This is a genomic window from Nonomuraea sp. NPDC049158, assembly GCF_040648335.1.
Classification (GTDB): Bacteria; Actinomycetota; Actinomycetes; order Streptosporangiales; family Streptosporangiaceae; genus Nonomuraea.
This window is the reverse complement of sequence record NZ_JBEZDM010000012.1, coordinates 115215-228852: the sequence shown is the minus strand read 5'-3', so window position 1 is coordinate 228852 and position 113638 is coordinate 115215. Positions and strand designations below refer to the sequence as shown.

General features: G+C 70.3%; 103 protein-coding genes (2 of these 103 only partly in view). 51 read left to right on the top strand and 52 right to left on the bottom strand.

Annotation, left to right across the window (positions count from 1 at the left end; all coding sequences use genetic code 11):
* Positions 1-2079, top strand: partial view of an AAA family ATPase gene (locus AB0B61_RS26520; protein ID WP_358436883.1) — the 3' portion only. Its footprint begins 978 nt before the window's first position; 2079 of the gene's 3057 nt are visible here — the last part of the coding sequence; its start codon lies beyond the left edge, outside the window; its stop codon occupies positions 2077-2079.
* Between the two features lie 61 nt (positions 2080-2140).
* Here AB0B61_RS26520 and AB0B61_RS26515 read toward each other — a convergent pair whose 3' ends face one another.
* Entirely contained in the window at positions 2141-2515 is a 375-nt protein-coding gene (locus tag AB0B61_RS26515; protein ID WP_358436880.1) for a hypothetical protein, read from the bottom strand.
* A 359-nt stretch (positions 2516-2874) separates the two neighbouring features.
* Positions 2875-3429 carry a hemerythrin domain-containing protein gene (locus AB0B61_RS26510; protein ID WP_358436878.1) on the bottom strand — a complete coding sequence of 185 codons (555 nt, stop codon included), beginning with the start codon at positions 3427-3429 and terminating at the stop codon, positions 2875-2877.
* Between the two features lie 205 nt (positions 3430-3634).
* On the opposite strand from AB0B61_RS26510, the gene glnII reads away from it, so the two are divergent.
* Positions 3635-4654: a glutamine synthetase gene (glnII, locus tag AB0B61_RS26505; RefSeq protein WP_358436875.1), complete on the top strand. Its 1020-nt coding sequence runs from the start codon at positions 3635-3637 to the stop codon at positions 4652-4654.
* Between the two features lie 60 nt (positions 4655-4714).
* Here glnII and AB0B61_RS26500 read toward each other — a convergent pair whose 3' ends face one another.
* The 6 genes from AB0B61_RS26500 to AB0B61_RS26475 form a co-directional block, all read right to left on the bottom strand.
* Entirely contained in the window at positions 4715-6154 is a 1440-nt protein-coding gene (locus AB0B61_RS26500) for a CehA/McbA family metallohydrolase (RefSeq protein ID WP_358436872.1), read from the bottom strand.
* A gap of 107 nt (positions 6155-6261) precedes the next feature.
* A complete protein-coding gene (locus AB0B61_RS26495) occupies positions 6262-7797 on the bottom strand; it encodes an aldehyde dehydrogenase family protein (RefSeq protein WP_358436870.1) in 1536 nt (511 codons plus the stop codon).
* Between the two features lie 119 nt (positions 7798-7916).
* Positions 7917-8639, bottom strand: a complete 723-nt coding sequence (locus AB0B61_RS26490; RefSeq protein ID WP_358436868.1) for an MFS transporter — start codon at positions 8637-8639, stop codon at positions 7917-7919.
* A gap of 293 nt (positions 8640-8932) precedes the next feature.
* Positions 8933-9334 (bottom strand): PIN domain nuclease, encoded by a 402-nt coding sequence (locus AB0B61_RS26485; RefSeq protein ID WP_358436865.1) that lies wholly within the window; start codon positions 9332-9334, stop codon positions 8933-8935.
* Entirely contained in the window at positions 9331-9555 is a 225-nt protein-coding gene (locus AB0B61_RS26480) for a type II toxin-antitoxin system VapB family antitoxin (RefSeq protein WP_358436862.1), read from the bottom strand. Before AB0B61_RS26480 ends, AB0B61_RS26485 begins: the two co-directional genes overlap by 4 nt.
* 183 nt (positions 9556-9738) lie before the next feature.
* Positions 9739-12639: a protein kinase gene (locus tag AB0B61_RS26475; protein WP_358436859.1), complete on the bottom strand. Its 2901-nt coding sequence runs from the start codon at positions 12637-12639 to the stop codon at positions 9739-9741.
* Between the two features lie 137 nt (positions 12640-12776).
* On the opposite strand from AB0B61_RS26475, the gene AB0B61_RS26470 reads away from it, so the two are divergent.
* The 5 genes from AB0B61_RS26470 to AB0B61_RS26450 all read left to right on the top strand — a co-directional run bounded on the left by AB0B61_RS26470 (position 12777) and on the right by AB0B61_RS26450 (position 22027).
* On the top strand, positions 12777-14789 hold the full coding sequence (locus tag AB0B61_RS26470) for an erythromycin esterase family protein (RefSeq protein WP_358436856.1): 2013 nt from the start codon (positions 12777-12779) through the stop codon (positions 14787-14789).
* 16 nt (positions 14790-14805) lie between these two features.
* Positions 14806-15453 (top strand): hydrolase, encoded by a 648-nt coding sequence (locus tag AB0B61_RS26465; RefSeq protein WP_358436853.1) that lies wholly within the window; start codon positions 14806-14808, stop codon positions 15451-15453.
* A 110-nt stretch (positions 15454-15563) separates the two neighbouring features.
* Complete coding sequence (locus AB0B61_RS26460) at positions 15564-15893, top strand: hypothetical protein (RefSeq protein WP_358436850.1); 330 nt, start codon at positions 15564-15566, stop codon at positions 15891-15893.
* Positions 15894-15915: 22 nt separating this feature from the next.
* Positions 15916-21747, top strand: coding sequence for a hypothetical protein (locus AB0B61_RS26455; RefSeq protein WP_358436847.1), 5832 nt, complete (start codon positions 15916-15918; stop codon positions 21745-21747).
* Position 21748: 1 nt separating this feature from the next.
* Entirely contained in the window at positions 21749-22027 is a 279-nt protein-coding gene (locus AB0B61_RS26450; protein ID WP_358436844.1) for a hypothetical protein, read from the top strand.
* On the opposite strand, the gene AB0B61_RS26445 is transcribed toward AB0B61_RS26450, so the two are convergent.
* Positions 22008-22805, bottom strand: coding sequence for a hypothetical protein (locus tag AB0B61_RS26445; RefSeq protein WP_358436842.1), 798 nt, complete (start codon positions 22803-22805; stop codon positions 22008-22010). The two genes, AB0B61_RS26450 and AB0B61_RS26445, sit on opposite strands and share 20 nt — an antisense overlap.
* A gap of 251 nt (positions 22806-23056) precedes the next feature.
* On the opposite strand from AB0B61_RS26445, the gene AB0B61_RS26440 reads away from it, so the two are divergent.
* On the top strand, positions 23057-23326 hold the full coding sequence (locus AB0B61_RS26440) for a hypothetical protein (protein ID WP_358436839.1): 270 nt from the start codon (positions 23057-23059) through the stop codon (positions 23324-23326).
* A 41-nt stretch (positions 23327-23367) separates the two neighbouring features.
* Positions 23368-23796: a hypothetical protein gene (locus AB0B61_RS26435; RefSeq protein WP_358436837.1), complete on the top strand. Its 429-nt coding sequence runs from the start codon at positions 23368-23370 to the stop codon at positions 23794-23796.
* A 71-nt stretch (positions 23797-23867) separates the two neighbouring features.
* On the opposite strand, the gene AB0B61_RS26430 is transcribed toward AB0B61_RS26435, so the two are convergent.
* The 4 genes from AB0B61_RS26430 to manD are packed head-to-tail and all read right to left on the bottom strand — an operon-like array spanning position 23868 to position 28999.
* Complete coding sequence (locus AB0B61_RS26430; RefSeq protein WP_358436834.1) at positions 23868-24905, bottom strand: L-idonate 5-dehydrogenase; 1038 nt, start codon at positions 24903-24905, stop codon at positions 23868-23870.
* A complete protein-coding gene (locus tag AB0B61_RS26425) occupies positions 24902-26284 on the bottom strand; it encodes an MFS transporter (RefSeq protein WP_358436832.1) in 1383 nt (460 codons plus the stop codon). Before AB0B61_RS26425 ends, AB0B61_RS26430 begins: the two co-directional genes overlap by 4 nt.
* A 13-nt stretch (positions 26285-26297) precedes the next feature.
* The gene (locus AB0B61_RS26420; RefSeq protein ID WP_358436830.1) at positions 26298-27794 is read right to left on the bottom strand and encodes a mannitol dehydrogenase family protein; all 1497 of its coding nucleotides are present in this window, start codon (positions 27792-27794) and stop codon (positions 26298-26300) included.
* Positions 27791-28999, bottom strand: coding sequence for a D-mannonate dehydratase ManD (manD, locus tag AB0B61_RS26415; RefSeq protein WP_358436827.1), 1209 nt, complete (start codon positions 28997-28999; stop codon positions 27791-27793). Before manD ends, AB0B61_RS26420 begins: the two co-directional genes overlap by 4 nt.
* Positions 29000-29114: 115 nt before the next feature.
* Here manD and AB0B61_RS26410 point away from each other — a divergent pair, with 115 nt between their 5' ends.
* The 6 genes from AB0B61_RS26410 to AB0B61_RS26385 all read left to right on the top strand — a co-directional run bounded on the left by AB0B61_RS26410 (position 29115) and on the right by AB0B61_RS26385 (position 34146).
* Positions 29115-29825, top strand: coding sequence for a GntR family transcriptional regulator (locus AB0B61_RS26410; RefSeq protein ID WP_358436824.1), 711 nt, complete (start codon positions 29115-29117; stop codon positions 29823-29825).
* A 50-nt stretch (positions 29826-29875) separates the two neighbouring features.
* Positions 29876-30853 (top strand): MerR family transcriptional regulator, encoded by a 978-nt coding sequence (locus AB0B61_RS26405; RefSeq protein WP_358437072.1) that lies wholly within the window; start codon positions 29876-29878, stop codon positions 30851-30853.
* Between the two features lie 17 nt (positions 30854-30870).
* The gene (locus AB0B61_RS26400; protein ID WP_358436822.1) at positions 30871-32259 is read left to right on the top strand and encodes an amino acid permease; all 1389 of its coding nucleotides are present in this window, start codon (positions 30871-30873) and stop codon (positions 32257-32259) included.
* Positions 32260-32338: 79 nt separating this feature from the next.
* Positions 32339-33139 (top strand): PAS domain S-box protein, encoded by an 801-nt coding sequence (locus AB0B61_RS26395; protein ID WP_358436820.1) that lies wholly within the window; start codon positions 32339-32341, stop codon positions 33137-33139.
* The gene (locus AB0B61_RS26390; RefSeq protein ID WP_358436817.1) at positions 33123-33590 is read left to right on the top strand and encodes a hypothetical protein; all 468 of its coding nucleotides are present in this window, start codon (positions 33123-33125) and stop codon (positions 33588-33590) included. The genes AB0B61_RS26395 and AB0B61_RS26390 overlap by 17 nt, the downstream gene beginning before the upstream one ends.
* A gap of 70 nt (positions 33591-33660) precedes the next feature.
* A complete protein-coding gene (locus tag AB0B61_RS26385; RefSeq protein ID WP_358436814.1) occupies positions 33661-34146 on the top strand; it encodes a DinB family protein in 486 nt (161 codons plus the stop codon).
* A 9-nt stretch (positions 34147-34155) separates the two neighbouring features.
* On the opposite strand, the gene AB0B61_RS26380 is transcribed toward AB0B61_RS26385, so the two are convergent.
* The 3 genes from AB0B61_RS26380 to AB0B61_RS26370 form a co-directional block, all read right to left on the bottom strand.
* On the bottom strand, positions 34156-35493 hold the full coding sequence (locus AB0B61_RS26380) for an FtsX-like permease family protein (RefSeq protein ID WP_358436811.1): 1338 nt from the start codon (positions 35491-35493) through the stop codon (positions 34156-34158).
* A 73-nt stretch (positions 35494-35566) separates the two neighbouring features.
* Positions 35567-36232, bottom strand: a complete 666-nt coding sequence (locus AB0B61_RS26375; protein ID WP_358436809.1) for an ABC transporter ATP-binding protein — start codon at positions 36230-36232, stop codon at positions 35567-35569.
* Complete coding sequence (locus tag AB0B61_RS26370) at positions 36225-36749, bottom strand: PadR family transcriptional regulator (RefSeq protein WP_358436806.1); 525 nt, start codon at positions 36747-36749, stop codon at positions 36225-36227. Before AB0B61_RS26370 ends, AB0B61_RS26375 begins: the two co-directional genes overlap by 8 nt.
* Positions 36750-36788: 39 nt before the next feature.
* On the opposite strand from AB0B61_RS26370, the gene AB0B61_RS26365 reads away from it, so the two are divergent.
* Both AB0B61_RS26365 and AB0B61_RS26360 read left to right on the top strand, forming a co-directional pair.
* The gene (locus tag AB0B61_RS26365; protein ID WP_358436803.1) at positions 36789-37784 is read left to right on the top strand and encodes an aminoglycoside phosphotransferase family protein; all 996 of its coding nucleotides are present in this window, start codon (positions 36789-36791) and stop codon (positions 37782-37784) included.
* 103 nt (positions 37785-37887) lie between these two features.
* Positions 37888-40569: a hypothetical protein gene (locus AB0B61_RS26360; RefSeq protein ID WP_358436800.1), complete on the top strand. Its 2682-nt coding sequence runs from the start codon at positions 37888-37890 to the stop codon at positions 40567-40569.
* Here the strand turns inward: AB0B61_RS26360 and AB0B61_RS26355 are convergent.
* Genes AB0B61_RS26355 through AB0B61_RS26335 form a run of 5 tightly spaced genes read right to left on the bottom strand, consistent with a single transcriptional unit; the run spans position 40566 to position 44895 of the window.
* Entirely contained in the window at positions 40566-41222 is a 657-nt protein-coding gene (locus AB0B61_RS26355; protein ID WP_358436797.1) for a nucleoside/nucleotide kinase family protein, read from the bottom strand. The genes AB0B61_RS26360 and AB0B61_RS26355 overlap by 4 nt on opposite strands.
* Entirely contained in the window at positions 41219-42094 is an 876-nt protein-coding gene (locus AB0B61_RS26350; protein ID WP_358436794.1) for a sugar phosphate isomerase/epimerase, read from the bottom strand. The genes AB0B61_RS26355 and AB0B61_RS26350 overlap by 4 nt, the downstream gene beginning before the upstream one ends.
* Positions 42095-42129: 35 nt before the next feature.
* Positions 42130-42876, bottom strand: a complete 747-nt coding sequence (locus AB0B61_RS26345) for an ATP-binding cassette domain-containing protein (RefSeq protein ID WP_358436791.1) — start codon at positions 42874-42876, stop codon at positions 42130-42132.
* Entirely contained in the window at positions 42873-43847 is a 975-nt protein-coding gene (locus AB0B61_RS26340) for an ABC transporter permease (RefSeq protein ID WP_358436788.1), read from the bottom strand. The genes AB0B61_RS26345 and AB0B61_RS26340 overlap by 4 nt, the downstream gene beginning before the upstream one ends.
* A 7-nt stretch (positions 43848-43854) precedes the next feature.
* Positions 43855-44895, bottom strand: a complete 1041-nt coding sequence (locus AB0B61_RS26335; RefSeq protein ID WP_358436786.1) for a substrate-binding domain-containing protein — start codon at positions 44893-44895, stop codon at positions 43855-43857.
* Between the two features lie 136 nt (positions 44896-45031).
* On the opposite strand from AB0B61_RS26335, the gene AB0B61_RS26330 reads away from it, so the two are divergent.
* On the top strand, positions 45032-46276 hold the full coding sequence (locus tag AB0B61_RS26330) for an ROK family protein (RefSeq protein WP_358436783.1): 1245 nt from the start codon (positions 45032-45034) through the stop codon (positions 46274-46276).
* 3 nt (positions 46277-46279) lie between these two features.
* Positions 46280-46942 (top strand): nucleoside monophosphate kinase, encoded by a 663-nt coding sequence (locus AB0B61_RS26325; RefSeq protein WP_358436780.1) that lies wholly within the window; start codon positions 46280-46282, stop codon positions 46940-46942.
* A 36-nt stretch (positions 46943-46978) separates the two neighbouring features.
* On the opposite strand, the gene AB0B61_RS26320 is transcribed toward AB0B61_RS26325, so the two are convergent.
* Genes AB0B61_RS26320 through AB0B61_RS26305 form a run of 4 tightly spaced genes read right to left on the bottom strand, consistent with a single transcriptional unit; the run spans position 46979 to position 51894 of the window.
* The gene (locus AB0B61_RS26320; protein WP_358436777.1) at positions 46979-48118 is read right to left on the bottom strand and encodes an acyl-CoA dehydrogenase family protein; all 1140 of its coding nucleotides are present in this window, start codon (positions 48116-48118) and stop codon (positions 46979-46981) included.
* A 2-nt stretch (positions 48119-48120) separates the two neighbouring features.
* The gene (locus AB0B61_RS26315; protein WP_358436775.1) at positions 48121-49683 is read right to left on the bottom strand and encodes an AMP-binding protein; all 1563 of its coding nucleotides are present in this window, start codon (positions 49681-49683) and stop codon (positions 48121-48123) included.
* A 19-nt stretch (positions 49684-49702) separates the two neighbouring features.
* Positions 49703-50620, bottom strand: coding sequence for a sulfotransferase (locus AB0B61_RS26310; protein ID WP_358436772.1), 918 nt, complete (start codon positions 50618-50620; stop codon positions 49703-49705).
* Positions 50617-51894: an aminotransferase class I/II-fold pyridoxal phosphate-dependent enzyme gene (locus AB0B61_RS26305; protein WP_358436770.1), complete on the bottom strand. Its 1278-nt coding sequence runs from the start codon at positions 51892-51894 to the stop codon at positions 50617-50619. The genes AB0B61_RS26310 and AB0B61_RS26305 overlap by 4 nt, the downstream gene beginning before the upstream one ends.
* Positions 51895-52071: 177 nt before the next feature.
* Here AB0B61_RS26305 and AB0B61_RS26300 point away from each other — a divergent pair, with 177 nt between their 5' ends.
* From AB0B61_RS26300 to AB0B61_RS26280, 5 genes are all read left to right on the top strand, one after another.
* Entirely contained in the window at positions 52072-53427 is a 1356-nt protein-coding gene (locus AB0B61_RS26300; RefSeq protein WP_358436768.1) for an FAD-binding oxidoreductase, read from the top strand.
* A 118-nt stretch (positions 53428-53545) separates the two neighbouring features.
* Positions 53546-55330, top strand: a complete 1785-nt coding sequence (locus AB0B61_RS26295; RefSeq protein ID WP_358436765.1) for a carbamoyltransferase C-terminal domain-containing protein — start codon at positions 53546-53548, stop codon at positions 55328-55330.
* A 25-nt stretch (positions 55331-55355) separates the two neighbouring features.
* A complete protein-coding gene (locus tag AB0B61_RS26290; RefSeq protein ID WP_358436762.1) occupies positions 55356-56153 on the top strand; it encodes a family 3 encapsulin nanocompartment shell protein in 798 nt (265 codons plus the stop codon).
* Positions 56154-56166: 13 nt separating this feature from the next.
* Positions 56167-56931 (top strand): SDR family oxidoreductase, encoded by a 765-nt coding sequence (locus AB0B61_RS26285; protein WP_358436759.1) that lies wholly within the window; start codon positions 56167-56169, stop codon positions 56929-56931.
* Positions 56932-56999: 68 nt separating this feature from the next.
* Entirely contained in the window at positions 57000-58172 is a 1173-nt protein-coding gene (locus AB0B61_RS26280; protein ID WP_358436756.1) for an MFS transporter, read from the top strand.
* Here AB0B61_RS26280 and AB0B61_RS26275 read toward each other — a convergent pair.
* From AB0B61_RS26275 to AB0B61_RS26265, 3 genes are all read right to left on the bottom strand, one after another.
* A complete protein-coding gene (locus AB0B61_RS26275) occupies positions 58164-58835 on the bottom strand; it encodes a response regulator transcription factor (RefSeq protein WP_358436753.1) in 672 nt (223 codons plus the stop codon). The two genes, AB0B61_RS26280 and AB0B61_RS26275, sit on opposite strands and share 9 nt — an antisense overlap.
* A gap of 489 nt (positions 58836-59324) precedes the next feature.
* Complete coding sequence (locus AB0B61_RS26270; protein WP_358436751.1) at positions 59325-59882, bottom strand: NUDIX hydrolase; 558 nt, start codon at positions 59880-59882, stop codon at positions 59325-59327.
* A 41-nt stretch (positions 59883-59923) separates the two neighbouring features.
* Positions 59924-60478, bottom strand: a complete 555-nt coding sequence (locus tag AB0B61_RS26265; RefSeq protein ID WP_358436748.1) for a cupin domain-containing protein — start codon at positions 60476-60478, stop codon at positions 59924-59926.
* Between the two features lie 359 nt (positions 60479-60837).
* Here AB0B61_RS26265 and AB0B61_RS26260 point away from each other — a divergent pair, with 359 nt between their 5' ends.
* Genes AB0B61_RS26260 through AB0B61_RS26240 form a run of 5 tightly spaced genes read left to right on the top strand, consistent with a single transcriptional unit; the run spans position 60838 to position 68709 of the window.
* Positions 60838-62490: an SWIM zinc finger family protein gene (locus tag AB0B61_RS26260; protein WP_358436745.1), complete on the top strand. Its 1653-nt coding sequence runs from the start codon at positions 60838-60840 to the stop codon at positions 62488-62490.
* Entirely contained in the window at positions 62487-64046 is a 1560-nt protein-coding gene (locus AB0B61_RS26255; RefSeq protein ID WP_358436742.1) for a DUF5691 domain-containing protein, read from the top strand. The genes AB0B61_RS26260 and AB0B61_RS26255 overlap by 4 nt, the downstream gene beginning before the upstream one ends.
* A complete protein-coding gene (locus AB0B61_RS26250; RefSeq protein ID WP_358436740.1) occupies positions 64043-65107 on the top strand; it encodes an AAA family ATPase in 1065 nt (354 codons plus the stop codon). The genes AB0B61_RS26255 and AB0B61_RS26250 overlap by 4 nt, the downstream gene beginning before the upstream one ends.
* Positions 65104-67497, top strand: a complete 2394-nt coding sequence (locus AB0B61_RS26245) for a DUF5682 family protein (protein ID WP_358436737.1) — start codon at positions 65104-65106, stop codon at positions 67495-67497. The genes AB0B61_RS26250 and AB0B61_RS26245 overlap by 4 nt, the downstream gene beginning before the upstream one ends.
* Positions 67498-67542: 45 nt before the next feature.
* Positions 67543-68709, top strand: a complete 1167-nt coding sequence (locus AB0B61_RS26240; RefSeq protein WP_358436734.1) for a VWA domain-containing protein — start codon at positions 67543-67545, stop codon at positions 68707-68709.
* Between the two features lie 50 nt (positions 68710-68759).
* Here the strand turns inward: AB0B61_RS26240 and AB0B61_RS26235 are convergent, their stop codons facing one another.
* Complete coding sequence (locus AB0B61_RS26235) at positions 68760-70205, bottom strand: MFS transporter (protein ID WP_358436731.1); 1446 nt, start codon at positions 70203-70205, stop codon at positions 68760-68762.
* A gap of 100 nt (positions 70206-70305) precedes the next feature.
* On the opposite strand from AB0B61_RS26235, the gene AB0B61_RS26230 reads away from it, so the two are divergent.
* The 5 genes from AB0B61_RS26230 (at position 70306) to AB0B61_RS26210 (ending at position 75314) form a co-directional block, all read left to right on the top strand.
* Positions 70306-71028 (top strand): TetR/AcrR family transcriptional regulator, encoded by a 723-nt coding sequence (locus tag AB0B61_RS26230; RefSeq protein ID WP_358436728.1) that lies wholly within the window; start codon positions 70306-70308, stop codon positions 71026-71028.
* Positions 71029-71115: 87 nt separating this feature from the next.
* Complete coding sequence (locus tag AB0B61_RS26225; RefSeq protein WP_358436726.1) at positions 71116-72489, top strand: MFS transporter; 1374 nt, start codon at positions 71116-71118, stop codon at positions 72487-72489.
* A gap of 21 nt (positions 72490-72510) precedes the next feature.
* Entirely contained in the window at positions 72511-73515 is a 1005-nt protein-coding gene (locus AB0B61_RS26220) for an enolase C-terminal domain-like protein (protein WP_358436723.1), read from the top strand.
* A gap of 86 nt (positions 73516-73601) precedes the next feature.
* Complete coding sequence (locus AB0B61_RS26215) at positions 73602-74420, top strand: class I SAM-dependent methyltransferase (RefSeq protein ID WP_358436720.1); 819 nt, start codon at positions 73602-73604, stop codon at positions 74418-74420.
* Positions 74421-74492: 72 nt separating this feature from the next.
* Positions 74493-75314, top strand: coding sequence for an alpha/beta hydrolase (locus AB0B61_RS26210; RefSeq protein ID WP_358436717.1), 822 nt, complete (start codon positions 74493-74495; stop codon positions 75312-75314).
* Positions 75315-75377: 63 nt separating this feature from the next.
* On the opposite strand, the gene AB0B61_RS26205 is transcribed toward AB0B61_RS26210, so the two are convergent.
* Entirely contained in the window at positions 75378-75599 is a 222-nt protein-coding gene (locus tag AB0B61_RS26205) for a hypothetical protein (RefSeq protein ID WP_358436714.1), read from the bottom strand.
* 104 nt (positions 75600-75703) lie between these two features.
* Between AB0B61_RS26205 and AB0B61_RS26200 the strand changes: the two genes are divergently transcribed.
* Positions 75704-75826: a hypothetical protein gene (locus AB0B61_RS26200; protein WP_358436711.1), complete on the top strand. Its 123-nt coding sequence runs from the start codon at positions 75704-75706 to the stop codon at positions 75824-75826.
* A gap of 4 nt (positions 75827-75830) precedes the next feature.
* Here the strand turns inward: AB0B61_RS26200 and AB0B61_RS26195 are convergent, their stop codons facing one another.
* A complete protein-coding gene (locus AB0B61_RS26195) occupies positions 75831-76613 on the bottom strand; it encodes a hypothetical protein (protein ID WP_358436709.1) in 783 nt (260 codons plus the stop codon).
* Between the two features lie 186 nt (positions 76614-76799).
* A complete protein-coding gene (locus AB0B61_RS26190) occupies positions 76800-77936 on the bottom strand; it encodes an ROK family protein (RefSeq protein ID WP_358436706.1) in 1137 nt (378 codons plus the stop codon).
* A gap of 107 nt (positions 77937-78043) precedes the next feature.
* Here AB0B61_RS26190 and AB0B61_RS26185 point away from each other — a divergent pair, with 107 nt between their 5' ends.
* The 4 genes from AB0B61_RS26185 to AB0B61_RS26170 are packed head-to-tail and all read left to right on the top strand — an operon-like array spanning position 78044 to position 81445.
* Entirely contained in the window at positions 78044-78949 is a 906-nt protein-coding gene (locus AB0B61_RS26185; protein ID WP_358436703.1) for a glutamate ABC transporter substrate-binding protein, read from the top strand.
* Positions 78949-79593, top strand: a complete 645-nt coding sequence (locus tag AB0B61_RS26180; RefSeq protein WP_357642796.1) for an amino acid ABC transporter permease — start codon at positions 78949-78951, stop codon at positions 79591-79593. The genes AB0B61_RS26185 and AB0B61_RS26180 overlap by 1 nt, the downstream gene beginning before the upstream one ends.
* Positions 79594-79650: 57 nt before the next feature.
* The gene (locus tag AB0B61_RS26175) at positions 79651-80496 is read left to right on the top strand and encodes an amino acid ABC transporter permease (RefSeq protein WP_358436700.1); all 846 of its coding nucleotides are present in this window, start codon (positions 79651-79653) and stop codon (positions 80494-80496) included.
* A complete protein-coding gene (locus tag AB0B61_RS26170) occupies positions 80489-81445 on the top strand; it encodes an asparaginase (RefSeq protein WP_358436698.1) in 957 nt (318 codons plus the stop codon). Before AB0B61_RS26175 ends, AB0B61_RS26170 begins: the two co-directional genes overlap by 8 nt.
* Here the strand turns inward: AB0B61_RS26170 and AB0B61_RS26165 are convergent.
* Positions 81420-82844 (bottom strand): LCP family protein, encoded by a 1425-nt coding sequence (locus AB0B61_RS26165; protein WP_358436695.1) that lies wholly within the window; start codon positions 82842-82844, stop codon positions 81420-81422. The genes AB0B61_RS26170 and AB0B61_RS26165 overlap by 26 nt on opposite strands.
* 141 nt (positions 82845-82985) lie before the next feature.
* On the opposite strand from AB0B61_RS26165, the gene AB0B61_RS26160 reads away from it, so the two are divergent.
* Both AB0B61_RS26160 and AB0B61_RS26155 read left to right on the top strand, forming a co-directional pair.
* Positions 82986-83846, top strand: a complete 861-nt coding sequence (locus tag AB0B61_RS26160) for an enoyl-CoA hydratase-related protein (protein WP_358436692.1) — start codon at positions 82986-82988, stop codon at positions 83844-83846.
* A 1-nt stretch (position 83847) separates the two neighbouring features.
* Positions 83848-84762: an alpha/beta hydrolase gene (locus tag AB0B61_RS26155; RefSeq protein ID WP_358436689.1), complete on the top strand. Its 915-nt coding sequence runs from the start codon at positions 83848-83850 to the stop codon at positions 84760-84762.
* Between the two features lie 10 nt (positions 84763-84772).
* Here AB0B61_RS26155 and AB0B61_RS26150 read toward each other — a convergent pair whose 3' ends face one another.
* Positions 84773-86266 carry a prolyl oligopeptidase family serine peptidase gene (locus AB0B61_RS26150; protein ID WP_358436687.1) on the bottom strand — a complete coding sequence of 498 codons (1494 nt, stop codon included), beginning with the start codon at positions 86264-86266 and terminating at the stop codon, positions 84773-84775.
* A gap of 106 nt (positions 86267-86372) precedes the next feature.
* On the opposite strand from AB0B61_RS26150, the gene AB0B61_RS26145 reads away from it, so the two are divergent.
* Both AB0B61_RS26145 and AB0B61_RS26140 read left to right on the top strand, forming a co-directional pair.
* The gene (locus AB0B61_RS26145) at positions 86373-87500 is read left to right on the top strand and encodes an exonuclease SbcCD subunit D (RefSeq protein ID WP_358436685.1); all 1128 of its coding nucleotides are present in this window, start codon (positions 86373-86375) and stop codon (positions 87498-87500) included.
* Entirely contained in the window at positions 87501-91493 is a 3993-nt protein-coding gene (locus AB0B61_RS26140) for an SMC family ATPase (RefSeq protein ID WP_358436682.1), read from the top strand.
* A gap of 43 nt (positions 91494-91536) precedes the next feature.
* On the opposite strand, the gene AB0B61_RS26135 is transcribed toward AB0B61_RS26140, so the two are convergent.
* The 4 genes from AB0B61_RS26135 to AB0B61_RS26120 form a co-directional block, all read right to left on the bottom strand.
* Positions 91537-92178 (bottom strand): hypothetical protein, encoded by a 642-nt coding sequence (locus AB0B61_RS26135; RefSeq protein ID WP_358436680.1) that lies wholly within the window; start codon positions 92176-92178, stop codon positions 91537-91539.
* Positions 92175-92525 carry a hypothetical protein gene (locus AB0B61_RS26130; RefSeq protein ID WP_358436678.1) on the bottom strand — a complete coding sequence of 117 codons (351 nt, stop codon included), beginning with the start codon at positions 92523-92525 and terminating at the stop codon, positions 92175-92177. The genes AB0B61_RS26135 and AB0B61_RS26130 overlap by 4 nt, the downstream gene beginning before the upstream one ends.
* A gap of 190 nt (positions 92526-92715) precedes the next feature.
* Positions 92716-93876 (bottom strand): methyltransferase domain-containing protein, encoded by a 1161-nt coding sequence (locus AB0B61_RS26125; protein ID WP_358436675.1) that lies wholly within the window; start codon positions 93874-93876, stop codon positions 92716-92718.
* Positions 93873-94001, bottom strand: coding sequence for a hypothetical protein (locus tag AB0B61_RS26120; RefSeq protein WP_357960234.1), 129 nt, complete (start codon positions 93999-94001; stop codon positions 93873-93875). Before AB0B61_RS26120 ends, AB0B61_RS26125 begins: the two co-directional genes overlap by 4 nt.
* 239 nt (positions 94002-94240) lie before the next feature.
* Here AB0B61_RS26120 and AB0B61_RS26115 point away from each other — a divergent pair, with 239 nt between their 5' ends.
* The 5 genes from AB0B61_RS26115 to AB0B61_RS26095 all read left to right on the top strand — a co-directional run bounded on the left by AB0B61_RS26115 (position 94241) and on the right by AB0B61_RS26095 (position 97419).
* Complete coding sequence (locus AB0B61_RS26115) at positions 94241-94465, top strand: hypothetical protein (RefSeq protein WP_358436672.1); 225 nt, start codon at positions 94241-94243, stop codon at positions 94463-94465.
* Complete coding sequence (locus AB0B61_RS26110; protein ID WP_358436669.1) at positions 94443-94961, top strand: DUF6879 family protein; 519 nt, start codon at positions 94443-94445, stop codon at positions 94959-94961. The genes AB0B61_RS26115 and AB0B61_RS26110 overlap by 23 nt, the downstream gene beginning before the upstream one ends.
* A 3-nt stretch (positions 94962-94964) precedes the next feature.
* Entirely contained in the window at positions 94965-95816 is an 852-nt protein-coding gene (locus AB0B61_RS26105) for a helix-turn-helix transcriptional regulator (protein ID WP_358436666.1), read from the top strand.
* A 78-nt stretch (positions 95817-95894) separates the two neighbouring features.
* Entirely contained in the window at positions 95895-96389 is a 495-nt protein-coding gene (locus AB0B61_RS26100; protein ID WP_358436663.1) for a hypothetical protein, read from the top strand.
* 100 nt (positions 96390-96489) lie between these two features.
* Positions 96490-97419, top strand: a complete 930-nt coding sequence (locus AB0B61_RS26095) for a dihydrodipicolinate synthase family protein (RefSeq protein WP_358436660.1) — start codon at positions 96490-96492, stop codon at positions 97417-97419.
* A 64-nt stretch (positions 97420-97483) separates the two neighbouring features.
* Here AB0B61_RS26095 and AB0B61_RS26090 read toward each other — a convergent pair whose 3' ends face one another.
* From AB0B61_RS26090 to AB0B61_RS26065, 6 genes are all read right to left on the bottom strand, one after another.
* On the bottom strand, positions 97484-98512 hold the full coding sequence (locus AB0B61_RS26090; RefSeq protein WP_358436657.1) for an ABC transporter substrate-binding protein: 1029 nt from the start codon (positions 98510-98512) through the stop codon (positions 97484-97486).
* Between the two features lie 38 nt (positions 98513-98550).
* Positions 98551-99078 carry a SigE family RNA polymerase sigma factor gene (locus AB0B61_RS26085; protein ID WP_358175735.1) on the bottom strand — a complete coding sequence of 176 codons (528 nt, stop codon included), beginning with the start codon at positions 99076-99078 and terminating at the stop codon, positions 98551-98553.
* Between the two features lie 92 nt (positions 99079-99170).
* Entirely contained in the window at positions 99171-100046 is an 876-nt protein-coding gene (locus tag AB0B61_RS26080; protein ID WP_358436655.1) for a carbohydrate ABC transporter permease, read from the bottom strand.
* Positions 100043-100927 carry a sugar ABC transporter permease gene (locus AB0B61_RS26075; protein WP_358436652.1) on the bottom strand — a complete coding sequence of 295 codons (885 nt, stop codon included), beginning with the start codon at positions 100925-100927 and terminating at the stop codon, positions 100043-100045. The genes AB0B61_RS26080 and AB0B61_RS26075 overlap by 4 nt, the downstream gene beginning before the upstream one ends.
* A complete protein-coding gene (locus AB0B61_RS26070; protein WP_358436651.1) occupies positions 100924-102228 on the bottom strand; it encodes an extracellular solute-binding protein in 1305 nt (434 codons plus the stop codon). Before AB0B61_RS26070 ends, AB0B61_RS26075 begins: the two co-directional genes overlap by 4 nt.
* On the bottom strand, positions 102225-103100 hold the full coding sequence (locus AB0B61_RS26065; protein ID WP_358436648.1) for a PfkB family carbohydrate kinase: 876 nt from the start codon (positions 103098-103100) through the stop codon (positions 102225-102227). The genes AB0B61_RS26070 and AB0B61_RS26065 overlap by 4 nt, the downstream gene beginning before the upstream one ends.
* A gap of 161 nt (positions 103101-103261) precedes the next feature.
* Here AB0B61_RS26065 and AB0B61_RS26060 point away from each other — a divergent pair, with 161 nt between their 5' ends.
* The gene (locus AB0B61_RS26060; protein ID WP_358436646.1) at positions 103262-104365 is read left to right on the top strand and encodes a LacI family DNA-binding transcriptional regulator; all 1104 of its coding nucleotides are present in this window, start codon (positions 103262-103264) and stop codon (positions 104363-104365) included.
* Positions 104366-104413: 48 nt separating this feature from the next.
* Here AB0B61_RS26060 and AB0B61_RS26055 read toward each other — a convergent pair whose 3' ends face one another.
* Entirely contained in the window at positions 104414-105973 is a 1560-nt protein-coding gene (locus AB0B61_RS26055) for a carboxylesterase family protein (protein ID WP_358436643.1), read from the bottom strand.
* A gap of 24 nt (positions 105974-105997) precedes the next feature.
* On the opposite strand from AB0B61_RS26055, the gene AB0B61_RS26050 reads away from it, so the two are divergent.
* Positions 105998-106150 (top strand): hypothetical protein, encoded by a 153-nt coding sequence (locus AB0B61_RS26050; protein WP_358436640.1) that lies wholly within the window; start codon positions 105998-106000, stop codon positions 106148-106150.
* On the opposite strand, the gene AB0B61_RS26045 is transcribed toward AB0B61_RS26050, so the two are convergent.
* From AB0B61_RS26045 to AB0B61_RS26035, 3 genes are all read right to left on the bottom strand, one after another.
* Positions 106129-107562, bottom strand: coding sequence for a vanadium-dependent haloperoxidase (locus tag AB0B61_RS26045; protein WP_358436637.1), 1434 nt, complete (start codon positions 107560-107562; stop codon positions 106129-106131). The genes AB0B61_RS26050 and AB0B61_RS26045 overlap by 22 nt on opposite strands.
* Positions 107563-107845: 283 nt before the next feature.
* Entirely contained in the window at positions 107846-108469 is a 624-nt protein-coding gene (locus tag AB0B61_RS26040; RefSeq protein WP_358436634.1) for an HAD family hydrolase, read from the bottom strand.
* 57 nt (positions 108470-108526) lie between these two features.
* On the bottom strand, positions 108527-109528 hold the full coding sequence (locus tag AB0B61_RS26035) for an SIS domain-containing protein (protein ID WP_358436631.1): 1002 nt from the start codon (positions 109526-109528) through the stop codon (positions 108527-108529).
* Between the two features lie 145 nt (positions 109529-109673).
* Between AB0B61_RS26035 and AB0B61_RS26030 the strand changes: the two genes are divergently transcribed.
* A complete protein-coding gene (locus AB0B61_RS26030) occupies positions 109674-110963 on the top strand; it encodes an MFS transporter (RefSeq protein WP_358436628.1) in 1290 nt (429 codons plus the stop codon).
* 31 nt (positions 110964-110994) lie between these two features.
* On the opposite strand, the gene AB0B61_RS26025 is transcribed toward AB0B61_RS26030, so the two are convergent.
* From AB0B61_RS26025 to AB0B61_RS26010, 4 genes are all read right to left on the bottom strand, one after another.
* The gene (locus tag AB0B61_RS26025; protein WP_358436625.1) at positions 110995-111873 is read right to left on the bottom strand and encodes a hypothetical protein; all 879 of its coding nucleotides are present in this window, start codon (positions 111871-111873) and stop codon (positions 110995-110997) included.
* A gap of 52 nt (positions 111874-111925) precedes the next feature.
* Positions 111926-112759: a TauD/TfdA family dioxygenase gene (locus tag AB0B61_RS26020; RefSeq protein ID WP_358436622.1), complete on the bottom strand. Its 834-nt coding sequence runs from the start codon at positions 112757-112759 to the stop codon at positions 111926-111928.
* Between the two features lie 81 nt (positions 112760-112840).
* On the bottom strand, positions 112841-113281 hold the full coding sequence (locus AB0B61_RS26015) for a GNAT family N-acetyltransferase (protein WP_358436619.1): 441 nt from the start codon (positions 113279-113281) through the stop codon (positions 112841-112843).
* A gap of 29 nt (positions 113282-113310) precedes the next feature.
* Positions 113311-113638, bottom strand: partial view of a hypothetical protein gene (locus AB0B61_RS26010; protein ID WP_358436616.1) — the 3' portion only. It continues 887 nt past the right edge of the window; the window shows 328 of its 1215 coding nt (coding positions 888-1215); the start codon falls outside the window, past its right edge; its stop codon occupies positions 113311-113313.

Sequence of the window (113638 nt, the reverse complement as noted above, 5' to 3'; positions counted from 1 at the left end):
CCGCCGGGGCAGGGCGGCGGCGGCTTCGCCGGCTGTCACGGTGCCACCTATCTGTCCGAGGAGACTCGCTCGGTGCTCGCCTTCCGCGCCCGGCGGGAGGTGGAGGAGCCGGAGACCCGCAACCGCTTCTTCATGGGCGGCGGCATGAACAGCGGCGACCCGGGCACGCTGCAGGCCCTGCTCACCGAGCTGTCCGGGCTCAAGAAGCCGCGCGGCTTCTTCAACCGCCTGGTCAGGCGGCTGCTCGGGATGCGGCCCAAGCCGCCGCCCAAGTTCCGCATCCTCGTCATGATGGCCACCAACCGGCCCGACGCGCTCGACGAGGCGCTGCTGCGCCCCGGCCGCATCGACCGCATCTACAAGGTCGGCTACCCCTCCAAGGCCGGACGGGTCCGCACGTACCAGGGCTATTTCGACAAGGTCGACCATGAGCTGACCGAGCAGCAGATCGACAAGCTCGCCACCATCACCCCGTACGCGACGGGCGCCACGATCAAGGACCTGGTGAACGAGTCGCTGATCACCGCGATCCGCGACGGCCGGGAGATCATCTCCTGGTCCGACGTCCTGCGGGCCAAGCGGCTCAAGCAGCTCGGCCCGCCCGAGGACGTCGAGTACATCGAGCGGGAGCGGCACGCCGTGGCCGTGCACGAGGCGTGCCACGCCGTGGTGGCCTACGTGACCCGCTTCCACCTGGAGATCGACATCGCCACGATCGAGAAGGGCGCCGACTACCTGGGCATGGTCGCCTCGATCAAGCCCGAGGACCAGTTCACCCGGTGGAAGTCCGAGTACGAGGCCGACATCATGGTCTCGCTCGCCTCTCTGGCGGGGGAGCGGATGTTCTTCGGCGAGGACAACTCCTCCGGCGTCTCCAGCGACCTGCACTCGGCCACGTTCCTGACGGCGCTCATGGAGTCGTACTGGGGGATGGGCTCGGGCGTCACCTCCCTTCCCGCGCTGCAGGAGCTGGAGATCCACGGCGGCAAGGCGATGCCACGGCGCGGTGGCGGCGCTCCCATCGGCATCACCGAGCGGGAGCCGAGCCGGGGCCAGGCCGAGCTGACGCCTGACGTGCTGGGCGAGCGGATCGAGTTCAACCTGATCCGGCTGCTGGAGAAGACCGAGCGGCTGCTGGAGGAGCATCGCCGGGACGTGCTCTGCCTCGCGCACGCGCTGGAGACGCACAAGACGCTCAACGGCGACGACGTGGTGGCGATCATCGAACGGGCGACCGGGCCGCTCATCGACGGCACGATCTACGCCTCCGACGAGTTGTACCAGGAGCTGGAGGAGTACCACCGGGACGCGGCCAGGGCGCACAAGGAGCACAGCCGGATCGAGCGCGACCTGCCTGGGCAGGTGGAGGAGCCTGCCTACCAGCCCAACGGCCAGACCGCCGGGTGGCCGGTCGGACCGTCGGTCGGCCAGCCCATCGGCCAGCCCGTCGGCCAGCCCGCAGGTCAGTCCGCTGGTTGGCCGGGCGGGCCGGTCCTTCAGCCCGGGCCGGTCCTTCCCTCTGGGTCGGTTCTCCAGCCTGGGTCGGTTCTCCAGCCCGAGCCGGTCGCGACCGTCCTGCCCGCGAGCCCGGCCGCCGAGCCCGTCGTGGTGACCGCCGAGATCGTCGCCGAGCCGGACCGGCCGGTTTCCGCCGTCGAGCCGGGGCGGCCCGAGTTCGTGCCCTGGGCGCCCGATCCCGCGCCCGTCTACGCGGCGTCGTCGCCCCTGCCGGTCGAACCGCCGCCACGCAGGCGCCGGGCGTGGGTCGTCGTCGCCAGCCTGCTGGCGCTCGTCGTGCTCGCGCTCCTCACCGGCCTGGCCCTGACGGGCGCGACCCCGGTCGCGGGGATGGCCTCGCCCGGACTGCTGCTCGTCCTGTTCGTCGTCGTGGTGGCGGTGATCGTGGGCGCCGGCCTGGCACTCATCGCCATCAAGGCCGTACGAGCGGCGCAGACCAAGGCGGAACACGAACGCGACCAGGCCCACGCCAGGGCGCAACTGCTGGCCGCCGCGATGGACCCCGACACGGCCATGCGGCTGCTCGGCTACGACGGCAGAGGCACGGACAGGAGGACTTAGCCGGCGATCTGCGGTCGCCCGAGCCGCGGGCTTGGGCGACTTCGGCGCGCGCCGGGACTGATCAGGCCTTGAACCATGCGGCGCTGGAGGGAGTCAGCAAGAGAACGATGACCGTGCCGGCCAGCGCGAGACCGGCGAACGCGCCACCGTTCGGCCCGCCGATCAACCCCACAATGGCATTAGCCGCAAGCGCGACCTGGATTACCACACCCGCCCACCGCACCCATGGGGCGCGAGTTCGCATTTTGAGTATCATCAGGCCGAGGAGTACGGACGCGCCGACTCCGAAGAAGAAGTTGAGCAGCAGGATTCCGTTGATCGCGAGCGGTAAAAACAGCATCACGTTCAGGAGGAGCGTCATGAGGAACTGAACGCATATGATCGTGCGAGCGGCTCGTACCGTGCCGGGCATGATTTTATCCTGCGTGGGGTTCACACGACCTCCGTCGTAGCTCTGATCCTCAGCCAAGCTCCCCCCGAGGCCAGCTGCCAAGATAGCTGATCCTTTAGGCCCGGCGCTAGATTCGGCGCCGGAAATAGGACCGCTCTCTTCCACTACGGAGAGTGCGGCATCGGCGCCGCTTTACGGCCGGTCACCTTCCAGGCGGTGTCGCTTTTCTCATGAGCAGGAACTTTCTCCGGCACGCACCGCCCACTGAAATGTATATGTTCGCGGGCGTAAAAGTGCGGCAGTAGTCGTGCACTTCGAGGAGGAATTCGATCCCGTCCGCACAAATGATCGCCGGCGTTACTGCCTGGCCTGCGCCAACATCCGCACCGACGTCAATCGGACGCTCAGATGCGCACGTCGAGCCGGCCGATCGGCTCGACCAGCTCCTCCTCCTCGTAGGTGAAGTGCGAGAACAGGACGGCGGCCAGTTGCTCGGCCTCGGCCCGTACCTTGTCGAGGCCGGTGTCGCCGGCCACCAGGTCCACACACGCCTGGTCGAGCCGGGTCAGCAGCCCGGCGATGACCTCGTGCTCCTCCTTGAGCTTGTCGATCACCGGCCCGAGCGAGCCGTCGCGCTCGAGTATCGCCGGGTACATGGCCTCGTCCTCGATCGTGTGATGCACGGTCACCAGCCGGCAGAACGTCGCGCAGAACGCGCCCAGCGTCCAGTAGTTCTGGCGCATGGTCAGCTGGTTGATCACCGAGCGCAGGGCGGCCGCGTCGAGGGAGCCCGCGGCGACCTGGTCGAGCGCGTCCAGGACCTGCCGCATCTCCTGACGGTAGCCGTCGTGCACGTCGATCAGGTGCCGGCCGAGCTGCCGCTGCCCCGGCGTGAGCGCCTCGGGATCGTGCTTGTGGCCGCGCGGTCTGCGCGCCTCGTCGAGGTCGGTGATCACCACTGGCACTCCAGCCGGGCGGCCGCCGGCGCGAGGAAGGCGCCGGACCACAGGTCGTACATGAAGATCCCCCTACTGTGCAATGAATGATCTTATAGCCCGGTTGACTCTCCGTACTGATTAACACGACGTTCACATTCGGGCAAAAAGCAGGAAACGGTTGACCGTAAGACTCGGCGTGGCTGTGAGACATCCTGAAAGGACCGACGTGAGCTACAAGGCTGAGTACATCTGGATCGACGGCACCGAGCCCACCGCCCTGCTGCGCTCGAAGACCAGGATCCTGGCTGATGGAGCCGAGCCGCCGGTCTGGGGTTTCGACGGTTCCAGCACGAACCAGGCCGAGGGCCACTCGTCGGACCGCGTGCTCCGTCCGGTCTTCAGCTGTCCCGACCCGATCCGTGGCGGTTCCAGCGTGCTGGTCCTGTGCGAGGTCGAGGAGATCGACGGTGTCCCGCACAAGAGCAACACCCGCGCGCTGCTCCGCCCGATCGCCGAGCAGTTCGCCGACCAGGACTCCTGGTTCGGCATCGAGCAGGAATACACCTTCTTCAAGGGCAGCCGCCCGCTGGGCTTCCCCGAGGGCGGCTTCCCCGCCCCGCAGGGCCCCTACTACTGCGGCGTGGGCGCCGATGCGATATTCGGTCGCGAGATCGTCGAGCTTCACCTCGACCGCTGCCTCGCCGCCGGCCTCGCGATCTCCGGTATCAACGCCGAGGTCATGCCGGGTCAGTGGGAGTTCCAGGTAGGCCCGGCCAGTCCGCTGGAGGTCTCCGACCACATGTGGATCGCCCGCTGGCTGCTCTACCGTACGGCTGAGGAGTTCGGCGTGGAGGCCACCCTCGACGCCAAGCCCGCCCGTGGCGACTGGAACGGCGCCGGCGCGCACACCAACTTCTCCACCAAGGCGATGCGCGAGGGCTACGACCCCATCATCACCGCCTGCGAGGCGCTCGGTGAGGGCGACAAGCCGATGGAGCACATCACCCAGTACGGCGTGGGCATCGAGAGCCGCCTGACCGGCGCCCACGAGACCGCCCCGTGGAACAAGTACAGCTACGGCGTCTCCAACCGCGGCGCCTCCGTACGCATCCCGTGGCAGGTCGAGGTGGAGAAGAAGGGCTACATCGAGGACCGCCGCCCCAACGCCAACGTCGACCCGTACGTGGTCACCCGCCTGCTGGTCAACACCTGCTGCACGGCCCTGGAGAAGGCCGGCCAGGTCTGATCCCCGGAGCGAAAGAGGAACGCGGGCACCCCCGATACGGGGCCCGCGTTCCTCCGTTTCTCACGCCAGGCGGGACTGGTAGACCCTGCGGGCCTCCTCCACGACCGCCAGATACTCGGCGCTCACCCGGTCCCTGACGAGGTCTTCGAGCAGTTCCAGCCAGCGCAGGCAGAACGTCACGTCCTCTTCCCTGGCCACCCGCCGGCCCTCGACATCGAGGTAGACCGGGCTCGTGTGCGCCCGTACCTGCCCGCCGCCCTCGGCGAGCGCCACCACGTAGGTCGGCCAGACCACCGTCAGGTCCGCCGCCACCTCACCGGGCGGGCCCGCGGCCAGTTCGCCGTCGGCGGTCAGCAGCCGTATGTTCTCCACCAGCGGCCCGATCACCCGTCCGATGACGCGTACCCTGCTGCCGGGGGCCAGGTCGAGGGTGGCGCCGGGGCCGTGGCCCTCGATGGACAGCTCGAGGAACGGGCCGGTCGTGGCGAACGTGCGGCCGCCCCGTACCGCGTCGGCGTAGGACTCGGCGCTCAGCCGCCCGGCCACGTGCGCGTAGGTGCGCTCGCGTCCGATCGGCCCGAGCCGCTGGGCCGTACCGGCGACGGCGGCGACGCGGTTGCCCGCGCCGATCAGCCTGCGGTAGGCGCGGTCCGAGCCGATCGCCGAGCAGAAGCTGTCGACCAGGCCGAGCGCCGCGTCGACCACCGACAGCCGCGCGTCGTAGCGCGGATCGCCGGCGCCGACGAGTTGCTCGGGCGTCTCGACCGGACCGCGGAAGGCGTTGGCGTAGCCGATGAGCGCGCCGCGTTCGCGCAGCTTCCGGACGTTGTCGTAGCCCTCTTCGGGGCCGAGCGCGTGGTGGGCGAGATCCACCCTGGCCAGGTGCGTCTCGTCCGACCACGGCAGATCGCGGCCCGACCAGCGCTCGACGGCGTCCTGGTCGCCCGGCAGCAGGTTGACCACGTGCAGGTCCTCGCCGTGCTGCGAGTCGGCCACCCACTGGGACGGGCGGGTGAGGGGGACGTGCAGGTCGGCGCCGTACCAGCCGCGGGCCGCCGCGTCGTAGATGCGCCGCGGGGTCAGCTCGACCAGCGTCTCGCCGACGCCCGGCACGACGGTCGTCTCCGCCCAGTCGTACTCCATGCCTCTGGCCGCCCTGACCGTGAGCGGTTCGCGGGGGACGTCGAGCACCAGGTCGTCGCCGTGGAAGTACGGCAGGCCGTCGAGGTCGCGGGCCGGCGGGGTGTCGCGCGGGAACCAGCCCTTGCCGTCGGCGCTCCACACGCTCCAGCGGCAGGGGAAGCCTGCCCGCAGCCGGATCGTCCGCTGCGCGCTCTGCTGGGCAGCCCGCTCGGTAGCCCGCTCGGCCGGCCGTTGAGCAGTCGGTTGGGCGGTCTGTGGAGCGGTCCATTGGGTGGCCCGTTGGGCAGTCCGCGCCTTGGTCGACGGCGCCGTGGGGGTGGTCGGCGCCTCGGTTAACGGTGTCGGATCGTCACGCATCGGCTTCTCCCTGTAATCGAAGGCGCCGTTATCGTGACACGACCATCACTCGCCGGGAAGCGCGTGCTTCCCGGCGGGGTGGTTTTCTTCCCTCAAGGTAGAAGGACCTAGAGCCGGAAGTTCATATCCGGTGCGATGTCCGCGACGTCCATCTGGGCCTTCTGCAGGTGGCCGGAGTGGTCCCAGTTCATCGCCTGCCAGCGGGTGAACTGGTCGAGCACCCACATACCGGACTGGCGGCTGCCGTTGCCGGACTTGCCGTTGCCGCCGAAGGGCAGGTGCGCCTCCGCGCCGGACGTCGAGTTGTTGACGCTGACCATGCCGGCGGAGATGCCCTCGCGGAACTTCCACGCGTGCCGGGCGTCGGTGGTGTAAATCGAGCTGGACAGGCCGTAGCCGGGCAGGTTGGCCAGCTCGATGGCCTCGTCGATCGTCTCGAAGGTCGTCACGCCCACGATGGGCCCGAACGTCTCCTCCAGGAACAGCTGGTCGGTCGCCTTGACGCCATCGACCACCACGGGGTGGTAGAAGAGGCCGCCGTCGCCGGTGAAGTCTTGGCGCGGGGCTTCGTCAGTGATTTTCCCGATATTTCCGGACACGACGCGGTGGTGGGGCTGGATCCAGGTCAGGTACTCCTCGTAGCGATCCGCGAACTTCTGGTCCAGCAGCGGGCCCGCCAGCACGTCCTGCTCCGGGTCACCGATCTTGGCGTTCTGTACGGCCTGGGCGAACCGCTCGACGAACTCATCGTGCACGCTCTCATGCACGATGACCGTGCCCAGGCTGGTGCAGCGCTGACCGGCCGTACCGAAGCCGGAGAACAGCGCCCCTTCGACGGCCAGATCGAGATCGGCGTCCGGCATGATCACCATCGGGTTCTTCCCGCCCAGCTCCAGGCAGGCCGCCTGCAGATGCCGCCCGGTGAGCTCCCCGATCTTCCTGCCGACCTCGCTGGACCCGGTGAACCCGACCTTGTGCACCGTGCCCTCCTCCAGCGCCAGCTCCAACCCCTGGAAGGTCTGGACGCCGTCGGCGAACACGATGTTCAGCACCCCGTCGGGCAGCCCGGCGGCGGCGAACAGCTGGTACATCGCATGCGCGGAGGCCGCCGCGTATTCAGCCGGCTTCCACACCACGGCATTGCCGCAGAGCAGCGCCGGAACCAGATACCAGGACGGCACCGCGACCGGGAAGTTGCCGGCGGTGATCACCGCCGCCACGCCTACCGGGTTACGGAAGGTGAAAAGCTTCTTGTCCGGCATCTCCGACGGCACGGTCTGCCCGTACAGCCTGCGACCCTCGCCGAGGAAGAAATCACACGTGTCAACGATCTCCCGCACCTCACCCAGGGCCTCGGCGTACGGCTTGCCGATCTCCTGGGTGACCAGGTGGGCCAGCGCCTCGGCATTGGCCTCGACCAGCCGCCCGATCGACGCGATCACCCGCCCCCGCACCGGAGCCGGCACCTTGGCCCACTCCCGCTGCGCCTCCTTGGCGGTGCGGCAGGCGTCGGCGAACGCCTGGGCATCGACCAGGCCGACGCGGGCGACGACCTCGGCGATGCGTGCGGGGTTGGTCGATTCGTACGTGTCGGTGCCGGCGGCATCCTTGCCACCCACAACGGAGACGATCTGACGGGTCACCGGAGCCTCCTCATTTGATCCTCAGCCACAGCCCATCATCCCCCAAGCACGGACTTCGCTTGCGCTCAGGCTGTTTCCCCTGCTCACAAGCATGGCCTTCGCTTGCGCTCAGACTGTGCTCATTGGGGCTCCGCCCCGGCGAGGGGCCCCGGCCCCTCGCGCTCCCCGGGGGTTAACCGTCTGAGGCCAGGAAGTCTGCTGGAGGTGGCCAGGAGGTAGATCAGGGCGAGGACGGCCAGGGCGGTGGCGGTGGCGTACATGGTCGTGGTGCCAGAGGGGACAGTCAGTCCGCCGAGGAGGGTTCCGGTGCCGATGCCGACGTAGATGGCGGAGGAGTTCAGGGCCACGACCAGCGGAGCCTCCTGGGGCGCGACGGCGATCAGCCGGTGCTGCTGCGGTGGCGTCTGGCACCAGTTGCCCGCGCCCCAGGCCATGGCGAGCAGGCCGACCAGGGCCGGGGAGGTGGTGTGGGTGGTGGCCATCGCGCCGAGAAGTCCCAGGCCGGCGGCCATCGTCAGGTAGCCGGCGGTCAGGACGCGGACGCTGCCCCAGCGGTCGGTGGCGTATCCGGCGGCGAGGTTGCCTGCCACGGCGCCCACGCCGTACAGGGCCAGGACCCAGACGGTGGCCGAGGGGGTGATTCCGACGGCCGACAGGGCGGGGACGCTGTAGGCGTACACCGTGTAGGCGGCTGTCATGCCGATTACGGTCAACGGCAGGATGGCGCGGACGGCGGGGTTGTTCAGGACGGCCAGGCGGGTGCGTAGCGGGACCGCCGGGTTCGCGGGCAGGGCAGGCAGCAGGAGGGTCACGCCCACGATCCCGGACACCCAGACCAGCACCGGTCTGCTTCGCCCGGCCGCGGTGGGCTCGGCCGCCGGGGCCGGATCGCCCGCCTCTTTGGGGGCGGGGGATCGGGAGAGGGCGTCGCGGGCCGGACCGCTCTGCTTTGCTTGTTTCGGCGAGTTCTCGCCACCAGGAACCCTCCAGGCACACGCATGGCGGCGTGGCCGGATCGCGAGAGGAGACGGGAGGGCTCGCCGCGTTCACCGCGAACGTACCTGGAAACCGCGGCTCAGGCAGGAGATTCGGCCGTGATAGTGACCTTGCGAGCTGACGTCACGCCCTGCGCGAGTCAGCTGATCCGGCGCACCGGCTGTCCGGTCAGGCGGGAGATGGTGTCGAAGTCGGCGTCCGCGTGCAGCACGGTGAGCTTGTGGTGCCGGGCCGTCACCGCCATGAGTAGGTCGACCGGCGAGGCACATTGGTGCCAGCCCTTGTCGGCGAGCTCGCGCTGCAACTCGCCGCTCTCGTTCCAGGCCGATTCGGGGATGAAGTAGTACGGAAAGGTTTCGTGGAGGAGGTTGCCGACCTCGTAGAAGGCGGGCCGGCCGCCGACGGCGCGAAGATACTCCTGTCTGACCGGCTCACAGATGCCGACGAGCCCGGCGGAGACGGTCTGGTCCCATTCTGTCCCGACCCGGTGGCGGTAGAAGCGGACCAATGCGCTGGTGTCGATGAGGTAGAGCTCCGTCACGCCACGCCCTGTTGCGCGCTGTCACCCTTGTCGATGACGGAGAAGTCGATCTCTCCCGCGGCCACCATCTCGCGCATGCGAGCCACGGCCGCCGCGCGTCTGCGTCGATCGACGATCTCTCGCAGGGCGGTGTTGACCGTGTCCTTCTTGGAGGAGGTGCCGAGCAGCTTCGCGGCCTCGGCCAAGGCTTCGTCGTCGAGGTCGATCAAGGTCTTGGTCATGATGCCACCTCGCCTGTATATACGAATCGGGATTAGTATATCAGCAGTCGGCTCCGCGGTCGTTCGCTTCGGCAGGAGTCGGTCATGCGTCCGGGAGCTCCTGGACGCGCTCACGAGCCAAGATCCATGGGACGGGCTGGTAGTCGTCGTTCGCCTGGCGTTGGAGAGCCAGCGTGCCAGCGGTCAGTCGGCACGGCCTCGGTAGGTGATGGTGGCCTGGCCGGCCAGGCGGATCGACATCCCCGGGTGCAGGCTCACGATGGCTCCGGACGGGACGTCCTGGAACTCGCCGTCCTCGGTGAACCTGATCGCCGTTCCGCTCGCCGAGTCCAGGTCGTAGGCGTAGATGCGCCAGCCGTCCAGTTGGATCATCAGGTGCTGGTCGTCGGCGCCCTCCACCTTCACCGTACGGACATGGGCGTCGTCCCCTGGATTGCCGCCGAAGACGTAACCGTCGTCAAGAGGGAGCTCGCGGCCGTCGTTGAGCACGAGATCGCCCAGCTTGGGGCGGATGGCGCTGTAGTGCGTCGGATACTGCCCCAAATCCGCCTCGCACACCATGCAGGTGCGGCGCTCCCCGTCGGTGAAGTGCCCGTACGGACACCTCACGCCGTAGACCATGGTCCCGGCGTTCTCTTGCCCCGGTGGGGCGTACGCCAGGTTCGGGTAGGTGGCCAGCGGCGTCGGATGGTCAAGGTCGGCTTCGACATGCTCGTAGCTCGGCTCGGGAGGTGGTGGAGCGTTCTGTCCGAGCAGTGCGGCCCGCAGGTCGTCGGGGCTCTGGAAGCGGTCGGCCGGATTGAGACGGGTGGCGCGGGTGATCACGTTGAGCAGCGGCGGCTCGATGCCCGTGAAGTCGAGTGTGCCCTGCAGGATGCGGAGGAGCACGTGCTGGATGTTCTCGCTGCCCGCCGGTGAGCGGCCGGTGGAGGCGAAGGCCAGAACCAGCCCGAGTGTGTAAATATCCGATCTGATGTCCTGTGCCGTTCCCTGGACCCCTTCAGGTGACATGTACGACGGGGTGCCCACTCTCATGTTGGGCAGGGTCGACTTGTGGTCCATGGCACTCTTCGCGATGCCGACGTCGACGATCACCGGACCGGCGGCAGGGTTGACGATGATGTTGGCCGGCTTGAGGTCGAGCCGGAAGACACCCAGGCCGGCCACGTAGGACAGCGTGTCAGCCAGTCGCACTCCCAGCTGGGCCACCTCCTCGGGCGACAGCGGTCCTTCCGCTTCGATCAGCTGTTGCAGTGTGGGGCCGGCCACGAGCTCCATCACCAGGGCGAGCTCTTGATCGTCGTTGACGACGTCCAGCGTGCGGACGATTCCGGGATGGATGAGCCGGCGAGCCAGCGCGATCTCCCGCTCGAAGCGCCACCGCGCGTCCGGCTCGACGATGTCGGTTCTGATCAGTTTCACGGCGACATACCGGTGATCCGTGCGTGACCATGCCTTGTACACCGAGCTCATGCCGCCGTGCGCGATCAGCTCGACGATGTCGTACTGGTCGCCGATCACCCGGATCACACCCTGGACGGGTGCTTCTTCCGCGTCTTCGGTGGACGGCACCAGGAGGGAGACCTCCAGCAAGGAGCGCTCGGACTCGCTGTGCAGGGCCAGGCCGAGCAGTCGCCGCCGAACCTCGTCGGTCAATGTGTAGCTGGTGAACTGCGAGGCCGGATCATTGCCGATCATGGTGGAGTCCGCGCCCGACTGCCGGACGATTTGGATGATCTTCCGGTGGACCAGATGCTCCAGCAGCCGCTCCAGCTCCGTGTGCGCCACCTGCAGCATCGGGTCGAGCGCGCCGGCGCGGAGGATGTCCTGACCGGTGAAGACCTCGCCATCGGTGCGCAGCACCCAGTCGGTGACGTAGTAGGCCGACATCCGCCAGCGATCTTTGTCGATGGGTACGGCCAGCAGCCGCTCCCGCCTGCTGGCCTGGTGGTACTCATGGAGGACGTCCTCCATGAGCGCGTAGAAGTCCACGCGTTCGCGGTCGACGCCGGCCACGCGGAGATACGGCTGATCGCCATCCCAGCTCACCAGATCGCTGAACTCCTGCAGCAGCCGTCGTGGCACCCCACGGCCCTTGAACCGGAGGTAACCGGTCAACCGGTGCAGCTCGTCCTCGTCCAGCGCGTCGTCCAGCAGGGCGGCGAGCAGCCGCTCGGGTGCGTCCCAGGTGCACGAGACGTAAATACGCCAGGCGAAGACGCTTTCGTACACGCTGTTGCCCCGGCTGACATCCCGTACGGCATGGTCGTGCAGATCGGGCCCGGCCACGATGAGGAAGTGCACGCCCCGCATGGTCAGCGCGTTCTTCAGCGTGCTGAGCATGAGCTCGAAGGCGGCCAGCCCTTCCGGTGTGCCGGTGAGCTTGTCGGCCTCGTCCAGCACGATCACCAGGTGGACCCGGCTGCCCGGCCGTCGGCGCCACCACCTGCGTACGGCCGGGATGCCGATCAGGGACACGATCCGGTTCAGATCATGCTCGACATCCGTGTCGGAATAAGTCAGGAATGATGCCTCGGTGGCCATCGAGCGGGTGCGCTTGCGCGACATCCCCAGGGTGGGCGCGATGAACCCGAGCGGGCCGGTCAGCTTCTTGGCGGCTTCGCCGATGCTGAGCGACAGGCTGGCGGTGTTCTCGATGGCGTCGGCGGAGGTCTGCTTGAGCCCGTAGGACGTGCGGATGTGCGCGAGCATCAGCGCTCTCCGTACGGCCGGAGCCAGACTGTCCAGGATGTCGCGATCGGCCAAGGCCTCATAGGTGCGACGGACGACCGCGAACAGCAACCGCTCCGGCGTGGTCGGACGCGCGACGCTCAGGATGATCGGGATGACGATCTCCCCGGGCTCGCCGTTCCGCTCGAGCTCGTGGAGGGCTCTGGCGACGATCGTGCTCTTGCCCACGCCTCGGAAGCCGGTGACGAGGAACGTTCCGCCTCTGGACTTGCGTAACCGCTGTTTGAGCTCAGCCACGAACGCCTCGTTGCCGAGCATGGGAAAGGCGTCTTCGTCCGCGTGCAGTGGCTCGTGGATATAGCGGAAGGTCATCCGCAGCCGTACATCGGGCACATCTCTGGATTACCACCTGGGACAGGGCGCTGTCCTTGATTGGCGGCGGGCCAATCAGAGACTGATTGGCCAAGGGAGGGAAGGGGAGAGGGGAGGAGCAGGTCACCTGCTCTGTCGCGAGATGGGATGGGACGGTTATGGCAGATCACACCTTTCGTGATCGCCGGGACGCCGGACGGGCGCTGAGCGGTCTGCTGACTCAATACCGTGATCGTGACGACGTGATCGTGCTCGGGCTGCCGCGTGGCGGCGTACCTGTGGCCTACGAGGTGGCCGCCGCGCTGGAGGCGCCGCTGGATGTTTTCCTCGTACGCAAGCTCGGCGTGCCGGGGCACGAGGAGCTGGCGATGGGGGCGATCTCCGGCGGCGGGGTGATCGTGCTCAATGAGGAGGTCGTCCGCGGGTTCGGCATCGAGCCGTCGGTCGTGCGGAGGGCGGCCGAGCGGGAGGGCCGCGAGCTGGTGCGGCGGGAGCTGGCCTACCGCGAGGGGCGGCCGATGCCGGAGCTGGGCGGACGTACCGTCATGCTGGTCGACGACGGCCTGGCCACCGGGTCGAGCATGCGGGCGGCCCTGCTCGCGGTGCGGCGGCTGCGGCCGGAGCGCATCGTGGTGGCGGTTCCGGCCGCGCCGAGCTCGACCTGTGAGGAGCTGCGGCTGGAGGCGGACGAGGTCGTGTGCGCCACGACGCCGTCCCCGTTCTTCGCCGTCGGGCAGGCGTACTGGGACTTCGACCAGGTCACCGACGAAGAGGTGCGGGAGCTGCTGCGGCCGGCGGCACGGCCCGGGAACGCGAACAGCGCGCGTACGGGCGGCGGGCGGTCCGAGGCGGCGATCGTCCGCATGGCCGCCGCGGTCGTCGAGAACGGCGTGCCCCCGGACGAGACCCTGTTCGGGCTGGTCGGGGATGCCCGGCTGGTGCTGATCGGGGAGGCTTCGCATGGCACCGCCGAGTTCTACGCGGCACGGGCGGAGATGACCAGGAAGCTCATCGAGCGAGGCGGCTTCCACGGCGTGGCGGTCGAGGCCGACTGGCCGGATGCCTACCGGGTGAACCGCTACGTACGCGATCGCGGCGAGGACGAGACGGTGGAGGAGGCGCTGCGGGGTTTCGAGCGCTTCCCGACGTGGATGTGGCGGAACACGGCCGTGCTGGACTTCGTCGGCTGGCTGCGCGATCACAACGACCGGGTCGGCGACGAGACGCGGAAGGCCGGTTTCTACGGGCTGGACCTGTACAGCCTGTACCGGTCCATGCAAGAGGTCATCGACTACCTCGACCGGGTCTCCCCTGAGGCCGCGGCGCGGGCCCGCGAGCGGTACGCGTGCTTCGACCACGCCGACGGCGACGCGCAGTCGTACGGGCTGGCGGCGGCCTTCGGCGCGGGGGAGTCGTGCGAGCAAGAGGTGGTCGCCCAGCTCGCCGACCTGCAGCGGCACGCGTACGAGTACGCCAGGAAGGACGGCCTGCCGGCCGAGGACGAGCTGTTCCACGCCCAGCGCAACGCCGTGAGCGTGCGCTCGGCCGAGCGCTACTACCGCTCGATGGTCACCGGCCGGATCTCCTCCTGGAACCTGCGCGACGAGCACATGGCCGACGCCCTGGACGCACTGGCCGACCACCTCGGCCGCGTCCGCGGTGAGCCCGCCAAGCTGGTGGTGTGGGCGCACAACTCCCACCTCGGCGACGCGCGGGCGACCGAGATGGGCGCCCGGGGCGAGCTCAGCCTCGGCCGGCTGGTCCGCGAACGCCACCCCGGCCAGTGCCGCCTGATCGGCTTCACCACCTATTCCGGTACGGTCACCGCCGCCGACGACTGGGGCGGCCCGGCCGAGCGCAAGGTGGTCCGGCCGGCGCTGCCCGGCAGCGTGGAGGAGCTGCTGCACCAGGCGAGCAGCGGCGAGTTCATGCTCTGGTTCGAGGTGGCCAGACCCGCCGCCGACGTGCTGCGGGCCGCGCGGCTGCAACGGGCCATCGGGGTGATCTACCGGCCTCAGACCGAGCGGCAGAGCCACTACTTCCAGGCCCGGGTGGCCGACCAGTTCGACGCGGTGATCCATATCGACGACACCCGGGCGCTGGAACCGCTGGAGCGGACCGCCGTCTGGGAGCGGGGCGAGGCGCCCGAGACGTACCCGTTCGCGGTCTAGCTTCGGGGAGGGGATCATGGACATCGCGGAAGCCGGTGTGCGGATCCCGGTCGGTGACGTGGCCCTGAACGCCGACGTCGCCGTGCCCGGCGAGCCGCGCGGGGCGGTGCTGTTCGCGCACGGCAGCGGCAGCGGGCGCCACAGCCCGCGCAACCGCTACGTCGCGGGGCGGCTCCAGGCCGCCCGTCTGGTCACCGTACTGGCGGATCTGCTGACGGCGGCGGAGGAACGGCGCGACGCCGTGACCGGCGAGCTCAGGTTCGACATCGGCCTGCTCGCCGGCCGCGTGGCCGCGCTGACCGACTGGGCCAGGGCCGACGCCAGGACCGCGGACCTCGGCATCGGCCTGTTCGGCGCCAGTACCGGCGCCGCGGCCGCCCTGGTCGCCGCGGCGGAGCGGCCCGACGCGGTGCGGACCGTCGTCTCCCGAGGCGGACGTCCCGATCTGGCGGACGACTTCCTCACCCGGGTACGCCAATCCACCCTGCTCGTTGTCGGCGGCGAGGACCCGGCGGTCATCGACCTCAACCTCCGGGCGATGCGGCGGATGCCCGGCGAGGTCCGGCTGGAGATCGTGCCGGGCGCGTCCCACCTGTTCGCGGAGCCCGGCACGCTTGAGCAGGTGGCCCGCCTGGCCACGGACTGGTTCGTCAGCCGCCTGTGAAGGCCGGGATCGTCGATCGTTTCGACGATCGGTGAAGCGTGGCTCCGGTGAGTCCGTCGCGCACTAGCGTCTATTCGCGGCACAGGCGTACGCGCGTGAAGGACAGGCCCATGGGGGAGCGGCTGGAGATCCATCGGCACGTGGTCGATGGCGGGGTGGCGCGCTGGACGGATGCGGCCGTCCAGCTGCGGGACAAGCTGGCCGAGGCCAGGGGCAGGATCGAGAGCCTGCACGCCGCCGCGCCGTGGGGGCACGACTCGGCCGGCCGGGAGTTCGAGCAGGCCTACATGGCCGACGACGGCCCCAACGCCATGCTCCGGGCGGGCGCCGAGTCGGCGGACTTCGCGGTGGCGGCCGGCCCGGCGGTGACGGAGAACGTGGCCAACTCGGCGGGGGCCGACGCCGACCTGGTGGCGCCCAGACGCGTGATGCCGTCCTGATCATGCGTGGGGAAGGGAAGGCGTGACCCGAAACGTCAGTACCCCGGTCACCAGCCCCCTGGCCGGGCAGGACGACACGATCGGCAGTGGCGGTTACGCCACGGACATCACGCCCGCGTGGGGGACGGCTCTGCCCGCGTGGTGCGACGCGCTGATCGCGCTGCTGTCCTCGGGACAGATGTGGCCGGAGGCCAGCGAGTCCGGCGAGGCGGCGCTGGCCGCCGCCTTCGAGGACTGGAGCCAGGCGGCGCTGGAGTTCGCGGCGGCCGGGGGTCCGGCGCGTGACCTGATCACGCAGGGGTATTTCGGGCCGTCGGCCGAGGAGTTCAAGAGGCAGGCCGACCAGTTGCTCGCGGAGGGGAAGGGCATCCCGGCCCTCGCCGCGCTGGCGCACGCGTACGCCCTCCAGCACGACAGCTACGCGCGTGAGACGCAGTACGCCAAGTTGCTGATCAACGCCGGATTCTGGATCACGGTCTCGTCCATCGCCATCTCCGCGTTCGCGACGGCGGCCAGCGCGGGCGTGTTGACGCCGCTGATCGGCAGGTTCGCCGGCCGGTTGCGGACGTTCATGGACAAGGTGTTCACCTGGCTGGAACGGGTGGCGAAGGGCAGGTACGCCGGGGCGGCCGCCATCAAGCAGGCGCCGAAGCTCGCCGCGCTGGGCGGCCGGCAGGCCGGCAAGGGGCTGCTGGCCAGGGCGGCGGCCAGCCACATGCTCAGGGAGATTCCCGAGGAGATCGGTGAGGGCTTCCTGATGGACTACGTCGCCCAGAAGGAGCAGCTGGATCGGGGCACCCGTACACAGTGGGACGGGCAGAAGACCGCCTCCACGATCCTGGGCGACGCCTCGGGCGCGGTGCTCGCGTCCAAGGTGGCCGGGCCGGTGGCCGGGTTCGTCGGGCGGATGCCCGGGATCAGGTCGCTCAACGCCGCCGCCGGCGATGCCGCCGGAGCGCTCAACGCCGTCATGCGCTTTCCCGGCAGGGCGTTGCAGACCGGCCTCACGAACGCGGTGATCTCGGCGCCGGCCGGTATGGTCTCCAATGGCATCGTGTACGGCAAGTGGGACATGCCGACCGCGGAATCGCTGCTCGGCGGCGTCGTGGCGGGCGTGGGGCGGACGAACACGATCAGCCCGTTCAGCGTCGACGTCATGAGCGCGATCAGCCATCCGCGCCAGGCCCTCGACACGGCCGTCACCGCCGCCTTGGCCAGTGACACGGCCCGCATGGCCGCCACCGCCGCGGCTGCGGCCTCGGCGCCTCCGGACGTGCCTGCTGGTGGTGGGCCGGTCGAGACCAGGGGCTTCCCCGTCCAGGACGTCGCTTCTCGGGAACGTACGGATGCTCGGGGCGTACCGGACAGCAAGGCGCCGGCATCCAGGACGGAGGCCGGCACGGCGAGGGCGGCGCAGCGGCCGGAACAGCCACACCAGCAGTCACAAGAGCGGGCGAACCAGCCCGACCGCCCACGACCGGCGGGTCCCACGGAGACGACCGAGCACGCGCAGGCAATAGATCGCGCTGAGGCGGCGGATCACCAAGAGGCAGCGAATCACCAAGAGGCAGCGGGACACGCGGAGGCGACGGGTCGCGCAGACGTGGCCGACCGTGCGGATGTCACGCAGGCGAGCCACCACGAGACGCCCCACGTCCCGCCGGACAGCGCCGCCGTCAACGGTGATCCCTCGTTCGACAAGGTGCGGGACAACCTCAGCTCCACCCAGACCGACACCGCCGGCAGGGCCGAGCCGGCAGCCGTGGTGCAGCCGGACACCCCTGGCGACAGCCCGCGTACCGCAGAGGACGCCCCCTCTCGGCGTCCGCAGGGGAGCACCGCCGATCCGGCGATGGGCGGCCGGAGCTTCTTTGACCTCCTAGCCGGCAAGGGCGATGTTCCGTCCGAACGCGCTGTCTCGCGGGAAGCGCCTGTAGACGACCCGGCCGAGGACCGAAGCGATGGGGTCGGCTCCAGCCGCAGCCCGACCGGCGACCGGAACGCGGACAGTGAGCCCCGGCAGTTCCTGGGGTTCTGGCGCGATCTGATGAGCCAGGTACGCGCCGAAGCTCACCGGCGCGGGACGTCAGCGCTCGACGAGCTGCAGCAGTTCGCGCTCCAGCGTGCGATCGGCCGTATCTTCGCCGCCAATCCCGATGACTGGATGCTCAAGGGCGGTCAGGCGATCCTCTCCAGGAATCCGGGCGGGCGGGCGAGTACCGACATCGATCTCGTGCGCATGTCGGGGGACCCGGATCCGGACGCGATGGCCGATGAGTATGAGGCGGCGCTCGCCCGCGATCACGGTGACCAGCTCAGATTCGTGCGGGACTCCAAGACGTACATTCTGCACGGCAAGGCGGTCAGGATGGGGCACACGGTCTACTGCGGTGACATGGAGATCATGCGGCTCAGCGTGGACCTCGCCCCGCCGCGTACCCGTGCGGTGTGGAAGGAACCGGAGATCATCCCTTTCCCCCGGCAGATCCTCTCGACCGGGCACTCCGACGAGAGCCCGAACCTGCGGGTCATCTCCTACCACGACACGCTGGCACACAAGGTGTCGGGCATCTACACGCATGGCATCAGAACGCTGGAGACGCGCTGCCACGACTGCGTCGCCCGGGGTAAGGGGTTGTTCAGCTGCAAGGCGGGTGACCTGCCGTACCGGTGCCAGGACCTGGTCGACATCTTGATGATCATTTTGAACTCGTCGTGGGACGGCCCGGCCACGCACGCGATGCTGCACGCGGAGTTCGCCTGGCGGCTGGAGCAGGGCGAGAACCTGAAGGTGCCGTCGGCGTTCGAGATTCCCAGCCCGGATTGGTTCCGGAAGTTCGACCAGTACGCCAGGACGACGCCCGGTCTGCCGTACGCCGGGCTCACCGAGGCCATTCCGGTGGCGCGGGCGTTCCTCGATCCGCTGCTGGCAGACGAGGCGCCGCCGCCGAGCCGCTGGGACCCCGACCTCCGGCGTTGGGTGGGGACGGACGACGCGCCGGCTCCGGACGTTTCCGGTGACACGGTCGCGCCGGACGGCGCCGCGGACGTACGGCAGCTGGGGGTGCCCAGCACCGCTCCGGCGTCGGTGGTCCACGCGTCCGCGGACATGATCGCGATGTGGGATCGGCTGTCCGCGGGCGACCTCGACGCGGAGTTGTCGCGGCTCAAGCAGCGCACGGACCTCTCCCCCGCCGAGAAGGTCGACTTCATCCGCGGCCGGATGATGTACGACAGCGGGTACGTCGAGCTGACCCGCGTCCCCGGCCCGGACAACCAGCACTTCAAGCACCTGCGCTTCTACGCCCACCAGCGCGGCGAGCTGTACAGTCACGCGGCGGCGCTGATGGCCGATCCGGACACGACTGTCGAGATCGCCTACGAGCCGGACCGCGGCTTCAAGACCTTCCAGTGGGACGCCCATCAGTCCCACCGGGCCTACCTGGGCGCCGTGCCGAGCGGCATCACGCTGGATGAGGCCAACGCCGCCGCGATGTACCGGATGGTCAAGGGACGCGGCGTCAACGGCACCGGTCCTGCGGCTCTGATCGACGATCTCATCGAGCTGCATGCCAAGCCGCTGCGGGACGCCCTGACCCTGCGGCAGCGGCTGGTCGATGACTACGGCGTCGAACCGCACCGGGTCCGGCTGGCGTTCGCCAACACGAGCCAGAAGAGCCACTACAGCGAGTCGCAGTGGATGCGGGCTCAGCTCTTCGCGCTGCGGGCGATCCAGGCCGACCCGGTTTCGGCGCGGCAGCGCATGGTGGACGCGATGCTGGGGCCGGAGGAGATGACGGCGGCTCGGCGCACGGCGCGCGCCCAGGCGGTGGTCGACCGGCTCTCGCGGGCCAACGGGCAGGCCGGCCAGTACGCCCTGCTCTGGGTCCGTGACACCCGGGGCCAGCCGGTGGGCGGCCGGCACGGCCCGCACCTGGACACCCGGCCCGAGGTCCTGCGCCAGACGATCGAGGCGCTGCGCGCGCGGCACCCCGGGCGACGTGTCGTCTTGCTCGGCGACGACGTCTTCGCGGGCCGTGCCGAGTTAGAAGAGGCCTGGCGCCAGGAAGGGGTGCTGGACGGGGTCGACACGGAGACGCTGGTGAAGTTCTGGACGGCCGGGCGCAACGACGGGCAGGCCCTGAGCTACGCCGAGCAGGGCCTGTTCTTCCATCAGCTGACGACCCAGCACGATGTGGTGCAGATCGGGATGGAGAGCGGGGCGCTGGAGATCCCGGCCATGCTCGGTGTGCCCACCGTCTACTTCGAGGCCAGGGAGCACGACGGGAACAAGGGCAACCGCTGGCAGCTGTACTGGCAGGACTGGGCTTACGGCCACTTCGAGCCGGTCCTCGACGAGCAGCGCAATCCGCGCTTCGACTCGGGCGGGCGGCCCGTCACGAGGTTCGTCACGGCGCGGACCATCCAGGCTCCGCTTCCGGCGATGCGGCGGCTGCTGTTCGGCCCCGACCTGCCCGACCCGGCCAACCGCCGAGGCCAGCCCGTCGCCGTCTACTACCCGGCCCGCGTCGCGGTCACAGTGGACCGGATCAACCGGCTGGTGAGCAGCGGTGAGCTGGATCTGTGGCCGGACCGGCTGGGCCGCACTGCCACGCTCGACGGTGACCGCTGGACGTACTGGAGCGAGCAGGACTGGAAGCGAAGCGCGTACTACGCCGAGCAGCTGCGCCGATGGACGAGCGTGGACGCCAGGACGCCCGAGGAGGTCGGCCGCAAGTGGCACGGTATCCGGCTCGCCCTGCTGGGCGTGCTGGAGCCGCAGTTCACCGTCGATCAGGAGTACGAAGGCGGGTCCCTGGCGCATCCGTACACCGTGCTGCACCTCGATCGCTCCCGCCTCGACGTGGACGCCGTCCGGATCTCCCGGGCCTACGGCTTGGATCCGGGCGAACGCGCCGCCGCGGTCACGAACGCGATCAAGTCCCTGCTCGATTCGCCGGGCTTCGCCCGCCAGGCCCTTGAGGACCTGCGGCTCTTCCAGCTCGACCCGTCGGAGGTCCGTGACCTGGGGGAGGCGGTCGGCCGCGTGACGGCGCCGCAGGTGCGGCCGTACGCCGACCGGCTGGACGTCCCCATCGGGGACGGGCAGCCGACGCCGCGCCAGGTGCTCGACCGGTTCGACGCCACCAGGGCGGGGCTGCCGGAGGTGAGCACGCGGGAGGCCGCCGCCTACATCGCGCGACACGCAGCCGCTCGGCCGTGGCTGGCCGCCGCGGCCCGCCTGGACCCCGCCGTCCAGCGCGTGATCGTCACCATCGACCAGGGGCAGGGTCATCATCTGGCCCGGCACGGGGCATTCGCCGCCGACGGCAGGCTCCATGGCCGCGTCGCCCGCCTCGAAGATCCGGCACAGCTCGACGAGAACCTGCGGGCCCGCGCGACCGACGCGTTCCGGCCGGGGGACAGGGAGCACCGCTGCCCTGACACGGCCACGGCCATCCACGATCTCGTCGCCTTCGCCGTCGCCTTCGCGCGCAGCCTGGAGCACCCGGTCATGCGCGAAGCTCTCGCTACCCCGTTCGACCCCGACCGGCGCCCCGGCCGGGTGTCCTTGCCGATCGACGACCTGCTCGGCCCCGACGGTCATCTGTACTGCGCCGGATTCCGGATCGTGCCGGTCGACGGCAGCGCGGAGAATGCCGTCGCGAACCGGTCGATCTGGGTCGGGGCGCGGCGCGCGGGCGAGGAGCCGGGCGTGCCGGAGCCGCAGGCCGCGCCCATGCGGAGCTTCGAGGCCGGCACCGTCGAGTTCTTCTTCCAGGTCAACCGGCAAAGGGACGGGTACGAGATCTCCACGATGTTCGTGGACCCGCCACCTGCGGGAGATGGGTGAGATGACGAATTCGACGCTGGTCCGCATCTGCGGCGTCCACTGCCATCCCGACGCCGACGAGGAAGCCTACGAGAGCCTGAAACGGCTGGCCGGACGGCCGGCAGACGCGGAGATGACCCGGTTCAAGGCGGAGCTGCGCCATGCTCTCGCCTTTCCCGAGCAGGCGCCCTCGCTGTACCGAACCGTGCGGTACAGCGACGGCAGCACGCAGTTGTTCCTGCGGCGCCTGTGGCGGGACCTGTATCCGGACGAACCGGCGCCTACCCGATCCGCCCGATGATCTCGGCGGCTATGTCCCAGCTCAACGTCTCATCCCCGGCCTCCGGAATCAGCCGCGCCACGCCGGGCTGGAGCTGAGCCACCCGGTCCGGGTGCGCCAGGGCGGCGTAGCTCCGCTGGTTGCGGGGGGACAAACCGGCCGGGGAGATGTCCGGGATGAAGTAGGCCACGAACTCCGCGCCGTCTTCCGGGAACTCGTGCCGTCGCGCCAGCGGCGCCAGGTCGGCGTGGATCTGACGCAGATCGACGAGATCCTTCAGCACGGCGTCCATCAGGACACGACGCAGCTCGCCGTGCTCGGCCCAGCCGGCCGCGACATCGACGATCGTGCGACGAGGGGTCGTCACCGGAACCCCCTCGACCACGGCCACATCATCCGGTCTCAGAGACGCGCCATGGATTTTCGTTGCCCGGGGACCCTCGAACTCCTGCGGGGCGGTGAAGGTCACCAAAGGGCTCGGCACGACTCCCAGCCCGTACAGGCGGCAGGCCGACTCGTGCGAGAGGACGGCGTCCTCATGGGGGGACTGCGACCTCTCCCAGCGGAAACTCTCGGGCATGGTCGCCAGCCAGGCGGCCAGCGGATAGACGTAACGCGGTCCCAAGGACGCCCACGCGAACTGATAGACCGACCAGTCCAGTTCGTACAGCAGCGCGCACTCGGCGAACCGGAGCAGCGCCTGCTTGTCGATCTCCATCCTGGCGACCTGCGCCTCCGTGATCAGCCCTCCTTGGCGCGCGGCGACGGCCGAAAGCGTGGCGAACTCAACTTCCCACATCATTCCTCCACCAAACATCCCGCGTGACAAAGAACCTAGCCGCCTCAGCCTCGGCCGGTGCTCATGACCATACCGGGCTACTGGCACCATCCGGCTGGAATCGAACGCCAGGACGCGCTACGGGGGTGGACCTGCAACGGAACCGGCGACTATTGGACGCCGGAGCGCATGCGTGACGCCGAGCCGCTGGTGGCGCCGGCGGAGGGCGCGGCCCCGGCGGAGCGTGTCGTTCCGAGGCCGCCGGGCCGCAGGTGGACCTCCCGGCCACGGTAGCCGCCCAGACCAACCGCTCGGTCCTTCCGTACGCTACGTCGGCCGCCAAGCAGCAAACCTGGAAGTCCGGCGGCCTCATCGTCAAGCAGGCGGGCAAGGTCTTCGGCACCGGCGCCGCCGGCAACGACTTCGTGGCCTCCGGCAACGTGGTGCGGAGCAAGGACGGCGACGTGGTCGTCACCGTGGGGCACGCGCTCGTCGACGACAAGGGCAAGTGGAGCAAGAACCTCGTCTTCGTCCCGGCCTAAAGAACGGCGCGGCTCCGTACGGCAAGTTCGCGGCGCGGACCATGTACATCTGGTCCGGGTACATCAAGGACAACGCTCACTATCCGCCGTTCGACTTCGGCATGCTGGTCGTCAATCCGGTGAAGGGCAAGAAGATCCAGCAGACCGTGGGCGCGCAGGGCATCCGGTTCAACGCGACCGCCGCCGGCTCCTCGAACCTGCTGCTCGGTTACCCCAGCAACGGCAACGGCGGTCGTACACTGCAGTACTGCAGTGGCGCCTCGGTGGCGGCGAGCTACAGCATGAAGTACGCGATGGTGTGCGACATGGGCGGCGGCTCCAGCGGTGGGCCGTGGTTCCAGGACTTCAACAAGGTCACCGGGACCGGCTACCAGATCTCCGCGCACGCGCTGCGCAACACCACCACGAGCTATGGCGCCTACTTCGGCCCCGAGGCGCTGAAGACCTTCCGCGCCGCCGAAGCCTCCTGACCCAAGCTCAGCGCACCGCCGAAGCCTCCTGACCCCGGTTCACCGCGTCGCCGACGCGGCCTGGCCCGTGCTCACCCCGCCGTCCCGCCGAGCCGCAGCATCACCTTGCCGCTGCCGCTCGCGGGGTCGGCGGCGATGGCGAGTGCCTCGGCCGCCCGGTCGAGGTCGAAGCGGTGGCTGATGATCGGGGAGACGTCGAGGCCGTCCCGCATGGCGCTCAGGGCCTCGTCGATCTCCTCGGCGAAGCGGTAGGAGCCGATCCAGGTGATCTCCCTGGTCACCAGGTCGCCGAGGGCCGCGGAGACGGCCGTACCGGGCAGGCTGCCGACCTGGACGAGGGTGCCGCCACGGGCGGTCGCCCGCAGGACGGAGCCGAGCGCGGCCGGGCTGCCAGAGGCCTCGAAGACCAGCTCGACGTCCTGGGGGAGCGTCGCGTCCCCGCTGACGTCGACGGTCTCGTCCGCGCCCATGGCCCGGGCGACGGTGAGCGAGGTCGCGGAGATGTCCGAGGCGATGACCGTGGCCGCCCCGCGGTGTTTCGCGGCGGCCACGACCAGCGAGCCGATCGAGCCGGAGCCGTTGACCAGCACGGTCTTCCCACGCAGGTCCCCGGCCCGGTGCACGGCGTGCATCGCCACCGCGAGGGGCTCGGCGAGGGCGCCGCGCTCGGTGTCCACGCCCTCGGGCAGCGGCCGGATCTGTGCCGCGCGGACCACCCGGTACTCGCTGAACCCGCCGTCGGTGTGCGGGTCGAAGGCGGCCGACCCGAAGTAGCGGACTTGGGGGTAGAGGTTCGTGCGGCCGGCGAGCCGGTCGGGCAGGCGGCCGTCACCGACCAGCTCGGCCGGGTGTACGGTGACCGGCTGCCCGACCGCCAGTCCGCTGACGCCCGTGCCGAGCCCGGCGATCCGGCCGGCGACCTCGTGCCCGAGCACCAGCGGGTGCTTGAGCACGGCGGTTCCGGACGCCCCGTTCTTCCAGTACGAGATGTCGGAGCCGCAGATCCCGCCCCACTCCATGGCGAGCAGGACCTGCCCTTGCCCCGCCACTGGCTCGGGGCGCTCGTCGATCCGGAGGTCACCGGGACCGTGTACGACGGCCGACTTCATACCGCGTCCTCCAACCGGACCAGGTCGCGCCCGCGAGTCTCAGGTGAGAGGACCGCGGACAGCAGGGTGATGAGCGAGTAGACGACGAGCATCGCCGCGATGGGCCACCAGCTGCCGGTGACGGCGGTGAGGGTGGCCGCCACGACCGGGCCGATGGCGGTGGCCAGGATGCCGCCGATCTCCTTGGCGAGGGCGAGCTGGGTGAAGCGGGTCCGGGAGCCGAACAGCTCGGCCATCGTGACGCTCTCCAGCGAGAACAGGCTCAGGACGCCGATGTTCAGCCCCAGGATCATGCCCAGCATCAGGGCCGCCGTGCTGCCAGAGATGATCATCAGCATCATCGGGAACGCGAAGGCGATGGTCAGCAGGGTGACCGCGATGTACATGGGGCGGCGGCCGAAGCGGTCGCCGAGCAGGCCCACCACCGGCACGGTGACGAAGCCCACCAGCGAGCCGTAGACGATGGCGCTGGTCGGGATCGACCGGTCGACGAGCAGCGTGGCGGCGATGTAGCCGACGAGGAAGGTCTGGACCAGGCCTGAGTTGCCGGCCTGGCCGAACCGCAGGCCGAGGGCCAGGAAGAACGCCTTGCCCTTGCGCTGCCGGAGCCCGGCCTCGAGCACGCCCTTGTCCTTCTCTTGGAAGGCGGCCTCGGCCTGCGTACGGGACATCGCGACGCCGTCCACGACGTCGGGGCGCTCCTCGAAGACCGGGCTCTCCTTGAGGTTGCGGCGTACCCAGACCGCGAAGACCATGAGCACGAAGCTCAGCAGGAACGGCACCCGCCAGCCCCATGTGAGCAGCTGATCCTCACTGAGCACCGCGAGCAGGATCGCCCACAGGCCCGACGCCGCCAGCGTGCCGGTGTTGGTGCCGAGCGACACCAGCGAGGAGACCAGGCCGCGACGCTGTACAGGGGCGTACTCGGCGAGCATGACGGTGGCCCCGGCGATCTCGGCGCCGGCCCCGAAGCCCTGGATGAGCCGCAGGGCGACCAGCAGGATCGGGGCGAGGATGCCGATCACCGCGTAGGTCGGCAGTACGCCGATCAGGGTGGTCGAGGCGCCCATCAGCAGGATGGTGATGATCAGGACCTTCTTGCGGCCGATCCGGTCGCCCATCCGGCCGAAGTAGATGGCGCCGGCGAGCCGGGCGACGTATCCGACGCCGTAGGTGGCCATGGCGGCGATCAGCCCGATGGCCGGGCTGACGTCCGGGAAGAAGATCTTGTTGAAGACGATGGCGGCCGCCAGCGAGTACAGCTGGAAGTCCATGAACTCCATCGCCGTGCCGAGCCAGCCGGACATGGCCGCCCTGACGAGGTCGCGGGTCGTTCTGGTCACGGCGCCCGCGGGCTCCATGTGCGTGCTGTCTGTCATCGTGAACTCCGGGTCAGATTTCGACGTGCCCGGCCCGCAGAGCGGGCAGCCGGGCGGCGGTGCCGGCGACGAGCGCGCCGTCACCGGCTAGGTCCGCCGCGCCGAGCACGTGAAGCAGGCGGCGGATGGTGTCTTCGTGGTCGGCCACCCCGTGCCAGCAGGCCGCCAGCGTCGCGGCGGCCGGGTCCGTCGTGCCGAACAACTGGCTGGTGGGATCTGTGGCGCCGGAAGGCTGGTCGCCGTCGGCGGGGCGGGTGGCGTTCGCCCAGGCGGCGAGCGCGAGTTCGAGCGCCGGGGTGGCGGCGCGGGCGGCGCGCAGTGAGCGCAGGGCGCCGAACCAGCGTTCCGGGATCTTCCGGGAGCCGTCGGAGCCGATCTGCCGGAGCAGGTGCCGAATCCTGGGGTTACGGAACCGTTTGACCAGGTCATCAGTGTAGGCGACCGGGTCTGGACCACCGCTGGGAAGCGTCGGCGCGACCTCCGCGCTCAGCGCCCGGACCAGCCGCTCACCCCAGCCGGTCTCCAGGACGTCGGCGATCGTCGCGCACCCGGCCGCCGCGCCGAGATAGGCCAGGGCCGAGTGGGACCCGTTGAGCAACCGCAGCTTCGTGAGCTGGTACGGCACGACATCCGGGACGAACAGGGCGCCGTCGAGCTCCCATGACGGCCGGGGGCCGGCGAAGGAGTCCTCCAGGACCCACTGCCGGTACGGCTCGCCGACCACCGGCACCTCATCCCACACGCCGAGCGCCGCGCGGGCCGCCTCCCGGTCCGCGTCGGTCGTCGCCGGCACGATGCGGTCGACGATCGTCGAGGGGAAGGCCACCGACGTCGCCATCCAGTCGAGGACGGCCTGCCGGTCCGGCCACGACGAGGCTTCGACGAAGCCGCGTACCACCGTGCCGAGCGCGGCGCCGTTGGCGGCCATGTTGTCGCAGGACACGACGCTGATCGGGGCGCCACCGGCCCGCATCCGGGCGGCGAGCCCCACGGCGAGCCGGCCGACGACCGTGGTGATGTCCGCGGTCCGCACCGCCGTGAGGTCCGCCGCGATCTCCGGGGCGCCGGTGTCGAGCCCGTCGGCTCCGGGGCGGCGGTAGTGGCCCGCCTCGGTGATCGTCAGGGTCGCCACCGTGACGCCGGGATCGGCGAGCAGCTCGTCGACCCGGTCGGCGTCCTGGCGCATCCCCAGGGCGCTGACGATGGACCCGATCGCGCGGGTGGTGGTGGCCGCGGGGTGGCGCTCGGCCACCGAGTACAGGCAGTCCTGCACGCGCATCGCCTTGACCACCCGCGTCGAGCGTGGGGCCACGGCGACGATCCCCCACGGCTCGCCGCTACGGGCAGCCGCGCTCTCGGTGTAGACCGCCTGGTGGGCCCGGTGGAAGGCGCCGAGGCCGAAGTGGACGACCTTCGGGCGCAGTTCCCGGGGATCGACGGCCGGGCGCAGGTCGGGAGCGATCCGGTCGAGCGTGGCGAGGCTCAGCGAGGGCAGGATCGAGGTCTTCACCAGTCATGCACCGAGCCGTCGAGGTGCCGCGCGACGGGCAGGTAGCGAGCCTCATAGGGGAAGCGCGCGGCCTCCTTCTCGTCGTACTCGACGCCGAGACCGGGCTCCTCCGACGGGTTGAGCATGCCGTCGGCCAGCGTCACCCCGCTGCGGAAGACCTCCGCGGCCTCGTCCGGGTGGCCCATGTACTCCTGGATGCCGAAGTTCGGCACCGAGAGGTCGACGTGCACCGCGGCGGCCAGGGTGATCGGTGAGAGGTCCGTCGCCCCGTGGGAACCGGTTCTGACCTGGTAGAGCGCGGCCAGGTCGAAGATCCGGCGCAGGTGCGTGATCCCGCCGGCGTGGACGACGGTGGTGCGCACGTAGTCGATGAGCTGCTCGGTGATCAGGTGCTGGACGTCCCAGATCGAGGTCAGCGCCTCGCCGACCGCGATCGGCGTCGTCGTGTGCTGACGGATGAGCCGGAACGACTCCTGGTTCTCGGCCGGTGTCGGGTCCTCCATCCAGAACAGCCGGCAGTCCTCCACCCGCTTGCCGAAGCGGGCCGCCTCGATCGGCGTGAGCCGGTGGTGGATGTCGTGCAGGAGGTGGAAGCCGAAGCCGAAGCGCTCGCGTACGGCTTCGAGGTAGGTCGGGGCGAACCCGAGATAGGCCTCGGTGTCCCAGGGCTGCTCGTCGGGTAGCGAGTTCGCGGCTGGCTCGTACACCTTGCCCTTGCGGATCCCGTAGGTGCCGCCGACGTCCGGGACGGCGGCCTGGGCGCGGACGGCCTTGTAGCCGAGGTCGAGGAACCGCTCGACGTCGTCGAGCAGGGAGGGGACGTCCATGCCGCTGGCGTGCGAGTAGACCATGACGCCGTCACGGGAGCGCCCGCCGAGCAGCTGGTAGACCGGCAGACCGGCGACCTTGCCCTTGATGTCCCACAGAGCCGTGTCCACGGCGGAGATGGCCGTCATCGTGACGGGGCCGCGGCGCCAGTACGCGCCACGGTAGAGGTACTGCCACATGTCCTCGATCCGCGCCGGGTCCTTGCCGATCAGCAGCGGTACGAGGTGCTCCTGCAGGTAGCTCGCGACGGCCAGTTCGCGGCCGTTCAGCGTGGCGTCGCCGAGGCCGGTCACACCGTCCGAGGTCGTGATGCGCAAGGTGACGAAGGTCCGCCCCGGGGAGGCGACGAACACCTCGGCACGCTCGATCTTGCTCACAGGTCCACTCCTTCGGACGATCTCCGACACTCTGTAGTCGAGCAGTATTGATATACAAGCATCTGTCGCACAGATGCGCAATACTAGTTGTGCGATGACCGGGTAGGGTGGGCGTGTGGCCGGATCGAACCAGCGGCGGACCAGTCGTCGCACTGTTTACGAGGCCCTGCGCCGCAAGGTCCTGACCCTCGAGCTCCCGCCGGGGACGGCTCTGTCCGAGAACGAGCTCGCGGCCGCGCTCAAGGTGAGCCGCACACCGGTCCGGGAGAGCCTGATCCTGCTGTCCGAGGAGGGGCTGGTCCAGATCTTCCCCCAGGTCGGCTCGTTCGTCTCCCGCGTCGACCCGGCCAGGGTGGCCGACGCGCAGTTCCTGCGCGAGGCCGTGGAGATGGCCTCGCTCGACGACCTGCCCGCCGCGCTCGATGCCGACCTGGTCGAGGAGCTACGGCAGAACCTGAGGGACCAGCAGCAGCCGGACCTCGACATCGAGGGGTTCTTCGCCCTCGACGAGGCCTTCCACCAGGGTCTGCTGCGGCTGAGCGGGCACGGCAGCGCCTGGACGACCGTGGCCTCGGCCAAGGGGCATCTCGACCGCGCGCGCCGGCTCGGCCTCCATGTGACCTCCCCGACGAGCTTCGCCGCCCAGCACGTCGAGATCCTCGACGCGGTGGTCCGCGGCGACGTGGTGCTGGCCCGCACGGCCATGCGCACCCACCTGAGGGCGGTCTTCAACGACGTCGAACGCATCCGGGAGCACTCGCCGGAGCTGTTCGCCACGGACTCCGGCTCGGCTCCGGTCCGCCGCAACGTCGTCGTCTGGGAGTAACGGGATGTGCGCTTGAGTCTCCACTAAGGGGAGGCACAAGAGTGGAAGGCATGGACGGCGACACGCTCTACTCGATCGGCGAACTGGCACGGCGGACCGGACTGACGGTCAAGGCCATCCGGTTCTACTCCGACCGCGGGATCGTGCCGCCGACCGACCGAAGCCCGGCCGGCTACCGCCGCTACGGCGTCGACGCCCTCGCCCGCCTCGAACTGGTGCGGACGCTGCGCGACCTGGGGCTGGACCTGCCCACGATCCGGAAGGTCGTGGACCGGGAGGTCTCGCTCGCCGAGGTCGCCGCGGCGCACGCCGACGCGCTGGCGGTGCGGATCCGCACGTTGCGGCTGCGGCGCGCGGTGCTGACGGCGGTGGCCAGGCGCGGGTCCACAGCAGAGGAGACGGATCTCATGCACAAGCTGGCCAAGCTCTCCGAGGACGAACGCCACCGGCTGATCGGCGACTTCCTCGACACCGCCTTCGGCGGCCTGGACGCCAACCCCGGGTTCGTCGGGATCAGACACTCGATGACCCCCGAACTGCCCGACGATCCCGAGCCCGAGCAGGTCGAGGCGTGGGTGGAGCTCGCTGAGCTGTCCCAGGACCCGGACTTCCGGGCCGTCATGCGGCACATGGCCGAGCAGCTCGCGGCCGAGCGGGCCCAGGGCGACACCACGGTCCTGCGCCGCGGCTCCGCCGCGATGGTCCGCGAGGAGGCGGCCCCGGCCCTGGCGGCCGGCCTCGATCCGGCCTCGCCCGGGGCCGAGGCGGTCGTGGCGGCGGTCACAGCTCGATACGCGCACGTCTTCGACTGCCCCGACGACGCCGATCTCCGGCGCCGCCTGCTGGTCCGGCTGGAGAGCGCGAACGACCCCCGCCGGGAGCGCTACCTCCGGCTGCTCGCGGTGATCAACGGCTGGTCCGCACCGGAAAGCCTGGCGCCGGCGCTCGACTGGTTCATCCGCGCCCTGCGAGCCGGTCTCCTAAAAGCGCATAGTGCCAGCTCAGAGGGGAAAGAGGGACGCAAGTAGCCATTGATGGGGGCGTCATGGTCTCTTCGCGAGGTGTCTTCAGGCGCAAACCGGTGGAGCAGATCGCCACCGAGCACGAGGGGGAGCTGTCCAGGTCGCTCGGCCTGTGGCAGCTCACCGCCATCGGAGTGGGCGGCATCATCGGCGCGGGAATCTTCGCCCTGGCCGGCGCGGTCGCCAACCAGACGGCGGGGCCGGCGGTGCTGGTGTCCTTCCTCATCGCGGGGGTGGCCAGCGCCGCCGCCGCGTTCTCCTACGCCGAGTTCGCGGGCATGATCCCGAAGTCGGGCTCCGCCTACACCTACGGGTACGCGGTCCTGGGAGAGATCGTCGGCTGGTTCATCGGCTGGGACCTGCTGCTGGAGTACACCGCCATCGTCGCGGTCGTGGCCATCGGCATCTCGGGCTACTTCGGCTTCCTCGTCCAGCAACTCGGCTTCACGCTGCCCGCGTGGATGCTCGGCGCGCCCGGCACCGGCACCGGGCACGTGGTGGACCTGTTCGCGGTCCTGTTGTGCCTGCTCATCGCGTACCTGCTGAACCTCGGCATCCGCGCCGCCGCCAGGTTCGAGACGTGGGTGGTGGCCATCAAGATCGCCGTGGTGCTGCTGGTGATCGTGGTCGGGTTCTTCTACATCAAGCCCGCCAACTACACGCCGTTCTTCCCGTTCGGGATCAGCGGCGCGATCACCGGGGCCGCCACCGTGTTCTTCGCGGTGTTCGGCTATGACGCGATGAGCACCGCGGCTGAGGAGTCGCGGGACGCCCGGCGGCACATGCCAAGGGCGATCATCTACTCGCTGACCATCTCGATGATCCTGTACGTGCTGGCCACGCTCGTGCTCACCGGCATGCAGAACTACCGCGACATCGACCCAGAGAGCGGCTTCGCCACGGCGTTCGCCTCCGTCGGGCTGTCCGGGCTGGCCTCGCTGATCGCGGCCGGCGCCGTGGTGGGCATCCTCACGGTCATGTTCACCTTCATGCTCGGTGTCACCCGGGTCTGGTTCTCGATGAGCCGTGACGGGCTGCTGCCGCAGTGGTTCGCCAAGCTGCACCCGGTACGCCGGGTGCCCACGAGGGTCACGTGGATCGTGGGGGTCGCGTCGGGAGTGATCGCCGGGTTCCTGCCCATCCGGGAGGCCGCCGAGCTGACGAACATCGGGATCCTGCTGGCGTTCGTGGTCGTGTGCGTGGCGGTGATCGTGCTCCGCTACCGGCAGCCCGAGCTGCCGCGCACGTTCCGCACACCGGGCATGCCGGTGGTGCCGGCCCTCGGCGCGCTCTTCTCGATCTGGCTGATCACGTTCCTGGACCCGCTGACGTGGCTGCGGTTCGCCGTATGGTTCGTGCTGGGGCTGATCATCTACTTCAGCTACAGCCGCCGGCACTCTCAGCTGGCCTGACGCTCCCGAGGGGTGAGGCCGCGCGGGTGGCGTGTGGATAACCTCTCGATCGCTAACTATGTGCATTAGCCTAACCACCGTGAGTAACAGAGCCGCTGTCGGCACCCCCCTCTTTCGCCGTACGATCGCCCGCGTTCTGCGTCGCATCGGGCGGCGCGGCGCCTCCCTGGCGTTCGTCGGTCTGCTGAGCATGGCCATCGCCGCGTCCCTCGCGTTCGTGCCGGCCGACCAGCGGGTCGCCCCCGGATACGCCATGCTGGCCTCCATCGCCCCCTTGACCGTCTGGGCGCTGGTCTGGTGCGCCACCGGCGCTCTGTGCCTGGTGCAGATGTTCATGCGCTCGGACCGGGTGGCCTTCGCCGCCGCTACCGCGCTGCTCATGATGTACGGCCTGGTCTACCTGCTCTCGACGTTCACCGGCGTCAACCCGCGGGGGTGGGTCGGCGGCGCGGTCTGGCTGGCCTTCGGCGGCTGGATCGCGTTGATCGCCACCTGGCCCGAGGCCGTCGTCGTGAGCCGCTTCCCGGGGGGCCGGGCCGACGCGGCGGCCGTCATCGTCGCCGACGGCGCCGGTGTCATCCAGTCGTGGAATCCCCAGGCCGCGACCCTGTTCGGCTGGACCATCGACGAGGCGGTCGGGCGGTCGCTAACGATCCTGATGCCGCCCCGATTCCGCGGCCAGCACGCCGCCGGCCTGGCCCGGGTCGGCTCCACCGGCCGCTCCGAGCTGGCCGGGCGGGACATCCCGCTGGTCGGCCTGCACCGCGACGGCAGCGAATTCGCCATCGCCCTGACCGTCAACGCCTGGCACAGCGATGACGGCGTCACCTATACCGGCGTGGTGCGGCCAGTCGGAGGCGGCAGTGTCCAACCTGAGTAACATCCTCATCCAGCTCTCCGTCGGCATCGTCCCGCTCGGCGTGGCCTACCTCGCCTTCCGCTCGGCCACCGACGCCAACAAGAAGACGCAGCAGACGGCGCTGATGCAGGCCGAACGCCACGCCGAGCTCGAACGCTCCAAGGTGGACGCCGACGCCTTCGTCCGCGCCAAAACGATCTACGAAGACGCGTTGACCCAGATGGAGAGGCAGGTGGCCCGCTTGCAGGGCCAAGCCGCCCAGGTCAGCGCCGACCTGGTCAGCGAGCAGACCAGCGCGGCCGCGATGCGCGAGCGGATCAGCCAGTTCCAGGCCCAGATCCGCGCCCTCGAACGTACCGTGATCGCGCTGCGCGCCCAGCTCATCGCGGCGGGACTCTCTCCCGTGGCCATCTCCGAGACCACCGGCCCGTTCATGATCGGACATCCGCCGCGCCCCCGAACGGCGGAATGAGGCGGGTCTGTCATCACTTCGCGGGAGGTCGCTAAGATCGGCGCCACCTCGAACGGTGGAGGAACCGATCATGACCAAGGAGACGGAGACGCTCCTCGCGTCCCTGAACAGCCAGCGTGAGCATGTGCTCGGGATCCTGGACGGCCTTCCGGCGGAGGCGCTGCGGCGGCCGGTGCTGCCGTCGGGGTGGACGTGCCTGGGACTCGTCCGCCACCTCGCCCTCGACGTCGAGCGGTTCTGGTTCCGCGCCGTCGTGGCCGGCGAATCGGTCGAGCTCGAAAGCGGGGACGCCGCCTGGCAGGTCGCCCCCGACGAGCCGGTCGAGACCGTGCTGGACTTGTACCGGCGGGAGATCGAGCTGGCGAACGCCGTCATCGCCGCCACGCCTCTCGACGCCGAACCGGCCTGGTGGCCCGCCGAGCTCTTCGGTGACCCGCCGCCCCGGGACCTGTTCACGGTCATCCTGCATGTGATCACCGAGACGGCGTGTCATGCCGGGCACCTGGACGCGGCACGCGAGCTGACCGATGGCCGAACCTGGCTCGTCCTGACGTAGCCCGGCCCGTCACTCGGTGCGGAGCTCGTCCGGGTGCAGGGTGCGGCGGAGGAGGGGACGGGCGGCTCTGGCCACCAGGACTGCCGTCCCTACGCCGATCAGCACCATGAGGATCATGCGCGTCGCCACCCAGATGAGCGCCTCCGGCTGTTCCTGGTAGCCGTACGCACCGGTGGAGATCAGGACGAAGCTCACCCCGGTGAGGGCGGCGACCAGGCACACCGGGATCGACGTGGTGAGCGCCTGGCGGATGAGGACCCGGCCCAAGGCGGGCGCGGGCGTGCCGGCGGCGGCCAGAGCCGCGAACGATCGTCGATGATCCAGCAGCGCCTCCGCCTGATGCACGACGAGGGCGGCGGCTGAGGTGGCCAGCGCGACCAGCAGGGCGAGGTCTATCAGCAGATAGACCGTCGGCCAGTTGGAGAGGTCATCCTGCGTGAAGATGATCCCCTGTTGGGCGCCCTCGGCGGCGCCGAAGAACACGGTCAGTCCCACCACTGACAGCGCGCGGGCCCAGCCCCGTGGGTCGGCTTCGACGAGCCGGGCCGCGAGCAGGGTCTCGGCCGTCCGAGCGCGCCGCCCTGCCCACCGTGCGGCTGCTCTGATCAGCCATGCGGTGGCGAGGACCAGGCCGAACAGAAGGAGCACCATGCCGATGGCCATGATCAACGCCGGGCCGTACGGCCCGATCAGCCCGACATACTCGCTGATGAAGTCTCGGCCCTTGCGGGTCGCCACGGTGGCGAGCGCCCCTATCCCCGCCGCGACCAGCACCAGGTCGAGCACCCTCGGGCCGGTCGGCTGCGCCCGCCGGACCACGCCCAGCGGAGAGGACACCACGTGCCGTCCCGCCTTCAGTCCTGAGTACGTGCCGCTGAAGGTCACTACGGCGAGGATCGCCGGCATCAGGAGGGGGCGGTTCAGCGGCAGCGGCCACGACAGTGCCAGGTCGATCACCAGGTACACCGCGATGCCGATCAACCCGCCCAGCGCCGCCCGCCACCCACCCTCGTACGCCCCGAGCAGGCGCACGTGGCGCGGCGTGGCCCCGGCCAGCCGAAGGGCGGCCAACCGCCGTTCCCTGGTGGCGCCGGCCAGCCGGCTCACCTGGTAGAGGAAGGCCATCGCCGGGAGGATCAGCAGGGCCAGCCCCAGCGAGGTGAAGGCGCGCCCTTCGTCGCTGAAGAAGGCGTCGACGCGGGCGTCCCATGCCTGGAGCAGGCTCACCGCGACGCAGAACAGGAAGGTCGCGAGCGCCGCCCCCGTGGTCATGAGGCGCCCCCGAATCCGTTCGCGTCGCGACCCGCCCTTGGCGAGCATGCGCATCACAGCGATCACGGCGATCACGCGCTCACCTCCGCCGCGAGCGCGCGTAGAACGGCGATCACGTGGCGGACGGCGATGGCGCATTGGACGTTGATCACGCGGCCACCTCCGCCGCGAGTTCGCCGTCGCGCAACACGAGCTCCCGGTCGGCGTAGGCGGCCACCCGGTTGTCGTGCGTGACGATCACCAGGGTGATGCCGTCCGCGCGGGCCGTACGGGTGAGCTCGTCCATCAGCTGTTCGCCGGCCAGCGAGTCGAGCGCGCCGGTCGGCTCGTCGGCGAAGACCACGCGCGGGCCGGTGACCAGCGCGCGGGCCATGGCGACGCGCTGCGTCTGGCCGCCGGACAGCGTGCCGGGCCGCTGCTCGCCGCACTCGGCCGCGTTCAGGCGCTCCAGCCAGGAGCGGGCGGTGTTCAGCGACTCCTGGCGGCCGTGCCGGTCGAACAGCAGCGGCAGCGCCACGTTCTCCGCCGCGGTCAGCTCGGGCACCAACTGGCCGAACTGGAAGACGACGCCGAAGCTCTGCCTGCGCAGGTTCGTACGTTGGGTCTCGTCTAGCGTGTCGATCCGCTTGCCGTCGAACAGGACCTCGCCCGACTCCGGGCGGATGATCCCGGCCAGGCAGTGCAGCAGGGTGGATTTGCCGGATCCGCTCGGCCCGGTGATCGCCACGATCTCGCCCGCGCCGATCTCCAGGGAGACGCCGTCTAAGGCGACGGTCGAGGCGAACGTCTTGCGCAGCGCGCGCGCTTCAAGCATGAGAGTCCTCCTTCAGGTCGGCCAGCCGTCGCATGGCCGTCTCGATCCAGCGCAGGTCGGCGTCGAGGTGCTGGAGCGCGTAGTCGGCGGCCAGCGCCTGGGCGGGGGAGCCCGCCGAGCGCTCCGCGGTGAGCTCGCGCATCCGCGCCAGGTGCGCGGCCCGCTGCCGGGACAGGTAGCCGTCGGCGGCGCCGTTGGCCACGGACGCCACCACCACACGCGACAGCAGCGCGCTGGACAGGTGCGGCGCGGGCGCCTCCACCCCGTCCAGCCACCGGGTGAGCTCGGCGAGCCCTTCGCCGGTGATGGCGTACACCGTGCGTTCCGGCCCACCGTCCTGCATCGTCTCCGCGACCTCGGCGAACCCGTCGCGCTGCAGGCGCTGCAGCGTCGCGTACACCTGGCCGTAGGCGAGCGGCTTGGCGCCGGGCAGGCGCCGGTCGTGCTCGCGTTTGAGTTCGTATCCATGCTTCGGGCGCTCCACGAGCAGCCCGAGCATCACATGTCCGGTCGACATGGCGAGCACTATACATTGAATGAATAGTGAAGCGCGATCATGGTCGATAACCTGGCGGGCATGAAGGACCGGCCGGCGGGAGTTGACGAGCGGGCGTTGCGGGATGCCCTGGAGAAGTGGGGGATCGGGGCCGTCTCACTGGAGTACGCGCCGGTCGGGTTCGGGGATTACCACTGGATCGCGGCTGACACGGATGGACCGCGATGGTTCGTCACGGTCGCGGACCTGACGCAGAAAGACCAGGCCGGGGACGGGGAGAGCGCGCTGCGCCGGGCCATGGACACCGCCGTCGCCCTGCGTGCGCAGGGTCTCGACTTCGTCGTCGCGCCTTTGGCAGCCGCCGGGGGTGAGACGCTTCAGCTGCTCGGGCCCCGGCACGCGGTGAGTGTCTTTCCGCTGGTCAGCGGGCGACCTGGGGAGTTCGGCGACCGTCTGGCGGCCAGTGAGCGCCGGAGGATCGTGGAGATGCTCGCCGAGTTGCACCGTTCGACGCCGCCGCCGTCGACTCCCGTCCGGCCGTTGCGCATCCCGATGCGGGGCCGGCTGGAGGAGGCCATCGAGGCGTCGGGCGGGGTCTGGCGGGGTGGGCCGTACGCGGAGCCCACCCGCGCTCTGGTGGCCGACTCCGCCGGGCGGTTGCGGGAGCGGCTGGCGGAGTTCGATCGGCGGGTCGATGAGGCGAGCGGCGCGGACCTCGTGGTGACCCATGGGGAGCCGCATCCCGGCAACGTGGTGATGGTCGAAGGCGGCCCGGTGCTGGTGGATTGGGACACGGTGGGGCTGGCGCCGCCCGAGCGGGATCTGTGGCTGGTCGCCGACGGGCCGGATGACCTGGCCCGTTACGCGGAGCTCACCGGGCGGCGGCCCGACCCGGAGGTCATGGAGCTCTTCCGCCTGCGCTGGGCCATCGAGGACGTGGCCCTCTACGTCGAGGATCTGCGTTCGCCCCATGAGCTGAGCGCCGATACCCGTGAAGCGTGGGAAGCCCTCACCGGCACCGTACGCGAGCTGACAGCCCCCGCATCAAACAGCTGACATCTCCTGCAAAGTACGGCGAACGTCGGCATAGTAGGAGAGATCGTGGTGTGCCGAAGAAAGAAGAGGATCCCGAGGGCTGAGTTCCATGTGGCTTGACGGGATGGAGATCCCCGGGTGGCTGCGGCCGTGGGTCGGCTGGGTGGTGGGCTCGGACTGGCCCCAGGCCGACGAGCGGGCGCTGTTCCGGATGGCCGACGCGTTGGTGCGGGCCGCGCGGCGGATCGTGGCCACGGCCGACGGGTCGGGACAGTGGCTGACCGGCGGGGTGCGGGGGGACTGGGACGGCGACGCGCTCAAGGCGTTCGTGAAACGGGTGGGGGAGGTCGTCGGGGGGCGGCAGGCCGATCTGGTGGAACAGCTGGTCACCATGGCCATCGGGCTGAACGACCTGGGTGTGCAGGTGCAGTACACCAAGCGGATGATCAAGCTGACCGTGCTGCTGTTCGTGGTGCAGATGTTGTGGCTGACATGGGCGCTGCTGCATCCCGCCGGTCGGCTGACGGTGCGGGGGCTGTTCAAGGCACGGGCGCAGGTGGCGCGGTGGACGGTCCGGCAGTTCGGGCAGCGCCTGGCGGTCAACGTGGCCTGCTTCGGGCTTCTGATGGGCGCGATGGATTTGTACGTGCAGGGGACCCAGTCGCGGCGCGACGCCATCGACTGGAAGCAGGTCGGCACGTCGGCGGGGATGGGGGCGCTGAACGGCGGGTTGCTCACGGGGCTGGCGTGGGCGCTCCCGACGCGGTCGTTGTGGATGTTGATGGGGCACACGGGGGTGGCGTCCGCGGGTGCGACGGTGGCGGGTGCGTTGCTGAGCGGTCAGCCGGTCAGCTTGAAGGTGGTGGCCGAGGCGTTCACCTCGGGTGTGGTCAGTGTCGCGGACGGCCATCTGGCGAGCTGGAGTCCGCACGGTCCCCGCGCCGACGGTGGCGGGGCGGCCCGGCCCGATGCCGAGCGGCCGGCCCGCGTCGGGGGAGAGGATCCCCGGCCGCAGGAGCCGGCGCCCGCACCTGAGGGGCCCGAACCGCACGTGGCGCGGGGTGCGGACGCGTCGCGCACCGACCTCGCCCGGGTACGGGAGGGCACCGACGGCCGCAGCATCGACCAGCTGATCAACCGGGGCGGAGACACTCTGGTGCACCACTTCGGCCGGAACAGCGATGAACCGAACGCTCAGCACCGCGCCGGACGGGAAACCGAGGTGGCGGGCACCGTCTACCGGAGGATCGACTTCCCAGTCAGTGACATGCGGCCGGGCGCCGAGTTCACGCTGCCCGACACGGTGCTCAACACGCGGTCCTACACCGCCGATCACCTCGCCCCCACGGAGGTCGTCACCTTCTCCAGAACGGGCAGGGACCTCGGCGACGGTCAGGTGGCGCAGGCGCCGGGCACCAAGATGCGGGTCCTCGGCGCGCACGAGGGCGCCTACATCTCGCCGTACGGCGAGGCCGGGACCAGGGTCTACCTGGTCGAGGTCGGGCAGGACCCGTTACCCGTACAGCCGGCGCCGCCCCTCGAGCCGCGGCACGCGGCGATGATCGGCCGCTTCAGGGAGGAGGTCGCGGCGGGCGTGTGGTACCGCGACCCGGGTTCCATGTCGATGCCCACCGCGGACCCGCGGCTGCTGTCGCCCACCTCTGGCATCATCGACGTCGGCGTCGCCGCGGACGGGACCCACTTCCTCATCGGCGAGCATCGGCTGACCGCCGGCGATCTCGGCACCATGCTCGTGCACGACCCCCGGCTGGTCGCCGCGCCCGACGCGGCCCTGCGGGTGCTCGGCTGCGAGACCGCCACCAACCTCGGCCTGTTGCAGGAGCTGGCCGACACCACCGGCCGCGAGGTGATCGCGGGCGACAGGTACGTCTACATCGGCGCCGACCGGCAGGCGCACACCGCGAACATCCAGGGCTATACGGAGGACGGCCGCCCGATGTTCCCTCACCGGGGTGACGGTGCCTGGCACATCGCCGTGCCGGAGGCCAGGGTCGAACGGCCGGCGGTGGCCGCCGAGGTGAAGCCGCCGAGGGCGGGCGTACCGGCGGCTCCCGAGTCGCTGCGCGCGGCGATCGACGCGGAGGAGGCGACCTACGTCCCTGTCGGACGGGGATCGGATGGAAAAGTGGACATCATCACGCTGGACGACGTGCCGCAGGCCATCAGGAAGGAGATGTACGGCAGGGCGCAGCGCCCGGCGCGCATCGAGGTGGTGGTCTCCCAGGTGGGGCAGGCGATCGGCGCCAACGTGGCCCGCGCCATGCTCGACCCGTATGCCCACGGCGCCGTGCTCGCCGACTTCATCAAGGGCTCGAGCGCGAACGAGGTGGCCCACCTCCTGTCCGGCTTCAAGGGCAGGCGGGACGCGATCCTCATCGGCCTGCTCGACGTGCTGACGGCGAACTCGGACCGGGCCGCCCGCAACCTGATGCGGACCGCCGACGGCCGGTTCTTCGCCATCGACCACGCGCGCTCGTTCGGCAGCGACCAGATCATCGTCCACCGGGACCAGCCCTTCGCCGCCAATTTCGTCGGGCGGCGCCCCGACGGCCTGTTCGGCTGGGTCGACAACCCGCTCACCAGGCAGGATGTCGATCTCATCACCGAACGCCTGCAGGCGCTGCGGCCCGAGTTCGAACGGCACGGTCTGCGCTCCGAGTACGAGGTCATGATGGGCCGCCTCTACCAGGTGGCGGACCACGCGACAGGGCGCACTCCGCTCATCGCCGTCGACGACGTCCCGGCCGACGCCGACCGGCTCGAGCACCACTTCGGCCGGGACTAGGCCTTCAGCGTGCGCAGGGTCGGGTCGGAGATCACCAGGTCGGCGTGCGGGCGGGTGCCGTTGACCAGGGTCGCGTTGCGCTGGTCGGTGCCCATCACCCAGGCCACGGCCGCGTCGTGCTCCTTGCCGAACCGCTCGTGGCGGGCGACGAGCCGTCGCACGCGCTCGTCCTCGTCGAGATCGCAGTACCAGACCTCGTCGAGCTCGGGCCGGACCCGGGCCCAGTCGCCGTCGTGGAGCAGCAGGTAGTTGCCCTCGGTGACGATGAGGCGGGCGGTGCGCGGGACCGGGATGCTGCCCGCGATCGGCTGTTCCAGGTCGCGTTCGAAGGCGGGGGCGTAGATCACGTCATCTTCGTCCTGGCGCAGGCGGCGGAGCAGCGCGGCGTACCCGGCGGCATCGAAGGTGTCGGGGGCGCCCTTGCGGTCACGCCGGCCGAGCCGCTCGAGCTCCACGTCGGCGAGGTGGAAGCCGTCCATCGGCACGTGCGCCACCCAGTCGAGCGCGGGCCGGTCCTGTCGCAGCAGCTGGACCAGGTGTTCGGCGAGCGTGGACTTGCCGGCGCCGGGGCTGCCCGTGATGCCCAGAACCGCGCGGTGGCCGTCGCGTACGAGGGAGCGGGCTCGGGCCGCCAGGTCGTGGAGGGTCATCATCGAGCCTGGCTCGCGTGGAGCTGGCCGGAGATGAAGCCGTGGGCCTGGCGGGCCAGGTCCGCGCCGTCGGACCACAGGTTGCGCCAGATGGCCAGGTCGTTCGACAGCCCGCGCATCACCACGGCCGAGGAGAAGGACTCGAAGGTGATCGGCCCCTGGTAGCCGATGTCGGCCAGCGCGTGGAAGAAGGAGGTGAAGTCCAGGTGACCGGAGCCGAGGTAGCCCCGGTGGTTCTCGCCGATGTGGACGTAGCCGAGCCGGTCGCCGACGTCGTGCACCGGGCGTACGAGATCGTCCTCTTCGATGTTCATGTGGTAAGTGTCGAGGTGGATGAGGACGTTGTCCTCCCCGATGTCGTCGGCGAGCCGCAGCGCGTCGCGCGCGGTGTTGATGACGTTGGTCTCGTAGCGGTTGCAGATCTCCAGGCCGAGCGTCATGCCGCGCCCCCGCGCCTCCTGCGCCAGGCCGCGCAGCACCGTCACCACGTTGCGGCGCCCGGCGTCGGTGAGCGGGCGGTCGTACTTGCCCAGGGCGCTGTAGAGGGCGCCGGTGAAGTGCGTGCCGCCGAGCTCGTGGGTGACGATGAGCGAGTCGTGCAGCAGTTTCTCGCCACGCGCGACCACGTCGGCGTCGTCGCTGGAGACGTCGGCGTCGAAGGCGAGGCCGCGCGAGCAGGCCACGCCGAGGCCCGCCGAGCGCAGGGCGTCGCGGGCGGCCGCGACGTCGAGGTTGGCGGAGTCGTGCAGGGACAGTTCGAGCAGGTCGAACCCGGCCTCCTTCGTCTTGCGGATCGCGTGCTCCACCGACGCGGGCGTGGTGTCACCGACCCAGACGAGGGCGTGCACGCCGATGGGGTTGGTCGTGGTGGTCATTGTGGTGCCTTCTACTTGGTGGTTGGGTACGGGGTTCATTGGCCGGCGGCGCCGGTGACGAGGGAGACGATCTCCTCGCCGGTGATCTCGGACGTACGGCGTCCGCCGACGCAGCGGCCGGCGCGCATCACCCAGACCTGGTCGCTCAGCCGCATGACCTGCGCGAAGTTGTGGCTGATGAGCAGCACCGTGTGCCCCTCGTCGCGCAGCCGCAGGATGAGCTCCTCGACCCGGGCCGTCTCCTGGACGCCGAGCGCGGCCGTCGGCTCGTCCATGATGACCAGCCGCGAGCTGAAGCCCGCCGCGCGGCAGATGGCGACGGCCTGGCGCTGCCCGCCGGACAGCCGCCGGACGCGGGACTTCACCGCGGGGACGTTGACCGCGAGCGTGGAGACCATCTCCCGCGCGCGGGTCTGCATCGCCCGCCGGTCCAGGAACGCGATGGGACCGAACCCGCGGACGAGCTCGCGGTTGAGGAAGAGGTTCTGCCACACGGTGAGGTCCTCGACGAGGGCCAGGTTCTGGTGGACGGTCTCGATGCCCGCCCTGCGGGCGTCGTCAGGGGAGTGGAAGTCGGCCTGCTCCCCTTCGAAGATGATGTGGCCGCTGTCGGGCCGGTGGATCCCGGAGATGCAGCGCACCAGCGTGGACTTGCCCGCGCCGTTGTCGCCGACCAGCGCGGTGATCTCCCCTTGGCGCAGGGAGAGCGAGACGTCGGCGAGGGCGCGGACGTTGCCGAACGACAGGGAGACGTTCTGGCAGTCGAGCAGGGTGTTCGTCATCGCTGGAACCTTGTCAGGAGCGCGGCCAGCACCACGACGATGCCGACGGCGAGAGGCTGGTAGAACTGCGAGACGCCGAGCAGCGTCAGCCCGTTGACCAGCGCGATGAGCAGCAGCGCGCCGATGACCGGGCCGATGATGCTGCCCCGCCCGCCGAACAGGCTCACCCCGCCGAGCACGACCGCGGCCACGGAGTTGAGCAGGAACGAGGTGTTGGCGGCCGGCTCGGCCGCGCCGATCCGGGCCACCAGCAGGATCGCCCCGAGCCCGGCGAGCACGCCGGAGATCGTGTAAACGGCGATCTTGACGCGCTGGGTGCTGATCCCCATGGCCGTCGCGGACTCCGCCGCCCCACCCGTGGCCAGCACGTGCGTGCCGAACCGGGTGTGGAACAGCAGGACGTGCCCCAGCACCGCGACGACCGCCGCGATGACGAACGACCAGCCGAAGATCCCGATCCCGCCGGTCGACAGGCCGAGCAGCGCCGCGTCGATGATCGTCACGGGCTTGCCCTCGGACAGGATCAGCGCCAGTCCGGAGGCCGCCGAAAGGGTGCCGAGCGTCACGATGAAGTCGGTGATCTTGCCTCGGGCGATGATCACTCCGTTGATCACGCCGACCAGGCCCGAGGCGACGATGGCCGCCAGACACGACAGCGACAGTCCCCAGCCCATCGCGTAGGCCTGGCCGAAGGCGACCGCGCCCAAGGTCATCGCGGAGGCGATCGACAGGTCGATGCCCGCCGTGGCGATGACGAACGTCTGGCCGACGCTCAGGATGATCAAAATGGCCGCGGCGACCAGCATCGAGGCGATGTTGCCGGCGCTGAGGAAGGTGGGGTTCAGCGCCTGGAAGACGATCACCAGGACGATCAGCCCGACGAGGGCCGCCCACTCGGCCCAGAAGCCGACGTCCTTCAGGCGCGCGGTCCAGGCTTCGTGGTTGGGCGCGGCGATTGCGGTGTTTGCCATCTCTGTCCTACTGGATGAGGCTCTTGAACGGGTCGGTGTAGGTGCCGAACGGCTTGGGGGTGGCCGCCAGCGCCTTGTCCGCGTTGTCCTTGGTGACCAGCTCGACCGGGGACTTCACCTTGGGCGGCAGCGTCTTGCCCTTCGTGGCCGCCTGGCACGCCTCGACGCCCATCAGGCCCATCGCGTACGGGTATTGGGCGACGGTGCCGTCCAGCGTGCCGGCCTTGACCGCCTGGAGGGCGTCCTTGATGCCGTCGACGCTGATGACCTTGACCTGTCCCGCCTTGCCGGCGTTGGCGATGGCCCGCGCCACGCCGAGCCCCATGTCGTCGTTGGCGACGAAGAAGCCCCGCAGATCCGGCTGCGCGCGCATGACGTCGGTCGCGGCGGTGAGCGCGGTCTGGCGCTCCCAGTTGGCGGCGACGGTCTGGACGACCTTGAGGTTGGGGCCGATGCCCTGCTGGAACCCCTCGACCCGGGCGCCGCTGGTGACGTCGCCGGCGATGCCGCCGATGACCGCGACGTCACCGGCCGGCACGAGCTCGCTCATTCGCTTGCCGGCCATCTTGCCGGCCTCGACGTTGTCCGTGCCGATGTAGGTGGCCAGCTTGACGTTGGCGCTGCCGGCCGCGCCGGCGTCGACGGGGCTGTCGATGTTGACGATGGGCTTGTTCTGCGCGCCGATCTTGGCCAGGCCCTGGATGAGGTTGGTGCCGGTGATCGGGTTGACCACGAAGCAGGAGAAGGGCTGCCCGGCCAGGCCGTTGAGCTTGTCCGCCTGCCCGGTGGTGTCGGTGATGGAGTCGGCCGCCTGGACCGTGAGAGAGACGCCGCCCGCCTTGGCCTGCTCGTCCATGCCCTGCTTCATCGTCTGGAAGAAGGGATTGTCCAGCCCTTTGATCACCGCGGCGACGCTGGGAGCTTCGGCGGCGGCGGCGTCCTTGCCGGACGGACCGGCGGACACGCTGGAGCCGCAGGCTCCCAGGGCCAGCGTCCCGGCCGCCAGCACGGCGGTGACCGCCGTCGCTCGCCTTCCATGCGAGGTCATGTGCATCGGATGCCCCTTTCGGCGTCAATGGGACGACCGTATGACTACTTCTGAACTCTGACAACCCATGTTTCGACTTTTTAAGTCGAAACATTCTTGACTTACGAGCACTCTCAGTCACCGATAGAGTGGGCTAATGGCCATAACCGGCGTGTCCGCCTTGCGGATGGGAGTCAGCTCGGGCGAGATCCTCAGCCTGTTCCGCGACATCCCCGACGGGCTCACGAAGGCCGACGTCATGCGACATACCGGCCTGTCGCGCACCACGGTCAACCAGCGCCTCGACGGGCTGCTCACCGCCGGGCTGCTCATCCCCGCGCCCACGGAGGCGCGCACGGGCGGCCGGCCCGCCGGTCAGTTCGTCGTCAACCGCGACCGGGGCGTGCTGCTGGTGGCCGACGTGGGTGCCACCGGCCTGCGCACCGCCGTGTGCGACCTGGGCGGGGAGGTGCGGGCCGAGCGGGACGTCCGCGCCGACGTGACCAGCGGCCCGGCGGCGATCCTCACGATCGTGTCCGGGCTGTTCGCCGAGCTGCTCGAGGAGCGCGGCCACGAGCCGGGCGACGTGCTCGGCATCGGCATCGACGTGCCCGGTCCCGTCGACTTCGCGAGCGGGCGGGTGGTCAGCCCGCCGATCATGACCGGCTGGGACCGCTTCGACATCCCGGGCTGGTTCACCGCCCGCTACAACTGCCCGGTGCTGGTCGACAAGGACGTCAACGCGATGGCCTTCGGCGAGCAGCGCCTGCGCTACCCCGATGTCCCGCACCTGCTCATGATCAAGATCGGCACCGGTGTCGGCACCGGCCTCATCGCGGGTGGCCAGGTGCACCGGGGCGCCGACGGCGCGGCCGGCGACATCGGCCACATCCAGGTCGTGGTCGACGACGTGGCAGAGCCGCCGCTCTGCCGGTGCGGCAACCTCGGCTGCGTGGAGGCCTACGCCGGGGGCTGGGCGCTCGTCCGCGATCTCCAGGCGGCGGGCCGCGACGTCACCACCGTCGACGACGCCGTGCGGCTGATCCGCTCGGGCGACCTGGCCGCGGTACGCCTGGCGCGGCGCGCCGCCCGCATCCTCGGCGGCGCCATCGCCGACACCGTCAACCTGTTCAACCCGCGCATCATCGCGATCGGCGGCCAGCTCGCGCACACCGACGAGCAGCTCTTCGCCGGCATCCGCGAGATCGTCTACCGGCGGTCACTGCCACTGGCCACCCGCAATCTCCAGATCGTCCGCAGCGACCTCGACCCCGACGCGGGCATTCTCGGGCTCGCGCAGCTCCTCGTGGACGGGATCTACGCTCCCCAGCGGGTCCAGGAGCTCGTCGATCGCGGCGCGGCGGGCACTGAGATCATGCTCCCCGTCCCCGGGGGAGAATGAGACATGCGGAAATACGTGATCCTCGGCGTGCAGGGCAGCGGCAAGGGCACCCAGAGCACCCTGCTGGCCACCGACCTCGACCTCGTGCACATCAGCGTCGGCGACATCTTCCGCTGGCACGTCAAGCGCCACACCAAGCTCGGCGCCCAGGTCCGCCGCCTGGTCGCGGCCGGTGAGCTCGTGGGCGACGACCTGGTCGAGGACGTCGTCAGGGAGCGCCTGCAGCAGCACGACTGGAACTACGGCTTCATCATCGACGGCTTCCCGCGCAGCCGGCGGCAGGCGGAGTTCTTCCTGGAGAGCTACGACATCGACAGCGTGATCCACCTCGACCTGCCCGACGAGGAGGTGTGGCGGCGGGTGCTGGCCAGGCGGCTGTGCTCGCGCTGCGGCATGGACTACAACCTGATCGCCCACCGGCCCGAGACCGAGGGCAGGTGCGACGTGTGCGGCGGCGAGCTCGTCACCCGCGAGGACGACGCCCCGGACGCGCTCGCCACGCGGCTGCGCGAATACCATGACAAGATCGACCCGGTCGTGGAGCTGTTCCGCGGCAAGGAGTACGTCATGACGGTCGACGCCCGCGACGACAAGACCACCGTCCAGCGCAACATCCGCGCCCGCCTCAACCTGCCGCCGTACGCCCCGGAGAAGGCGGCCTCGTAAAGGCGGCCTCGTAAAGGCGGCCTCGTAAAGGCGGCCTCAGGGCGCGGCGTCGCGGCCGAGTAGCTGCCGGGCGACCACCAGCTTGGTGATCTGGGCGGTGCCGTCGGCGATCTGCAGCGCGATCACGTCGCGCAGCCGCTGGGCCTGCCGCAGCTCCTCGGAGTAGCCGGCCTGCCCGAACGTGAGCAGCGCCTGCTGGACGGCGTCGGCGGCCATTCTCGGCACCCACCACTTGACCATGTTCGCCTCGGTCGTGTGCGGGAGTCCCTGGTCCTTGCGCCACAGCGCCTCGTAGCAGAGCGCCCTGCCCGCTCGCAGCTGTGTGGCGTACTCCACCAGGGGGAAGCTGAGCCCCTGGAAGGCGCCGAGCGGGCGGCCGAAGGCGCTGCGGGTGCGCGCCCGCTCCAGCGCGTCGTCGATCGCCGCCTGCGCGGTGCCCGTCGCCATCAACGCGATCAGCGCCCGCGAGTAGTCGAAGCCCCGCATGACCTGGACGAAGCCGAGACCCTCACCGCCCACGATCGTCTCGGGCCCGGTGGTCAGGCCGTCGAAGGTCAGGTGGGCGCGGCCTGCGGCGCGGTTGCCCAGGTCGGTGAACGCCTCCCGCTTCGCCGAGGACAGATCGGCGAGGAAGGCGGTGACGCCGCGCGCGCCAGGCCCGCCCGTCCTGGCGAAGACCAGGCCGTGCGTGGCGGTCATGCCGAGCATGATCGAGGTCTTCTCGCCGTGCAGCAGCCAGGTTCCGTCCTGGACAGTGGCGCGGAACTCGATGGCGGCGGCGTCCGAGCCGTGCTCGGGCTCTGTCAGGCAGATGGCCGGGATCAGCTCCCCCGAGGCCAGGGCGGGCAGCCAGTCGCGCTGCTGCTCCGGCGAGGCGTTGACCTGGAGGATGTCGGCCACGAGCGCGGCGTTGAGCACCAGGTAGCAGCTGTTCACGTCGGCGCGGGCCAGCTCTTCGAGCACCAGGCCGGTGGTCACGGCGTCGGCGCCCGCGCCGCCGTACTCCTCGCGGACGCGCAGGCCGAGCAGGCCCATGCGGGCCAGCTCGCCGGGCAGCTCGGGGCGCATGACCGCGGCCCGGTCGTCGGACTGGTAGTGCGGGGCGAGGCGCTCGGCCGCGAAGTCGCGCACCCGGGCGCGCAGCCGCTCCTGCTCGTCGTCGAACGCGAAGTCCATGCTCAGCCCATCCGTTCGCGCAGCTCGAACTTCTGTACCTTGCCCGACGCCGTCTTCGGCAGCTCGGCGACGACCGTCAGGCGTTCCGGCCAGAACTGCCGGGCCATGCCGAGCCCTTCCAGATGCAGTTGTACGTCGGTGAGCGAGGGCGGCTCCCCGTCCGGGACGACGAAGGCGCACGCCCGCTCGCCGAGACGCTCGTCGGGGTAGGCCACCAGCGCGGCCTCCTTGATCCGCGGGTGCCGCCACAGCGCGGCCTCCACCTCGACCACGGGGATCTTCTCCCCGCCCCTGACGATCAGGTCCTTGGCCCGGCCGGTGATCCGGATGCCGCCCTCGCCGTCGTCCCTGGCCAGGTCGCCCGTGTCGAACCAGCCGTCGCCGGTGAGGGCCTCGGCGTACAGGTCGGGGCGTTTCCAGTAGCCCACGCACTGGTTCGCGCCGCGTACTTGAAGGCGGTCGCCGGCGATCCGGACCTGCATCCAGGGGGCGGGGCGGCCGTCGGAGCGCGCGGCGAGATCCGGCGGGTCCTCGGGGCGGGTGATCGTGACCGTGGCGTTCTCCGTCATGCCCCACAGCGCGTACATGCGCACGCCGAGCACCTCGCCCGCCTCCTCCACGACCTTCGGCGGGATCGGCGACCCGCCGCATGCGAAGGAGTCGAGGGTCCGCAGGTCCCGGGGCCGGGCCCGCTGCGCGGCGATGGCGTCGACCACGAACGTGGTGGCGCCCATGCCGAAGTTGACGCCCTCCGACTCGACCAGGCCGAGCATGACGTCCGGATCCCACACGTCCTGGAACACCGCCCGGCCGCCGAGCTGGAGCGGCATCAGGAAGCAGTAGAGGTAGCCGGCCTGGTGGGTGAGCGGCGAGCCCATGTGGACGACCAGGTCCTCGTCCAGCCCGAGGGCCTCCGCCTCGGTGCGGATGCCGGCGTACAACGTGTTGTGGGTGTGCATGACGCCCTTGGGCTCGCCCGTCGTCCCCGAGGTGAACATCACCTGGGCCAGGTCGTCGGGACCAGCCTCCGACTGACCGGGCCGGACGTCGGCGCCGGACATGAAGACGTCGTCGAAGTCGAGCGGGCCGCCGCCGATGGTCACCGCGTGCCGCAGCGTCGGCACCTCCTTGGCGATCTCGGCGAGCATCCCGGCATGGTCGAAGCCGCGGAACGACGCGGGCGCGACACAGACCTTCGCTTCCGTACGTTCCAGCATGAAGCCGACCTCGCGTTTGCGGAGGATCGGGATGATGGGGTTGACCGCCGCGCCGACCCGCATGCAGGCCAGGGCGAGCGGCGGGAACTGCCACCAGTTCGGCAGCTGCAGCGCGACCACGTCGCCCGGGCCGACGCCCAGCTCGGTCAGAGCCCCGGCGAACCGCTCCACAAGTCGCGATAAATCCGCGTACGTCAGCTTGACCAGGTCGGCGGCGCCGGTCTGGTGCGCCGTGATCGCGACGCGGCCCGGGGAGCGCTCCACGGCCCGCCGGAGGTCGTCCAGGGGCGTGCCGTCGCGCCACCAGCCTTCCCGGTAGCAGTGCTCGGCGTCGCTTCGCCAGTTCATGGGTGCTCCCATCGGCATGTCAGGGGCTGGTCAGGCGGTAGCCGTACCTGCTCATGAGCGGTAGCGCGGCGAGGGTGCTCAGCGCGACGCTCGAGGCCGGCAGGGCGGTGCGCCAGGCGTCGTCGGGCCTGATGGCCACGGGCCCGGTGCGCAACCGGTCGGGATTGCCGGTCACGGTGTGGTTGACGCCGAGCCGGACGGTGTTCCCGTCGATCACCGGGCCGGGCAGCGGGAGACCCGCCCACGCCATGACCTGGCCGATCGTCTCGGCGGGCCGCGCGGCGAAGTCCTCGTACCTGACTCTGAGGCACCTGCCGGGATAGGCGCGGGCGATCCACTCCGACGCCGCGTTGAAGCCGGTCCAGTACGCGCTGCTGCGCAGGGGGCTCATGGCCGGGATGTAGCCCTTGGCGCGGTGCCAGGAGTAGGCGGTCGCCCTGGGGTCGCGCACCATGTGCAGCACCTGGGGTCGCAGGTCGGGCAGGCCCATGAGGTGGGCCGCCTCGGCGGGGAACTTGGAGGTGTCGACGATCACCTCGGCGTTCAGCGCCGCGCCGATCGCGGTGTAGAGGCGCCGCTTGACCTCGCTGATCCGCCGCACGTCGCGCGGTGGCCGGGCCAGGCCCCGGGCCTCGCGCAGCCGCTCCTGGGTGAAGCGGGTGCGCAGGCAGGCGTTGTGCAGGCCGATCATCTCCGTCGCGAGGGCGTGACCGTCCAGCTCGCCCAGCACCTGCCGCCACACGTCGCAGTCCTGCAGGTCCTTGCCGCAGCCGCAGGTGCTGTTGGTGCCGGTGCCGAGCACGCCGTTGGACCACAGGTAGTTGAGCTCGCCGACGTGCGCGACGCCCGGCAGTTCGTTGAGCAGGTTGCCGAGCAGCGTGCTGCCCGATCTGCACCAGCCCGTGACGTAGAGCACCCGCGGCGTTGCGGGCGTCATCGGCTCGCGGTCCGTCCGGCGACGGCGCTCTCACCGCTTGGCTTTGTGACGGCCGGCTTTGTGGCGGGTGCTCTTCCGGCGGCGGCCTTTCTGACGGCGGTCACCAGGCGGTCGCAGTCGGCCAGGTCCAGGTTCGCCGAGAGCGGGATGTCGATCGCCTCGCTGACATAGCGCGCCGACGTCGGGAAGAGGCTCCGCGCGGCCTCCGCGTTGTCGCCGAGCAGGAAACGCCAGTTCCAGAAGGCACGTACGTTGACGTCGTCCCGGTCGCCGAGCGCGCGGGCGTCGACCCCCTCGGCCGCGACCGCCCTGGCGAACGCGACGCACTCCCGCGGCGTGGCCCCCGGCAGCCGGAAGACCAGCGCCTCGCCGAGGTAGGCGCCGGGCGCCACCGGCTGCCGCAGCGCGATCCCGTCGAGGTCCGCCAGCCGCTCGGCCACGTAGTCGTAGTTGCGGCGATGGGCGGCCAGCCGGTCGGGCAGCCGCTGGAGCAGGGCTCCGGCCAGCGCCGCCCGGATCTCGTCCATGCGGAAGCTGAAGATGGGAAACGCCCGGTCGTCGACGTCCGGGACCTTGCCGGGGAAGTGGCGGGCCATCCGGCCTTCGTAGGCGCCGCTGTAGACGACCGCGCGGGCGTACGCCTCGGGGTCGTCCGTGAGCAGGAAGCCGCCTTCGCCGGTGTTGAGCGACTTGTCGGACTGGGTGCTGAAGGCGCCGAAGTGGCCGAACGTACCCAGGTAGCGACCGTCGAGCCGCGCGCCGAGGGCGGGCACCGCGTCCTCGACCACCAAGGCGCCATACTCCTCCGCCAGTCGGCATATTTCCGGCATGTCGCTGGCGAAGCCGCGCATGTGCACCACGACGACCGCCTTGGCGCCCTCGTCGAACACCCGGCGCAGGTCGCGCACGTCCAGGTGCAGGTTCTCGTCGCACTCCACGAGCACCGGCCGGTGCCCGGCGAGCAGGATCGCGCTCGGCGTGGCCGCGAAGGTGAACGCGGGGCAGGCGATCGGCGAGCCGGCGGGCAGCTGGAGCGCGAGCAGGCTCAGGGTGATCGCGGTGGTGCCGCTGGCGCAGGCCAGCGCGTGCCCGGCGCCGAACACCTCGCACAGCCGCCGTTCGAAGAGCCCGGTAAATGTCTCCTCGTGCGGCCGGAAATCGTAACGGAAGAACAACCGGGCGCGCAGCGCCTCGATCGCCGCGGCGATGTCCTCCGGGCTGAGGAAGACATCACCCTTGTCATAAGTGGGCCAGGTGGTCAGGGGTGGATTCACCGGTCCCTCGAATCTGTTGGTGCAAATAACGTGAGCTATTTGGCCGGGTAGTGAATTACGCGCTGGACCTAAGAGCCGACTATCGCGGCAAGTCCCCGGAAAGGCAACCCCCCTCGCGTGTGTCACAAATGCGTGATAAGCCGTCGAAGAACCTAGGCCCGAGAAAGGAACGAGCTCGTGACGGTCTCCGCACTGAACGCCGCGTGTCCCGATCGGGTGGTCGGCCCCGGCCACCCCGCTTATGACGAGTTGCGGCTGCTGTTCAACGGCATGCACGATCTGCGGCCGCGGCTGATCTGCCTGCCGCGTGACGTCGCGGAGCTGCGGGCGGTGATCCGTACCGCCCGCGAGGCCGGGCTGGTCACGGCGGTGCGCGGCGGCGGGCACAACGTCGCCGGGTACGCCTCCGTCGAGGACGGGCTGGTCATCGACCTGCGGCTGATGAGCTCGGTGACGGTCGATCCGGGCGAGCGCACCGCTACGGTCGGCGGCGGCGCCACCTGGAGCCAGGTGGACCTGGCGACCACCGCGTACGGGCTGGCCACCACGGGCGGCACCTTCGACACCACCGGCGTCGGCGGCCTGACCCTGGGCGGCGGCCTCGGACACCTGATGGGAAGATACGGCCTGACCTGCGACAACGTGCTCTCCTACCAGCTCGTCACGGCCGCCGGGGAGGTGGTCGAGGTGGACGCGGAGCGCGATCCCGAGCTCGACTGGGCGCTGCGCGGCGCGGGCCACAACTTCGGCGTGGTGACGGAGTTCCGCTTCCGTACGCACCCGGTGGGCCTGCTGTACGGCGGCTGCGTGGCCTACCCGCGGGCCGAGCTCGGCCGGGTCGTGCGCCTGTTCCGCGACCTCATGCTCGACGCGCCCGACGAGCTCAACTGCACGCTGTTCCTGAAGAGGTACGGTCCCACGCACGTTCCGGCGGGGGTGATCTGCGTGGCCTACAGCGGCGACGACGAGGGCTACCGGGCGGCGCTGGAGAAGCGGCTGCGCGGGCCGGCGATCCTCGACTGGCAGCTCATGCCCAGGTCGTACCTGTCGCTGCAGGCCGCGCTCGGCCGCCTGGCGTTCGGATTCAGGCACTACTGGAGCGCCCGCTTCGCCGACGCCCTGCCGGACGCGCTGGCCGGCGCGCTGGTCGAGCGGTTCCTGGCCGGCCGCTGGCTGGGGCCCTTCAGGGACGGGATCCTCGTCGAGGCGCTGCACGGCGCGGTGCGGCGGGTGCCCGCCGAGGCCACGGCCGTGCCCTTCCGCGGCGCCGCCTTCAACGTCACGGGCACGGCGATCTGGACCGACCCGGCCGCCGACGAGGAGCGGATCGCCTGGGCGCGGTCCGTCTCGGCCACCGCCGAGCCGTACAGCCGCTGGGGCGACGGCTACATCAACTATGCGTCCACCGGCGACCGGGTCAGGAAGACCTTCGGCGAGGCGGCCTTCGACCGGCTGACCTCGGTGAAACGGCGGCTGGACCCGGACAACTTCTTCCGCGGCAACTACAACGTCGCGCCCTCGGCCGTCCGCTGAGCCGCGTCCACCGGCTTCAACGATGCGTCGCCCCCGTGGTCATCACCAGGTGGACGCCGTCCAGGGCGGCATGACCTTCACTGGTGGGACCCGAGTCCTTCACCGCCAAGGAGTTCTCGTGATCGTCCTCGGATACAACGGGTTCGGTAAGGTCGCCGAACTCTTCGCGCGTTATTACGGGTCGACGGGAATCGACCGCCACATGCTCTACGGACATGATTCCTCGGCGGCCCTCATGGTGGACGGGGAATTGGTCGCGGCCGTCGAGGAGGAGCGGCTCAATCGCGAGAAGAAGACCGCCCGGTTTCCGGCCCAGGCCATCGCATGGGTTTTAAGGGAGGCCGGGAAAACGTACGACGAGGTTGATGTCTTCGCGCATTCATGGCGTTTCTCCCAGGACGTCATGAACAACATGATCGCCGAGATCGTGGACGCCGACGCGCCGGTGGACAAGAAATTCGCCAGGCTGCGGCGGCTCGACGACACCTATACCAGGATATTCAGCCAGGAGGCCATTCTCGCCGACTTCCACGAGCACACGGGCCACCCGCTGGCCGCCGAGAAGCTGGTCACGGTGCCGCATCACCTCGCCCACCTGATGACGGGATACCACCTGTCGGGGGGCGGGGAGGCGGCCTTCGTGGTCAGCGACGGCCGGGCGGAGTGGCTGTCGGCGATCCTCGGCGAGGTACGCGACGGCAAGGTGCGCCTGTTCGACGACGCGACCGTGGACGGGGACAACTCGCTGGCCCTGCTGTTCGCGGTGCTGACCAGGTATCTCGGCTTCGTGCCCAACAACGACGAGTACAAGGTCATGGGGCTGGCCGGCCATGGCCCGCCGCCGGAGCCCAATCCGCTGCTCAAGCATGTGGTGGCGCTGACGGACAACGGCCGCTACACCATCCCGTACGCGCCGCGGGCCGTACGCGCCTATTACGCGCTGTTCGACCGGATCTTCGACACCGACCCGGACGGCCGGGAGGACTTCGACGTGCGGGTCCGGGTCGCCGGCGCCGCCCAGGAGATGGTCGAGGCGGTGACGGCCCACCAGCTGCGCGCGCTGGAGGAGCGCAGCGCGCTCCCCAGGCTGCTGTTCGAGGGCGGCCTGGCGCTGAACTGCGTCAACAACACCAAGCTGCTCGAAGGGTCCAGGTTCGCCGAGATGGACGTGAGTTTCGGCGCCAGCGACCCGGGGGTGGCCATCGGCGCCGCCTTCTACGCCAGTCAGGAGGCGGGCGACAAGCCGCGGGTCTCCGGCTCGCCGTACCTGGGGCCCGCCTACGGCGACGACGAGATCCGCGCCACGCTCGACGCCCACGCGGGGCGCGTCGAATGGCGTGAGCTGGCACCCGGCGACGTGGCGCGGGAGACGGCCGCGCTGCTGCGGGAGAAGTGCGTGCTCGGCTGGTTCCAGGGCCGGACCGAATACGGGCCGCGCGCGCTGGGCAACCGGAGCATTCTGGCCAATCCCCGGTTCGGCGATATCAAGGACATCATCAACGACCGGATCAAGCATCGGGAGCCGTTCCGGCCGTTCGCGCCCGTCGTCCTGGAGGACGTGGCCCCCGAGGTGTTCGAGATGGGAAAGAAGCGGGCCTCGCCGTACATGACGTTCGTCTTCCCCGTACGGCCCGGCTACCGCGACCTGATTCCCGGAGCCACGCACGTGGACGGCACGTCCAGGATTCAGACGATTCGCGAGGAGGACAACCCGCTGCTGGCGGAGTTGCTCCGCGCCTTCACCGAGCTGACGGGGGTGCCCTGTCTCATCAACACCTCGTTCAACGTGGCCGGCGAGCCCATCGTGTGCTCTCCGGCCGACGCCATGGACTGCTTCCTGAAGACCGAGATGGATTACCTCGTGCTCGGACGGTTTGTAGCCACCAAATCAGCTCAGCGTTGACAACCATTTCAACGGAGGGACGGGTATGTCTCCTGGCGAGGAGTTCGCGTGGGCGGTGGCGGGCTCGCGGAACGGCGGCGACGTCGAGGTGCCGTACCGGCTGGCGCTGACCGAGGCGTTCCCGCTGTTCAAGACTCGGCCGCGCTACACGGTCCGGCACCTGCTGAAGAGCGCGAAGGTCGGCGACGGGCAGGTGCCCTACGTCCATGAGGCGCCACCGCCCGAGCTGGCGCCGTCGGGGACGTCGTACGCCGAGACGCCCGAGTCCGTCTTCGCCGCCAGCGTCCGCGTGGCCGGCCTGACCGAGGTCAAGGTCGGGGTGCCCGTGCCCAAGGGCGTGCTCGACGAGCCCGGCCTGCTCGCCGCCTTCGTGGACTACCGCGTGCTCGTACGGCTGTCCACGGTCGAGAACCAGATCCTGCTGCACGGCTCGGGCGACGGCGCGATCGACGGGCTGCTGCACCTGGCGGACTCGCGCCACGCGTCGTTCGACGGCGATCCCGAGGACGTGCTGACGGCGGCGGCGGCCGAGGTCGAGGAGACCGGCGGCTCGTGCGACGGCATCGTCACCCACCCCGGCCTGTACTGGAAGCTGGTCCGGGACGGGGCGCTCGACCGGCTGGCGACGGCCGGGATCCGCGTCTCGCGCACCCGCATGATCGGCGCGGGGGACGCGCTGCTCGGCGACTTCCGCGCGGCCGTGACACTGCTCGACCCCGCGCAGTCCACGCTGCGGCTGCGCCGGGACACCGAGGTCATCGAGGCGAGCACCCGCATCGGCCTGGCCGTACATCTGCCGCAGCACTTCCTGCTGCTCTCCTGAGAGGTGTCTGGTCATGGACCTTGGGTTGAACGGACGTGTCGCGCTCGTGGCGGCGGCCAGCAGCGGGCTCGGGCTCGCCGTGGCCCGCACGCTGGCGGCCGAGGGCGCGCACGTGTCCATCTGCGCGCGCGAGCCCGACCGGCTGGCGCGGGCGCACGCCGAGATCGACGCCGCGGGTCCGGGACGGGTGCTCAGCACCAGCGTGGACGTGCGCGACGAGGCGGCCGTGGCCAAGTGGGTGGGGCGCACCGCCGACGAGTTCGGCTCGCTGCACATCGTGGTCAGCAGCTCGGGCGGGGTCCCGCACGGGTCGCTGGAGGAGTTCGACGTGCCCGTGTACCGGCGGGCGCTGGAGGACAACACGATCCCGCACGTGAGCGTCGTCCTGGCCGCCGTGCCGCACCTGGACACCGGCTGGGGCAGGGTGCTGATGCTCACCTCCGAGGCGGTACGCCAGCCGCTGCCCCTGACCGGCCTGTCGGCCGTCGCCCGGCTGGGCGTGCTGGGCTTCGCCAAGGGACTCGTACCGAGCCTCGGCCCGCGCGGCATCACCGTGAACGTCCTCGCCCAGGGCTTCCACCGCACACCCGCGCTGGACCACCAGTTCGGCGACGAGGCGGACGCGGCGCTGGCACGGGTGGCCGATGGCCTGCCGATGCGCAGGATCGGGCGACCCGGCGACTTCGGGGCGATCGCCGCGTTCCTGGCCAGTGAGCACACCTCCTTCATCACGGGCGTGGTGCTGCTGGTGGACGGCGGCAACACCCGCGGGCTGTGAGTGGCACTCGTGGTGGACGGCGGCTTATGAGCGGTCCTGCTGATGAACGGCGGCGGCGCTCGCGGGCTGTGACCCCCTGGGCGCGGACGTTCGCCGGGCTGGTGGCGGCGCTGTTCGTCACGTTCACGGCGTTCGGCGCGGCGGTGCCGGTGATCCCGCGGCTGGTGACCGAGGAACTGGGCGGCACGCCGTTCGCCGTCGGCGCGGCCTTCACCGCGACCGCGGCGGTGACACTGGCACTGCGCCCCTACGGCGGCCAGCTCGCGCAGCGCTTCGGCGGTCGCCGGCTGATGCTGGCCGGCTCGGCGCTGGCCGCCGTCGTCGGCGCCCTGTACGCGCTCCCGTGGGGCCTGCCCGGCCTCATCACCACCCGACTGGTCATGGGCATCGCCGAGGCGCTGCTCTTCACGGCGGGCTCGGTGTGGACGGTCCAGCTCGCGCCCGAGAACCGCCGGGGACAGATCGTCGGCTGGTACGGCCTGGCGATGTGGGGCGGCTTCATGGCCGGTCCCGCCCTGGGCGAGTCGCTGTACCGTCTCGGCTCCTACCCCGCGGTGTGGGCCGCCGCCGTGGTCCTGCCGCTCGTCGCCGTCGCGGTGCTGAGCCTGCTGCCGTCCGGCGGGCGGCTGCCGGTCGTGTCGCGCAAGCTCATCCCGGGCGCGGCGGTGCTGCCGGGGCTGGCGCTGGGCATGGGGGCGTTCGGGTACGGCGTGCTGGTGGGCTTCGGCGCGCTGGCCCTGTCTTCCAGAGGGATCGCCAACGGGCCCGTACTGCTCAGCGTGTTCAGCGCCGCGTACATCGCGACCCGGCTCGTGGCCGGCCGCCTCCCGGACCGGCTCGGCCCGATGCCGGTGATCGTCGCGTCGAGCCTCGCGGAGGCCGCCGGCCTGGCCATGATCGGGTTCGCGCCCGGCTGGTGGGTGGCGGCGGCGGGGGCGGTGCTGTCGGGGGCCGGGTTCACCCTGCTCTACCCGTCACTCGCGATGATCACGATCAGCCGGGCGCCGGAGGCGGAGCGGGGGGCCGCGCTGGGGGCGCTGAGCTCGCTGTACGACATCTTCTTCGGGGTCGCGGGGCTGGTCGGCGGGGTGATCGCGGACATCAGCTACCCGGGGGCGTTCGCGCTGGCGGCGGCCGTCGTACTCGGCTCACTCGCCCTCGGCCCACTGGCGACACGCCAGATCCCTGCCCGGCAGGCCGGAGCGACGGAGGGCGAAGGAGACCAACGGTCGTCAGGTTGACATGAGGCCGGAGCGGTAGGCGAAGGAGACCAGCTGGGCCCGGTCCTTGGCCTTCAGCTTCGCGCGGAGCCGGTGCAAATGGGTGCGTACCGTACTGACCCCGATGTACAACTCTCCCGCCACCTCCTCGGTCGACCGCCCCTGCGCGACCAGGAGCAGGACCTGCTGCTCGCGCGGCGTCAACCCGGCCAGCGTGGGCTGCTCCAGCTCGGCGGGAGGAGGCTCCCGCTGCCTGAACCAGTCGACCAGCCGCTGCGTCACGACGGGCGACAGCATGGTCTGCCCTCGGCCCGCCGCTCTGATGACGGCGACGACCTCGTCCTGCGTGGAATCCTGGGTCAGCAGCCCGTTGGCGCCCGCGCGCAACACCTCGGTGACGGTCTGATCGGTATGGTCGACGGTGAACACGACCACCCGGGGCTCGGGGTCCAGCTTCTCGGCCCGTAATCGCTGGATCAGCTCCAGCCCGGACAGCCCGCCGAGAGTCAGCCCGGTGACCACCACCTCGGGATGATGCTTGCGGGCGAGCATGATCGCATGGACTCCGCTGTCGGTGGTCTCGATCACGTTGACGTCGTCCCGGGAGGCCAGGATCGACAGTAGACCAAACCGTGTGATCGCGTATTTATCACAGATAATCACTCTTAGTGACGCACCGCACATGCGAACTCTTTTCCGTGATTTGTGGGCAGCATGTCACATCTGTTCGGTTATGCCGGGGTACTACACGCGAAATCAGGGATTTCTAGGGGGTGCAGCACCTTGACATTTGATCCGACTTGGAGCTGGACAAGTGGGTAATTCGCCGTGGTGCATGTGACAGGCGGGTCGGCGGTGGTCACTCTCCGCTTCCAGGGCTTGTCCCGTCGCCCGCTCGATGTCCGCGTGATCGCCCCCGCCGTCCCGCCGCGCTGCTGCTCAACGCCACGGCCGCCGGATAACCCTGGCGTGGCCGCGCGGATCCGGGAACCGCTCACGGTGGCTCCCCGCGAGGAAGCTGTGGAAGCCGCGGGGCGAAAAGGCGCTGTGCTCTGCAGATGGCGCTTTAGCTGTCGTCCTATCGAATCCGAGGACCCAGCGGGAATTCTTGATGATCACCGCTTAAGCCGATAATCCAGCTCTTTGCCCTAGGTGCCGTTGGAGCGGGATGACCTACTGGTTCGAGAGCAAGAACAGCGTGTAGGCCGCCAGTGTCGCGGCGTCCGTGATCCCGCCGTCGCGGATCATGGCCTCGAAGTCCGCGCGCTTGAACCACCGATGCAGCAGGTCCTGCTCCTCGACCTCCAGCTCGTTGGGCCCCGGCTCCAGCCCCGTGGCCACGAACACGTCGAAGCCCTGTGACGACATGCCCTTGGCGCAGCTCAGCCGCCCCAGGTGCCGCATGTCCGCCGCCGTCAGGCCGGTCTCCTGGCGTAGCTCCTCGCGTGCCAGGTGCTCGGGGTCGCCGGTCCGCATCTGCGGGAACGTGCCCTGCGGGAACTCCCACGACCGGGCGCGTATCGGGTAGCGGTACTGCTCCACCAGGTGCAGCCCATCGTTCTCGACCGGGATGACCAGCGCGTAGTCGGGCTTCTCGATGTAGGAGTAGATGCCTTCGGAACCGTCGAGGCGGCGGATGCGGTCCTCGCGCATACGCAGGTACGGGCTCTCGTACACGATCTCGGTCGAGAGTCGCCTGATGGGATGCTCGCTGTCCGGTCGTACGTCCATGGCTCCTACTCGGTCCGCGTGGTGAAGTGTGTCCATGGCTTCTACTCGGTCCGCGCGGTGAAGTCGGCGAAGTCGAATCCCGGCGAGACGACGCAGCTGACCAGAACCTCCTCGCCGCCCGCGGGCCTGGCCGACTGCCACACGCCGCCCGGCACCACGGCCTGGGGCACCTGGCCGTCTTCAACCAGCGGGCCCAGGATGACGGTCTCGTCGCCGATCGTCAGATCCAGCGGACCGCCCCGATGCCACAGCCACACCTCGTCGGACCGGACCACGTGCGGCACCGACTCCTCGCCTGGACCCAGCAGGAAGTAGATGCCGGTGGCGGACGAACGGGCCCCGGGGTAGCCGGCGGGCAGGAAGGTGACGGGCGCCCGCCAGGTCTCACGGAACCAGCCACCCTCGGGGTGGGGCAGCAGGTCCAGGGCGCGGGCGATGGGCGGGCGGTCCTCGAACGCGATCGCCGCGCCGGTGACGTCACGGCGCAGGAAGCGGGTGCCGTCGAGGACCAACTGGCCGTCCAGCCCACTGGCCAGGGCCTCAGCCTCGTCGGCGACCTGGACGGACAGGCCGCTGGGATAGATCGTCAGCTCCACGTGGTGATCCTACGTGCTGGGCTTTGCGGCGGCGGTGAGGTCGCCGCCGGACCGCCGCTTGGTGGCGAACGGATCGCCCGAGTGCCGGTGCGCTTTTTCGCTGATGTGCGTTTGTGCTGAGGTGCAGAGCGGATCGTCCTACCGGGAGGCGGGGTGTGGGGTGGGTCGTTCATCCCTGGCAGGAGCGCGATGGAGCTGACAGGAGTGCGACCGAGCGACGGACAGGAGCGGGGTGGACTTCGACGGACAGGAGTGGGTGGAGCGACGTCGTCTCACCCTGACCAGTTGCCGTGTGGATCTTCTAGATGGATCGGTCGGAGCGGCGGTAATTGTCGGTCGAGCTGGCTAGTCTGCGGCAAGTGATCGAACGGTGGAGCCGTGATCAGGTGCTCGCTCTCGCCCCCGACGCCTCGTCCCAGAAGGCGGCGCAGGGCGTGGCGACGCCTGGCAAATGGAGTTTGCGCGGCACGACTGACGACGTGCTGTTCGGTGAGTGCAAGGGGAGCGGGGCCACGCCGTACATGGCGTGCGTCGATCTCTCCGAGCCCGCATATCGGTGCAGTTGCCCCAGCCGGAAGTTCCCGTGCAAGCACGCGCTCGGGCTGCTGCTCATGTGGTCGGCAGACGGGGTTCCCGCCGCCGATTCGCTGCCGCCGTGGGCGGCGGAGTGGGTCGCTATGCGTACGGAACGCGCCGCCAAGGCGGCGGCCAAGCTCGAGGCCGCCCGCGCCCGTGCCACCGCGGAAACCGAGAGCGACCCGGAACCGGCCCACTGGCCCGGAACGGATCCGACGCCGAACGCCGAGTCGGGTGCCGACCCAAGCACAGCGTCTGATCCGGCCACAGGCTCGGACGGCGGATCGGGCGCGGCGGCCGGCGGTGGTTCCGGTCTGGGTTCTGGGGCGTCGTCCACTGGTAGGCCGGGTGGTGGGCGGGGTGCGGGGGTCGAGTCCGTTCGGCATGCGCGGGTGAATGCCGGACTGGCCGAGCTCGAACGGTGGCTGGCCGACCAGGTGCGGCAGGGCCTGGCGGGGACCGACGCTGACGAATGGGACGACCTGGCCAAGCGCCTCGTCGACGCCCAGGCGCCGGGTGTCGCCAACGCGCTCTCCCGGTTGCGGGAGGTGCGCATGGCCGACGACTGGCCGAGTCGGCTGCTGGCCGAATACTCGCTGATCAACCTGCTGGCGGTCGCCTACCGGCGGCGGGCCGAGCTGCCGGGGCCGTTGCGCCAGACCGTCCTGATCCGCGCGGGCTTCCCCGTCGCGCGGGAGGACGTGCTGGTTCGGCCGGTCGTGCGCGACCGGTGGCACGTGGTGGGCAGGCGCGACGAGGAACACGACCGGCTGACCGCCCGCCGGGTCTGGCTCCGGGGCCACGACACGGGCCGGGCGGCGCTGATTCTGTCCTTCGCGGCCTCCGGTCAGCCGCTCGACGCCTCGCTGGTCACCGGCACCACGATCGACGCCGACGTCGCCTTCTACCCCGGCGCCGCACCCCTCCGCGCCCTGGTCGCCACCCGCCACGCCACCCCTCGAAGCCTTCCCACCGACCGGACTACCTTCGCCGGCCAGGGCGACAGCTCCAACCGGAGCGCCCCCGACGTTCGAGCAGGCCTCGGTGGCCGGGCGGATCTCGCCGGTGGGGCGGATCTCGGTGGCCGGGCGGATCTCGACGACCGGGCGGACCTCGGCGGTCGAAGTGATCTCGCTGGCCGGGGGGATCTCGGCGGCCGGGTTCCGCCCGGAACGTCGCCGGAGGAGGCGCTCGGCGAGATCGCCGCCGCCGTGGCCGCCGACCCGTGGACCGACTCCTGGCCGGTCGTGCTGGCGGGAGTGGTTCTCGGGCGCACCTCTGTGGGTGGGTTTCCGCTGCACCCGGGGTCACGTGACCCGTGGCGGCTGATCGCCGTCTCCGGCGGCCGGCCGGTGACCGTGGCCGCCGAGTGGACCCCGCTGGGCCTGCGCCCGCTGACGACCTGGGCTGACGACGGAACGGCGGTGATCCTGTGACCTGGGACGACCTGGCATCGACGGCACTGGTCGGCACCGACCGCAGACCGTACGAGGGAGACCTGCTGGAAAGCGCCGCCGTAGAAGTGGTGCGCCGTCGCGCCGGCCAGCAACTCATCGAGACGACCAAGGCAAAGACGACCAAGGCCGACAGGACCGAGGGTCAGGCCGCTGAGGGCGAGACGACCGATGGCCAAACGGCAGCGGGCGAAGCGACGGCTGGCGACGAGACCGAGAGTCAAACAGCTGAGGGCGAGAGGGCCGGGGGCGACGGGACCGAGGGCCGGACGACAGCGGGCCAGATGGCCGAGGGCGAGGCGGCAGCGGGTCAGGTGGTAGCGGGTGGGGCCACCGAGCAGGGGTGGGCGAAAGATGAGGAGTTGCCCGCCGTGACCGCCCGAGCCGCCGAGCGCCTGGCCAGGATCCTGGGCGGCGAGTACGACCGTCTGCTGCCCGAATGGCTGGCCGCCGCCTCAACCGCAGGCCGCAGGGTGCCCCCGTACGTCCTGCCCGAGCTCCTCGACCGCGGCCGACGCGACCACTCCATCAGAGCGAATCTCGGCCTGGTCGCCGGGCAGCGTGGCAGGTGGCTGGCCGCCTTGAACCCGGACTGGGCGTACCTGCTCGAAGAGCCGACCGGCGAGACGTGGGAGCTGGGCAGTCCGGCCGACCGCCGCGCGTACCTGAGTCACCTCCGAAGGCACGAGCCCAAGCAGGCCCGGGAGCTGCTGGAGACGGGCTGGGAGCGCGAAGGGCCGGACGACCGGGCGGCGTTCGTCGAGGTGCTGGCGGACGGCCTGTCGATGGACGACGAGCCGTTCCTGGAGCAGGCCCTCGACGACCGCAGGCGCGAGGTACGCCAGCAGGCCGCCAACCTCCTCACCCGCCTGCCCGAGTCGCGCCTGGCCCAGCGCATGGCCGTACGCGCGCGAAGCTGCCTGACCGTCACCAGAGGCACGATCATCGTCGAGGCGCCCGCAGCGTGCGACAAGGCGATGGAGCGCGACGGCATCAGGGCCAAGCCCCCGAGAGGCACCGGTGAGCGGGCCTGGTGGCTCCAGCAGGTCGTCGCCCGCGCGCCCCTCGGGCTCTGGGGCAGCCCCGCCAAGCTGCTCAAGATGAAGATCCCCGACTGGGACGGCGAGGTGAAGACGGCCTGGGTGCGCGCGGCCGTGTTGCAGCGGGATCCGGAGTGGGCGCGGGCGATGTTCGCGTGGGATCCGATCGCGGACCTGCTGGAGGCGCTGGGGCCGGACGAGCAGCAACAGCTTGCCGCCGATTTCGTGAAAAAGCATGACTTGGACAGCCAATTGATCATGGTGCTGGGCGGCGTGTCCTCGCACTGGCGGGAGAAGCTGGCGACGGCCGTTCTCCGCAAGATCACCAAGGTGGCCACCACCCAGCCGTGGAACCTCGGCGAGCTGATCAAACTGGCCGGCGAGCACATCGACCCGGCGCTCGCCGAGCTGGCCGAGAACTACTCGCCCGTGCCACCCATCCAGCAGGTCGCCGCCCTGCTGCGCTTCCGTGCCGACCTGATGAAGGAGCTCTCATGACCGTTCTGCGCCCGCATGCGGAAGATCAGTACGCCGAGGAGCTGGCCGTGCTCGCCAAGGACGACGACCGGACCAGGCCGCCTGGCTGGAAGCTGTCCCCGTGGGCCGTGACCACGTACATCCTTGGCGACGGCCGGCAGATCACCCCGAAATACGTGGGCGCCCGCCGCATCGTCGAGGTCGCCGTCGCCACCCTGGCCACCGACCGCGCGCTGCTGCTGCTCGGTGTGCCCGGCACGGCCAAGACCTGGCTGTCCGAACACCTGGCCGCCGCGATCAGCGGCGACTCGACCCTTTTGGTGCAGGGTACGGCCGGGACGGCAGAAGAGGCCATCCGCTACGGCTGGAACTACGCGCGGCTGCTGGCCGAAGGCCCGTCCATCGAGGCGATGACCCCGTCACCCGTCATGCGGGCCATGGCCGAGGGCCGGATCGCCCGCGTCGAGGAGCTCACGCGCATGCCCTCCGACGTACAGGACGCCCTGATCACCGTCCTGTCGGAGAAGACGCTGCCGATCCCCGAGCTCAACCGCGAGGTCCAGGCCGAACGCGGCTTCAACGTCATCGCCACCGCCAACGACCGCGACCGGGGCGTCAACGAGCTGTCCAGCGCCCTGCGCCGTCGCTTCAACACCGTCGTGCTGCCGGTGCCCGCCACCGCCGAAGAGGAGGTGGACATCGTCTCGCGCCGCGTCACCCAGCTCGGCCGCTCGCTGGAGCTGCCCGAGACCAGCACGGGGCTGGCGGAGATCCGCCGCGTGGTGACGGTGTTCCGAGAGCTGCGTACGGGTGTGACGGAGGACGGCCGTACCAAGGTCAAATCACCCAGCGGCACCCTGTCCACGGCCGAGGCCATCTCGGTGCTGACCAGCGGCATCGCCCTCGCGGCCCACTTCGGCGACGGCGTGCTACGGCCCTCCGACGTGGCCGCCGGGATCGTGGGCGCGGTGGTGCAGGAGCCGGTGTCCGACCGGGTGGTGTGGCGCGAATACCTCGAAACGGTCGTCCGCGAGCGCTCCGACTGGCGCGACTTCTACCGCGCCTGCCGCGAGGTCTCATGAGCGTCTCGATCCTCGGCGTCCGGCACCACGGCCCCGGCTCGGCGCGCGCCGTACGCGCGGAGCTCGAACGCCTCCGCCCCGACCTGATCCTCATCGAAGGACCTCCGGAGGCCGACGCGCTGGTCGCGCTCGCGCCCGAGCTGGAACCGCCCGTCGCGCTGCTCGCGCACGTGCCCGGCCAGGCGTCCAGCGCCGCCTTCTGGCCGTTCGCCGAGTTCTCGCCCGAATGGCAGGCCATCCTGTACGGCACGGCGGCCGGCATCCCGGTACGCTTCTGCGACCTCCCGGCAGCCCACAGCCTGGCCGACCCTCCCAGCGCCGACCCTCCCAGCGCCGAAACCCACGACGCCGACCCTCCCGACACCGTCACCCCCGACGCTCACAACCCCGACCCTGAGCCCGGCCCTGAAGCGGATCCCAAGCCTGGGCCCGGCTCCGACCCCGAGCGCTTGCGGGTCGATCCCATCGGCACCCTGGCCGCCGCGGCCGGTTACGACGATCCCGAGCGCTGGTGGGAGGACGTCGTCGAGCACCGGGGCGACACCCCGTTCGAGGTGATCGCCGAGGCCATGGCCGCCGTCCGCGAGGGCCACGAGCCCGACGAACGTGAGGCCCGGCGCGAGGCGTACATGCGCAGAACCATCCGCAACGCCATCAAACACGGCCATGACCGCATCGCGGTGATCTGCGGCGCCTGGCACGTCCCCGCCCTGACCGCCCCGCTGCCCCCGGCCAAGGCCGACGACGCCCTCCTGCGCGGTCTGCCCAGGGTGAAGGCGCAGCTGACGTGGGTGCCGTGGACGTACGGGCGGCTGGCCTCGTGGAGCGGCTATGGGGCGGGCATCTCCTCACCCGGCTGGTACCACCACCTGTTCGCCGCCCCCGACCGGCCCGTGGAGCGGTGGCTGGCCGGAGCGGCGGCGGTGCTCCGCGACGAGGGCCTCGCGGTGTCGTCCGCGCACGTCATCGAGTCCGTACGCCTCGCGCACAGCCTGGCCACCCTGCGCGGACGCCCGCTGGCCGGGCTCGGCGAGGTCACCGAGGCGGCCAGGGCGGTGCTGTGCGAGGGCGACGACCTGGCGGTGGAGCTGATCCAGCGGCGCATGGTCGTCGGCGACCGGCTCGGCCACGTCTCCGACGGCACGCCCATGGTGCCGCTCCAGCGCGACCTGCGTGAGCAGCAGCGACGGCTCAAGCTGAAGCCCGAGGCGCTGGACCGCGCGTTCGGGCTCGACCTGCGCAAGCCGCTCGACCTCGACCGCAGCCACCTGCTGCACCGGTTGCGGCTGCTCGACGTGGAGTGGGGGGTGCTCGGGGAGGCCAGGGGCAAGGGGACGTTCAGGGAGACGTGGACGCTGCAGTGGCGGCCCGAGTTCGACCTGGCGCTCGTTGAGGCGGCGGCACTCGGCATCACGGTCGCCTCGGCCGCCGCCCAGCGGGCCCGCGACCTCGCCTCGGCGGCGTCGGTGACGCTGGCCGACCTGACCGGGCTGGTCGAACGCTGCCTGCTGGCCGACCTGCCGGAGGCGCTGCCCGAGGTCCTGGCCGCCCTCTCGGCCAAGGCCGCGCTCGACACCGACGTCACCCACCTGATGGCCGCGCTGCCCGCGATGGTCCGCGCCCACCGCTACGGCGACGTACGCGGCACCTCGGCCGAGGGCCTGGCGGTGATCGTCCGGTCCATGCTCGACCGCATCTGCGTCGGCCTGCCCGTCGCGGTCACAGGCCTCGACGACGAGGCGGCCGCCGCACTGCTCACCGGTGTCGACGCCGTACACACTGCCGTCGCACTGATGTCAGAGGAGCCGCCCGGCTCGCCGCCGGAGGTCGTCGGGCAGGAGCCGACGCCTCCAGAAAATCCTGCCGGGCAGGAGCCGACGGCGACGGTCTCCCGTCAGGCGGCGTCGCCGCGTAGCCGGTGGCTGGTCACGTTGCGTGGGATGAGTGACCGCCCTGACCTGCACGGGCTGATCGAGGGACGACTGACCAGGATCCTGCTCGACGCTGGCGAGCTCGACGACGCCGACGACCGGATGTCGCGGGCGATGTCCCGGGGCCACGCGCCCACCAGGGCCGCCTCATGGGTCGAGGGCTTCCTGGGCGGCGGCGGGCTGCTGCTGGTGCACGACCCGAGACTGCTCGGCCTGGTCGACACCTGGCTGACCGGGCTGGACGGCGAGCAGTTCGTCGACGTGCTGCCGCTGCTCCGCCGTACGTTCGGGAGCTTCGCCGCACCCGAACGCCGGGCGATCGGCGAACGCGTCCGATCGGCGGAGCGGTCGGAACGGGCGGGGGAGCAGGCGGTGGACGAACAGCGAGCGGCGGCGGCCGAGCGGACCGTACTGGCGATCCTGGGGAGAGCGCGGATCAGCGGGGGAGAGCATGGCTGAGCGTGCTGGCGATCTTGGGAAGAGCGCGGATCGGCGGGAGAGAGCATGACTGAGCGGATGGACGAGCGGCTGCGCAGGTGGCGGCTGGTGCTGGGCGGTGGTGACGCCGACGGCATCTGCGCCGGCCGTCAAGGAGGCGCGGGCGGCGGGCTCGAGGGCGCGGACGCGGACATGGACCGGGCGCTGGCCGCCGTGTACGACCGCGACGGCGGCCTAGGCGCCTCGGCGCCCCGGGTGGCGCGGTGGCTGGGCGACATCAGAACCTATTTCCCCTCGACCGTCGTCCAGGTCATGCAGAAGGACGCGATCCAGCGGCTCAACCTCACCAGGTTGCTGCTCGAACCCGAGATGCTGGAGGCCGTCGAGCCCGACGTACACCTGGTCGGCACGCTGCTGGCGCTCAACCGGGTCATGCCCGACCAGGCGCGCGAGTCGGCCAGGGCGGTGGTGCGCAGGGTCGTACAGGAGCTCGAACGCAGGCTCGCCCAGAAGACCAGGGCCGCCGTCACCGGCGCGCTCGACCGCTCGGCCAGGACCCACCGGCCCAAGCGGGTGTCCGACATCGACTGGGATCGGACGATCAGGGCGAACCTCAAGAACTACCTGCCCGAGAAGAACACGGTCGTGCCCTCGCGGCTCGTCGGCTACGCGCGCCGGCAGCGGTCCGTGCAACGCGAGGTGGTGCTCGCCATCGACCAGAGCGGGTCGATGGCGGCCTCGGTGGTCTATTCGAGTGTGTTCGGGGCGGTGCTGGCCTCGATGCGGTCGCTCAAGACGTCGCTGGTGGTGTTCGACACGGCCGTGGTGGACCTGACGGATCAGCTGCATGACCCGGTCGAGCTGCTGTTCGGCACGCAACTGGGCGGCGGTACGGACATCAACCGGGCCATCGCCTACAGCCAGGGCCTCATCTCGCGACCGGCCAACTCGATCTTCATCCTCATCAGCGACCTTTACGAGGGCGGCGTCCGGCAGGAGATGCTGCGCAGGGTCGCTGCGATGACCCAGGCGGGCGTCCAGGTGATCGTGCTGCTGGCGCTGTCCGACGAGGGCGCGCCCTTCTACGACCACGAGAACGCCGCCGCGCTGGCCGCGATGGGGGTCCCGGCCTTCGCGTGTACGCCTGACGCGTTCCCGGATCTGATGGCCGCCGCGATCGAGCGCCGCGACATCGCCCAGTGGGCCGAACGGCACGTCGGCATGGGTTCCTGAAACGTGGCGAAAGGGCCGCGACGCCAGGTCGCGGCCCTTGAGAACAGGTGTCAGTGCCCCGCTTGCTCCACGCTGGCCTTACGCGGCAGCAGGTACGCCAGCAGGAAGGTCAGCACCAGCAGCCCGATCTCGACCCAGATGGTGACCTGCATCGCCGAGCCGAAGCTCCACTGGCTCTTGAGCAGGTTGAAGAAGAGCGTGCCGAGCAGGGCGCTACCGAGCGCGCCGCCGAGCTGCTGGGTCGCGGTCAGCGTGCCCGACGCCGAGCCGGACTCGTGCGGCTCGACGCCCGAGAGCACGATGTCGAAGAACGGCGCCATGGTCAGGCCCATCCCGATGCCCACGAAGGCCAGGCCGGGGGACAGCTGCCAGGGGCTGACGTCGGTGCCGACCAGGTGGATGGTCAGGCCCAGCACGCCCGCGCCCACCGCCATCACCGCGGTGCCGATCTGCAGCAGGCCGCGGCCGAGCTTCTCCTGCAGGCCCGACATGGCCAGGCCGAAGCCGATCACGCCGCCGATGGCCTGCGGCAGGCCGGTGAGGCCGGCCTTGAGCGGGCTGTAGCCGAGCCCGACCTGGGTGTAGAGGGTGAAGACGAGGCTGAGGCCGATCATGCCGGAGAAGAAGGCCAGCCCGGCCACCAGCCCGCCGGTGAAGGCGCGCTTGCGGAACAGGCTCGGCGTGACCAGCGGGTCCTTTCCTGAAGCGGCGCGGCGGCTCTCGTACCGGCCGAAGACGGCGAACACCACGATCGAGGCGGCCATCGACACGAACGTCCAGACGGGCCAGTCCAGCTCGCGGCCCTGAATGAGCGGGAAGATCAGCAGGAACGCGGCAGCCGAGACCAGCAGCATGCCGACCAGGTCGAGCTTGGTGGCGTTGGAGAGCCTGAACTCCGGCAGGAACCGCATCCCGGCCAGCGCGGCGGCCAGTCCGAGCGGCAGGTTGATCAGGAAGATCATGCGCCAGCCGGTGCCGAACAGGTCGGCGTCGATCAGCCAGCCGGCCAGAATCGGGCCGCCCACGGACGAGATCGTCATGACCGGGCCGAACATGCCGAACGCCTTGCCCATCTCCTGCGGCGGGAACATCTCCTTGATCAGGCCGAGTCCCTGCGGCAGCATCACGGCGCCGAACAGGCCCTGCACCACGCGGCCGGCGATCAGCATCTCCGGGTTCGCGGCGATTCCGCACAGTAATGAGGCGGCGGTGAAGCCCAGGGCGCCGATCACGAACATGCGCCTGCGGCCGTAGAGGTCGCCGAGCCGGCCACCGGTGATCAGGCCGACGGCCATGGCCAGGGTGTAACCGGCCACCAGCCACTGCACCAGGCTCGACGAGCCGCCCAGATCCTTCTGGATGGTCGGTGCGGCGATGGAGGTGACCAGCGCGTCCAGCAGGTCCATGACCTCGGCGGTCAAGATGACGAACAGCGCGACCCAGCGCCAGCGGTAAGGCTGGACCTCCGAGTCCGCCTGGGGGGCGGTGACGGTCATGGGGACTCCTTGGTAGAACGCCGTTTCTTACTACGAACACTGTTCGCTACGAACACTGTTTTAGTGGCGAACAGTGTTCGTGTCAAGTACAGTGTTCGTCATGGGAAGCAGCGAGAACGTCCCGCCCCCGCCGTGGCGCAAGGCGCGTAAGCCGGTTCAGCTCAAGCGGCAGCTGAGCCAGGACCTGATCGTCGAGACGGGGCTGCGGATCCTTGACGCAGAGGGCCTCGACGGGCTGAGCATGCGCCGCGTCGCGCAGGAGCTCGACACCGGGCCCGCCTCGCTCTACGCGCACGTCGCCAACAAGGAGGAGCTCCTGGAGCTCATCTATGACCGGGTGCTCGGCGAGATCCAGCTGGCTGTCCCCGACCCGGCCCGCTGGAAGGAGCAGCTGCGCGAGTACGCGATCGAGTGCCACCGGGTGCTGGGCAGCCATGCCGACGTGGCCAGGGCCGCGCTGGCCAGCATCCCCGTCGGCCCGAACGCGCTGCGCATCGCCGAGTACGTCTTCGGCCTGCTCATCGACGCGGGCATGGCGCCGCGTGACGCGTCGCTCGCCGTCGACCGGATCTCCCTCTACATCACCGGCGACGCCTTCGAAGGCTCGCTGCACTTCGGCAGGATGCGGGCCACGGGTCTCGGCCTGGAGGAATACTTCAAGTCGTTCGTCGGCCATATCGAGAGCCACTACCGCGCCCTGCCTGCCGAGCGGTTCCCGCACATCGCCGAGCACGTAGACGATCTGATCGCCGACGACGGGCAGGCACGCTTCGAGTACGGCCTCGATCTGATGATCGACGGTCTCCAGGCCCGGATGCCTTAGGCCCGCAGGCCCCGGATTCCCTAAGCCCAAGGGCCTAGGGCCGGCGCCCGATGTGCTGACCGGGGTGTCCGGCATAGTTTGCCGGGCATGACCACAACTCTTGAAGCACCTCCTGTCAGTGTGGTGTCGGCGAAGTACCGGGCGCTCAGCGTGGGGCTGGTGGCGCTCGTCATGTTGGTGGCGTTCGAGGCGATGGCGGTGGCGACGGCGATGCCCGTCGTGGCGCGCGAGCTCGGCGGCATGCACCTGTACAACCTGGCCTTCAGCGCCACCCTCGCGGCCAGCGTGATCGCCACCGTGCTCGGCGGCAGGTGGAGCGACGTGAAGGGCCCGCTGCCGGCGGTCGGCACCGGCGTGGCGGGCTTCGTGGCCGGACTGCTGGTGGCCGGGTTCGCGCCGAACATGGAGGTGTTCGTCGCTGGGCGGTTCATTCAGGGGCTCGGCGGGGGCCTGATCCAGGTGGCCCTCTATGTGCTCGTGGCGAGGGTCTATCCGGGTGAGATGCATCCCAGGGTGTTCGCGCTGTTCTCGGCCGCCTGGGTGGTGCCGTCCATGGTCGGCCCGGCCATCGCCGGATTTGTGGTGGAGAATGCCGACTGGCGGTGGATCTTCCTCGGCGTCTCCCTGATCGTCGTGCCCAGCGCGCTGCTTCTGTGGCGCGGCACCGCGGGCGCGGGCCTGCGCGGTGGCGAGGCCGAGCCCGCCCCCGGCCTCGGGCGCAAGCTGGTCTGGGCCACGCTGACCGCCGTGGCCGCCGCGCTGATCCAGTACGGCAGCGCGCTCCAGCTCCGCGGCCTGCCCCTGCTCGCGACCGGGATCGTCCTGCTGGCCGTGTCCCTGCCCAGGCTGCTGCCCCGCGGCTCGCTCAGGGCCGCCCGCGGGCTACCGAGCGCCCCGGTGCTCCGTGGCCTGGCCTACGGCTCGCTGATGGCGGCCGAGGTGCTCATCCCGCTCATGCTGATCAGCGAGCGTGGCCTGACGCCCACCGGCGCCGGCATCGTCCTGACCGTCGGCGCGCTCGGCTGGTCCACCGGATCCTGGATCAAGGGCCGCGGCGCCATCAGTCACCTGGCCGCGCTGCGCGGTGGCGCCATCATGATCGCCACCGGCATCGCGCTCATGTCGCTCGTGCTGATCGACTCCGTGCCGATCGCCCTCGCGTACGTGGCCATGGCCATCTCCGGGCTCGGCATCGGCGCGCTGCACCCCACGGTGTCCGTACTGGTGCTGGAGATGTCCGCGCCGGGAGAGGCGGGCCAGAACACCGCGGCCCTCGGCGTCGGCGAGTCCGTGTTCACCGTCGTCGCCGTCGCGGTCACCGGAGCCCTGTTCACAGCCACCGGTGAGACCTATCTGGTGGGCCTCGCCTTCACCTTCGCCCTCGCCGTGCTGGCCGCCGTCATCGCCCCGCGTTTTGCCCAGCACACGAAGGCAGGCACACTGGAAGGAGTCGTTTCTTAGCTTCGTCGCAGAGGGGGGTACATGCCGCGAGTGCGGGAGCTAGAGGTCTTCCGGCTGGTCCTGCCGTACGGCAGGCGGTCGGAGAGCCTGCTCGTCAAGCTCACCGACTACGCCGGCATGACCGGCTGGGGTGAGGCGCTGGATCCCCAGCCCAAGACCTGGGCCCGGCTGGAGGAGTCACTGGCCGCCCAGCTCATCGGCGTCGACTGGGAGCACCCCGACGCCGTACTGAGCGGTGACCCGGCCGTCGACATGGCCTGCTGGGACCTGTGGACCAGGATGCGCGGCGTGCCGCTCGCCGAGGCGATCGGCGGCACCCGCACCTCCCTGATGGCCACCGTCCGGCTCGAACCCGACCCGTCACTCGAAAGCCTGGTCTCACGGGTCAACCAGCAGGTCTGCGCGGGTTACGGCCACGTGACGCTGGACGTACGCCCTGGCTGGGACGTCGAGCCGGTTCGGGCCGTACGCCTGGCCTATCCGGCTCTGACGCTGGCCGTCGACGGCGGCGGCGCCTACTCCGAGGGCGGCCAGCTCGTGGCGCTGGACTCGTACGGCATCGAGGTCATGGAACGGCCCTTCCCCGTCGGCGACGTCTACGCGCACGCCTCGCTGCAGGACGAGGTGGCGGCGTCGGTGGCGGTCGAGGTGCGCTCCTCGGCGGAGCTCGACGACTACCTGACCCTGCGGGCCGCGCGGGTGCTGATCCTGCGGCCCACCGCGTTCCCGTCGCTCAGCGAGGCCCGCCGGGCGCACGACCGGGCCGCCGCGGCCGGCTGGGACATCCAGTGCGCGGGCGGCCAGGGCGCCGGACTGGCCCGGGCGGCCACGGTGGCGGTGGCCAGCCTGCCAGGGTGCACGCTGCCGTGCGACGTGACGCAGCCGCCGCGCAACAACCAGATCGTGACGCCGATCGTGGGGGCGAACGCCGGGGTGGTGGCGGTGCCGCTGACGCAGGCGGGGCTGGGGCACGTCATCGACGAGCCCCGGGTACGCCGGATGGCCAAGGACTCGTTTCGCGCGTGACGGCTATGTGATCTAGCCCCCCAACCTTTATCCCGAAACTTCGCGATAAAGGGGCTTGATGTGGGGGATGTGCCGGCGTTAACCAGGTGGCGGACACTTGTTGCCATTCTGCGGTCATCGGCGCCGCGAGCAAGCTGCTCGGGCGGGAGGCCACCGCGCGGGACGTCGTCCAACTGGCCGTCGACGGCCGGGCGGGGCGCGGCCTGCCGTACGGACTCGAACCTGGAGGACCTTTGACGGAGCGGGACCGGGACGAGGACTCCCGGCGGCTGGCGGCGGAGTCACTGGCGGCCGGTGATCCGACGGGGTGGTTCGAGCGCCTGTACGCGGAGTCGGCGATGGGTGAGGCGATCGTCCCGTGGGACTCACAGACACCCCACCCACTGCTCGTCGAGTGGCTCCCTACGGCGTTGGGCTCGGGAGTGGGTCGGCGAGTGCTGGTGGTCGGGTGCGGGCTGGGGGACGACGCCGAGTACGTGGCGCGGTTCGGCTACGACACGGTTGCCTTCGACGTCAGCGAGTCGGCCGTACGCCTGGCCCAGGAGCGCTTTCCGGACTCCACGGTGGACTATCGAGCCGCCGACCTGCTCGCCTCGCTCACCGAGTGGCGCCACGCGTTCGACCTGGTGGTGGAGATCATGACCGTCCAAGCTCTGCCGGAGCACCTCCACGCGCGGGCCATCGACTCGGTCTCCGGCTTCGTCGGGCCGGGCGGCACGCTCCTGGTGATCGCCTCGGCCCGTGAGGAGGGCGGCCCGGTGTTCGCCCCGCCGTGGCCCCTCACGCCGTCCGAGATCGCGTCCTTCGCGTCGGAGGGCCTGGTCACGGACCGCATCGAAGACCTCCGCGACCCGGAACGCCACCGCTGCCGCGCCACCTTCCATCGCCCCGCCCTCAGCGAGTAAGACTGCGGCAGCGTCAGCGAGGAAGGCCGTGGCATTCCTCCCCTTTAGGGATGGCCTCTATCATTCGTTGGCGTGTCCCCATATCTCGCCAGTGAACTCCGTGAGAGCGCGCGGAGCCGGAACGGCATCCGACCGAAGGGGCCCGGCCTGCCGCACGTCGCGGACGTGACCGGCCCCTCAGACCTGCCGCTGCGCCACTATCGGCCCGCCGGCGAGCCGCGCCCGCTGATGGTGTTCCTGCACGGTGGCGGATGGGTCTTCGGTGACCTGGAGACGCACGACAGGACCTGTCGCCGCATCGCCAAGGAGTGCGATGTCGAGGTGCTGGCGGTGGACTACCGGCTGGCTCCGGAGCATCCGTTCCCGGCCGCCATCGATGACGTCGTCGACGTGCTCCGCTGGGCCGGGCCGGTGGCCGTGGCGGGCGACAGCGCGGGGGGATATCTCGCTGCCATGGCCTGCCTGCGGTTGCGAGACGAGGGCGGCCCGCTTCCTGCCGTACAAATCTTGATATGTCCGAACACCGATCTCACGCTCTCCCAGCCGAGCGTCGCCGAGAAGGGGACAGGCTATGGGCTCGACGCCGACATACTGAACTGGTTCGTCGCCCAGTGGATGCCGGACCCGTCTGGGCGCCGGTCGGCGAGTCTCCTGCACCAGCCGGACCTGTCCGGTCTGCCGACGGCCCTGGTGGTGACCGCCGAACACGACGCGCTGCGCGACGAGGGCGACGCCTACGCCCGCCGCCTGGCTGAAGCCGGAGTCGACGTCACGCACCGGTGCGAACCCGGCCTCGTCCACGGATTCATCCAAGGCATGGACCTGACCAGCCCAGAGGCGGCGGCCGCGCACGAACGGTTCTTCGCCGACGTCCGGGGACTGATCCCGCGATAGGCCGACGTCCGGCCGAAAAACAGAAGCGATTCTGGAAATCGCCCCTGCGGCTCGGTCCCACGATCAGGCCGGTTCGTGGTCCGCGAGTCGGCGGTCCGCCGCGATCTGGCCGGTGGAAAGGTCCAGCAGGCGGCACGCCGTGAGGATCTGGAAGCGCACCTCGACGAGCGTCAGGATGTCGGCCATCCAGTGCTGGATCGCGGCGTCGGCCGTGCCGATCACCACCCAGATGACCTGGCGCTGGTGGTCGGTCATGGGGCCGACCGCCCGCTGGACGATCTCCATGTGCGGGCGCGTCAAGCGGTCGCGTTCGGCGCTGAAGGTAGGGTCTGTCAGCGAGCTGAGCCGCCTGACCACGGCCCCCAGACCAGCGCGGCTTCGACGCGTACGTGGCCAGTGACTGCACGACCGCCTACGGAGAGGCGCGCGACCCGGCGCTGGGCGCGATGTCCGTGGTGTTCGCCACGGTCGGTAAATGGCGCGAGCTGTTCGACCTGGTGGGCGAGGAGTAGCGCGTCAGCAGCGGCGGGTCCAGTGCTTGCGGGCCCAGACGTTGCGGCACTTTCTTGACGGCGTACCGAGATAACCGTCGTCGGTCTTGGTGCAGACGCCGTTCACCGTTTCCGTGCACTCATTGGTGGCGACGCACTCATTGTTGATGGTCGTGGTGCAGTACTCCTCTTCATCGCTTTCCGCGTCATCGGGCTCGGGGGCGTCCGGATCCTCGTAACCGATCGCTGCCTTGGCGGCGTCGCCGCCTTTGCTACGGGCGTTGTACGCCTCCGCGTACGGCTCACGGAAAGAGCCGTCGTCGGCTTTCTTGCCCATCGCCGGAACGGTGCCGTCGATGCGGATGTAATACCAGCCGTATCCCTTCTCGCCGTCGTCGCACCTGATATTCGCGAACCGGATCCGAGTAGCCTTTCGCACGCAGACCTTCACACGGTCGTCGACGTCGGCGATCATCGCGTCCGACCCGCTGCCGCCCTTGGCGGGAGCTCGGTAGGAGTCGCCTCGTGGCTGTTTGAACGAGCCGTGCTTGGCCTTGGAGCCGGTGGCGGTCACCCGGGCGTCCAGCGAGAAGAAGTACCAGGCGGCGCCGGGCCGCGCGTCGTCACACGGTCGATAGTTGATCCGCAGGTGCGTCTTCTTGTTGACGCAGATCTCGACGAAGCCCGCGTCGTCGTCATCGCTTTCTTCTGACGTCGAATTCTTCGGGACCGGTTGTTCGGCGACCGGATTAGTGGTTTCGGTCTCGGCCGGTGGCGAAGTGGTGGTGCATCCGGCGATCAGGAGCACGGAGGTGACGAGGAAAACGAGTCGTAACGGGATGGGCGACAAAGGACCTCACATGGTGCGACGACTGGGACCCCGATTTATCAGGGGTACGTTAGCGTAAAAGCGCCCGCCACCGTGGTGACGGGCGCTTCGGGTGTGTCGCATCGCGAGCGAGAATGGCCGCCTAAACCAGCGCCGCTTCCAAGCCTAAACCAGCGCCGCTTCCAAGAGGAGCGCTCCGGCGCCCAGGAGGGCGGCGTCCCGGCCGGCCCGGGCCGGGGCGATCTCCAGGTCGCGGGTCGCCAACGGCAGGCAGCGCTCGTACACCGCCGCCCTGATGGAGGTGATCAGCGGTTCGGCCGCCGACAGGCTGCCGCCCACCGCGATCACGTCCGGGTTGAAGAAGTTGACCAGCACGGTGAGGACCTCGCCGATCCGCCGCCCCGCCCCTCGGACCAGGCTGGTGGCCTCGGGGATCGCGTCGTCCACCAGGCTCACGATGTCCGCGGGACGGGCCACGGTGATCCCGGAGTCGGCGAGGGCCGACATGAGGGCGGCCCCGCTCGCGTACGCCTCCAGGCAGTCGGGGTGGCCGCAGGCGCACAGGACGGAGGAGTCGGAACGTACCCGTACGTGGCTGATGTCGCCCGCCGCGCCCCGGCCCCGGTGCAGGTGGCCGTTGACGATCACGCCGCAGCCGATGCCGGTCCCGGCCTTGAGGACCATGAGGTTGTCGCAGCCGGGCCAGTGCCTGGCCTCGCCGGCGGCCATCAGGTTGGCGTCGTTCTCGACGAGGATCGGCAGGTCGTAGCGCAGGCCCAGGTGCTCGGCCACGGGGAAGCCGTTCCAGCCCGGCATCCGCGACGGCGTGACCACCCGGCTGGTGGCCGGGTCCACCGGGCCGGGGATGCCGGTCCCCACCCCGCGCAGCGGCACGTCATCCGGCACATGTACGGCCAGCAGCTCGTCGAAGGCGTCCGACAGCAGGTCCAGCGTGGCCTCCGGACCCCGGGCGATCTCGCAGGGCCGCTCCTCGATCACCAGCGGGGCGCCGCTGAGGTCGAGCAGCCCGAGCCGGGCGTGGTGCGCGCCGAGGTCGGCGACCGCCAGCACCCCGGCCGACGGCGACAGGCGCAGCCGCCTGGGCCGGCGCCCGCCCCGTGAGGTGCCCGAGCCCTCCTCGCCGAGCAGGCCCAGCGAGATCAGCTCCTCGACCCGCAGCGAGACGCTGGAGGCGGCCAGACCGGATAAGCGGGCGAGGTCGGCCCGCGACTCGGCCCGGCCGGTGGCCACGAGACGCAGCAGGTCCCCCTGTGCCCCGCTCACGGGCAGCCGCTGGTTCATGCTGAGAGGAATATCATGAGCGGACTTCCTGCGACAACGTATTGACTTCGTACGAAATCTGCCACTACGTTCCGCTTCATCTTCGATTTCGAAGGAAGTGGATGGTCATGAAGAGACTTGTCGCTGTCGTCGCCGTTTCCCTGTTAGGCCTGGCGGCCTGCGGCGAGACGAGCAGCCCCGCCGTGCCCGGAGGAGAGGCCAAGAAGGACGACGTCCTCGCGCAGGCGCCGGTCGCGGCCGCCGCGGACATCCTGCCCGGCTCCACCATGGAGAAGATCAAGCAGCGCGGCGAGCTGATCGTCGGCGGCTCGCTGGACGCGCCGTTGCTCTCCCAGCAGAACCCGGCCACCGGCCAGGTCGAGGGCTTCGACGCCGATCTGGGCAAGGCGCTGGCCAAGTACATCATCGGCCAGCCCAAGGTGAAGATCGTCAACTCGGCCTCGGAGACCCGCGAGGCGCTGCTCGCCAACGGCACCGTGGACGTCGTCTTCCAGACGTACACGATCACGCCGGAACGGGCGAAGCAGGTGGCGTTCGCCGGGCCGTACTACACCTCCGGTCTGACCATCGCGGTGAAGAAGGGCGCGACGGGCATCGCCAAGCCCGAGGACCTGAACGGCAAGAAGGTCCTCGCCGGCGCCAACACGCCCGCCATCCCGGCGATCAAGAAGTTCGCGCCGCAGGCGGAGATCATCACGTTCGGCAGCGACCCGGAGTGCCTCCAGGCGCTCAAGCAGGACCGAGGCGTCGCCTACGTCCAGGACGAGACGCTGCTGATCGCCGACGCCAAGAAGGACCCGTCGATCCAGATCGTCACCAAGCCCTTCACCGTGGATCCGTACGGCATCGGGCTCAAGCACGGTGACGACCAGTTCAAGACGTTCACCAACACTTGGCTGAAGAAGATGCAGGACGCCGGGGCCTGGCAGAAGATCTGGAAGAACTCCATCGGCACGGTCGTCGTGGGCGAGGCTCCGCAGCCGCCCCAGATCGGCTCCGTGCCGGGGTCCTGATGTCCGTCCTCCTCGACCACCTGCCCGAGCTGTGGCAGGGGCTGCTCGTGACGTTCCAGCTGACCGCCGCGTCGTTCCTCGGCGCGGCGGTGCTGGGCGTGCTGGTCACCGCCCTGCGGGTGAGCCCGGTGCGGGTGCTGCGCGCCCTCGGCACCGCGTACGTGGAGACCTTCCAGAACCTGCCGCTGCTGGTGCTGCTCGTCCTGGCGGTCTTCGGGCTGCCGGAGATCGGCATCCAGGCCGACCTGCGGGTGACGGCCATCGTGGTGATCGCCGTGTACGAGGCCGCCTACATCGGCGAGGCGCTGCGGTCCGGGGTGAACTCGGTGGCCAAGGGGCAGGGCGAGGCGGCCCGCGCGATCGGGCTGACGTTCGCCCAGTCGCTGCGGCACGTCATCCTGCCGCAGGCGCTGCGTACGGTGGTGCAGCCGATCGGCAACATCTTCATCGCGCTCACCATGAACACGGCGCTCGCGGCGGCCGTCGGCGTCGTCGACCTGACCGCGGCGGCCAACCGGGTGAACCTCCTCGAGGCCCAGCCCATCCCGATCTTCGTCGGCGCGGGCGCGGCCTACGCGCTGATCGCCGCCTGCGCGGGCTTCGTCACCGGCCGGCTCGAACGACGGCTGGCGATCCTGCGATGAGCACCGGCGATTTCAAAAGAGCGCTGGGCGATTTCAAAGAGCACTGGGGGTAAGGCCATGAGCACCGCTCTGTTCGACGAGCCGGGCCCTCGAGCGCGGCGGCGCATCCGGATCGCGACCGTCGTGGGCACACTCGCCGCCCTCGCGCTGCTCGCGCTGGCCGTCCGGCAGTTCGCCGCCAACGGGCAGCTCGACGCCGCGCGCTGGCAGCCGTACGCCACCTGGCCCATGTGGCGCTATCTCCTGACCGGGTTGTGGACCACCGCGCTGGCCGCGGTGGTCTCGGCCGCGCTGGCGATGGCGCTCGGGCTGGTGCTGGCCCTGGGCCGGCTGTCGCGCCACCGCTTCCTGCGCGTCCCGGCCGCCGCCTACGTCGAGGTGGTCAGGACCATCCCGACGCTGCTGCTGGTGTACGTGGTGCTGTTCGCGCTGCCGAAGTACGGGCTGGACCTGCCGCTGTTCTGGAAGCTCGTGGTGCCGCTGTCGGTGTCGAACGCGGCGGCGTTCGCCGAGATCTTCCGTGCCGGGATCCGCTCCATCGAGCGTGGCCAAGGCGAGGCGGGCCTGGCGGTCGGCCTCACCCACGGCCAGACCATGCGCCTGATCGTGCTGCCGCAGGCCGCCCGCCGGGTGCTGCCGTCGATCGTCAGCCAGTCGGTCGGGCTGCTCAAGGACACCGCGCTCGGGTTCGTCGTCAGCTACGCCGAGCTGCTCTACAGCGGCAAGGTCCTGGCCGCCTACAACGGCTACCTCATCCAGACCTACCTCGTCGTCGCGCTGGTCTACCTGGTGGTCAACGCGTCGCTGTCCAAACTGGCCCGTACCCTGGAGGCCCGCCGGCGCGCGGCCCCCGCCATCCCCAGAACCAGAACCAGAACCAGAAGGAGATTCGCTCGTGCCTGAACTCGCCCTCCTCGCCGAGGTCGTGCGCTCCGGATTCGTCGAGAGCCTCCACTACGGCAGCGCCGTCGGCCTCGACCCGTCGGGCCGGGCCGCGGTCGAGCTCGGCCGGGTCGAGGCGCCGGTGCTGCCCCGCTCGTCGGCCAAGCCGTTCCAGGCGCTGGCCTGCCTGGTCGCGGGCGCCGCCCTGAGCGGGCCGCGCCTGGCGATCGCCGCGGGCAGCCACACGGGCGAGGACTTCCACGTACGGCTGGTCGGCGAGCTGCTGGCCGACTACGGGCTGGACTTCGGGGCGCTCGGCTGCCCGGCGTCCTGGCCCGAGGACCAGGCCACCATGCACGCGCTGATCAGGCAGGGCCAGGGCGTCTCCCGCGAGCGGATGAACTGCTCGGGCAAGCACGCCGCGATGCTGGCCGCCGCCGTGGCCAACGGCTGGGACGTGGACTCCTACCTGGCCGCCGAGCACCCGGTGCAGCTCCGGGTGCGCTCGGTCACCGAGGACCTGGCGGGGGAGAAGGCCGCCCACGTGGCCGTGGACGGCTGCGGGGCGCCCCTGTTCGGGCTCTCGCTGACCGGCCTGGCGCGGGCCGTACAGGCGCTCGTGCTGGCCGCGCCCGGCAGCGCGCCGCGCCAGGTGGCCGACGCGATGCGCGAGCACCCCGAGTACGTCGGCGGGACCGGCCACCAGAACACCGAGCTCATGCGCGCCCTGCCCGGCGCCCTGGCCAAGGGCGGCGCCGAAGGCGTGCTGGTCGTGGCGATGGAGTCCGGGCACTCGGTCGCGGTGAAGGTCATCGACGGCAGCCCGCGCGCCACCACGGTCATCGCCCTGTCCGTGCTGCGCGAGATGGGCTGCGAGGTGTCCTCGGCCGCAGCGTTCGAGAGCGTGGCCGTGCTCGGCGGCGGCGCGCCGGTCGGCCGGATCGTCACAGCGAGCCGCAGCCCTCGGTAAGGGTCTTGGTGGGGTCGCTCTCCTTCTTCTTGGCGGATGGCGATTTGGTGGACTTGGGGGTCGACTCCGGAGAAGCGGTCGCCGCAGTCGGCCGCCCGCCCGCCGAATCGCGGATGGCCTTGTCGGTGATGGCGCGGATCTTCGCCCAGTCCGGGGAGACGGTGCTGATCAGCGGCGGCACGAACTGGATGCTGGTCACCTTGGCGTTCTTGACCTGCAGCGCCAGCGGCACCAAGTGCTTGAGCATCGGCCGGGGGATGTCGGTCCTGATCAGCTCCTTGGTGGCCCCGGCGATCCGGTTGAACCTGGTCAGCACCGTCGCCGGGTCGGCCTGGTCGAGCAGCGCGCCGATCACGCACCGCTGACGGCGCATCCGGGTGAAGTCATCGCTGTAGGTACGCGAGCGGGCGTACCACATCGCGTCGGCGCCCTTCAGCTTGCGCGTGCCCGCCTTGACCAGGCCCTCGTTGTACCGGCCGAACACCACGTCCTGCTCGACCGTGAGCGTGACCCCGCCGATCGCGTCGATCAGCCGGGCGAACCCCCACATGTTGACCAGGGCGTACCAGTCGACCTTGAGCCCGAGGGTGTAGCCGATCGTGTCCATCAGCACCTTGGGGCCCTGGTGCTGCTTGCCGCCGAAGATCTCGGGATGCGCGTCGGCGTACTCCCAGACGCTGTTGAGCAGGTCGCTGCGGCCGCCGCCCGGGTCCGGCGGCAGGCGGAACCCGTTCGGGAAGTGCTGGGCCATCGGCGTGCCCGGACGGAACCGGACGTTCTCCAAGTTGCGCGGGAGGCTGACCAGCACGGTGTTGCCGGTCTTCACGTCGACGGTGGCCACGTTCATGCTGTCGGTGCGTACGCCGATCCGGTTGTCGTCGGCGTCGCCGCCGATGAGCAGGATGTTCACCCTCGTACGGCCCGCCCACGGGTCCTCGGGGCGGGCCGTCGTCTGCTCGGCCTGCGGGTCGGGGTCGGGGGTGCCCTCGTTCACGAAGATGTTGTTGAGCGTCTCCCGGGACGTCCAGACGTAGCTCGTGACCATCCCGAACGGCAGCACGACCACCACGGCGAGCAGCCCCGCGAACGTGCCCACCAGGACCTGCCCGGCCTGCGGCAGACTGCCGGGCCGCAGCACGATGAACGAGTGGACGATCAGCGCGAACCACGCCACCCCGAGCACCACGGCGCCGGCGGTGATGCCCGTCAGCCAGCTGTCCTGGGTCAGATCGCCCAGCAGGTTGTCGGTGCTCAGCCTGACGGCGAGAAGGGCGAGCAGCCCCGCCGCGTAACAGCCGAGCAGTATCAGCCCCGTCTTGCGCCATCCGGCCCGCAGATGCGCAGCTCCCGGCGCGAGCGCGGCCAGCACCAGCCAGCCGAGAACCGCTGCGGCGCTCACCGGTTTCCTTGCCTGCTTCACGCCATCCCCGTTTCCCCGCGAACTTCACCGTAGGCCGAATCGCGGCGGCAGCCTACGGACAGAATGCGAAATATGTCTTTAGGGGAGAGTGAACATTAGTAACCGAATAAGATTCGGCGTATGTCCTTCTCCCAGATCGACTACGGCGTGACCAGCCGGGTCGCCACGATCACATTGAAGCGCCCCGAGAGGCTAAACGCCTTCACCTTTGCCATGCGCGGAGAGTTGATAGAGGCGTTCGACCTCGCGGACGCCGATGACGACGTACGCGCCGTCGTGGTCACCGGCGCGGGCCGGGCGTTTTGCGCCGGGGCCGATCTGGGCGGTGGCGGCGACACCTTCAGCCACCGCGAGCCTGGCGAACTCGTGGACGGCGTGCCGCGCGACGGCGGCGGCACGGTCGCGCTGCGCATCGCCCAGTCCCTCAAGCCGGTCATCGGCGCCATCAACGGCCCCGCCGTCGGCGTGGGCGTCACGATGACGCTGCCGATGGACGTCCGGCTGGCCGCCGACACCGCGAAATTCGGCTTCGTCTTCGCCCGCCGAGGGATCGTCACCGAGGCCGCGTCGAGCTGGTTCCTGCCCAGGCTCGTCGGCATCGCGCAGGCCATGGAGTGGGTGGCCACCGGGCGCGTCTTCCCCGCCTCAGAGGCGCTGGAGGGCCGTCTGGTGTCCCGCGTACTGCCCGCCGAGGAACTGCTGCCCGCCGCCTACGCGCTGGCCCAGGAGATCGCCGACAACACCTCCGCCGTGTCGGTCGCGGCGATCCGCAGGCTGATGTGGTCGGGGCTGTCGGCCTCGTCGCCCTGGGAGGCGCACGCGGCCGACTCCCGGCTGATGGCCGAGCTCGGGTCCGCGCCGGACACCGTGGAGGGGGTGACGGCGTTCCTGGAGAAGCGGTCGGCCGAGTTCCCGATGAAGATCAGTGAGGACCTGCCGGGCGGTGTGCCGTCATGGCCGGTAAATCCTTATCGTGTCTAGCATGTACGACACCACCGTTCTGTCCATGCCGCCCGACTTCGAAGGCGACGTCGTAGCGACGCTGATCTCCCGCCGAGCCGGTTCCCGCAGGGCGGTGCTCTACCTTCACGGGTTCACCGACTACTTCTTCCAGGACCACCTCGCCGACCACTACCTCGGCCGCGGCATCGACTTCTACGCCCTCGACCTGCGCAAGTACGGCAGGTCGTTACTGCCGCACCAGACCAGGGGCCTGGTCAGGAGCGTCACGGAGTACTTCCCGGAGATCGACGAGGCCGTACGCGTCATCAGGCGCGACCACGACGAGCTGACGATCAACGCGCACTCGACCGGCGGCCTGGTCGCGCCGCTGTGGGCCGACCGCGTCCGCGGCCAGGGCCTGGTGCAGGGGCTCGTGCTCAACAGCCCGTTCTTCGACCTGAACGTGCCCGCTCCGCTCCGCCTGGCCGCCGACCTGCTCAAGACGCCGCTGTCGTACTCCAGCCGGGCGTTGCCGCTGGGCGTCAGCTTCGCGTACGGCCAGAGCCTGCACCGCACCGAACAGGGCGAATGGGACTACGACCTGGAGCTCAAACCGCTCGGCGGCTTCTCCGTGCACGCCACCTGGCTGGCCGCCATCCGCCGGGCGCAGCGGCGGCTGCACGCCGGGCTGGCCGTGGACGTGCCGGTCCTCGTGCTCGCCTCGGCCACGGGCCTGCGGGTCCGCGACTTCGTCCCCGAAGCCCGCTCGGCCGACACCGTACTCGATCCCCGGCACATCGCCCGCTGGGCCACCTGCGTGGGCCCGCACGTCACCTGCGTACGCATCCCCGACGGCATGCACGACCTGGTGCTGTCGGCCGAGCCGGTGCGCAAGCAGGTGTTCGCCGAGATCGACCGCTGGCTGAACGCCTTCGTCTACCAGACCGGAGGCTGAGCGCGTTCCTTTACCAGGGGAACGCGAACAATCCGTAGTAGGCCGCCGCCACCAGCAGCAGCCCCGTGCCGCCGAGCACGCCCGCGATCGCCACGTGCTGCCAGCGGCTCGGCCGCATGCCCTCCCGCAGCCCCGCCACGACCGCCGCCACCGCCGTGACCTCCTGCACCAGCATCAGTACGGCCAGCACCCGCACCACCAGCCAGCCGGCCAGCACGGCCGGCCAGGCCCCGGCCTGGTTCACCGAGAACAGCACCAGCACCGTGATGAACGCCAGCACCGAGACCAGCAGCCCCAGCCCCGTCCACGCCATCCGGCGCAGCCTGCGCCTGATCGGCGGCCAGAGCCGGGCGTTCGTGTCGGCCGGGGTCTGCCGGCGGCCGCGCAGGCGTACCACCATCGCGGCCACGGGGCCCGCCACGTAGCCGACGGCGGCCAGGCAGATCGTCAGCCCCAGCATCGTGCCGCCCGCGTACCACGGAGCGGCGGGGACGTCGCTGGCCTCGAAGCGCTGCACCGGCGTCGTGCCCGCCACGTGCAGCTGGGGCCGCGCCGTGCCGGGCAGGCCGAGGATCCAGTTCGCCAGCGTCTCCAAGTAACCGTGCGCGAACGGGCCGCCGTTGATCCGCATCGCGTGGTCGGCCTTGTCCATGAAGCGGATCGTGTACTGGTCGTTGCCCGCCGCCTTGAGCGCGGTGATCAGGGACTGGGACGACTCCACGAACGGGATGGACGGGTCCATCGTCCCGTAGAACGCCAGCACCGGCTGCCTGATCTGGCGCAGCGCGGGCATCGCGTCGTAGCGGAGGAAGTTGAAGCCCACCCCGCCCATCGCCCTGGTGAGCAGGTCGCGCACGCCGATCGGCGCGCGCAGGCGCTGCAACTGCTCGTTCAGCGCCCAGGCCACCTGCCTGAGCGGCGACACGTTCGGCGAGGACACCAGCACCGCGAACCCCACGTCGCGGCTCTTGGCCGCCGCGATGGGCACCACCCAGCCGCCCTCGCTGACCCCCCACAGCCCGGTGCGCGCGGGGTCCACGTCGGGACGCGTGCGCATGTACTCGACCATGCGCAGCGCGTCGTCCGCGAGCAGCCCGAAGTCCCGGTCGCGGAAGTTGTAGCCGACCGTCCGCTTGTCGAAGGCCAGCGTCACCACGCCCGCCTTGGCCAGGAACTCCGCCTGCGGCGTGAACTCCGTCCGCGAGCCGTTGCCCGACCCCGACACGAACACCATCGCCGGATGCCGTCCCGGCGTCGTGGGGGCGCGGACCGTTCCGTACAGTGTCTGGCCCTCCGCCGGGAGCGAGATCTCCTCGCGGTGCACGGGAGCCACCGCCACCACGGGCCGCAGCTCGTTCGCGGGCTGGGGCGGGAGCGCCTGCATCGTGTGATCGGCCTGGAGTGGCGGAGGGTTGAACGCGGGTGGCAGAACGTAGCCGACCGCGGCCAGGGCCACCAGCACCAAACCTGCGGCGACGCTCACGGTGCCACGGCCAGTGCGCATCGGCCTCCCCATGTGGGTTGAATTGCCCGCTGATCTTTCAGCCTACTCCCGAGAGGTGTTACGCAGGGGACCGCATTTGTCGGTGAGACCTGTTAGCTTCCTGCGAATGCGGATCCTGCACACCTCCGACTGGCACCTGGGACGTTCGTTCCATCGCGAGAGCCTGCTCGAAGGTCAGGCCGCGTTCATCGACCACCTGATCGAGACGGTGCGTGCCGAGCGGGTCGACGTGGTGGTGGTGTCGGGCGACGTCTACGACCGCGCCCTGCCGCCGGTCGACGCGGTCGCGCTCTGCGGCGACGCGCTGCGCCGCCTGATGGGCACCGGCGCCCGCACCGTGCTGATCAGCGGCAACCACGACTCGGCGCGCCGGCTCGGGTTCGGCGCCGACCTGATCGACGCCGCCGGGGTGCACCTGCGTACCGACCCGTCCCGCGCCTGGGAGCCGGTGCTGGTCGACGACGTCGCCTTCTACGGCATCCCCTACCTGGAGCCCGAGCTGGTACGCGGCCCCTGGGAGCTGCCCGACCGCAGCCACACCACCGCGCTGTCCCACGCCATGGCGCACATCCGCGCCGACGCCCCGCGACACCGCCACTCGGTGGTCCTGGCCCACGCCTTCGTCACCGGGGGAGAGGCCAGCGACAGCGAGCGCGACATCAGCGTGGGCGGGGTGGCCCACGTGCCGCTGTCGGCCTTCGACGGGGTCGACTACGTCGCGCTCGGCCACCTGCACGGCCGCCAGCGGATGTCGGAGACGGTCCGCTACTCCGGCTCCCCCCTGGCCTACTCCTTCTCGGAGGTCAACCAGAAGAAGGGGTCGTGGCTGGTCACGCTCGGCTCCACGGATGCCGACTCTTTGGAGATTGACTTCGTGCCCGCGCCGGTGCCCCGGCCGATCGGCCGCCTACGCGGTCCGCTGGAGGACCTGCTGACCTCCTCGGCCTATGACGACGTGGAAGACCACTGGCTGCAGGTCATACTGACCGACCCGATCCGCCCCAAATCAGCCATGGACCGGCTGCGCGCCCGCTTCCCCCACACGCTGGCGCTGTCCTTCGAGCCTTCAGGCGGCGCTCCCGTCTCCCAGCCCGCCCGCCTGAGCGGCCGGCCGGAGGCGGAGGTGGCGCTCGACTTCATTCGGGAAGTACGCGGCGAGCCTGCCGGACCTGACGAGGAAGACCTGCTAAGACAGGCGGTCGAGGCATCCAGGGCGAAGGAGACGATGGCGTAGATGCGGCCGCACCGGCTCACGCTCACGGCCTTCGGGTCCTTCCCCGGTTCGGAGACGGTCGACTTCGACGCGCTGGCGGAGGCGGGCCTGTTCCTCGTTCACGGGCCGACGGGCGCGGGCAAGACCACGATCCTCGACGCCCTCTGCTTCGCCCTCTACGGCCAGGTCCCGGGCCAGCGCAACAGCGCCCGCGCGCTGCGCTGCGACCACGCCCCGCCGTCCGTCGGGCCCTCGGTCTCGCTTGAGGTGTCGCTGCGGGGCCGGTTACTGCGCATCCAGCGTTCTCCGGTGTGGCAGCGGCCCAAGTTGCGCGGGACCGGGTTCACCGAGGAGAAGGCCAAGGTCATCGTCGAGGAACGGGTCGGGTCCGCCTGGCACGGCCTGACGACCCGCTCCGACGAGGCCGGTGACCTCGTGGGCGGGCTGCTCGGCATGAACGCCGACCAGTTCTGCCAGGTCGCGATGCTGCCACAGGGGGATTTCGCCAGGTTCCTGCGCGCCGATGGGGATGACCGGCGGCGGCTGCTGGAGCGGCTGTTCACCGTGAAGGTGTTCACCCAGACGGAGTCCTGGCTGGCCGAGCACCGCAAGGCGGCTTGGCGGGATCAGCAGGAGCTGCGGCAGCAGGTGGATTTCGCGATCCAACGCCTGGAGGAGGCGTCAGGCGACCTCACTCCCGCCGCCCTCGGGCCCGTCACTGCTCCTTCTTCTGCTCCCTCCCTCCCGACTTCGGACGCCGCTGACGCCGCTGCGCCTGGTGCTGACGTGGCCCTGTCCGGTGCCGGTGCCGCCGCGTCCGGGGCTGACGCCGCCGCGCTCGGCGCCGAAGCCGAACCGCCTGATTCGGACACCGACCCGCTGGGGTGGGCCGGCGCGCTGCTCGCCGCCGCCCGCGCCGTCGTCGTCCGGACGGCCGAGCAACACGCGGCTGCCGGGCACGCCCTGCGTTCGGCACGTTCCCGCTTCGAGCAGGCGACGTCGCTGGCCGACCGCCAGCGCCGCCATGCCGAGGCCCTGACGTTGCGCCGCACCCTCGACGAGCGAGCGGAGGAACGCGCCGAACTCCAGGCCATCCTCGACGACGCCGCCCGCGCCGACCGCGTACTTCCGCTCATCCGCGCCGCCCGCCAGCGCGCCGAAGCCGCCGCCAAGGCCCACTCCCTGGCCACGGACGCCGTCGCCCGCGCCTACCCCCTCCTGAAAGCCACCCCCACCGGACTTCCCACTCCCACCGACGCGCCTGCGACCTACCCCGCTGACTGGCCGCTTACCGAGCCCTCCCACCACTTGCCCGACTTCTCCGACGACGGTGGCGGGTCCCGGCACGGCGGTGCGGCGGCTCGGGTGGGGAGTCTGGTCGGCTGGGTCGAGCCCGAGCGGCTGCACGCCATGGAACGAGCCCGGCAGGCAGAGATCGCCCGCCTGTCAGAGCTGCTCACCGAGGAAGCCAGGCTGCTGGTCGTCCGCCGGGACCTCAAGCGCGTCGAGGAGGAGCTGACCGGCCTGGCCGCCGAGGACGAGACCGCCGCCACCCGGCTCGCCGCCCTGCCCGCGCTCGTCGAGGAGGCCGAACGCAAGCTGGCGCGGGCCCGGCTGGACGCCGCCAGGATCCCGGCGGCCGAGGACGTACGGACCGCGGCGGCCGAGCTGATCGCCGTCGACCGGGAGCTGGCCGGCCTGACCGCGGAGCTGGACGGGCTCACCCAACGCGAGGCCGAGGTGGCCGCCGCCGACGCGGAGCTGCCCGTACGGCTGGCCGACGTCAATGCCCGCCTCGCCGAGGTACGGGCCGAGACGGCCGCCATCCCCGCCGCCATCGCGACACTCGACGCGGCCAGGGCCGTACGAGATGCCGCCCACCGGGCCGAGGCGCTGGCCGCCGAGCTGGAGTCCGCCGCCGCCGACCATCAGGCGCTTGTGGACCGAGCGCAGGGCCTGCGCGAGCACTGGCTGGACGTACGGCAGGCACGCATCGACGGCATGGCCGCCGAGCTGGCGCGCGACCTGTCCGACGGCAGCCCGTGCTCCGTGTGCGGCTCCGCCCACCACCCCCATCCGGCCTCGCCCGCCCCCAGCGCCCCGTCCGCCGACGACGAGCTGGCAGCGGAGCAAGCCCACGAGGCGGCCCTCTCCGAACGCGAGGCGGCCGAACGCGCACTCGCCTCCCTGGAGTCCCGCCACGCCGACGCCGTGACGGCGGCGGGCGGCCTCGACACCGGCACCGCGGAGACCACGGCGCTCCAGGCCCAGGAGGAGCTGGCCCGCCTGGAGACAATCGCCGAACGCGAGCCCGCACTGGCCGCCGAGCTGGACCGCATAGAGACGGAGCGCGACCGCGTCCGGGACCAGGCCCGCGAACTCGGCGAACAACTCACGGCCCACCGCACCCACCACACCCACTACCAGGCCGAACGCACCCGCCTCGTCGCCCGCCTCCTCCAGAGCGGCCTCCTCGACACCGACACCCGCGTCTCCGGCCTCAACACCCGCCGTTTCACCACCGACACCGGCCACCCCGACACCCGCCACCCCGACACCCGCCACCCCGACGCCCGCCGCCATACACGGTCCGCCCAGTCCGTCCAGACCGATCCCGAGGCGCACGTCTGGGCTGAGGCTGAGGACGGGGCCGACGCCGACGTGCGGCCGCTCGCTCAGACGGATCGGGCCGCGGCCTCCGAGGGAGCGGCTCCAGGAGGAGCCGCCGATGGAGCGACGATCGGTCCCGAGCTGGCGCCCTCCGTGCGGGCCATGGCCGAGGAGGAAGTGGCCCGGCTTCGGGAGTCGGCCGGGCGGGAGGCCGGGCTGGCGCGGGAGGCCGCCGGGCTCAGCCAGGAGCGGCTGGCGCTGGAAGAGCGGGCGCGCCGGGTCACCGCCCGGCTGGCCGCCTGCCGTACCAGGCAAGAGGAGCTCAGCGGTGACGCGGGGCGGCTCACCGCGCGGCTCGACAGCGCGCGCGGCGACGACCCCACGCTCACCGCCCGCCTGTCCAGGCTGAACGACGAGGCCGAACTGCTACGGGAAGCCCTGGAAGCCACGCAGGCAGCCGTCGCCACCGAGGCCGAGCGGGTCAGCGCGGTGGAGGCGGCCGTACGGGCGGCTCTGGAGGCGGGGTTCGGTGATGTGGCCGACGTGGAGGCCGCCGCCAGGAGCGAGTACGAACGGGACGGCAAGGCCGAGCTGCTGCGGCGGCTCGACGCGCAGCACGCGGCCGTGACCAGCACGCTGGCCGATCCCGAGCTGGTGGCCGCCGCGCGGCAGGACGTACCCGATCTGGCCGCGGCCGAGGCGGCGCGCGACGAGGCCGAGCAGGCGCACACGGCGCTGGCGTCGGCCAGGGATCGGGCCGCGCGGCGGGAGGAGCGGGTGGCCGAGCTGGGCGCGGAGCTGGCCGCGTGCATCGAACGATGGCAGCCCGCCGCCGACCGGCACCGGCTGGCCGAGCGGCTGGCGGCGCTGGCCAGCGGTACGTCGAGTGACAACCAGTGGAACATGAGCCTGTCGTCGTTCGTGCTCGGCGAACGGCTCCGGCAGGTGGTCGACGCCGCCAACGAGCGCCTGGACCACATGTCGGCCGGGCGCTACCTGCTGCGGCACGACCTACGGAAGACGGCAGGGGCCAGGGGGCGTTCGGGAGGCGGGCTGGGGCTGCGCGTGGCCGACGGGTGGACGGGCGTCGATCGCGACCCGGCCACGCTGTCGGGCGGGGAGAGCTTCATCACCTCGCTGGCCCTCGCACTCGGCCTGGCCGACGTGGTGACCGCCGAAGCGGGTGGCGCCGAGATCGGCACGCTCTTCGTGGACGAGGGCTTCGGCACGCTCGACGAGGACACGCTCGACGGCGTGCTCGACATCCTCGACGGGCTACGCGACGGAGGGCGGGCGGTCGGCATCATCAGCCACGTCGCCGAGCTGCGATCGAGGATCCCGGCCCAGCTCAGGGTCTCGAAGTCGCGCACCGGATCCACGCTGTCGGCGGTCGGGGTGGGCTGACGACCGGCCCAGGCCTGCGTTCGCTGTCTCAGAAGGTCCTGTCTCAGCGGGGAATCGGCAGCACGCGGTCGGGCCGGTCCTGCTGGTACGCCTGGCCATCCGGGTATATGCGCCACGAGTCGCCCGCCACTCGCAGCATCGGGCTCCGCCACGCCTCGGTCGGGCGGGGAAGCACGATGTGCCGGACACGCCGCAACGCGTCCCAGATCAGCAGCCCGCGGATCTCGCCGAGCAGATTGATCTTGGCCGGATCGTAGAGCGGATGGTCCCACAGGCCGCCGATCTCGGTACAGACGAAGCGATCGTCCAGCCATTCGGCGAACTGCTCGCACAGCGGACCGAAATCCTGGTCACACGGCACCGGCACCTGCTCCCCGTCGACCCAGAGCAGCGTACCGATCCAGTCCGGCCCCCCGATCAACATCGCTTGATGCCGAAGATCGGCGGAGAAGACGACGCGGATCGTGCTCTTGCCCGTCTCGTCGAGATAGTTGAACGCGCACCACTCGTCCTCGAACTCGGAGCCCAGCTCCCGATAGTCGGCAGGCGTCACGCCCGCGGGCGGAGCCGGGTACGCCTGCGCCCATCCGCGTCGGTCGCCCGCCGCGATGCGCCCAACTTCGGTCATCCAGCCCCACATCGACAGGGCGCGCGCCGGGTCCTCTCCGTCGCCCAGGACCCTCATGGTGAAGCGATGCTCCAGCCAATGCGCCAAGGAGGCGCTCCGGACGCCGCCGTCGAGACCGACCGGCGGCCGTCGATCCACACGAACGTCCCGCGCCTGCCTCGGCGCGCTTCGAGCAGCACGGCGTGGTGCCGCGCGTCATAGGAGAAGTAGACGCGTACCGTGACGCCCGCGCGGGACCGCCTCAGGCAGTTGCCGTACGGCCGAAAGCCCGCGCCCACGCAGTCCTCGACCGTCAAGCCGGTCGGCGGGGCCGCAGGCTCATCCGCAGCACGCGTCGCGCCGCGCTCGACCTCGCCCACCGCACAGTGCCCATGACGCGTCGCGGCATGCCCGGCGTCATCCATCCATTGCCTCAGCGCCTTAGGACTCATTAGCGCCACCCGCCGGCAGCCACGCTTCACATCCTGGATCACCTATCCCTGTCACACCGGTATCCGACGATATTTCTGCCTATGGCGCCACTTCTTATGCGAGAGTTGGCACCGCGGCGGCAGAATCCGTTGAAGGAAACGCCGCCGCCCGCCTGCTCAGAACTCAGGTGCTACTCAGCACCCGTTCCGGTGTATCCAGCCAGACCGACTGGCCGTCCGGCGCGACGGTGAGGCCGTAGCGGCGCCAGTGCGGCCCGCCCCAGCTCACCCACCGCGCGTACGCCTGGACGACCTCGTCCCACACAGGCCGGTCGCCCACCTGCTGAACCCCATGATCCACACTCCCGGGCCGCCACGTGGCCACCGCCCACGAGCGGACGTCGTCCGGATCGTGGACCCATGTGCGCACATATTCGCCGTCCTCATCGGCACCCTCGGTGGTGTGCGACCGCAGACCTGTCAGCGCACCGATAGCCAGATCCGCGCCCGCGCCCAGCCGGTCGAGCGCTCGCGGGTCGAGCGCCGTCCGGTAATGCCGTCGCTGTTTGCCCGGCGGCGGATCCTCGCCCGGCCTCAGACGCTGCGACCGCATCATCATGTACCCGGCATACCCGACCACCCGTCCGACAGCGGTGCCGTCGTCCTGCACCTCCAGGCGTAGCGCGTGACTGGTGCCGTACCCGGGATGCCACGGCAGCACGATCACGCCGCCGGGGCGGGTCTGCTTCACCCAGGCGTACGGAATCGTGCGGATGCCGCAGGTGACGTGCACCCGGTCGTACGGCTCCCGGTCCGGGTGGCCGAGCGCGCCGTCGCCGATGACCAGCCGCGGATGGGTCCCGGACGCGGCGAGGTTCTTCGCCGCCTGCTCGGCCACCCGTGGGTCCACCTCGATGGACGTCACCTCCCCCTGATCTCCGACGAGATGCGACAGCAGCGCGGCGGTGTATCCGGTGCCGGTGCCGACCTCGAGCACGCGGTGCCCCGGCTCCGGCCGCAAGTGGTTGAGCAGGTCGGCGACCGTGGACGGGGCGGACGCCGACGAGGTGGAGTCGCCCCGCAGCTCGCTCAGTGCGGTGGCGCCGTCGTCGAGTTGCGTGACGATGATGCTGCGCGAGTAGACGGTGTCCCACCAAGTGCGGGGATCGGCTTCCCGGTCTATCAGGTACGGCTCTCCCTCCTCGACGACCAGACCGACCGGGGGGATGAACAGGTGGCGCGGCACAGCGCGCACCGCGTCCTTGATGGGCTCGCTGATGTCGCCGGCCTCTTCAGGGTCGAGAGCTGCGATGAGCCGGTCGAGGCGTTCGGGGGTCGCGGTCACTTCTTGCCCTTGGCGTGGTCGCCCTGGGGTTCCTGGTGGTGGTCGTTGGTGCTGCCGGTGCCGCCCTCCTTGCCGGTGACCTCCTTATCCTTGGGGCTGTTGGGGTCTTCGTGCTTTCCGCCCATGCTGTCTTCCCTTTCGTGGGTGTGGCCGCGGGGTGGGGGTCCCGCCTGCGGGCTGATGATGGGAAGCTATGAAGACGGGCTGACCTGGCTCAATGCCATTGCCGCTCATTGCGCGTGTCCGCGTTGAGGGACGACGGCGCTGATTCACCCTGGCAACTTCTGGCAATCTTGTTGAAGTCGAGCTGCAGCCGGCCGCAAGCTTCGGCACAGGTACTCCATCCCCATCAAAGGAGGTCTCCGTGTCGCTCAGATTCCTCGGCAAAGACCCCGACAGCCCCGACGGCGACTCGCCCACGGTGTGGGAGGACGGAAACGACTACATCCTGCAAGGCTTCACCGTCACCGACCCCAGCACTCTCCAAGAGGTCGGCGACCTGCCCGAGGGGGAGACACTTATCCGCTTCCCCAAGCGCATGACGCAGTTCTTCCCGGAGGTAACCCGTGGCAGCCACGGCGACGCTTGAGCAGCTCCTGGCTGGATGCGAGCGCTCTGCCTGGCACCTGGAGACGCGCGACGGCTACACCCTCAACGACCCGAACCTCGCGGCGTGGCAGGCCGGACACAGGATCGACCTGGACGACAGGTCCTCATGGTGGCGGCCATGGCTCCAGAACGTCGTTGACGCCGTCGCTCGTGGCGTCGACGTGCGACGGGCGCGCATCATCTCCGAGCCCATCAGCACCTACATTCGGTACGAGTATGACGTGACCATCCCGAACATCCGCGCCGGCGAGCACGTGCGTTGGCTACCGCGCCAGAGGACCACAGACCTGATGCTGCCGCCGAACGACTTCTGGCTGTTCGACGCCAGCACGCTTCTTGTGCACCACTTCAGCGGGGTGGGTGACAAGGTGGGAACGGAGCTCATCACCGATTCCGCGCTGGTCAAGCAGCACACGGAGGCGTTCGAGGCCGTCTGGAGTCGCGGTATTCCACACGAGGACTATCGGCCAACCTGAGCCGTGCGTCCCACGTCTTCAAGCGCTGAGCAGGCGCTTCACATCCTGGCGGCCAGACTTCGCCATCTACGCCAAGCAGCCGACCTGTCAGGACGCGACCTTGCGCGCCTGGCGGGTTGGCAGGCTTCCAAGGTGAGCCGCATCGAACACGCCCGCCGCCGCCCCGCCGCCACTGACGTCCGGGCATGGTGCAGGCACTGTGGCGTACCCGAACAGGCTGAGGAACTGGTGGTCTCGCTCGAAGCCATCGAGGGCATGTTCGTGGAGTGGCGGCACATGGAACGCACTGGGCTACGCAAAGCCCAGGAAGCCGTCATCCCCCGATGGGAGCGCACACGGCACTTCCGCATCTACTCCTCCAAGCTGATCCCAGGGCCGCTACAGATCGGCCCATACATCGCGGCCGTGCTCACCGCGCTGATGCGGCGGCGTGGCCTCCCCAACGACGTGGAGGAGGCCGTCCAGGTGCGCCTCAATAAGCAGCGCCTGATCCATGAGGGTGACCGCCGGTTCGCTGTGATCCTGGAGGAAAGCGTCCTACGCGGGCCCATCGGCGGCACCGAGGTCATGGCCGCCCAACTCGGACACCTGCTCACCGTAAGCGCGCTGCCATCGGTGTCTCTTGGCATCATCCCCCTTGACGCCGACCGCTCCAGCGTCTGGCCGACGGAGGCGTTCTTCATGTTCGATGACGCCGAGGTCACCGTCGAACTCATCTCGGGCCATCTGACGATCACCCAGCCGTACGAGATCGGCATGTACGCCGACGTGTTCACGACGCTGGCAAGGCTTGCGGTGTACGGCAAAGCAGCCCGCGGCATCATCACGTCCGCGGTGGCCGCCCTCGACGAATAGTCCCCTACCGCGTGGACATGAATGCCCGTTCGTTGACGGCCCTCGCCCACGCACAGGGATTGCGGTCCAATGGCGAACATGGATGAGCAGCCCAAGCCGCACCCGCTGAGTATCCGGAAGGTGGCGCCCGCCATCGCGTCTCTGATTCTGGTCTGTGCGGTTGTGTCCTGCACGTCCGCGCCTCCGGTGGCACGATCCTCGCAACAAGGTGCCGTCTCGCCGGGCAACTCGTCCCAGGCCGAAGCGACCGCGCCTCCGCCCGACAGGCCCGGTCCTCTGCGGCTGCCGGGGATGGACGCGGGAACCAAGTCCCTGCTCACCGCAGGACCGACCAAGGGTTCTCGCATCATCGGCGCTGTTCCCGGCAAGGGTCGCCTATGGGTGATGTTCGACTGCCAAGGGGCGGGAAGGGCCGAGATCATCTTGGCGCCTGCGGTGAATTTGCCATTCACCTGCCTGAAGGAAACGCTCACTCCGACCCTGAATCAGCTCAATCTCAACTCCAAGACAGCGCTGACGGTCCGCGTTCAGGCGCCCGATTCGGTTGAATGGGCGCTGCGGGTCACTCGCTGAGGGCTCAGGGCCGCGTAAGGCGGTCCTGAGTCACGCGAACAGCGCCGCCGAGCCGTCGCGTCTACCCATGACGCACCGGTGTCTGATGATATTTCGGCTTATGACGCCACTTCTTACGCGAAAGACTCTCGGTGGTACGTGGGGTACCGTCCTGCTGCCGCTCCGCCCCGACGACTCCATCGACTTCGCCCGGCTGGCCGACGAGCTGGACCGGCTGGCCGTGGCGGGTTTGGACGGCGTGTACGCCCACGGTACGGCGGGGGAGTTCCACGCCATAACCGATGATGAATACCAGCAGGTCAACGAGCTGCTCGCGGAGCGTTGCGTCGGCCTGCCGTACCAGATAGGCGCCAGCCACATGAGCGCCACCACCTGTCTGCGAAGAGTGAAGCTCGCCCGTGAGCTCCATCCGGGGGCCATCCAGGTGATCCTGCCGGACTGGGCTCCGCCGTCCTTGGCCGAGGTGGTGGCCTTCCTTGAGCGGGTCGCCGAGGTCGCCGACCCCGTGCCGCTGGTTCTGTACAACCCGCCGCACGCCAAGACCCGTCTCACGCCCGCCGACTTCGGCATGCTGGCCGCGCGGGTTCCCGCGCTGGTCGGGGTGAAGGTCGCGGGGGGCGATGCGGGCTGGTATCGCGAGATGGGGGAAGAGGCGGCCGATCTGCCGGTGTTCGTGGCGGGGCACACCCTTGCCACCGGTACGGAACTGGGTGCGGCGGGGTCCTACTCCAACATCGCGGCGTTCAGCCCGACCGGCGCCATGGCCTGGCAGCGCCTCATGCGCACCGATCCGGCGGCGGCGCGGGACGTGGAGCGCCGGATCGGGCTGTTCTTCGCCGAGCATGTCCAGCCGCTGGCGTCCGGCGGGTACGCCAATCCGGCGCTCGACAAGTTCCTCGCCCATGTCGGCGGCTGGGCGGACATCGGCACCCGGGTCCGCTGGCCGTACCGGTCGGTGGAGCAGGAGCACGCCGAGTGGCTCCGCCCGATCGCCAGGGCGGCCCTGCCGGAGCTCTTCCCCGCGCCGTAGCAGCCGGAAGCCGAAAGCCGAGCGCAGAGAGTCGGGGCCGCCTGCGCTCGGCGCCCAGCCGGGCTCAGCCGCCCTTCACAACGGTGTTCCTGACGTCTACCGGGTGTTTGATCAACTTGTAGGCGCGGGCCAGATCGGCGACCCGCTGGAGTTCTGTCAGGTCCAGCCGTGCGGGATAGGAGCCCAACGTAACGCCTGCCGCCAAATTCGGGGGGACCCTGGAGAAATCGTATAGGGCGTCGCGCGCCTGCTGGGGGTCGCTCGCGATCAGACGCTGTGCCTTGACCAGCGCGCGCTGGAAGGCCGCCAGCGTGCGAGGGTGTTCGCGGATCCACTCGTCGGGGGCCATCATGCCTGCGGTGTACAGGTTCGCGAACTCCTGGGTCATCGCGTCAGCCACAATCCGAGAGTGGCTGATCTGGAGGCTTGCCGTGATGAACGGTTCGGTCATCAGGACAGCGTCAACCCGTCCCCTGGGCACCTCGGCGAGCATGTCGCGATCGGGCACCGCGGTCAGCACGACGTCGTTCATGGTCAGTCCGGCTCGCTTCAGTACGGCGGTCAGCGCCAACTTCCCGAGCCCCGCGAGGCTCGAGATCGCGATCCTCTTGCGTTTGAGGTCGGACGCCGTCCTGATCTTGGACTTGGGGTTCACGACGACCGCGAAGTGTCCTGGCGCGGCCTGATACAGGCTGGAGACGATCTTGAACTTCTTGCCCACCTCGTTCGCCAGGAAGACTGTGGCGTAGTCGGTTTGCGCCAGATCCAGCGCGCCGCTTTCGAACAGGGGGAACGCGGCCGCCGCGGCGGAGATGGTCCTCGGCTCCACCGTCAGCCCTTCCTCCTTGAAATAGCCTTTGTTCAGGGCCACGACCACGGGCACCGACTCCACGGTCGTCGTCACCCCGACCCTGATGGTGGACTGCTCGGGCGGGGGAGCGGCGGCGCGCGGCTCCGCGGGCAGCGCCCGTACCGCGACGGTGGCGGCGAGCACGGTGACCACGACCACCACGGCGGCGGTGAGTGCCATGAAGTTGCGCCGCTTGCGCTGATGGATCTCGATCGCCCTGGCGGCCAGATCGCGCTCCGGCATGTCGTCCGCGATGCGGCCGAGTTGCTCTCCGAACCAGGTCATCGGCGTGCCTCCGCACTGTGGTCGTCCAGAACGGGCAGTCTCGGCGCCAGCTCGGGTGCCAGCGCGCGCAGGCGCGCCAGAGCGTGGTGCGCCTGGCTCTTCACGGTGCCGACGGAGCAGCCCAGCAGGTCGGCGACGTCACGTTCTGTCCGGTCCTCGTAGAAGCGCAGGACGAGTACCGCGCGCTGCTTGGGCGTCAGCCGCATGAGTGCCTGACGCAGGACGATCCGCAGGACGGCGGAGTCCTCGGGCGAGTAGGCCCGGTCGGGCGGCTCCGCGCTCGGCACCTCGTCGGAGCCGCGGCGCCGCCGCCACGAGATGTACTGGTTCACCATGGTCTTGCGCGCGTACGCGTCGAGGTTGTCGATGTGGCCTAACTTCGCCCACCGCCCGATCATGCGGACCAGCACACTCTGCACGAGATCCTCCGCGAGGTGGACCTCTCCGGTGAGTAGGTAGGCCAGGCGCATCAACGGACGTTGGTGAGCGTCCACGAACGCCTGGAAACTGGCATCGCGATCCAACGTCTCTCCTCAAGTCGATAACCTCCAGACGCTGTGGGCGCGGCGAAAGGTTGGCACTCCTGAGGTGGGATGGAGACGTCAGAGCCGCGCGGTCACTTGCCCACCCCTTCGGTGAGGCCGCGCAGGAACTGGCGCTGGCCGATCAGGAACAGCACGATCGTCGGCAGCGCGGCCATGGTCAGCCCCGCCATCATCACCGGCCAGTCCGTGAGCAGGCGGCTCTGCATGGCCATCAGCCCGACCGGCAGCGTCTTCAGCGAGTCGTCACTGACGAACACCAGCGCGAACGCGAACTCGTTCCACGCGAACAGCGCCTGCAGCAGCGCCGCCGACACCAGGATGGGCCGCGACATCGGCAGGATGATCCGCCAGAAGATCTGCGTGGTGGACGCGCCGTCGATGGTGGCCGCCTCGTCCACGGAGCGCGGCAGCTCGATCATGTACGCCCGAATCAGGAAAATCGTGAAAGGCACCCGAAAAGCGGTATAAAGCACGATCAATGCCCAGTACGTGTCGAAGAGCCCCATCGACGTCAGCAGGCGGAAGAGCGGGATCAGCGCCACCGTCGGCGACAGCAGCAGCCCGCCCAGCACCAGCAACGCCACCCCGTTCCCGAACGGCAGCCGCAACCGGCACATCCCGTAAGCCGCCCACGCACTGATCAGTGTCGTGGCCACGATCGACGCCGAGGTGACGATCACGCTGTTGGTGAAGTAGCGGACGACACCCAGGTCCCAGGCCCGCGCCCAGTTGTCCCAGCGCAGCTCGCCGGGCAGCCCCCACGGCTGGTTGAAGATCTCCTGGTTGTCCTTGAACCCGCTGAGCACCATCCACAGCACCGGATAGAGCACGGCGATCCCGAACCCGGCCAGCAGGCTCCACCCCAGCAGCCGCCCCACCACCGCCCGCAGTCGTATGGGGGCCTGCGCGCGGACCACGGCCGGGCGGGTCAGGCTGGTCGAGATCACGAGTCGTACCTCCGGCGGCGGGACACGGCCAATTGCCCGGCCGCGATGGCGAACGTGATGACGAAGATCACCGTGGCCACGGTGGCCGCGTAGCCCATGTCGTCCTCCATGAACGCCTTGCGGTACAGCCACGTGCCGAGCACCTGGCTGGAGTTGTCAGGGCCGCCGGCCGTCATCACCATGACCTCGTTGAACACCAGGAAGGCGCCCGAGATCGTGAGGATGACCACCAGCGTCGTCATCTCCCTGACCATCGGCAGCGTGATGGAGAAGAACGTACGCACCGGGCCGCCGCCGTCGACCTTGGCGGCCTCGTAGTACTCGCGGGGGATGCGCTGGATGGCCACCACGAACAGCACGGCGGTGTAGCCGACCGACTGCCACTGGCTCATCGCGATGACGCTCCAGATGGCCGAGCCCTCCTCGCCCAGCCAGGCCCTGGCCAGGTGGCCGAGCCCGAGGCCGTTGAGCGCCTCGTTCAGCAGGCCGTACCGAGGGTTGTACAGGAAGGAGAACAGCACGCCCACCACCGTGATCGACATCGCGGCCGGGATGAAGTACAGCGTGCGCAGCAGGCCGCGCGTCCGCCGCCCGACGAGCTCCTCCAGCAGCGCGGCCAGCACCAGCGACAGCCCGCCCTGGAAGACCAGCGAGACCACGGCGTAGGCGGCGTTGTTGCCCAGCGCCCGCCAGAACACCGGGTCGCCGAACGCCTCGGCGTAGTTGTCCAGGCCCACGAACCGGGGCTCGGGCGAGAAGGCGTTCCAGGAGAACAGGCTCAGCCGCAGGTTGTCGGCGATCGGGTAGTAGACGAACACCAGCAGGAGGACGACGGCGGGCAGCACCCAGGCCCAGGTCCGCCACCGCCTCAGCACGGTCACCCGACTTCCTTCTTGGCCTTGGCCGCCGCCTTCTGGACGCCGGCCATGACCTGCTCGGGAGCGCGGGAGCCGGACAGCATGCCCTCGACACCGGACAGGTACGCGCCGGCGACCTCGGCGTTGGTGATCGTGTCCAGCCAGATGGCGAAGCTGCCGGCCTCGCCGATGTCCTGAAGGGCGTCGGTGAGCTGCGGGTAGGAGTTCGCGGAGGTGGCCGAGTCCTTGACCGGGCTGAGCCAGCCGATGTCCTTGGTCATCGTGGCCGCGTTCTCCTTGCTGGACAGGAACTTCAGGAAGTCCACGGCCAGGCCCGCGTTCTTGCTCTGGCCGTTGACCAGGAAGCCGTCGGGGGCGCCGGTCAGCGCGTTCGTGTCGCCGGGGGCGCCGGCCGGGGCGGGCAGGCGCAGGAAGCTCCAGTCGAGCTCCGACTTGTCGAGCACGTCGAACTCGACCGACTCCAGGTAGTGCATGGCCGCCTTCCCGGACAGGAACTGCGCCTGCGCGGTCTCGTGCGACAGCCCGTTGGCGTCCTTGGTGCCGCAGCGCGACACCAGATCGCCGAACTGCTTGAGCGCCGTGACGTACCCGGGATCGGTGAAGGCGCCCGTCGCCGGGGCGTAGTCGGTCTCCAGGGTCTTGGGGGCCACGTCGTAGGCGTTCAGCTGGGTGATGAAGTGGATGGCCGCCCAGCCGTACTGGTTGCCGAAGGCGATCGGCTGCACGCCCCCGGACTTGAGCGTGTCGCAGGCGCTCAGCAACTCCTCGAACGTCTTGGGCACCCGCACGCCCGCCTTGGTGAAGACCGCCTTGTTGTAGGCGAGGTACTTGCCGTCGAGGTCGACCGGCATGCCGTAGTACTTGCCGTTGTACTGGAACGCCTTCAGCGCGGCCGGCGCGAACGTCGAGCCCCACGGGGTGTCCGGGCCGATGACGCCGGTCAGGTCGGCGGCCAGCCCGGCCCGGACGAACTTGTTGGCGAAGTCGCCGGCCCAGGAGAAGTAGATGTCCGGCAGGTCCTTCGACGCCGTGAGCACCCGGATCTTGTCCTTGTACGGCTGGTCGCCGACCTGCTCGAGCTTGATGTCCACCTTCGGATTGGCCGCCTTGTACGCCGCCACGACCTTCTCGAAGTAAGGCGCGTACTTCGGATCGGCGAACTTGGTGACCATCGTCAGCGTGCCCGACTTGTCCTTGGGCGCGGACAGGTCGGCCTTGGCGGGCGCGCCGGCCGAGCCGCCACCGCAACCGGCGGTGACCAGCGCCGTGCCCAGCAGCAGGGCGGTCCAGCGATGCGTGTTCATGGGGTCTCCTTGGTGCTTGGCAGGGGGGCTTCGTGTCCGAAGGCGCCGTAGGAGGTACAGGCGTGGGAGGCGTAGGCGGTGGCCGCGACGGCCAGCGCGGGCAGGTCCTCGCCGCGGGCCAGGCCGACCAGCAGACGGGCGATGAACGCGTCACCGGCGCCGAGCGTGTCCACCACGGCGACGGGCTCGGCGGCACCCCAGGCGACCAGGTCCCTGGAGCCCTCTAAGACTCCAGCTGCGCTGTCGCCGGCGGCTCCCGAGACCAGGACGGCGCCGTGGGCGCCGAGGGTGACCGCCACCGTGGCCGGGCCCAGCGCCCTGACCCGCCGCGCCAGCGCGAGTGCCTCCTCCCGCGAGCCGGACGGGCTGGACAGGATCGCGATCCCGGCGTGCCGGGCATGCTCCTCGACGTAGTCCCACGGGCGTTCGGAGAAGTCGAACGACAACCGCCTGGCGTGCGCGGCCAGCTGGTCGAGCTGGCCCTCCAGGAACGAGCACTCGCCGGTGTGCACGATGTCGGCCGCCGCCAGCCGTACCAGATCCGCGGGGGAGAGGCGGAAGCGCGAGACGCCCTCGCGGCCGCCGGTGAACTTGCGCTCGCCCGCGACGAGACGGACGGTGGCGAAGGCGTTCGGCCCGTCCACCGTCCGCAGCAGTGACAGGTCCACGCCTTCGGCGGCCAGCGCGTCGCGCACCACGCGCCCGGCCTCGTCGGTGCCGACCGCGCCCAGGTAGCCCGACTCGGCGCCCGTACGGCGGGCGTGCACGGCGACGTTCACGGCGTTGCCGCCCGGGTACATGACGCCGAGATCGGGATAGCGGTCGACGACGTTGTCCCCGACGGCCACCAGGCGAATCAAGCGTGGCTCCACACGGTCTCCTGTGACTGGGAAGGTTCTCACTCGCTTGAGTGAGAACGTTCTCAATCGCTGAGACGCATGTCAATAGCCCTCGCGAAATCCGCTACGGTGATCGCCTCCCGTCAGTGGGAGCATGATGGTGTGGACACGATCTAGCAGCACCGGGGGTGCGGATGAGCGGCAGCGCTCGGCGGAGCATGCCGTCGATCGAGGTCGTCGCCAAGGAGGCAGGGGTCTCCACCGCGACGGCCGGGCGGGCACTCGGCGGCTACGGCTCGGTGAGCGGCAAGAGCCGCGAGGCGGTGCTGGCCGCGGCCGAACGCCTCGGCTACCGGGCCAACAGCCTGGCCCGCAGCATGATCACCGGGCTCACCCACACGCTCGGCGTGCTCGTACCCGACATCGAGAACCCGTTCTTCTCCCGCGCCCTGCGCGGCATCGCGGACGTGGCGCACGAGCGCGGCTGGGAGGTGCTGCTGGTCAACACCGACGAGGACCTCTCGCTCGAGCGCAAGGCGCTCGGCGTGCTCACCGAGCGGCGCGTCGACGGCCTGGTCGTCGCGCCCACCGACACGGCCGACCGCGACGCCCTTCAGGACGTCATCGACGCCGGGATCCCGGTCGTCCTGCTCGACCGGCGGGTCCCGGGGCTCGACGCCGACACGGTCGGCATCGACAACCGCGCCGCCGCCAAGGACGCCACCGAACGCCTGCTCGCGCTGGGCCACCGCAGCATCGCCTTACTGACCGGCGGCGATGAGAAGCTGCGGCCCCGGCTCGCCCGCCCCGGGCTGCGCGGCGTCGAACGCCTGGGCGCCACCACGGTCGGCGCCCGCGCCGCCGGATACCGCGACGCCCTGGTCGAACAGGGCATCGAGCCCCGGCCCGAGCTGGTCAGCGCCGAGGGCTTCCGCAGGGAGGACGCCGCCGCGGCCACGACCCGCCTGCTCGGACTGCCCGACCCGCCGACCGCGATACTCGCCCTCGACAGCCTGCTCGCGCTCGGGGTGCTCCAGGCGCTGCGGCGGCTGGGGCGGCGCTGTCCCGCCGACGTGTCGCTGGTCGGCTTCGACGACGCCGACTGGGCGGAGGCGATCTCCCCGCCGCTCAGCGTGGTGGCCCAGCCGGTGTACGAGCTGGGGGCGGAGGCGGGCCGCCTGCTCCTGGACCGCGTCCAGGGCACCGACCGCCGACCCGTACACCGCCGCCTGCCCACCCGCTTCGTCGAGCGCGAGTCGGCCAGATCCGTTCGGACGCCCGCTGGGACGTCCCCCTAGCCGAAGCGCGCCGCGCTCCCCGAAGCACGGCGCGCTCGACGTCGGGTGTCAGCGGAGGGTGTCCCAGAAGTCGCAGTTGTGCCTGGCGTTCAGGTCGGCCGGGCGTACGCCCCCTGGCTCCAGCGACTGCACGAGCGGGACGGACGGCCAGGAGGCGGCCGGCCTGCCCTCGGCGGCGAAGCGGGTCCAGTAGCGGATCATCGTGTCGGACAGCCGCCGCTGGTCGGGCCGCAGAGTGACCTTGCCCGTGAGGTCGTGCAGGTAGGCCAGCTCCGAGGCGTGGAAGGCCCCGAGCGGGAAGTCCGGCGGCTGCGGGAGCTCGAACGGCAGCGGCGCCTCGCGGTCGGCGAACTCATACCCGTACACCGGCACCCAGCGGGCCAGCTCCCGATCGTTGCGCCTGTTCGGGCAGGCATACCCCCGGTCAGTGATCACCGAGCCCCACGCCTGGCGCGGCGACGCCCCGACGGGATAGCGCTCGGCCACCAGATCCGCCTTGTCGCCGAACGCGGCATTGAGGAGGCCCCTGTAGTCATTCTCCTCAAGCGGCGGGAACGTGGCGGCGAAGAACGAGCCTTCGTCGCGGGTCGTCCCGGCGAGCACCGGCACGCGGTTGAACCGGCCGTCGCGCAGCGCCCGCGCGGGATGGACGGGGAGCAGCGGCGTGCCGTACGCGGGGCTCCAGAAGACGGGCGGATTCTGCGCGGCGAGCAGCGCGCTCACCGGCAGGCGGCGCAGGCACTCCAGCGCCGTGGCCGGATCGGCGCAGCCCAGCCCGGTGGCCACCCGCGAGCCGACCGCTTCCAGGGTCGCGCGCGGCTTCCAGGTGTCGTACTCCGCGCCCACGCCCGGGAAGATCACGTCGGGCACGTTCAGCTCGGTGCACGACCCGCTCTGGATCACCATCCGCTGGAACAGCCCGGCGGCCGCGGGTGAGGCCAGTTGCGCGCACATGCTGTCGCCGCCCGCCGACTCGCCGAACAGCGTCACCCGGCCGGGGTCCCCGCCGAACGCCGCCGCGTTGCGCCGCACCCAGCGCAGCGCCGCCTGCTGGTCCATCAGCCCGTACGTGCCCGAGTCCGCCAGCCCCGGATACCCGAAGAATCCGAACGCCCCCAGCCGGTAGTTGACCGTGACGACGACGACATCTCCCCGCACGGCCAGGCGCCGCTCGTCGTACTCGCCGCCCGCGCCGCCGGTGAAGCCGCCCCCGTGCACCCACACCATGACCGGCCTGAGCGTGGGCGATCTCCGGGGCGTGGTCACGTTGAGGTAGAGGCAGTCCTCGCTGTCGCTCGCCGGGAGCCCGGTGATCGGGTCGGCGTTCTGGGCGCAGCGGGGGCCGGGGCGTGTCGCGTCGCGTACGTCCGGCCATGGTTCGACCGGCCGCGGTGGCTGCCATCGAGCCGCGCCGACCGGCGGCGCGGCGAAGGGGATGCCCTGGAAGGTGCGGTGATCTTCGGTCGCGACGCCGCGCACCGCGCCCGCGTCGGTCCTGACGACGGCGCTCCCGGTGGCCGCCGCCTGCGCCGGCAGGGCCACGACCGCCGGGAGCAGGAGCGTTGGGAGCAGGGATAAGGCTCTGATGCCCACCTTGAGAAAGCTCATGGTCACCAAGATGAGCCAGGGGCCGTGTCTCTGGAATCCACCCAGTTGCCCGGCCGGGGTGTACCTACCTGCACCGCCGTGGTCGCCAAGTACGGCGTGCTCACCCTTGGTCGCCAAGGGCTGAGCACGCCGCACGTGCGTGGTGACGGGCTCTCTCAGCCGCGTCCCGACCAGTAGGCCGCCGCGCGCTGCCACGCCGCGCCGCCCACCGCCCGGCCGAGGGCCCGGCCCTGCAGGTCGCCGCCCCGGAAGTGGATGCCGCCGTATCTCCGCGACATCCCGGCCTCGTCGGCGGCGTCACTGAAGGTACGCCAGCGCAGCGTCAGGTCGCCGGCGGGGCTCACCCCCGGCTCCACCTGCGACGACCCCTTGGCGATCAGCGCCTCGCCGCCGAACGCGTCGCCGCCGGTGAAGCGCCGCAGCACCTCGGCCGCCGCCGCGCTGAACGTGCTGTGGCCGGAGACGTACTCGGCGAACGGCGGCGTCGGGAACGTCGGCACCTGATAGGGCACCCACGTCGCCCCGTCGATCACCCGGCCGCCCCAGGTCGCGATCTGCTGCCCCTGGTACAGGAAGCGGACCGCGGTGATCGGGCGTACGGAGTCGAAGACGCGCTTGACCTCCCACGAGGCGATCCCGGCGTCCTGCACCGAGTTGGCCAGCGCGAAGAACATCTTCACGTCCTGGTCCAGGCCATGATGGTCACGCGCCGACACCTGCTGGGCGAACAGGCACCAGTGGCCGGGCGGCGTCTCGCTGTTGGGGCCGTCGGCCCAGTATTCCGCGATCGCCTTCTGGCGGTCGGTCAGCGCGGCGGTGCCCGCCACGATCTCGGCGGCTTGCGCACGGTAGGTGGCCGAGCCGTACGTCGCGGGCGCGGGCACGTGGTCGGCCAGGTCGCGCGCGTGACCACTGAAGGAGGCGACCCCGCCCCAGTGCGGCGCGAGGAACGGCGGCGTGACCACCACGCCCGCCTTGTTGCGGAAGGTGAGCGGCTGCCAGCGGCTCGGGTCGTTGACCGTGGTCAGCGGATCGGCGACCACCATCGGAGCGTTGACCGGCGCGTAGCCGGTGGTGTCGGCGTAGCCGCCGAGCTGGTTGGAGCCGTCAGCATGCCGGTATTCGAGCACGGCCGTGCAGGCGGCCAGGCCGGTTTGAGCCGGCTGGCTGGACTGGTCGGCCGGGTCGTAGCCCAGTTCGGTCATCAACGCGTCGAACACCGCCCGCTGCGCCGGATAGAGGTCAACGGCCGCCTGATGGGCCGCGTAGCTGATCGCCTGAGCCCGGTTCGCATCCGTACGTTCGGCGGCGGGCCGCCGCAGCGAGCCACCCAGCCGGGTGCCGACGGCGACCGGATCGTAGGCGGCCCACGCGTCATAGGCACAGGTGTGCACCGTGGCCAGCGCCCTGGCCACCAGCGGCGGCCCCAGCGTGCCGCCGCGCACCGCCGCCAGCAGCGCCGTGTTCCACCTGACCACCACATTGGGCTGCGCCGTCGCCGCCGGGTGGGCGGGTGTGACCGGTAAGACGAGCGCGGCGGCGGTCACCAAGGTGAGCGCTGCCGCGCGTAAGGACATCAGAACGGGCATGGCAAGTCTCCTCGCGTCGTGGGCCCCCGTGCGCCCGGTACGGAGAGGCTAGGCTTCCATGCTCGAACTCAGTTTCGATCTATCCTGCCGGTAAGAGCTGCCTTTCCCCTAGGGCCAGGCATTCTGATGCGCCTCCTGGTTGCCGGGTCAGGAGGCGCACGTGGCGGCGGCCCGCCCCGTGCGGGTTCAGCGGGCGTATTCCTGGAGGCCCTCAGCCACGTGCGGTGGGTGGGGCCGGCCCATGCTTGCCGTAAAAAGACTTGCCGTAAAAAAAGAAAGGCGCTCAGACAGAAGCCAGCAGGGACGGCAGGAGAGCCAGGTCGGTGAGGTGGGTAGCGGGGGAGAGGCGGGCGGCTGGCACCAGGCCGTTGAGCAGGGCCAGGCAGCGCATGCCCGCCGCCTCCGCCGCCATCACCCCATAAGCGCTGTCCTCCACCACCACACATCGCTCCGCCGGCACCCCGAGCGCACTCGCCGCGAACAGGAACAGGTCGGGCGCTGGCTTCCCCCGCTCCACATCCTCGGCGCTGAAGACGTTCCCGGCGAAGCGTTCCGCCAGTCCCGTGAGCTCCAGGCTGCGGCGGATCTTCGCGTGGCTCCCGTTGGACGCCACGCACACCGGCACGCTCAGCCGGTCCAGCGCCGTCACGATCCCCGGCACGGGAACGAGCTCCGCCGTCAGCGCCGCCTCGTGCGCCGCCGCCAGCCGCGCGCGCCACCCCGCCGGAACGTCGCCGACGGCCCGATCCCACTCCTCGTCACTGCAGCCCACGAACCGGGCGGCGTACTCCGCTTCGTCGATCGACCACCCCAGCTCGCGCAGTGCCGCCGTGCCGACGCGTACCGAGAGGCGCTCGCTGTCCACGAGCACCCCGTCACAGTCGAAGATGACGAGTTCGACCGGCAAACCCAGCTCCCTCCCCCGCGATGTCGCCGGGCGGCGGGGCGCCGCCCGGCGACATGATCAGTAGTCCACCTGGAACATGTAGTTGCGCTTGTCGAGGTCGTGCCCGCGCACGGCCTCGTAGTGGCGGGACAGCCGGTCCATGAGCACCGCGATCGCCAGCGGGGACACCTCGCCGCGCAGCGCCTTCGGGATGCCGGGCAGCGTGAGGTCCGCCGTGTCGATGTGGAAGGTCTTCTTGGTCGCGTACGTGTCGAGGAAGCGCCTGGCCCGTTCGGCCATGGCCCGCGACGGGTCCTCGCCGAGCAGGTTGATCACCGCCACGTCGTCGTTGACCACCTCGAACGCGCCCTGGAAGAACTCGCCCGAGTTGAAGCTCGCCGCGTGCTTCCACTGCATCTCCTGCAGGAAGCACATGGCCAGCCCGTACGCCCAAGCGTAGCTGGGGCCCGAGCCGAGCACGTAGGTGATCGGCTCGTCCTTCAGTGTCTCGGCGATGACCCGCGCCCGCTCCTCACCCTCGTGCGCGGCGGCCACCAGGGCGTCCGGGAGCGCGTCGAGGGCCTGGTCGAGCAGCGCCCAGTCACGTTCCACACCGGACCTGCGCAGCAGGGCATAGGCCGCCAACTGCATGAACAGATCGCTCTTGCCGGTGAAGGCCACGTCGGCCGCCTCGGCCAGCGGGCCGCCCTCCTGAGTCACCACGACCACGGTCGCGCCGGTGCTCCTGGCGTACTGCGCGGCGGCGACGGTCTCCTTGGTCTTGCCGGTGTAGGAGGCCAGGAAAACCAGGGAGCCCTCGCCCATGCGCCGGGGGCGGGCGGTGTTGAGCTCGTCGCTCTGCAGCTTGTAGACGGGCCAGGTGCCTTCGCGTTCCAGCAGGTAGTGGGCCGGGTAGGCGGCGATGAGCGAGCCGCCGGCGCCCACGAAGAACACATTGCGCAGACCCTTGTCGATGGCGTCCGAGACGAGCTGCGCCAACTGGGGGCGCTGGTCGAGCGTCGCGCGGATCTTGTCGGCCAGGTCGGACTCGATCGGTTTGAGCGGCAGCAGGTCGGTCACAGGGGACTCCCTTTGAGAACGTTCTCAGTCGGACGTTGATAACGTTCTCACTCAGACCGAGAATGAGTCAAGAGGTCGCTCGACCGCCCAGCTGATAGCGTCTGCGTATCACTCCGCAAGACGCGAATTCGCATAGTGAGACGTAATGCCGCTTTCCCCCGCAACCAGGACGACGCCCAGCCGGACGAGAGTCGCGGCCGCCAGCCTCATCGGCACGGCCATCGAGTTCTACGATTTCTACATCTACGGCACCGCCGCCGCGCTGGTGCTCAACACCGCGTTCTTCCCCGGGATGGACCCGGTGGCGGGCAGCCTGGCCGCGTTCTCGACGTTCGCGGTGGCGTTCATCTCGCGGCCGCTCGGCTCGGCGGTGTTCGGCCACTGGGGCGACCGGATCGGGCGCAAGTCCATGCTCGTCGTCTCGCTCCTGGTCATGGGCCTGTCCACGGTCGCGATCGGCCTGCTGCCCGGCTACGCGGCCATCGGCGTCGCCGCTCCGGTGCTGCTCGTGCTGCTCCGTTTCACGCAGGGCATCGGACTCGGCGGCGAGTGGGGCGGCGCCGCGCTGCTCGCGACCGAGCACGCGCCGCCGGGCAAGCGCGGGCTGTACGCGATGTTCCCGCAACTCGGTCCGTCGGTCGGGTTCATCGTGGCCAACGGGCTGTTCCTGCTGCTGGGGGAGGTGCTCACCGACGGGCAGTTCGGCGGCTGGGGCTGGCGCCTGCCGTTCGTGGCGAGCCTGCTGCTCGTGCTCATCGGCCTGTACGTGCGCCTGAAGATCGCCGAAACCCCGGTCTTCCAGGCCGCCATGGACCAGCACCGCATCGCCAAGGTGCCGTTCACCGGCCTGATGCGGCGGCAGTGGCGCCGCGTGCTGCTCGGCGCCGGCGCGATGACGATCGCGTATACGCTCTTCTACACCGCGACCACCTACTGCTTGGCGTACGGCACGCAGACGCTGAAGATCCCCAAGACCACGATGCTCGCGCTGACCATGATCGGTGTCGTGTTCATGGCGGCGGGGACGGTGGCGTCGGCGATGGTGTCCGACCGCTTCGGCCGCCGCCGCACGCTGCTCACCGGGACCGCTGCGGCGGTGGTGTGGGGGCTGGTGATGTTCCCGCTGATGGAGACCCGGTCGGTGGTGCTCGTGGGGGTCGCCCTGGCCGGGGCGCTCGGCCTGATGGGGCTGGTGTTCGGGCCGATGGGGGCGTTCCTGCCGGAACTGTTCAGGACGGAATACCGCTACAGCGGCGCCTCGGTCGCCTACAGCCTCGGCGGGGTGCTGGGCGGGGCGGTGCCGCCGCTGGTCGCCACCGGCCTACAGGCGAGCGGCGCCGGTGTGCTGGGCGTCGGGGGGTATGTGTCGGCGATGGCCGTACTGAGCCTGCTCTGCCTGCTCGGCCTGCCCGAAACGGGGGAGCAGACCCTCTAGAGGGTCATTAGCGGGCCTTTCTGTTCGGCGATCAGAGCCGCCAGCGGCCGAACTCGGAGTCGAGGCGGTCGCCGATGCGCCCGGCCTTGGGGTAGAAGGCGGCGTAGAAGTCCTTTCCGCACTCGAGGTCGTCGAGCGCGGCCTTGATCTCCTTGGCGAGGTACTGGTTCGCGGCCGCCTGCGCCAGCTTTGGCTGGTAGACCCTGTTCTCGCTGGCGTCTTCCTCGGCCTGGCCCTGCTTCTTGGCGATGGCGTTCATCTGCGCCGCGAACTCCCGGTAGCCGCGCTCGTTCATGCTCGCCGGGCTGACGGAGTCCACACGGTAGCCCTTGCCCTTGACGCAGTCACCCATGGTCGCGGCCAGCTCGATCAGCTTGGGGTCGCCGTTCAGCTCACGTTCGTAGGCGGCCTTGTAGGCCTTCTCGTACTGCTCGTACTCGTCGTCCATGCTCTTGACGACCTTGCCGGTCACGTCCTTGAGGGCCTTGACGTTGCAGCTGTCGAGGACCTTGCCATAGCTGCGCAACTGGGCCTTCGACAGCGATTCCCTGATCGGGGTGTTGGGGTCGTCGTCGCGGGTGTACGCGGCCTGTTTTCTGAAGGAGCCGGGGTCGGCGACTTGGTAGAAGACATTGAAGCCCTGCTTCGAGCGCACCCGCTTCATGGCCTCGTAGTCGCCATTGGCGGCCTTGTCGTTGTCCGTCTCCGGCTTGGGCTGCGGGACCCAGGCGACGTAACGGAAACCCTTCTGCTTCATGCAGTCGGCGATGACCGACTGAATCCTCTGCGGCTTGTCCGACTTGCCGCTTACGGCCGTCGCCTTGGCAGGCTGCGCCTCAGGGCTGGAGGAGCAGCCGGCGAGCGTGACGACACACAGCATGGTCACGGCAAGAGTTGATCTCTTGAACATGCGGGAGACAATACTCCGTTAAACGAAATATGGTCAACTCGCTTTGGAGTACTCAGTCCAGCCAGATCCGGGCCAGGCGGCGACGCGCACGCGGGTCTTCGGTGAACGCCGTACGGCCGTGCAGCACCACGTCATTGTTGACGAGCAGGAGATCACACGGGCGCAGCGGGAAGCGCAGGACCATGTCCCGGTCGGCGAGGATCCCGTCGAAGGCATCCAGGGCGGCTACGGCGCCGGAGGTCAGCGGCTTCCCGGCGGCTTCCTGGCCGCGTTCGATCCAGTGGCGGTTGTACTGGACGCGAAGCCGCCCCGCGCGCCACTCGAAGACGGGGTAGACACGGTCGAAGTTCGAGACCGTGCCCGCGCCGAAATGGAAGTCCTCGTAGAGCTCGGCCAGCAGGTCGGGCCGCTCTTTCAGCAGCCGGTCGTGTACGGCGTGGCCGCTCACCAGCAGGGATTCCCCGCCATGGACGGCCGCGCGGAGGCAGAGCAGGCCCAGCAGGTGCGGCGGCCCAGGCGGCCCGGCCCGGTCGGTGTGCAAGGCCAGCTCTTGGTCGTCCATGCCTCTGCGCGCGTTCTCGCCGGTGGTCACCAGGCCGGCCTTCTGGGTACGCGGAGTGCCGATGAGCGAGCCGAACGTGTAGCACAGAAGATCGATCTGCTCCTCGGGCCGGCCCGCGATCGGCCATCCCCGGACCACCACCAGACCGGGACCCGCTTCGAGCGCGGCCTTGGCTCTCTCGGCCAGGAGCGTCAGTGCCGGGATGTGGAACTCGGGTCGGGTCCCGGTGAGTGGTTGGTCGATGTGGAGCAGCCAGTCCTGTTCGCGCAGGGTGGAGGGAGTCCACGCAGTGGGGCCGCCTACCGGTGTCGCGTTGGTCCGCATCGTGGTCTCCCGGTGATCGTGCCGCCTGCCTCTACGGCCTACCCGCCCGGGGCGCGGGGTCCACGCGCTCGCCCGCGTCGTTCAGACCGAGCCCAGCTCCTTGCGGTAGCAGCGGGTCAGCGGCTGATCCACATACATCCCGTACGACTCGCCAAGCACATACCCGCTGCTCTCGTACAGAGCTATGGCCTCAGGCTGCCTGACCCCGGTCGCCAAGCGCACCCTCTCGTAGCCCATGCCTCGGGCCAGATCCTCCAAGGCCGCCAAGAGCTGCCTGGCGATCCCCTGCCCACGGAACGCGGGATCCACGTACATCCGCTTGAGCTCCCCCATATCCGGACCCGCCGGCTGGATGGCGCCACACCCGGCGGCGTGCTCCCCGGCGTAGGCGACGAGGTAGCGGGCCTGCGCCTTGACGACGGAACGCCCCTCGGGTCCGTAGCGCTTCACCAGCTCGTCGAAGGCGGCGGCGAGCAGGGCGGCCAGGTCGTCGTCGGCAACGGTCCGTTCCTCGATCTGCATGCGCTCATGCTATGAGCCGTGGCGGGCGCTCACTCGTACTCCGGGAACAGCAGTGCCAGCTCCCGCGGATACGCAGCGATCAGCCGCAGTTCGTCATCCGTGAGCGGTCGGCCGGTCATCGCGTTGCAGAGCTGCACCAGCCGGAAGGCCAGGTCCTCCTCCCGTACGTCCACGCCGAGCCCGTCCATGACGTGCCGGAATCCGGCCTTCCCGCCATACTCGCCGGTCAGCACGACCCGCCCGCCGCGCGCGTGCCAGTCTTCGGGGAACGGCCCGAGCGTCGCCTCGTCGTACAGCTCGTAGTTGCCGTGATCCTTCAGCGCCCCGTCGGCGTGGATGCCCGACTCGTGCGCGAAC

Excerpts from the sequence above, each read along its gene's own strand:
- AB0B61_RS26500 (WP_358436872.1), bottom strand. The coding sequence starts at position 6,154 with ATGCGTGACGATCCGACACCGTTAACCGAGGCGCCGACCACCCCCACG.
- AB0B61_RS26480 (WP_358436862.1), bottom strand. The coding sequence starts at position 9,555 with ATGACCAAGACCTTGATCGACCTCGACGACGAAGCCTTGGCCGAGGCC.
- AB0B61_RS26470 (WP_358436856.1), top strand. The coding sequence starts at position 12,777 with ATGGCAGATCACACCTTTCGTGATCGCCGGGACGCCGGACGGGCGCTG.
- AB0B61_RS26465 (WP_358436853.1), top strand. The coding sequence starts at position 14,806 with ATGGACATCGCGGAAGCCGGTGTGCGGATCCCGGTCGGTGACGTGGCC.
- AB0B61_RS26460 (WP_358436850.1), top strand. The coding sequence starts at position 15,564 with ATGGGGGAGCGGCTGGAGATCCATCGGCACGTGGTCGATGGCGGGGTG.
- AB0B61_RS26450 (WP_358436844.1), top strand. The coding sequence starts at position 21,749 with ATGACGAATTCGACGCTGGTCCGCATCTGCGGCGTCCACTGCCATCCC.
- AB0B61_RS26445 (WP_358436842.1), bottom strand. The coding sequence starts at position 22,805 with ATGTGGGAAGTTGAGTTCGCCACGCTTTCGGCCGTCGCCGCGCGCCAA.
- AB0B61_RS26435 (WP_358436837.1), top strand. The coding sequence starts at position 23,368 with ATGTACATCTGGTCCGGGTACATCAAGGACAACGCTCACTATCCGCCG.
- AB0B61_RS26430 (WP_358436834.1), bottom strand. The coding sequence starts at position 24,905 with ATGAAGTCGGCCGTCGTACACGGTCCCGGTGACCTCCGGATCGACGAG.
- AB0B61_RS26425 (WP_358436832.1), bottom strand. The coding sequence starts at position 26,284 with ATGACAGACAGCACGCACATGGAGCCCGCGGGCGCCGTGACCAGAACG.
- AB0B61_RS26405 (WP_358437072.1), top strand. The coding sequence starts at position 29,876 with ATGGACGGCGACACGCTCTACTCGATCGGCGAACTGGCACGGCGGACC.
- AB0B61_RS26400 (WP_358436822.1), top strand. The coding sequence starts at position 30,871 with ATGGTCTCTTCGCGAGGTGTCTTCAGGCGCAAACCGGTGGAGCAGATC.
- AB0B61_RS26385 (WP_358436814.1), top strand. The coding sequence starts at position 33,661 with ATGACCAAGGAGACGGAGACGCTCCTCGCGTCCCTGAACAGCCAGCGT.
- AB0B61_RS26375 (WP_358436809.1), bottom strand. The coding sequence starts at position 36,232 with ATGCTTGAAGCGCGCGCGCTGCGCAAGACGTTCGCCTCGACCGTCGCC.
- AB0B61_RS26370 (WP_358436806.1), bottom strand. The coding sequence starts at position 36,749 with ATGTCGACCGGACATGTGATGCTCGGGCTGCTCGTGGAGCGCCCGAAG.
- AB0B61_RS26365 (WP_358436803.1), top strand. The coding sequence starts at position 36,789 with ATGGTCGATAACCTGGCGGGCATGAAGGACCGGCCGGCGGGAGTTGAC.
- AB0B61_RS26360 (WP_358436800.1), top strand. The coding sequence starts at position 37,888 with ATGGAGATCCCCGGGTGGCTGCGGCCGTGGGTCGGCTGGGTGGTGGGC.
- AB0B61_RS26355 (WP_358436797.1), bottom strand. The coding sequence starts at position 41,222 with ATGATGACCCTCCACGACCTGGCGGCCCGAGCCCGCTCCCTCGTACGC.
- AB0B61_RS26350 (WP_358436794.1), bottom strand. The coding sequence starts at position 42,094 with ATGACCACCACGACCAACCCCATCGGCGTGCACGCCCTCGTCTGGGTC.
- AB0B61_RS26345 (WP_358436791.1), bottom strand. The coding sequence starts at position 42,876 with ATGACGAACACCCTGCTCGACTGCCAGAACGTCTCCCTGTCGTTCGGC.
- AB0B61_RS26340 (WP_358436788.1), bottom strand. The coding sequence starts at position 43,847 with ATGGCAAACACCGCAATCGCCGCGCCCAACCACGAAGCCTGGACCGCG.
- AB0B61_RS26335 (WP_358436786.1), bottom strand. The coding sequence starts at position 44,895 with ATGACCTCGCATGGAAGGCGAGCGACGGCGGTCACCGCCGTGCTGGCG.
- AB0B61_RS26330 (WP_358436783.1), top strand. The coding sequence starts at position 45,032 with ATGGCCATAACCGGCGTGTCCGCCTTGCGGATGGGAGTCAGCTCGGGC.
- AB0B61_RS26325 (WP_358436780.1), top strand. The coding sequence starts at position 46,280 with ATGCGGAAATACGTGATCCTCGGCGTGCAGGGCAGCGGCAAGGGCACC.
- AB0B61_RS26320 (WP_358436777.1), bottom strand. The coding sequence starts at position 48,118 with ATGGACTTCGCGTTCGACGACGAGCAGGAGCGGCTGCGCGCCCGGGTG.
- AB0B61_RS26315 (WP_358436775.1), bottom strand. The coding sequence starts at position 49,683 with ATGAACTGGCGAAGCGACGCCGAGCACTGCTACCGGGAAGGCTGGTGG.
- AB0B61_RS26310 (WP_358436772.1), bottom strand. The coding sequence starts at position 50,620 with ATGACGCCCGCAACGCCGCGGGTGCTCTACGTCACGGGCTGGTGCAGA.
- AB0B61_RS26290 (WP_358436762.1), top strand. The coding sequence starts at position 55,356 with ATGTCTCCTGGCGAGGAGTTCGCGTGGGCGGTGGCGGGCTCGCGGAAC.
- AB0B61_RS26285 (WP_358436759.1), top strand. The coding sequence starts at position 56,167 with ATGGACCTTGGGTTGAACGGACGTGTCGCGCTCGTGGCGGCGGCCAGC.
- AB0B61_RS26275 (WP_358436753.1), bottom strand. The coding sequence starts at position 58,835 with ATGTGCGGTGCGTCACTAAGAGTGATTATCTGTGATAAATACGCGATC.
- AB0B61_RS26270 (WP_358436751.1), bottom strand. The coding sequence starts at position 59,882 with ATGGACGTACGACCGGACAGCGAGCATCCCATCAGGCGACTCTCGACC.
- AB0B61_RS26250 (WP_358436740.1), top strand. The coding sequence starts at position 64,043 with ATGACCGTTCTGCGCCCGCATGCGGAAGATCAGTACGCCGAGGAGCTG.
- AB0B61_RS26245 (WP_358436737.1), top strand. The coding sequence starts at position 65,104 with ATGAGCGTCTCGATCCTCGGCGTCCGGCACCACGGCCCCGGCTCGGCG.
- AB0B61_RS26240 (WP_358436734.1), top strand. The coding sequence starts at position 67,543 with ATGACTGAGCGGATGGACGAGCGGCTGCGCAGGTGGCGGCTGGTGCTG.
- AB0B61_RS26235 (WP_358436731.1), bottom strand. The coding sequence starts at position 70,205 with ATGACCGTCACCGCCCCCCAGGCGGACTCGGAGGTCCAGCCTTACCGC.
- AB0B61_RS26230 (WP_358436728.1), top strand. The coding sequence starts at position 70,306 with ATGGGAAGCAGCGAGAACGTCCCGCCCCCGCCGTGGCGCAAGGCGCGT.
- AB0B61_RS26225 (WP_358436726.1), top strand. The coding sequence starts at position 71,116 with ATGACCACAACTCTTGAAGCACCTCCTGTCAGTGTGGTGTCGGCGAAG.
- AB0B61_RS26220 (WP_358436723.1), top strand. The coding sequence starts at position 72,511 with ATGCCGCGAGTGCGGGAGCTAGAGGTCTTCCGGCTGGTCCTGCCGTAC.
- AB0B61_RS26205 (WP_358436714.1), bottom strand. The coding sequence starts at position 75,599 with ATGGAGATCGTCCAGCGGGCGGTCGGCCCCATGACCGACCACCAGCGC.
- AB0B61_RS26190 (WP_358436706.1), bottom strand. The coding sequence starts at position 77,936 with ATGAACCAGCGGCTGCCCGTGAGCGGGGCACAGGGGGACCTGCTGCGT.
- AB0B61_RS26185 (WP_358436703.1), top strand. The coding sequence starts at position 78,044 with ATGAAGAGACTTGTCGCTGTCGTCGCCGTTTCCCTGTTAGGCCTGGCG.
- AB0B61_RS26180 (WP_357642796.1), top strand. The coding sequence starts at position 78,949 with ATGTCCGTCCTCCTCGACCACCTGCCCGAGCTGTGGCAGGGGCTGCTC.
- AB0B61_RS26175 (WP_358436700.1), top strand. The coding sequence starts at position 79,651 with ATGAGCACCGCTCTGTTCGACGAGCCGGGCCCTCGAGCGCGGCGGCGC.
- AB0B61_RS26160 (WP_358436692.1), top strand. The coding sequence starts at position 82,986 with ATGTCCTTCTCCCAGATCGACTACGGCGTGACCAGCCGGGTCGCCACG.
- AB0B61_RS26155 (WP_358436689.1), top strand. The coding sequence starts at position 83,848 with ATGTACGACACCACCGTTCTGTCCATGCCGCCCGACTTCGAAGGCGAC.
- AB0B61_RS26150 (WP_358436687.1), bottom strand. The coding sequence starts at position 86,266 with ATGCGCACTGGCCGTGGCACCGTGAGCGTCGCCGCAGGTTTGGTGCTG.
- AB0B61_RS26145 (WP_358436685.1), top strand. The coding sequence starts at position 86,373 with ATGCGGATCCTGCACACCTCCGACTGGCACCTGGGACGTTCGTTCCAT.
- AB0B61_RS26140 (WP_358436682.1), top strand. The coding sequence starts at position 87,501 with ATGCGGCCGCACCGGCTCACGCTCACGGCCTTCGGGTCCTTCCCCGGT.
- AB0B61_RS26135 (WP_358436680.1), bottom strand. The coding sequence starts at position 92,178 with ATGAGGGTCCTGGGCGACGGAGAGGACCCGGCGCGCGCCCTGTCGATG.
- AB0B61_RS26130 (WP_358436678.1), bottom strand. The coding sequence starts at position 92,525 with ATGGATGACGCCGGGCATGCCGCGACGCGTCATGGGCACTGTGCGGTG.
- AB0B61_RS26120 (WP_357960234.1), bottom strand. The coding sequence starts at position 94,001 with ATGGGCGGAAAGCACGAAGACCCCAACAGCCCCAAGGATAAGGAGGTC.
- AB0B61_RS26100 (WP_358436663.1), top strand. The coding sequence starts at position 95,895 with ATGGATGAGCAGCCCAAGCCGCACCCGCTGAGTATCCGGAAGGTGGCG.
- AB0B61_RS26095 (WP_358436660.1), top strand. The coding sequence starts at position 96,490 with ATGACGCCACTTCTTACGCGAAAGACTCTCGGTGGTACGTGGGGTACC.
- AB0B61_RS26090 (WP_358436657.1), bottom strand. The coding sequence starts at position 98,512 with ATGCCGGAGCGCGATCTGGCCGCCAGGGCGATCGAGATCCATCAGCGC.
- AB0B61_RS26070 (WP_358436651.1), bottom strand. The coding sequence starts at position 102,228 with ATGAACACGCATCGCTGGACCGCCCTGCTGCTGGGCACGGCGCTGGTC.
- AB0B61_RS26060 (WP_358436646.1), top strand. The coding sequence starts at position 103,262 with ATGAGCGGCAGCGCTCGGCGGAGCATGCCGTCGATCGAGGTCGTCGCC.
- AB0B61_RS26055 (WP_358436643.1), bottom strand. The coding sequence starts at position 105,973 with ATGAGCTTTCTCAAGGTGGGCATCAGAGCCTTATCCCTGCTCCCAACG.
- AB0B61_RS26045 (WP_358436637.1), bottom strand. The coding sequence starts at position 107,562 with ATGCCCGTTCTGATGTCCTTACGCGCGGCAGCGCTCACCTTGGTGACC.
- AB0B61_RS26030 (WP_358436628.1), top strand. The coding sequence starts at position 109,674 with ATGCCGCTTTCCCCCGCAACCAGGACGACGCCCAGCCGGACGAGAGTC.
- AB0B61_RS26025 (WP_358436625.1), bottom strand. The coding sequence starts at position 111,873 with ATGTTCAAGAGATCAACTCTTGCCGTGACCATGCTGTGTGTCGTCACG.
- AB0B61_RS26020 (WP_358436622.1), bottom strand. The coding sequence starts at position 112,759 with ATGCGGACCAACGCGACACCGGTAGGCGGCCCCACTGCGTGGACTCCC.
- AB0B61_RS26015 (WP_358436619.1), bottom strand. The coding sequence starts at position 113,281 with ATGCAGATCGAGGAACGGACCGTTGCCGACGACGACCTGGCCGCCCTG.